Here is a 115,343-nt window from a genome sequence, read left to right on the forward strand (position 1 = left end):
CATGATTACGGTCGACATTGCAGGCGGCCGCGGGCCACGCAACATAGACGGGCGCTTGCACCTGCCGGAAGCGCCGGGCCTTGGTGTGCATCCGGATGAGGAAGCGCTGGGCGTGCCAGTCGGAGTTTATGGATGAAGATCACCAGGATAACTCTCTGGGCCGTCGACCTGACCAGCCATGAAACCTACAATATGGCCGAGGGCAAAACATGTGCGACTGTGACCTCTCATATCCTGTGCCTTGAAACCAATACTGGCCTGAAAGGCTGGGGTGAGGTCTGTCCGATCCCGCATTACCTTCCCGCTTTTGCAAACGGTGTGCCCGGGGCCGTTTCTGAGATGAGTGCACAGATACTGGGCATCGAGCCCTTCGGCGTGGATGCGCAGATGCGCAAGCTGGACGGATTCCTGCAGGGTCACGTCTACGCGAAATCGATTGTCGATATCGCGCTTTGGGATTTGTTTGGACACGCGACCGGCCTCCCGCTCTACAGTTTGCTGGGCGGGCGGACACGGCGGGACATGCCGCTTTATCATTCAATTACCTGTATTGCTCCGGATGACATGGCCCGGATCGCCAAGACGGCGTACCAGGCAGGGATTCGTCAGTTTCAGGTTAAATTGGGGGTTGAGGGCGACTGGGAAGCCGATACCGAACGATTGGTCAAAGTGCGCGAGGCCGTTGGTCCGGGGCCAATTGTCTACGGCGACTGGAACTGTGGCGCCTCACGTTTGCAGGCCACACGGACGGGGCGGGCGGTGGCTCATCTCGACATCATGCTGGAACAACCCTGTAAAACGCTCGAAGATTGTGCGGCCGTGCGACAGGCTACCGGGTTGCCTATGAAACTGGACGAAAACGCGCATGATTTACCCTCGCTGCTGAGGGCGTCAGAGTTGGGATGTATGGATGCCGTGGCCTTGAAGCTGTCGAAGTTCGGCGGTTTGTCGGCCATGCGCAGGGCGCGGGATCTAACCGTACATCTTGGGGCGGAAATCTGTGCGGAATGCACATGGGGTTCAGATATTGTGACTGCGGCCTCGCTGCATTTTGCGGCGTCCACCCCGCACGGATCCCTGCTGAACACCTGTGATCTGTCCTCCTACGTGTCGCCACGCATTTGCCCGGACGCCCCGGCGCGGGAAAACGGTCGGATTGCCCCGCCCGATGGGCCGGGACTGGGTGTTTCGCCCGACATGGATGTTCTTGGCGCCCCGATATTGGAGATCGCTTGAAATGCTGAAAATCAACACACAATCCGAATGGATCGCCCGCGCCAACAAAGTTCTACCTGCCGGTGGCTTTGGCAATTTCGACCCCGGGATCATCCTCGCAAGGGGCGACGGCAGCCGGGTCTGGGATGAGGACGGAAATGAATACATCGATTATCTGATCGGTTCTGGTCCGATGCTGCTCGGTCATGGCCACCCCGAAGTGATGGAGGCCGTGCTTGAGCAACTGCCCAAGGGGATGACGTTCTTTGCCAACAACAGCAAAGGCATCGAACTTGCCGAGGCCATTGTCGAAGCGGTGCCGTGCTGCGAACAAATCCGATTTGTCGCCTCGGGCGGCGAGGCGGACATGTATGCGATCCGGCTGGCCCGGGCTTATACCGGTCGCGACAAGATCCTGAAATTCGAAGGTGGCTATCACGGGATGAGTGCCGAGGCGCAAATGAGCCTTGCACCCAGCCGCGAGGTCAATTTCCCGCAGGCCGTTCCCGACAGCGCGGGCATTCCGCAAGGTGTTGCCGATCAGATGCTGATCGCGCCGTTCAATGACCTTGAGGCCGTTGCAAACCTGCTGAACGAACACGACGACATTGCAGCGATCATGGTCGAGCCATTGCAGCGCATTATTCCCCCCATGCCCGGATATCTGCAGGGCCTGCGCGACTTGTGCGATACGTATGATGTTCTGCTGATCTTCGATGAGATCGTGACGGGCTTTCGTCTCGCCTATGGCGGCGCGCAGGAACGATATGGTGTCACGCCGGACATTTGTACCTTGGGCAAGATCACCGGTGGAGGCTTCCCGCTTGCAGCTGTTGGTGCCAGCGCCGAGATAATGCAGCACTTCGACAAATCCCGTGTTGGCGAAGAGGGATGGCTGATGCAGTTGGGAACCCTTTCGGGTAACCCGGTCGCTTCGGTGGCTGGATTGAAGACGATGGAAATCCTGCGGCGCGAGGGCGCCTATGATCGTCTGCGCGCGACGGGTCGTGTTTTGCAAGAGATGCAATCGGACGCCCTGAGCAAGGCCGGTATTCCGCATCAGATTTGCGGGGATGAAACGTTGTTTGACATCTATTTCACCGACGGGGTGTGCCGCGACTACCGCAGCGCAAAGCATGACGACCCGCAAATCAATGCCGCCTACAACTCTGCATTGCGATCTTATGGCATCTTCAAATCACCGGGCAAGCTCTACCCGTCGCTCGCGGTGAGCGAAGCCGATCTCGCGCACACGCAGGATGCGGTGGATCGTGCCGTCAGGGCAATTTGCGAGATCTGACGTCAGTTTTAAGGACGCAGAGTGAATTGGGTCGCTGCCTTGGTGGGGCAGCGACCCGAAACGATTGGGTGTCGGGGTTCAGTCACGCCCCCTCGAATACTCATTACAATACTAGAAACTTCAAACTTTCGATATTTTCGAGACTGATCCGATGTCCTGATCGTTGTATGACCTTAATGCACCGCCGCACCGCCCGCGACAGTGAAGCAGTTCACATTTCGTAAACTTTTTTAGATTTTCCAATCAAAGAACCCTGGCCCTGCCTGCCGCAGCAGGGTTTCGGCCATGGCGCGGCCCATCTCTGCGCCATCCTGAACCGGGCCTTGCGCATCCTCGGCAATCGCCTCGGCCCCGTTCGGTCTTAACACTTCACCACGCAGCCTCAACTGCCCGTTTTCAACCTCGGCAAGGCCCGCAATAGGTGTTTCACAAGAGCCGTCCAACGCTTTCAGTAATGCGCGTTCTGCGCGCAGCCTCTGGCTGGTTTCGGTATGGTGAATCGCTTCGAGCATTTCGGCGGTGCGGGTGTCATCACGCCGCCGTTCGATCCCGATGGTCCCTTGTGCGATGGCAGGCAGCATGTCATCGGGCGAGATGGCGGTCGCAGGTACGTCCTCCATATTCAACCGACGGATACCGGCCATGGCCAAAAAGGTGCAATCCGCAACTCCATCCGCCAGCTTTTTCAGACGGGTCTGAACATTGCCGCGAAACTCGACCACCTTCAGATCGGGCCGGCGGTTCAACAGCTGCGCCCGGCGGCGCAACGAAGACGTTCCGACAACTGCGCCTTCGGGCAAATCCTGAATCGACTGAAGATGCGGTGAGATGAACGCATCCCGCACATCCTCGCGCGGCAGAAACGTGTCCAGAACCAACCCCTCTGGCTGCTCGACCGGCATGTCTTTTGTTGAATGTACGGCGATGTCGATTTCGGCGCGCAACATCGCCTCTTCGATTTCCTTGGTGAACAAGCCCTTGTTCCCAATCTCCTTCAGTGGCCGATCCGCGTCAATCATAGCCCGGTTATCGCCGGTCGTCTTGATCACGGCGATCTCAAAAGCCTCGTCTGGCAGATCAAACGCATCGCGCAACCGTTGCCGAGTCTCGTACGCCTGAGCCAGGGCCAGGGGCGAGCCTCGAGTGCCAATTTTCAGCGGCGACGCGGGGGTGGGCAGAGTCAAAGTCATGCGCACAGCTTTAGTCGCGTCACATTGCCCTGACAATGGGGGCTGCGCTTGACAAATTGCCGCCGAAGGCCGACCCGTTGCCGGAAACGGAACACTGGGGGCGAAGATGGCCGAGACAAAAACACTGCTGCGGGCGCTGGCGGGCGAGGTGCAGGACGTGCCGCCCATCTGGATGATGCGGCAGGCCGGTCGGTATCTGCCGGAATACCGCGCCACGCGCGCGCAGGCGGGTGATTTTCTGTCGCTGTGTTACAATCCCGAACTGGCGGCCGAGGTCACATTGCAGCCCATCCGCCGTTATGGATTCGACGCGGCCATCCTGTTCGCCGATATCCTGCTGGTGCCCCAGGCGCTGGGTGCGGATCTTTGGTTTGTGACCGGCGAAGGCCCGCGATTGTCGACAATCACGCAGCAAGTCGATTTTGATGCGCTAAAACCGGTCGAAGATATCCATGAAACCCTGTCCCCCGTCTATGAAACCGTCCGCATTCTGTCACGCGAGCTTCCGTCCGAGACGACCCTGATCGGATTTGCCGGTGCACCCTGGACCGTGGCCACCTATATGATCGCCGGGCGCGGCACACCGGATCAGGGGCCGGCGCATACGCTGCGTGAAGAGAATACGGCCCTGTTCGAAGCTCTTTTGGATCGGATCACGGCGGCCACGATCGACTACCTCTCGGCCCAGATCGACGCTGGCGCCGAAGTGGTCAAGATCTTCGACAGTTGGGCGGGATCGCTGAAGGGCGACGCGTTCGAAAAATACGCGGTCGAGCCGTGCCGAGTGATCACGCAGACGATCAAACAGCGCCACCCCGGTATCCCGGTCATTGGTTTCCCGCGCGAGGCAGGCGCGGGGTATATCGGGTTCGCCAAGGCTACGGGCGTCGATTGCGTTGCACTGGATAACTCGGTATCGCCGGACTGGGCTGCGGACCACGTCCAGGTGGATGGCTGCGTGCAGGGCAATCTTGCGGCGTCGCACATGGTGACAGGGGGACAGGCGCTGGTGGATGAAACGCGCCGAATCGTACAGGCGTTCTCCGGCGGCCCCCATATTTTCAACCTCGGTCACGGGATCACCCCGGATGCGAATCCCGAGAATGTTCAACTGATGATTGATACAGTGCGCGAGGGCTGACGGCGGACAAGGCTGCCTCCGCCTGACGTGTGGGCAATCCAATCCAAGGTGGCCTCGCGGCGATCACGCAACGGTCGGCCCCGCCGTGGTCGCGCTGCACAAGTTTCGGAAAACGCGACCCGTCGGAGATCGCCAGGGCACCGAGCGCCGACCGAAGAGATGCGGGCGATGTATTTGGCCGTATCAAGACGCGGATCAGGTTGGGGTGTTGAGGTCGTCGAGAATCTCCCGACTATGCTCGCCCCGGCTTGGGCTGGGTCTGGGCCGCCATTCAGCGGTGGAGAACCGCGGAGCTGCGGCGGCTTGCAGGGTGCCATCGATGCTTTGCCAAGTACCGCGGGCGGCGTTCATCTGATGCACTTGCGCCTCTTCGGGACTGAGGACCGGCGCGACGCAGGCATCCGTTCCCTTGAACAGTTCGGCCCAGTGGTCGCGGGGATGCGCCACAAACATGACGGCGAGGCGTCGGGTCAGATCCGGCCAAAGCGATCTGTTGTACTGCTGCTGGAAGTCATCGTCGTCTGCCAATTCCATTGCCGACAGGAATTGTGCGTAGAATTGCGGTTCCAGGCACTGAACCGCAACAAAGCCGCCGTCTTTACACGCATAGGTCCGGCTCCAATGTGGACCGTCCAGCAAGCTCTGACCGCGCGCATCAGACAGGTTGCCGGTTTGGCGCAAGCTCATCAGCAGGTTCATCATATGGGCCGATCCGTCATAAATCGACGCGTCGATGACGGTGCCCTGGCCAGTTTGACGCGCGTTGAGCAGGCCAGCCAGAATCCCGGCAACCAGATACATGGCGCCGCCGCCGATATCGCCGACCAGTGTCGCCGGTGTTATCGGAGCCTGACCTGGTGCCGAGGCGTACCACAATGCGCCGGACAGGGCGATGTAGTTCAGGTCATGACCGGCTGTGTCGGACAGTGGGCCGGCCTGCCCCCAACCGGTCATGCGGCCATAGACCAGTTTCGGATTGCGGGCATGGCAGATGTCAGGACCCAGACCCAGTTTTTCCATCACACCGGGGCGGAATCCCTCGATCAGCGCATCGGCCGTGTCGATGAGGCGAAGCGCGACTTGAAGATCGTCGGTGTCTTTGAGATCCAGCGCAATCGACCGTTTCCCGCGATCCAAAATTGAACGCTCCGGCATGCCCGGCGGCATCGCAGCGTGTTTGCGGTGAATGGTGATGACATCAGCCCCCAGATCCGCCAGCGTCATGGCTGCGAAGGGTCCGGGACCCAGCCCCTCGATTTCGATAATTCGAATTCCATCCAACATGTGTTGTCTCCCCGGATCAAAGGTTCCGTTAACGCAGCCGGAACGCAAGTGCGTCCTACAGCGACGTGACGTCCCAGTCGGAAAAGGCTATGCGAATTTTGAATCCAGTGATTTGGTCGGGTCGGCAGAGGAGGAACAGATGCCTGCGGTTCTATATGAGAAAGACGGGCGCATAGCGCGGATTACGCTGAACCGCCCCGAAGTCATGAACGCAATCAACGACGAGTTGCCGGGTCAGCTTGCAGACGCGGTGGCGCAGGCCGACGCCGATCCCGATATTCATGTGATGCTTCTCTCAGGGAACGGCCCGGGGTTCTGTGCAGGTTACGATCTGACATTTTACGCCGAAGGTAATGGCTCTGGGGACGTCACCCAGAGCATGCCCTGGGATCCGATCAAAGATTACAGTTTCATGTGGCGCAACACTCAGCATTTCATGTCGCTTTGGCGGGCAATGAAACCGGTGATCTGTAAGGTCCACGGGTTTGCCGTCGCGGGCGGCTCGGACATTGCGCTGTGCGCCGACCTCACGCTGATGACTGAGGATGCGCAGATCGGGTACATGCCGGCCCGGGTTTGGGGGTGTCCGACCACGGCTATGTGGGTCTATCGTCTGGGCGCGGAAAAAGCCAAGCGCATGCTGTTCACCGGGGACAAGATCACCGGGCGTGAAGCGGCTGATATGGGGCTGATCCTCGATGCGGTCCCGTCCGATGATCTCGATGATGCTGTTGAGGCGCTTGCCTTGCGCATGGCCACTGTTCCGATCAAGCAGTTGGCGATGCAGAAAATGGTGATCAATCAGGCCATTGAGCAGACAGGCATGATGCAGATCCAACGGCTGGCCACAGTGTTTGACGGTATCACCCGGCATTCGCCGGAAGGGATCAATTTCAAGATCCGAACCGAGGAGGTCGGCTGGAAGCAAACCGTCGCTGAGCGTGACCAGGGCACGTGGGACTGGACTGCAAACGAGGAAATTCCGAAACGCAACCGTTAGCTTGGTGTGTGACGGATCAAGATGGCTCCCTTTTTACGCGCACAGAGCACTGTGCGGAATTGACCTGTTCCACTTGCGCTGGTCGCGATAGGGTCACCGCCAGAACGGGGAGCATGTATGACCACGATTTTGTCCATCAAGGATTTGCGCAAGTCTTACGCCGATGGTTTCGAGGCGCTGAAGGGTGTCTCACTCGATATCGAAGAGGGTGAGATACTCGCTTTGCTGGGACCCAACGGCGCCGGAAAGACGACTCTGATTTCAACTGTTTGCGGAATAACCACGCCCACCTCGGGTTCAGTCACCGTCGGGGGCCACGATATTCAGGCCGAGTTCCGGGCGGCGCGCAAAATGATCGGGCTGGTGCCGCAGGAAATCGCACTGGAACCGTTCGAGAAAGTCTGGAACACGGTCCGCTTTTCGCGTGGCCTGTTCGGGTACGGCAACGACAAGGCGCGGATCGAGGAAGTTCTGCGCAAGCTGTCCCTGTGGGACAAACGCAGGAACGCGATCAAGGAACTGTCGGGCGGTATGAAACGCAGGGTGCTGATCGCCAAGGCACTGGCACATGAACCGCGTGTCTTGTTTCTGGACGAACCCACCGCTGGCGTTGACGTTGAATTGCGCAAGGATATGTGGGAAATCGTGGCCGAGCTGAAACAGGCCGATGTCACCATCATCCTGACCACCCATTACATCGAAGAGGCCGAAGCCATCGCCGACCGTGTCGGTGTAATCGACAAGGGTGAACTGTTGCTGGTTCAGGAAAAGGACACACTGATGGCGCAGATGGGCAAGAAGCAGATCGAGGTCATGCTGACGGAACCCATCCAACAAATCCCGGACAGTCTGGCTGCACATGATCTGACCCTGAACGGCAGCGGAGATATGTTGATTTATACGTATGATACCCATGCAGATCGGACAGGTATCACGACCTTGCTGAACGATGTCGCTCAGGCCGGTCTTGTCTTACGTGATGTACAAACGCGGCAATCCAGTCTCGAGGAGATTTTCGTCAACCTTGTATCCGGAGAGGCCGCATGAACTGGTCCGCTGTTGTCGCCATCTACCGGTTTGAAATGGCGCGTTTCTTTCGCACGCTGGCACAGAGTTTCCTGTCGCCGGTTCTGTCCACATCGCTCTATTTCGTAGTCTTCGGCACCGCCATTGGCAGCCGCATCCAAGAGGTCGAAGGCGTATCATACGGTGCGTTTATTGTACCCGGTCTGATCATGCTGTCGGTGGTGATGCTTGCAATCTCGAATGCATCCTTTGGAATTTATTTTCCGAAATTTCTGGGCACTATTTATGAGTTGCTATCCGCCCCCGTGAACTTCATTGAAATCGTGATCGGTTATGTTGGTGCCGCTGCCACAAAATCTCTGTTTGTCGGTATCGTCATCCTCGTCACGGCGACGTTCTTTGTGGACATTCGCATCGAGCACCCGTTTGCTATGGCGGCCTTTCTGATCCTGTCCTGCCTCAGTTTCTCGCTGCTTGGGTTCATAATCGGTATCTGGGCCAGCAACTTTGAGCAGATGTCGCTGGTGCCACAGCTTATTGTCACGCCTTTGATCTTTCTCGGGGGGACGTTTTATTCGATCTCGATGTTGCCGCCTTTGTGGCAGACGATCACGCTGTTCAACCCCGTGGTTTATCTGATTTCGGGGTTCCGGTGGTCTTTTTACGGGCTGGCGGATGTGCCGATTGTGTTTAGCCTGCTGGCGATTCTGGCGTTCACCGGCATCTGTCTCGGCATCATTGGTTGGATATTCAAAACAGGTTGGCGCATCCGAAACTGACCCGTTCGAGGGCGTTGCATTTTTGCCCGCTGCCTTCGGGAAATTTGTTCACGTCGCGTTTAACGCCGCAAACGTCCCTTGTTTACGGGTTGGGTGCACTCTACATCGGCACCCATGAAGCTCAGCCTGCCGTTTGTCAAAAAACAGCCCTGTGTGGCCGTTGTCCGCTTGAATGGTGCCATTGGAGTGCCCGGGCGCGGGTCTTTGAATGATATCACTTTGGCGCCCGTCCTGGAGAAAGCCTTCCGCAAAGGCAAACCCGTTGCCGTCGCGCTTGAGATCAATTCGCCCGGCGGGTCAGCGGTCCAAAGCTCGATGATCGGCGCACGGATTCGACGCCTTGCAGAAGAATTCAAAATTCCTGTCATTGCGTTTGTCGAAGATGTCGCCGCGTCGGGCGGGTACTGGCTGGCGGCATCTGCGGATGAAATCTGGGCGGATGACAGTTCGGTTCTCGGGTCCATCGGCGTGATCTCGGCCGGGTTTGGGGCCCATGTGTTTCTGTCGCGCCAAGGGATCGAACGGCGTGTGCACACGGCCGGTCAGTCGAAATCCATGCTGGATCCTTTCGCCCCGGAAAAGAAAGAGGATGTCGCGCGGCTGGAACGCCTGCTGCACGACATCCACGAAAACTTCATTGCCCATGTCAAAGCCAGGCGTGGCGACAAGCTGGATAACGGCACTGACCTGTTCACGGGTGAGATTTGGCTCGCCCGTCGTGCGCAGGAATTGGGGCTGATTGAGGGTATCGCCCATCTCAAACCAAAAATGCAGGAACGGTTTGGTGACAAGGTCAAGTTCCGCCGCTACGGATTGCGCAAACCGATCTGGACACGGATCGGGGCCACTCTGACACAGGACGCCATCTCCGGCTTGGAAGAACGGGCGGCCTACGCGCGGTTCGGTTTGTAACGTGATCATCAAGGCCGTCACTCTGTTTTTGATCGCCATGGGCGTCCTGGCGATGTTTGGAAAGCTGCGCTTTCCGGGACAAAAACGGTTGAGTTCTGCAAAGTGCCCCCGTTGTGGCCGCTTCCGGATCGGAAAAGGCCCTTGTGCTTGTGAAAAGGGGGCCGGACATGACGGCGTGGCTGTTTTCCGGTCTGGGATTGCTCATCCTTTTGCTGGCGGGCGATGCTTTGGTGCGCGGTGCGGTCAACCTGAGCCTACGCCTTGGCGTGCCGGCACTGATTGTCAGCCTGACGATTGTGGCCTTTGGTACGTCCGCACCTGAGTTGCTGATCGCAATCAGCGCGCTGAAAGAAAACGCTCCGGGGATTGCCCTGGGTAATGTTGTTGGATCAAACACGGCCAACATTCTGTTGGTCCTTGGCGTGCCCGCATTGCTGGCGACATTGCACACCAGCGAATGTGATAGCCGCAGGAACTATGTCTTTATGCTGCTGGCAACGGTGCTGTTCATCGGGCTTGCCTTTCTTGGGACATTCACGTTTCTCAGCGGTGCGGTGCTGCTGGCTGCTCTGGCGTTGGTGCTGCTCAACGCGTTTCGCGATGCCAAAGCCCATCGAAATGCTTGCGGTGGGCTCGCGGCAGACGACGATATGCTGGAGGGTCTGGAAGAAGCGGACCCGGATATGCCCTATTGGAAGTTGTCGATCTACCTGATCCTGGGATTGATCGGCCTGCCGATGGGTGCCCACTTGCTGGTGGACAATGCCACCATTATCGCGCGCACCTATGGTGTGAGTGAGACAGTTATCGGTCTGACCTTGATCGCGGTTGGCACATCGCTGCCGGAGCTCGCGACCACCGTGATGGCCGCTTTGCGCCGACAGGCAGATGTCGCGCTGGGCAACGTGATCGGATCGAACATGTTCAACCTGTTGGCCATCGTGGGCATCGCCACCTGGTTTGGAAACATCCCGGTCGATCCGGAGTTCCTGTATTTTGACCTTTGGGTCATGCTGGGAGCATCATTGCTGCTGATCCCGTTCGTGTTCTTCAAACAGGATATCTCTCGCATCTGGGGGCTGGTCCTGACGATGCTATATGCGGTTTACATCACCAGTCTGCTGGTGTGACCTGACAAAAAGAGGTGATCCATGACCCAAGCCCTGGTAACCGGAGCCGGAATTCGTCTGGGCCAGGCAATGGCGCTCTACCTGGCTGGCAGAGGCTATGACGTTGCGGTGCACTTCGCGACGTCGGAACACCCTGCTCAGGAAACCGTGACCAAAGTGCAGGCGCTGGGTCGAAAATCCGTGGCCCTGCAAGCCGACTTGCTCGACGAGGCGCAGGTGGCATGCTTGTTGCCGCGCGCGGCTGAGGCCTTAGGTGGTCCAATCACCTGCCTGGTGAACAATGCCTCGATCTTTGAGTATGACACCATTTATACCGCAACCCGCCAAAGCTGGGACCGTCACATCGACAGCAACCTGCGCGCGCCGTTTGTGCTTACGCAAGCAATGGCGGAACAGGGCCTGAAGCCCGAGACCGATGAGGATGGCGAGCCTGTTGCAACCGGGCTGATCGTCAATATGGTCGACATGCGTGTGCGCAAACTGACGCCAGAATTCATGACATACACCATCGCCAAAATGGGTTTGTGGGCTTTAACGCGGACGGCTGCGCAGGCGCTGACCCCGTCAATCCGTGTAAATGCGATTGGACCCGGACCGACCTTGCAGGGTCATCGCCAGAGCGAAGATCACTTCAAGGCGCAGCGCGCCAATACGGTTCTTGAGCGTGGCGCAAACCCCTCGGACATCACGGCTGCACTGGGATATTTTCTGGACGCACATGCCGTGACTGGACAACTGTTATGTGTGGACGGCGGACAGCATCTGGGTTGGCAAACGCCGGACGTTATGGGCGTAGAATAGACAAATTTGCTGCAAGTTTTGCACTGCTCTCAATTCTGTTACACTGACGTTACAAAATTGTCTTTTTTTTCATACACTTGCCAAGTTATCAAAAAAATATTATTTGAAATCAAATACTTAAAAAATCGCCTAATTTTTGTGCAACTTAGGGAAACGACAGGGAAACAAGGAAAAATCGCGGTGCTGCAAAACTTATCTGCACAGTTATCCACAGAAACCGTGGATTTGTTTTCTCTTGATCTGGACTGCACAAGATTGCAGCCGAGGACAGAGAATCATATTTCAGGGCCATGAACTCTCAGAGCGATACGAATACCGACATTCAGACAACCGGATACGCATGCATTCAGCGCTATGTAAAGACGCTGGACAGCTCACCCGGCGTCTATCGCATGCTCGATGGTGACAGTCGGGTTCTGTATGTCGGCAAGGCGCGCAATCTCAAGGCCCGTGTTTCGAACTACACGCGCCCCGGGCATTCCGGTCGGATTGAGCGGATGATCGCCGCAACGGCGTCGATGATGTTCCTGACCACCAGGACCGAGACCGAGGCGCTGCTGCTTGAGCAGAACCTGATCAAGCAACTCAAGCCGAAATACAACGTCCTACTCAGGGACGACAAAAGCTTTCCAAACATACTTGTCGCCAAGGACCATGCCTTTCCACAGATCAAAAAGCATCGTGGTGCGAAAAAAGAGAAAGGCGCCTACTTTGGCCCCTTTGCCAGCGCAGGCGCGGTGAACCGAACGCTCAACCAGTTGCAAAAGGCGTTCCTGTTGCGCAATTGCTCAGACTCGATGTTCGACAGCCGTACACGGCCCTGTCTGCTCTATCAGATCAAACGGTGCTCGGGGCCCTGTGTCGGGCTGATTTCAGAAGCAGATTACAGTGAAAGCGTTAAGGATGCCGAGCGGTTCCTGTCGGGCCGTTCGACCAAGGTGCAGGAGGATCTGGCTCAGCAGATGATGGCCGCGTCCGAGGCAATGGAGTTTGAGCGTGCCGCCGGTTTGCGCGACCGGATCCGGGCGCTGACGCAGGTTCAGACATCACAAGGCATCAACCCGCGCGGCGTAACCGAGGCAGATGTGGTTGGTCTCTATATGGACAGCGGTCAGGCCTGTGTGCAGGTGTTTTTCATCCGGGCCAATCAGAACTGGGGCAACCGCGACTTCTATCCCCGCGTCGGCCCGGATGTTTCGCCTGCCGAGACCATGGAGGCCTTCCTGGGCCAATTCTATGACAACAAGGAACCGCCGCGTCAGCTGATCCTGTCCGACGCCATTGAAAACGCCGACCTGATGCAGGAGGCGCTGACGGAAAAGGCTGGGCGTAAGGTCGAGATCCTTGTCCCACAGCGTGGGGAAAAGCAGGAACTGATTGCGGGTGCGCTGCGCAACGCGCGCGAGGCGCTTGCGCGCCGCATGTCCGAAAGCGCCACGCAGGCCAAGCTGTTGCGAGGTATGGCCGAGGCGTTTGATCTGGACGGCCCGCCAAATCGGATCGAGGTCTACGACAACTCGCACAATCAGGGCACAAATGCGGTCGGCGGCATGATCGTGGCCGGGCCCGAAGGGTACATGAAAAACGCCTACCGCAAATTCAACATTCGTGGAGATGATCTGACCCCCGGCGACGATTTCGGTATGATGAAAGAGGTTCTGACTCGCCGCTTTACCCGTCTGCAAAAGGAAGACCCTGACCGGGACAAGGGACTATGGCCCGACCTGCTGCTGATCGATGGCGGCGCAGGTCAGGTCAGCGCGGTGCATGAGATCATGGCGCAGAACGGGGTCGAGGATATTCCGATGATTGGCGTGGCCAAAGGCGTCGACCGCGATCACGGCAAGGAAGAGTTCCACCGGATCGGACAGCGCCCCTTTGCTCTGAAACGAAACGATCCGGTGCTCTACTTCATTCAGCGGTTGCGGGATGAGGCGCACCGCTTTGCCATTGGCACGCATCGGGCCAAACGCGCCAAATCGGTGGGCGCAACCCCACTGGATGAAATTCCCGGCGTTGGTGCAGCGCGCAAACGCGCGTTGCTGGCCCATTTCGGCAGCGCCAAGGCTGTCAGCCGTGCCAATCTTGCTGATCTGAAAGCGGTCGAAGGAATCTCAGCGGGGCTGGCCCAGAAGGTCTATGATTTCTTCCACGACAAGGGTTAGGACCGCCGCCCGCGCCACAAGATATACAGCCCCGAGGCCACGATCAGGGCGGACCCGATCCACATGGTTTGATCCAGCCGTTCGCCAAATAACACCACGCCCAGCGCAACGCCAAACAGCAGGCGCGAATAGCGGAACGGTGTGACGGCGGAAACCTCTCCGGTGCGCATCGCTTTCATCAGCGCGGTATAGGCCATCGTGCCCATCAGGACGGCGCCAGCGACGTGCAGGCTGGCGTAAAGGTTCAGCGGTTGCATCGGAACCCCCTCCCAAAACCGGTAGGCCAGTCCGGCGACCACGATGGATAGGAAACCATAAAAACCCAACACCTCGGTGCTCAGGGTTGCCGGTGCCGCGCGGCTGGCAAGGTCGCGACCAGCAAAGCCCAGCATGCCCAACACGGCCAGAATCGACAGCACCGAAAAGCTGTCCCCGGTTGGTTGGATGATGATCACAACGCCGATCAAACCGATCAGAATGGCACTCCACCGCCACCAACCCACTGTTTCGCCAAAAAACAGCGCGGCACCCGCAACCACGACCAGCGGCGTAGCCTGCAGGATCACTGTTGCCGCCGACAAGGGTGTCAGCGCAATCGCAAGGACGTAAAACAGCCGCCCCAGGACTTCGAACAGCACCCGAACCTTCATCGGGCGCGACAGAACGTCGGGATGAAACAGGTTGGTATTGCGCAGCAAAGCCACAGCAGCGAAAACCAGCGCTCCCCCCACGCCAAACAAGACCAGTATCTGCCAGATTGGCAGCGTGGCCGAGGCCCCTTTGATCAACGCGTCTTCCAACGCGAACAATGCCATGCCCGCAATCATCCAGGCGCTGCCGATCAGGTTTGATCGGGGGTCGGTCTGAATATGTGCCGTCATCTTGCTCGCGCGCCCTGTGGGTCATCCGCCGGCAATCTGACCGCAAACCGATCCCGAGCCAAGGCGTTTTACAGTCTGAGGCAGGGTTCGCGACGGTTTGTCTCTAAACCGCCCAAGCGTCTGTGATTGGTATGGTTTTTTTGATGGGCCATCTTTTATGTCAGAAATCGGCGATGTAGGGTCTGACGCATGAAATGGAACCTTCCGAATATCCTGACCGTCTTGCGCCTGCTGGCCGCCCCCGGTTTGGCCGTGATGTTTTTGTATTTCACTCGGCCTTATGCGGACTGGTTTGCGCTGATCCTGTTTCTGTCGGCGGCGATCACGGACTGGTTTGACGGGTATCTGGCACGAGCGTGGAAACAAGAGACCAAGATTGGCGCCATGCTGGATCCCATCGCTGACAAGGCGATGGTGGTCATCGCGCTTATGATCCTTGTCGGATATTCGACCGAAAGCTGGACGCCGTGGCTGGTATTGCCTGCGACCGTTATCCTGTTCCGCGAGGTATTCGTATCGGGACTGCGCGAATACCTGGGGGACGTAGCCGGAACGCTGCAAGTCACGAAACTGGCGAAATGGAAGACAACCGCGCAGATGATCGCGATCGCGGTTCTGTTTTCGCAGGGGATATTTGAGCACTATTTTGTCATGTCTACGTTCGGCATGGATGCCGTGCTGATTGATCAGATACTGGCGGGCCAAGTCGAGGACACACAGGGTCTCGGCTGGAAACTTGAGGGCATGTTCTGGTCCGGTCAGATCGGGTTGTGGTTGCTGTGGATCGCCGCTGCGCTGACATTGATCACCGGCTACGACTACCTACGTAAAGCCATGCCCCATCTGAAGGAGAGTTGAGCCATGGACGTTCTGTATTTTGCCTGGGTGCGTGAGCGGATCGGCCTACCGAAAGAGCGTGTCGATACGCAGGCGGCCACCGTGTCGGATCTGGTGGCGGAACTCAGCGCACGGGAAGAGCGCTACGCCGCCGCATTCTCGGATACTTCGGCACTGCGCGTCGCGCTGGATCAGGAACTATCCGATTTCGATGCACCGCTGGCCGGTGTACGCGAGGTTGCATTCTTCCCGCCCATGACCGGCGGCTAGACTGATGAGAATTTCCGTTCAGAAAGAAGAGTTTGATCTGGGCGCCGAAACCAACGCGTTTGCGGCAAGCGACACCGCAAACGGAGCGATTGTGACTTTTACCGGCGTTGTACGCGATCTGGCACAGAGCGATCTGGATGTGATGGAGATCGAACACTATCCGGGAATGACCGAACGCGCGATCGCCAAGATCGCGCAAGAGGCCAAAACGCGCTGGTCGCTCGGTGATGTAATGGTCATCCATCGGCATGGTCGTCTGAGACCCGGCGACAGGATCATGATGGTGGCCACAGCCGCTCCGCATCGCAAGGACGCGTTTGAGGCCGCCGAATTTCTGATGGATTACCTCAAATCCCGCGCGCCTTTCTGGAAAAAGAAATCACCAATTCCGGCACAGAATGGGTCGCTGCCAAAGATGAAGACGAAGACGCGCTGACCCGCTGGTAGTTGGGTCAGTCGGCGTTGTTGATCCGCCCGCGTAGTTCTTCGGCCTCTTGCCGGGCCGCGCGCAGGCCGTCCATTGCAGCGGACAATTCGGCCTCGGTCTGGGTCAGTTGGTTGGTCAGTTCCGCTTCGCGCTGTTGCAGATAGGTGATCGCCTGATCGCGGGTTTCTTCGGCCTCGTGCAGTTCCTGACTCATCCGGTCCAGATCGGCCACGTCGCTCTGACGCACCCGGGATAGGCGATGAGCGAGCCAGTTGGCGAACCATCCCGCGCAGAAAGCCGCGAACAGAATGATGGCTGTGGCAATGATGAATTCGGTTCTGTTCAACTTAGTCGTCCCCTGCATCCGCATCAGATGCGGTGTTGTCCGTTTGCTCAGCCTCGGGCGCATTTGTTTCGGCCTCTAGCGCCTCCAGCCCGGTTTCCGAGGTCTCAACTGGCTCCGGCCGGATCAGGCGGAACTCGATCCGCCTGTTTTCCTCACGCCCTTCTTCGCTGTCATTATCCGCAATCGGTTGTGTTTCGCCGTAGCCCACGGCTGTGTAGCTGGAAGTCGGAATGCGCCGTCCCCGCAGCTCGTTCAGGATGGACTGTGCCCGTGCCTGACTCAGCTGCTGGTTCATCTCTTCACGACCCTGACTGTCCGTATGACCCTGTATTTCCATCCGGATCGGGCCGCATTCGCGCAGGATATCGGCAATCTGGTTCACGGTATCGCGCGAGTCCGCTGCAATCGTGGATGATCCGGGTTCAAACGCGATCTTGCCGGCAGATTGCACGTCCGCAATCTGCTCTTCACAAATCTCCGGGTCTGGCAGAGCGTCCTCTGGCTCGGGTGGCGCCTGATAGGTGATCGACAGGGTGAAATCCTGCGCTTCACCCAGCTTGTCCGAAAGCTGACCGGCGATACGGGCCCTTGCGTCGGTGTCATGGCTGAGCCCAACCAGATCAACCGACTCGGGTGTCACCGTCAGGGCCCCGTTATGCAACTGTGCAAGGGCTTCAAGCCCGGCCAATACGCGCACGGGCCAGTCGGTGGGCAGATCCGGGGCAACGCGGGTGGCGGTGTAGACCTGTTCCGAGCCAAAGGCGGCGCGCGCATAGCTATCGACCATGTCGCGCAGTGTGTCGTCGCTCAAGCGTCCTCGCAATTGGACCAGTCCTTCGGGGCTGCGTGTTGCCGAGAACTCGACGGGACCGCTCTGTGTGTCTGTCTCAGGTTCAGGCAAAACGGCGTGCAGGGCAAAGACCTCGGGCAGGGATGTCTCCAGTTCCCCTATGACCCGATCAAATACGCCGGGTGATGTGCCTTGTGCCGCGATAAGCGTGATATCGGCATCCGACATCGTCACGGACCCTTGTCCGATATCGGCTAGGGCACTGATGCTTAGCTCGGCCGCCTGGGACCAATATGGCGACGGCACTCCCAGACCCACAGTGCAGGTGTAGGGGCCGGTCAACCCCGCCTTTTGGGCAGCCGCGACAATCGCATCGCGCGCGTCTTCGTCCTGTGCCGAACAGGCATCGAACCGGCCGCCGTCTTCGCCGATCAGATACCGCAAGGTGAACGGGGTGATCACCGGACGCGGCGCCGAAATCGAAAGACCGATGCGCAAGCTGGGTGGAGCTGCGCGGGTCAGGTCCCGTTCCAGCCGCTCTTTTTCCTGCTGACTGTCGGCGATGGCCGTTATTTTCACCAGCCCGGGGCTGGCCGAAATCTTGGCGCGAGGCAACCGGGACAAAGCACTGACAGAATAGTCGATGGCATCATCCCAACCTTTTGGAGTGGCGTAGTCTGCTGTCTCCATCAGGTCAGAGACCGCGTGGTCGGAATCGAGATTGCTGAGCCGCCCGATCAGCCCGGCGCGGTCTTCACTGGCTGGAATCAGGCCGATGATCGAGATTCCGCTGTCGTTGCGCAGGATTTCGGCAGAGAATCGGGGCGGGGCCAGATCCGTTGTGGCCTGAACCTGCATCTCGTCAATCACACGGGACGTATCCACTTCGGTTCCCGCAGCCGTCAGCGCGTTAAAGCGTTTTGCCTCGTCCGGCGCAGTGCCTGTCAGGACAACCCGCAAGCCATCGGACTGGACTTCTGCCCAGTCATGGCCGCTGAGGTCCAGGGCCCGGCGCACGGCAAATTCCGATCTCTCTTCAATCTCGGTGACTGCGTAACTTGCCGCCAACAAAGACAGCCCTGCGGACACGAGGAACAACACTGAAACGGCAACGACGAATGGCAGACGCATGTACGGGCTAGAAACTCCTCAGGCGATTGAGCAGACTCTTACAGACCCCGGCCCAGAGGTGCAATCAGAGCAGCAAGGCGACACACAGGAAGATCAGCGGAATAAGGCCGGTGTCCCGATTGGCGTGGAACAGTTGCAGGAGCTTGGTGTTGTCTTCGAGGTCCAGCCCTCGCAACTGCCAGGTCATGTGCCACCCCATAGCCCACGGGCCAGCAAGAGCAACAACCAGAGCCATCAGCGACGCGTTGGGAACCCCTGCATCGATGATGGCAAGGGCCATCAGCGCGACAGTGGCAATCAGAAAATACTTCAACCACTTCGCTGTGTCCGCTCCGAACAGACGCGCGGTGGATTTGATGCCAACAAGCTCATCATCCTCCGCATCCTGGTGCGCATAGATCGTGTCGTAAAACAGTGTCCACGCGATGCCCGCCAGATAGAGCGTGACGGCAGGCCAACCCAGACTGCCGCTATGCGCGGTCCAGGCCAGCAACGCGCCCCAGTTAAAGGCCAGCCCCAGAAACACCTGTGGCCACCAGGTGAATCGCTTGGCGAATGGATAGAGCGTCACTGGCAATAGTGACAAAACTCCCATCGCAATCGCCGCCTGATTGAAGCTGAGCAGAATCGCGAGCGCCAGCAGGCATTGCACAACCATCCAGATTGCGGCCTTCCGGACGGTGACCTGACCGGATGGAATCGGTCGCGATCGCGTGCGCTCGACCTGTGCATCGAACTCGCGGTCTGTGATGTCATTCCACGTGCACCCCGCGCCCCGCATCAGAAATGCACCCAGGGCGCACCCGATTGCAATCCAGAGATCTCCCAGTCGTGGCTGGCCATCGCTGAGGATTGCCAAGGCCAGCCCCCACCAGCAGGGGATCAGCAGCAGCCATGTCCCGATAGGCCGATCCGCGCGCGACAGGCGCAGGTAGGGGCGGGCAAAGCCGGGCGCGTAGGCATCCACCCAATTGCCGGCTATTGCATCGGCGACCTGACCGTCTGGTGTTGGAGCATTGCCTTGCATATGTAGGGTCTCATGACTGCGAAGATCAGACTGTATGTAGATCAGCCCTTGGGTCCGGGGCAATCGGTTCCTTTGACGCGCGAACAGGCGCATTATCTGTTCGGCGTCATGCGGTTGTCGGTTGGCGCCCATGTCGCGCTGTTCAACGGGCATGATGGCGAATGGCTGGCAGAGGTTGCCGAGACCGGCAAGCGCGGCGGGGTGTTGCACTCTATCGATCAAACCAAGCCGCTGCAGCTACCGCCCGATCTGTGGTTTCTGTTTGCGCCGATCAAAAAGGCGCGTACCGATTTCATCGTTGAAAAGGCGGCGGAAATGGGCGCGGCGCGGATACTACCGGTCCAGACCGAGTTCACCAATTCCGAGCGCATCCGGCAGGACCGGTTGCAAGCCCACGCCGTTGAGGCCGCCGAACAGTGCGGCGGGACCTTCGTGCCCGAGGTTGCGGATCTCCAAAAGCTGGACCGGGTCTTAGACAATTGGCCCGAGGATCGCCAACTGATGTTCTGTAATGAGGCCGAAGTCGGTTCGAGCCTTAGGCTGGCCAGCAATAACAAAGATCGACCGTGGGCCATTCTCATAGGTCCCGAAGGGGGTTTCTCTTGTAGGGAACGGGACCGGCTGACGGCGTTACCATTCGCACATGTGGTCAGTCTTGGACCCCGTATCCTGCGTGCTGATACGGCGGCGGTTGCGGCGTTGACTATGTGGCAGCAGGCCTTGGGGGATTGGGCGTGATTCGAGAGGCGACTGCTGCCGACGCTCCGGCGATCGAGGCGTTTTTGGCCGCGTATCCCGAAACATCAATGTTTCTACGCAGCAATCTGGCGGCGCATGGCGTCGGCTTCGGGGACTCAGACCATTCCACGCGTTTTTTCGTCTGGGAACAGGACCAAATCGATGGTGTGTTTGGGATCACAAGAAAAGGGTACCTGATGGCCCAGTTGCCTGATTGCATGCCTCACGCAGCGCGCGCTTTCGCGGAGTGTATTGCAGATGAAACCGTTCTGGGCATGACCGGGGCTGCACGTCAGGTAAAGGTCGTTTTGAACGCTCTGGACCTGAGGAATGCGGACTACCGTCTGCTTCACGACGAACCGCTCTATCGCCTTGATCTGGGCAAACTGTCGTCGGCTCGGGTACTTCACCGCCCCGTCTCTGGCGCAGACCGACCTATTCTGCAAAACTGGTTTGCGGACTACTTTGAGGATACCGGTCAAGCCAAAGGGCAAGAGGCGCGAGACATGGCGGCTGATCGCGTCACCACCGAAATTGAAAACAGCAAAGCCATCGTCATGCTGGAAGGCGATACTCCGGTCGCCATGGCTGCCATCAACGCATCTGTGGATGATCAGGTTCAGGTTGGCGGTGTCTTCGTGCCACGCAAGAACCGCAACCGTGGGCTCGGTCGCAAGGTAACAACCGCAGTGCTGCAAAAAGCGAAAGCGGAGGGGGCAAACACCGCCATCCTGTTTGCCAACAACCCACCTGCAGCACGCGTCTACGAGGCCATGGGTTTCGAGCAGGTCGGATGGTACCGCATCGCCTTGTTGGAAAAGCCACAAAAGGTGCAGCCATGAGTTTTGTGAGACCCGAGGCAAAACTGGCCCTTTGGCGTTGGCGCGAAGTGATTGTTGCCGCTTTTGTGTTCATCCTCGGGCTCAGCTGGGTCACCGGTCCGGGTGGTTTGCTGGGTTGGATCGGCTGGGTTTTGATCGCCATAGCACTGGCTCTGGCTGTTGTTGGCGTGCAACGCGCGCGCTTTCGGACCGGGGCGGGTGGTCCCGGTGTTGTCAGCATTGATGAAGGCCAGATCACTTACTTCGGCCCTCTTGACGGCGGCACCGTTGCCACCCGCGAAATCGAACGTCTGGCGCTGGACCCAACGTCCAGCCCGGCGCTCTGGGTTCTGGATCAGCCCGGTCAGCCAACGCTTCACATTCCGGTGAACGCGGAAGGGGCCGAGGCTCTGTTTGATGTGTTCTCCAGCCTGCCGGGGCTCAAAACCCAGCAAATGCTGGCAGAACTGAACGGCAGCGCGATGCATCCGGTGGTGATTTGGGAGCGTCACCCATCGCGCCCGGCCCATCTTCGGCTGCATTGACACGGGCTGCGTTTGCGACCACCACTGACCTTCAAGACAGACACAGCAGGATCGGAGCACGGTTCATGTCCATCCCCCAGTCCGGCGGCGGACCGATCGAACGCCATGAGCAACTGGCCGAGTATCTCGAATCCGGTTGCAAACCGAAACAGGACTGGCGCATTGGCACCGAGCACGAAAAATTCGGCTATTGCAAAGACACGCTCAAACCACTGCCATTCGAAGGCACACGCTCGATTGTGGCCGTTCTCGAAGGGTTGCGGGACCGGCACGGTTGGGGCGAAGTGCGCGAAGGTGGGTATCTGATCGGTCTTGAGAAGGACGGTGCCAATGTCAGTCTTGAACCGGGTGGCGCTCTGGAACTGTCGGGCGCGCCGCTGGAGAATATTCACGAGACGTGCGACGAGGTGAATATCCACCTGCGTGAGGTCAAGGATATCGCAGACGAGATTGGCGTGGGGTTCATAGGTCTGGGCGCGGCCCCGATCTGGACCCATGACGAGATGCCGTTGATGCCCAAGGGGCGGTATCGGCTGATGAATGACTACATGGAGAAAGTCGGCACCATGGGCCGCGCCATGATGCGCCGGACCTGCACCGTGCAGGTCAATATCGACTTCGGATCCGAAGCGGACATGGTGCAGAAACTGCGCGTGGCGTTGGCCTTGCAGCCGGTTGCCACGGCGCTGTTCGCCAATTCGCCGTTCTTTGAGGGCAAGGTGAACGGCCAGAAAAGCTGGCGCAGCTACATCTGGCGGCATCTGGACGACGCCCGGACAGGCATGCTGCCGTTTGTCTTCGAAGACGGCTTTGGGTTCGAGCGGTATGTCCAGTACGCTTTGGATGTTCCGATGTATTTCGTCTATCGCGACGGCAAGTATATCGATGCGCTGGGCATGTCTTTCCGGGACTTCCTGCAGGGAAAACTGCCCGCACTGCCTGGGGAAACACCAACACTCAGCGACTGGGCGGATCATCTGACCACCGCTTTCCCCGAGGCGCGAATCAAGAAGTTCATGGAAATGCGCGGCGCCGATGGCGGCCCGTGGCGGCGCCTGTGTGCCCTACCGGCCTTCTGGGTCGGCCTGACCTACGATCAGGGCGCTTTGGATGCGGCCTGGGATTTGGTCAAGGGATGGGACGCCGAAACCCGCGAGGCTCTACGGGTCGAGGCCGCCAAGGATGGGTTGCAGGCGCAGGTCGGCGAGATCAGCATGCACGATCTGGCGCGCGAGGTGGTGGCCATTGCCGAAGGCGGTCTGAAATCTCGGGCCATCCCCGGAGCCGGCGGGTTGGTGCCGGATGAAACGCATTTTCTGAATGCGCTCAAAGACAGTCTCGAAACCGGCAAGGTTCCGGCAGACGAGTTGCTGGACCACTACAATGGAGATTGGCAAGGCGATCTGACGCGGATTTATCCCGAGTATAGTTACTGATCCGCGCGGTCTGGCTTGCATTCGCAGGGCGGGGCCGATAGCAGGTTGGCGACCAAATTCAGAGGGCGTCATGGACGATCTTAAGGCAAAATATCTGGGCCAAATCGCAGAAGCAGGCGATGAAAACGCGCTTGAGGCGATCCGCGTCGCTGCAGTGGGCAAAAAAGGCGAGGTCGCGCTGAAGATGCGCGAGCTGGGCAAGATGACGCCCGAGGAACGTCAGGTCGCAGGCCCCGCCCTGAATGCACTGAAGGATGAGATCAATTCAGCGCTGGCCGCAAAAAAGGCTGGTCTTGCCGATGCGGCACTGGATGAGCGTTTGCGCACTGAGTGGCTGGATGTCACCCTGCCGACCCGCGCGCGCCGTCAGGGCTCGATCCACCCGGTCAGCCAGGCGACGGAGGAACTGACCGCGATCTTTGCCGAACTGGGATTCTCCGTCGCCGAAGGGCCGCGGATTGAAACCGACTGGCACAACTTCGACGCCCTGAACATCCCCGGCCACCACCCCGCACGGGCCGAGATGGACACGTTCTACATGCACCGCGCCGAGGGCGATAACCGCCCACCGCACGTTTTGCGCACCCATACGTCCCCGGTGCAGATCCGGTCGATGGAACTACAGGGCGCGCCGATCCGCGTGATCTGTCCGGGCGGTGTATATCGTGCCGACTATGACCAGACCCACACGCCGATGTTCCATCAGGTCGAAGGGCTGGCCCTGGACAAAGATATCTCGATGGCGAACCTGAAATGGGTTCTGGAAGAGTTCGTGAAGGCGTTCTTTGAGGTCGACGATGTCGAGTTGCGCTTCCGCGCCTCGCACTTCCCCTTCACCGAGCCGTCGGCCGAGGTCGATATCCGCTGTTCCTGGGAGGGCGGTCAGCTGAAGATCGGTGAGGGCGACGACTGGCTGGAGATTCTGGGGTCCGGCATGGTCCACCCCAAGGTGATCGCCGCCGGTGGGATTGATCCTGAGGTCTATCAGGGCTTTGCCTTTGGCATCGGTATCGACCGTCTGGCGATGCTGAAATACGGTATTCCCGATCTGCGGGCATTCTTTGATAGCGACCTGCGCTGGCTGCGGCACTACGGGTTTGCGGCGCTGGATATGCCGAACCTGCATGGTGGTTTGTCGCGGTGACCTTTTGGCTAAGCGAGTTCGACCCCCGAGTTGTTCAGGGTATTTTGACGTTCGGTGCGGCTGTTACAGCGAGTCTTACGGCCCTGATCGTGGCGTTTGTCGCATACCCTTGGCAAAAAGAAAGAGACCATAAATTTGAACTGGTTCGCGAACAACGAAACGCATGTAGGGACTACCTTGCGGCAATGAATCGTTTGTTTACCGCCATTGTTAGCCAAGACCTTGAGGTGGCTTCACGTGAACAAATGTTTTTGCATCAAGCAGCTTCTGATTTCGTATGCTTTTCCTCAATGGAAGCTGCCGTTGCATCGCGTAACTATATTGACGCGGTGCAAAACTATCGTCATTTAACGTTCCATAGGGCCGCGTTAAAACGTGATAACTTCGAAGAATGGAAATCACAACGAGAAGACGCCAGAAACTCTTGTATGGCAGCTCGTAGCGCTATGTTGGTTCAGATGCGGGCTGATTTGTTGGGCGAAGACCTAACTCTTTCAACCGAGATCATGAAAGCGCATTTTCCATCTGTGAATTGAACTTAGGCATGAGTGGAAGCGCCTTCGCCGAATGGCCCGCAGGGTCTGGCGATCACGCGGCTTGATACAGACTCCCACGGGGTTGTGACGTGACAGCGGGCGCTGGCTCGCTAGGGTTCGACAGATGATTTACCGACTGCTCTGCCTTTTGCTGCTGACTGCCACCCAAGCCATCGCCATCGAATCTTGCCAAGGCGATACCGCCTGTGAAATAGGTGACCGCTCTTACCATGTGCTGGAACCGGAGGGGTGGGATGGCAAAACACCTCTGCCAGTGCTGTTGCATTTCCACGGCTGGGCGCGGCAGGGAACCGTGGTGGTGAACCACGAAAGGATCGCTGGCGCGACCAAGCTGCGGGGGGTTTTGCTGGTGGCCCCAAACGGACTCGGCAAAAGCTGGGATTTCTGGCGGTCGGAAACGGAAGACGTGCCGTTCGCGGATACGGTGCTGGAAGATGTCGCCAAGCGCTATCCGATTGATCCTGACCGCATCTATGTCTCGGGCTATTCCTATGGCGGGGCCATGGCGTGGCGCTATGTCTGTCAGTCGGGCAACGACATCGCCGCCCTGCTGGCCGTAGCGGGCAGCATTCGCCAGACCGAGGACTGCCCGCAGGCACCCAGACAGGCAAGGCATGTACACGGAACCGACGATACCGTGATGGATTTCCCTTTTGGCCCTGGGGGTGACACGACCTATCCGGTTGCCTTGTGGCGCGAGAAATACCGCTGCAACGGTGCGACCCCGCGCGGGGATTGGAGCGTCGAACCGTTCCTGACCCTAACCCGCGTGGAGTGGACCGATTGCGCGCAGGGACAGGTGGTGCTGGACACGCATCCGGGCGGGCATTTCATCCCCCATGGCTGGATCGGACGGCAGCTGGACGAGCTTTTGGGCCGCACCCCCACCTATCCGTGACGCGCAGCGCTTGCACCCCGGCGTAATCTTTGCCATTGCCTGTGCCGACTGGATGTTTGCCCAAAAAGGTCACTTGCAATGAAATTCACTCTGTCCTGGCTGAAAGATCACCTGGATACCGACGCTTCGGTCGATGAGATTGCCGAAGCGCTGACCGATCTCGGGCTGGAAGTCGAAGAGATCGTGAACCCTGCTGACCGGCTGGCGGGTTTTACACTTGGATATGTGAAACACGCCGAGAAACATCCTGACGCGGACAAGTTGCGAGTCTGCACGGTTGAGACCGATGAGGGCGATCTGCAGATCATCTGCGGTGCGCCGAACGCGCGCAAAGGGATCACGGTCGTCGTCTGCAAGCCGGGAATGTATATCCCCGGTCTGGATATCACCATCAACGTCGGCAAGATCCGGGGCGTTGAGAGCTTTGGCATGATGGCTTCGGAACGCGAGCTGGAATTGTCGGACGAACATGACGGCATCATCGAACTGCCCTCGGGCAAGGTCGGTGATCGGTTTGTCGATTGGTTGGCCGAAAACGAACCGTCCAAAATTGATCCGATGATCGAAATCGCGATCACGCCGAACCGTCCGGACGCGCTCGGCGTGGCCGGTATCGCGCGGGATTTGGCGGCACGGGGCCTGGGCACGCTGAAAGTACGGGATTACATACCGGTGCCGGGAGACTTCAAAAGCCCCATCAAAGTGTCGATTGACAAGGACACGCTGGACGACTGCCCGCATTTCACCGGACGCATGATCCGAGGCGTGAAAAACGGCCCAAGCCCGCAATGGCTGCAGGACCAGTTAAAGGCAATTGGTTTGCGTCCGATCTCGGCGCTGGTGGATATCACCAATTACATGACCTTCGATCACAACCGTCCTCTGCACGTGTTTGATGCGGACAAGGTACAGGGCAACCTGCGGGTGCATCGCGCCAAGGGTGGCGAAACGCTGGTGGCACTGGATGAGAAAGAATACACGCTGCAACCCGGTATGATGGTGATTTCGGACGACAAGGGTCCGGAATCCATCGCGGGTGTGATGGGCGGTGCAGAAACCGGCTGTACAGAGGAAACGGTCAACGTGTTTCTGGAAAGCGCGTTCTGGGATCATGTCCAGATCGCTCTGACAGGACGCGCACTCAAGATCAACTCGGACGCACGCTATCGATTTGAGCGGGGAGTGGATCCTGAATACACCCTTGAGGGGCTGGAGCACGCAACGCAGATGATCCTGGATATCTGTGGCGGTGAGGCGTCAGATGTGGTTGAAGCCGGTAAAGCGCCAAAGCACGCGCGGGCGTACAAACTGGATGCCGAACGTGTGCAATCGCTGGTTGGCATGGATATCCCGGAAAGTGATCAGCGTCAGACCCTGACCCGTCTGGGGTTCCGTCTGGAGGGTGAGATGGCGCATGTGCCCAGCTGGCGTCCCGATATCATGGGTGAAGCCGATCTGGTGGAAGAGGTCGCGCGGATTGCGTCGCTGACCAAGCTGCAGGGCAAGCCTTTGCCGCGCGTCGCCGCCGGTATTCCAAAACCGGTCATGACCCCGACGCAGCGTCGCCAGTCCATGGCGCGGCGCACATGCGCGGCGCTGGGTTACAACGAATGCGTCAGCTATACCTTTATCGATCAGGCGTCGGCTGCGCTATTTGGCGGTGGCGATGACGCAACCATGCTGGAAAACCCTATCTCGTCCGAGATGAGCCACATGCGCCCTGACCTGCTGCCTGGTCTGCTGCAAGCGGCGGCCCGCAATCAGGCGCGCGGGTACGCGGATGTTGCGTTGTTCGAGGTGGGGCCGGTGTTCCATGATGGCGAGCCCGGCGAACAGAACACACAGATCACAGGTCTGCTGGTCGGTCGCAACGGTCCCAAGGATGTGCACGGCGCTTCGCGCCCGGTCGACGTGTTCGATGCAAAAGCGGATGCCGAGGCCGTGCTGACCGCGATTGGCGCGCCAGCCAAGGTCCAGATCCTGCGCGACGGTGACGCCTGGTGGCATCCCGACCGGCACGGCAGAATTTGTCTCGGACCGAAAAAGGTGCTCGGTGTCTTTGGCGAATTGCATCCACGTGTCTTGCAGGCGCTGGACGTTAAAGGACCGGCAGTCGCCTTCACGATCTGGCCGGATCACGTTCCAATGCCGCGCAAATCGGGCGCAACGCGCTCGGCATTGGAAATGCGCGATCTGCAGTCGGTTGAGCGCGACTTTGCGTTTGTCGTCGACGAGGATGTCGAAGCGCTGACTCTGGTCAATGCGGCGGCGGGTGCGGACAAGGCGTTGATCGAAGACGTGCGTGTTTTTGACGAATTCATCGGTGGCAGCGTTGGCGAGGGCAAGAAATCCCTGGCCATCACCGTACGCCTGCAGCCGCTGGATGCCACGCTCAAGGACAAAGATATCGAAGCGGTCGCGGAGAAGATCATCGCCAAGGTCACCAAAGCCACCGGCGGCGTTTTACGCGGCTGAAAGGCTTCAGACCGAACGACGCGCCTTTGGGCGCGTTTTCATTTAGAGAAGTGATCCGCCAGCAGGTCAAAAACCAATCGGATGCGGCGACTGGTGTGCAACTCGCGATGGGTGGTCAGCCAGATCGGAAACGTGATCGGCCCCATCTCTGGCAGTATGCGTTCCACGCCAAGCGTTGCATCGCCTACCGTATCGATCATCGGCGCGATGCCAAAACCTTGTCGGGCATATTCCCAGGCCACGATTCCATTATGCGATCCAAGCCGGAAATTCTCGTGAGTCAAATGAATGCCAAGCGGCTTCAGATACGCAATCATCTGATCGGTGTCACCAAAACTGATGAATTCATGCTGCGACAAGGCGCGTTTTGAGCCAGGACGTCCCGCCCGGTCGAGATACGCGCTTGAGGCGTAGAAATGACCGGCAGCCTCTTGCACCAGCTTGGCGATCAGATCGGGTTGATCGGGGCGCACATGGCGTATCGCGATATCGGCCTCGCGTCGCATCAGATCCTGGATGTCGTTTGATGCGATGACATCGATCCGCAGGCGCGGGGCCTGCGCGCGCACTTGTCGCAATAAATCCGGGAGAATGTAGGCCGACATCACATCGCTGGCAGTGATGCGGACCAGCCCCTCAATAGATTGCGCCTGTCCGGACGCCGTCAGTGCAATGCGATTGGCGGCGTCGCCCATTATGCGCGTATGATCCAGCAACTCCGAACCGGCCTGTGTGATCTCGAGCGTTCGACCAACCCGTTCAAACAACAAAATGCCCAGATCCGCCTCAAGCGCCGCGATCTGGCGGCTGAGCGTTGGCTGAGTCTGTCCCAATTGACGAGCGGCTGCCGACAGCGATCCGGTTTCTGCGGTCGCCAGAAACGCCCGGATGTGGTTCCAGTCAAAATCCCCAAGTTTGGACATACAAATATGTATAAGGTGTCTGCGCATTTCGGCAATTCATATTCGATTTGCGCATGAGTAAATGAGCCGGAAAGGAGATTGATCATGGCAACGACGACTGCTCAGTTCTGGGACGGCATTGCCGGAAAATATTCGCGTTCACCCATTCGCGACATGGAGTCTTACGAATACACGCTGGGACGGACACGGTCCTATCTGTCAAAGCAGCGCAACGTCTTGGAACTGGGCTGCGGAACGGGATCGACCGCCCTGTTACTCGCCCCCTCAGTCGCACATATTACAGCGAGTGATTTTTCCGAAGGCATGTTGGACTTTGGCCGGGAAAAGGCAAAAGCGGACGGGGTGCACAACATCTCGTTCAGAAACGTGGACGTTGCCGCGCCGAACCAGAGGCAGACCTATGATGCAATCCTTGGGTTTAACCTGTTTCACCTTGTGCCGGATGTCGATAGTACGTTTGCAAGCGTTCACGCGCAACTGGCATCGGGTGGATTGTTTATTTCAAAAACGCCATGCCTTGCTGAAGGCGGTCTGGGGTTCAAGTTTGGTTTGCTCAAGCTCTTGCTGCCGGTGATGCAGCTTGTCGGCAAAGCCCCATTCGTCAACCAACTTGATATCGAGACTCTTGAAACCGCCGTCACCGATGCTGGGTTCGAGATTGTCGAACGCGGGAGTTTTCCGGCAACTCCCCCCCTCTCGATACCTGGTGGCCCGCAAGGTGTGACAAAAGTTCCGTGGGACTCTGCAAATTCCGCGTTGGGCTTTGCTCGATTGCGATTTAAGTAGGTTGTGCAACACTAGCGGAGCTTGCCATGGGACTGAACGTCTACCTGTCCGGAGAAATCCACACCGACTGGCGTGAACAGATCATCGATGGAGCACAGGGGCTGGACGTTACTTTCAACAGCCCCGTGACCGATCACGCAGCCAGCGACGATTGCGGCGTTGCCGTTCTGGGCGCAGAGCCAAAGAAGTATTGGCATGACCACAAGGGGGCGATGGTCAATGCCATCCGCACCCGAAAAGGCATCGCCGACGCGGATGTTATCGTGGTGCGCTTTGGCGACAAATACAAGCAATGGAACGCTGCTTTTGATGCGGGCTATGCTTCCGCGCTCGGCAAGTCGATCATCGTGCTGCATGGCGCGGATCACCAGCACGCGCTGAAAGAGGTTGATGCGGCCGCTTTGGCCGTCGCCGAAGAACCGCGTCAGGTCGTCGAAATCCTGCGCTATGTTCTGACGGGAAAACTGCCGGGTTAAACCCAAATGTCTGACAGGTGGATGCCTCTGGGCGCCCACCTTTTGAAACGCTTAGTCCCGCGCGGGTGTAACCAATCCTTTCTGGACTGCAGGACGCTCCAGAAAGCGGTCAAGATAGGCCCCGACATGGGCATGCTCGTCCCATCCCACAACGTCCTTGGCATTGTAGAAGTCCAGCCCGCGCAGCCAGGGCGCGATGGCGATGTCAGCAATGGAAAACTCGCCGGCAATCCAGTCCTGCCCATCCAATTGCGTGTTCAGGACGTTCAAAAGCCGCTTGGCTTCGTTGATATAGCGTTCGCGCGGACGCGGATCTTCGATCTCGCTGCCGGCGAATTTGTGGAAGTAGCCAAGTTGCCCGAACATCGGCCCAACGCCGCCCATCTGGAACATCAGCCATTGCGTAATGCGATGCTTATCGGCCTTGCTTTGGCCCTGTAACTGGCCGGTCTTCTCTGCCAAATACAAGAGTATTGCACCGCTCTCGAACAGGCCAATCGGCTCCCCGTCCGGGCCATTCGGGTCAATGATCGCCGGGATTTTGTTGTTCGGGTTCAAAGACAGGAACTCCGGGCTTTTGACGTCAACATCCGACAGTGTGACCTTGTGGGCTTCGTATGGCAGGCCCGTTTCTTCCAGCATGATCGACGCTTTGACCCCGTTGGGGGTTGGATACGAATAGAGTTGAATCCGGTCGGGGAACTTGGCTGGCCATCTGGCCATGATCGGAAAGGAAGTGGTGTCCAGCATGATACGCTCCTGTTCGGGCAGTAGGGACAGAGTTAGCCAACCGTCGGTCAAATTGTAAGACCGAACCGTGTGCGAGACCGGTCAATCGATGTTCGTCAGCAAACAGCGGGGAATACCCGCGAGTCTCGCCCCTAGACCGAAGGCGGTTTATCCATCAGAATCTAATGACCCTCGCGCAATCAGCGCGGGTTCGTTGCTGTAATAAAGGAGACGCGCGTGGAGGATGTCGTGACGCAGGTGGGTGCCTTTGCACCCCTGATTATGAGCGCCATAAAGGCGCTGATTGTTCTTATCATTGGCTGGATCGTGGCGGGTGCAATAGCGGGCATGGTCCGGCGCCGGATCAACGCGACGCCGCAAATTGACCCGACCCTGGGCAATTTCGTTGCCAGCGTGGTGAAATGGGTCATTCTCGCGATTGTATTGGTTGCAGTCCTTGGCATCTTCGGGATCGAGGCGACAAGTATCGTTGCCATTCTGGGTGCCGCATCTTTGGCCATCGGCCTGGCGCTGCAGGGAACGCTGAGCGATTTGGCAGCTGGGGTGATGCTGGTGGTTTTCCGCCCCTACAAGCTGGGCCAGTTTGTGGATATCGGCGGAACAGCGGGCACCGTGAAAGACCTCAACCTCTTTACCACAGAGTTGGTAACGCCGGACAATGTGCAGATCATTGTGCCCAATGGTCAGTCCTGGGGATCGATCATCACCAATTATTCCGCACATGACACACGGCGCGTCGATCTGGTGTTCGGCATAGATTACGGGGACAACGCGGATGATGCGATGAAGATCATCTTGGACATTGCCAAAGCCGATGACAGGATCCACACCGATCCTGAGCCATGGGTGCGCGTGACCAATCTGGGTGACAGCTCCGTCGATCTGACGGCACGTCTTTGGTGTGCCGCAGCGGATTATTGGGACATCAAATTCGAGCTCACCAAAACCGTGAAAGAGGCATTCGACGCGAAGGGGGTTTCAATTCCATACCCACATTCCGTGGAAATCCAGAAACAGGGGTAAAGCCTCCCGCCCGTCGATCGGGCATGACTTGCCCTCCTCCCGTTGGGCCGGGCGCCGCGCTGTAAATGGCTCTTACAAAAGAGCTATTTCAGGGGCGGGAGCTTTTATGCCTTGATGACGACATTCGGCGAGACGACGTCGATCCCCAGCGCCTTTCCGACCGCGTAATAGGTCAATTGACCGGCATGTACGTTCAGCCCAGCCAGCAGATGCGGATCGTTTTGGCACGCCTGCCTCCACCCTTTGTCGGCCAGTGCCAGCATGAAGGGCATGGTCGCGTTGCCGAGGGCAATGGTCGAGGTTCGGGCAACCGCTCCCGGCATGTTGGCGACGCAATAATGCATGATGCCATCGACGTCGTAAATCGGATCGGCATGGGTAGTAGCCTTTGACGTCTCAAAACACCCACCCTGGTCAATGGCCACATCCACCAGCACTGCACCCGGTTTCATTGTCGAAAGCTGGGTGCGGGTGACCAGTTTTGGGGCCGCTGCGCCCGGTATCAGAACCGCACCGATGACCATATCGGCAGTCTGGATCAGTTCCGCTGTTGCGCCAGCGGTCGAATACTGGTTCTTGAACTGACCACCAAACACATCGTCGAGATAGCGCAGACGTGGCAGCGACCGGTCGAGCACGGTGACATCCGCGCCCATTCCCGCCGCAATCTTTGCGGCATGGGTGCCGACGACACCGCCGCCGATCACAACCACGTTTGCGGGGCCGACACCGGGCACACCGCCCATCAGAACGCCGCGACCGCCATTGGCCTTTTGCAGGGTCCATGATCCGACTTGTGGCGCCAGACGGCCCGCAACTTCGGACATCGGCGCCAGAAGCGGCAAGCCACCATTGTCGTCAGTGACGGTCTCATATGCGATTGCCGTGCAACCCGACGCCAAAAGGTCATGTGTTTGATCTGGATCCGGTGCCAGATGCAGATAGGTGAACAGCAGTTGCCCTTCGCGCAGCATCTTGCGCTCGACCGCCTGTGGTTCCTTGACTTTGACGATCATATCCGCGGTCGCAAAGACTTCTTCCGCAGTGTCTAAGATCCGGGCGCCGGCCGCGACATAGGCGTCGTTGTCAAAACCCGCGCCGATCCCGGCTCCGGTCTCGATCACAACCTCATGGCCGCGCGCGACCGCCTCCTGAGCAGCGTTCGGGGTCATGCCAACGCGGAACTCCTGGGGTTTGATTTCCTTGGGGCAACCGATTTTCATATATCGTCTCCGTTCATAAACTGCCTAAATTATGGGCATATGCATGTGCAATTTCTGTGAAAGATGACGTGTCAAAGGGCTTTTTTCCGGGAGAATCTTCTGTATTATCCGAGTTTCTTGCAAAGGACGTGTGCAGATGAGCACTGACACGACAGATCGAAAGATATTGGCCGCGCTTCAGCGAAACGGTCGCATGTCGAATGCCGAATTGTCGGAACAGGTCAATCTGTCGCCTTCTGCCTGTCACCGGCGTGTGCAGCGGCTGGAGGTCGAGGGCTATATCCGCAATTATGTCGCGCTTCTGGATGCGCGCAAAATGAACGTGCCGACGACGGTGTTTGTCGAAATCACGCTGCAGGGTCAGGCCGAAGAGGTTCTGGATGCCTTTGAGAAAGCGGTAGCTCGGATACCGGATGTGCTGGAATGTCATCTGATGGCAGGAACAGCAGATTACATCCTGAAAGTTGTTGCTGAAAATACCGAGGATTTTGCCCGCATTCATCGCCAATACCTGTCACGCCTGCCGGGCGTGGCGCAGATGCAAAGCTCGTTTGCGCTGCGCACCGTCTTCAAGACAACCGCTTTGCCGGTCTGACGTTCAGATCTGACCGGGGTTTGTAAACAAGGTGAGGTGCGGGACGGTAAACCCGAAATGAAGCACCACGGGCACGCAAATCAGACCTGCTACAGGGTATCCCAACCTGCATCCCACCCCCAATATCTAGGTAGACACCATCACCGCCGGACCACCCGCAATTCGCGCAGAACCGAAGAGGCCGCAGCCTGAGACAAAGGCTGCTGAGCGGTGCCCTTAACCTCAGCCTCGTACACCTTGATCACTTCAATGGTCTGTTCGTGCGAAAATCTGAGTTTCATAGTCCACCCTTTTTTGAACTGATCCCTAACTCCTCAGTGGCCTGAATTCAGCGGGCCGGGTTGCAGGATCTCGGTACAAAACAACGCGACCTTCGCCGTCAAAGTCAGGTCGTGCAACGGTGCCGAAAATACTCATGACAGGGCCTCGGCCGTTTGTGCGTTCAGTTTATCGGAGATCAGCGCATGGGTTGCTTATGGTGGCCAAGTAGAGCTCAGTTCGCACAGCCCGTGGCTGCATTTATGCGGCCAACGCCGCATCTCTTGCACCATGTACATGCGCTATACAGGCATCCTTTGCGGCATCTGCATCTCGTGCAGAAATCGCATCCACAATGGCTTGCATCTCGCTGAGACTCCGTAGTCCGCGTTGCGCACTGGAAATCGACGATGCGCGCAACAAGACAATGCGATCATGCAACATCGAAATCGCTTTTCGCAATAGCAGATTGCCGCTTCCATCAAGTAGAACATCAAAGAAATGGACAGTCTCATAGATACGGTCAGGCACGCCACCCGTCGACAATGCCGCCGACAGCAGATCGATCGCGGACTTTAGATCCTTGACCTGATCGTCCGAAGCCCGTTCAACAAACAAATAACCGGCCATACCTTACAGCGCTTCGCGCATCTCATAGATACGCACAGCTTCTGATGCCTCAATGACGGTAACCGTCGAACCGACGTTGGATTTGTTCGTGACAAGCCCTTCTGTTTCCAAGTGGCGCAGCGCTTCCCGGATACTTGTCCTGCTGACGCCAACCATCTCGCAGAGCTCTCGCTCTATCAGTCGCTCCCCCGGCTCAAAGCGCAAATCCAGTATCGCTTTGCGCAAAATCCCAAGAACCTGATCGCGCAAATTCACATGCGAGCACTTCAAGGAAAGCGGATCTGTCGAGCCTTCATTCATCGTCTAACTTTTGAGTCCTCATCTTGTACGCCGTTGGTTGTCTGGTTCAGATCACCAGGCTGGGCTACTTTGCCCCAATTCAAATACTGCTAGCTTTGTTCAATATCACCCCGGCGTCGAAATAAGAAAAACTGCTGACAAGCCACCCTTGCCGTAGCACTACCACCGACGGGCGAAACAGAGACTTCGTCGCGAGGTGTTTAACGTGTCAGTGCTTAAGTAACAAAGACCAGAAAGCCGAAGCTCTATACCAGATCTCGTGTTCCAGACCGCTTTATTGAACAACGATACCCGCTATGGTGTGCCATCGCCTTAAAAGGCAGGCGAGCCGTTTTTCAACACCGATCCAATAAAAGCTATACTTGCGGAGCAGTTGATGGGCGGCCAGCGAGGCTTGGGTTTTGTTCCCCGGGAATGAACCTGCTGACCGCCAAATCTGATCGCCCGTTACATTGCACCGATTTCCTTGAAATAGCGTTCTGCGCCGGGATGCATCGGAACTCCGTGGAGCTTTGCACCGAGCTGGGGATTCATACCGCTGAAGCTGGTATTTGTCTCCTGTATTTCACCAATATTCTCCCAAAATGCCTTTGTGAACTGATAAATGAGTTCTTCATCGGCATTGTCGTCCGTGAAGATGACTTGGGCGAGTCCATAGGTGCTGATATCTTCATCCTGACCGTTGTACGTGCCGGCAGGAATTGTGTAGGGAACCAGCAATCCGTGGTACTCTTCATTCATTCTTTCAACCACATCTTCGGGAACCCCCAGGTATCGGATCGGGATGGTCGCCGAGAGCCGTTGTGCATTCCCCAAACCAAGTTGGTAAACATGCGCGCCGCCGACAAAAACTCCATTCTGAACCTCGTCAAAAACCTGACCGGTGGCAATCTGGCCGACATCGAAAGACTCTAGCGGAATGTCAGCCGCTTCGAGCATTTTCAGGTTCATCCCATGGGTGAAGCTGGACGGGATGTTGATGTTGAACGGATGACCCTTGATCTCATCAAGGGACGTGATGCCGCTGTCTTCGCGCACAAAGATGTTCTGGGGAACAGCGCCAAAACTGAAGACATACCGGAGACGCTTGAAATCCTCAGACATAGGAGACTCGGCATATTGGTCGCGCTGGTTGTAAGCAAAGTTCAGCGTAATCAGCGTATTGAGCGCAACGTCCACCTTATCAGTCAGGACCAGCCCGAGATTATCCCTGTATCCGCCGGTGGTCTGAACAGAAAACTTGAAATCATCCTGCGACTTGTTGGCAACATCGGCCATCAGGGCACCGTTGATATAGGGTCCGGATCCCGAACCGCTGGCTCCGATCGATGCCTGTTGCTGCGCCTGCGCAACCTGGGTGCACAAAGACACGGTCACGCCTGCAACGACTGCGAGTAGTTTGATTTTCATAGTGGGTTCTCCTTGTTGAATTGAGTTGGGTGATCGGGTCTTTTTTTGATTGGATGTTTTCTGCGAAGGAAAAAATCGTCGCGACGACGGCCATACCCGCCAGCCCAAGCAGATGTCCTGGAAACAGCATCGCGACAGCGGCCAGCACAAGAAGGCAACGCTCGACCCAGGTAATCCAGCCGCCGCACCACCCCTGTATTCCGGCAGCCATTGAGAACACCCCAATACTGGCCGCAACCGCCGCTAGCGCAACCTGCGACCAGGCCGATTGCATCAGCAAAGCCTCGGAGTAAAGGAACATAAAGGCCACAATGAAACCGGGCAGCGAGTGCACGAACGCAACAATGGTCGTTGTCCACCAGTTCGCGCGCGCGATACCTGCAGCAACAACGGCAACGAGCGCGACCGGCGGTGTAGAGCCGGATTTGATCGCGAAATAGAACAGAAACAGGTGAGTTCCCAATATCGGCGCACCCGAGGCGATCATCGCCGGTGCCGCAAACATGGCCAAAAGCAGATATGCGATCGGTGTCGGCATGCCCATACCGAGCAGCGTTGCCGCAATCAACGCCAGAAGAGCGGTAATCAGCATTGAGCCATCGCTGATTGACAAGATGATCTCGGTGAGGCGCGGCCCTAACCCGGTTGACACGATGGCCGCCTGAAGCAGACCAATGGAGATAATCAATGCGGTGATGGCCGAGGCCTGCCGCACACCCTGATCCATTTGCCCAAGGAGGTCTGACAGCGGCACACGGGTCGCGATACGCAAAGCCCCAACCACCAGCGCCACCGTCAGAGCGATCAGGCTGGCATAAGATGCGGTATAGTTCTCCACAATTAGCAAGTAGAACAGCAATGCTGGCGCAATGATCAGATGCCAGCCATCCCGGGTGCAATCGCGTGCCGAGGGGATTTCGTCTTCAGGAAGACCCTTTAACCCTTCCTTCAAAGCTTCGATGTGAACAACCCAGTACAGCGAAAGATAATATAGAAATGCGGGAATGAGCGCGGCCACGGCGATTGTCGCATAAGAAATCCCCGTGATCTGAGCCATGATGAAAGCCGATGCACCCATAATCGGCGGTACAAGCTGGGCCCCTTCGGATGTGTTGGTTTCAACAGCGGCGGCCACATGGCGCTTGAACCCGGTTCGGATCATCAGCGGGATCGTGAACGACCCCGTGGCAACCACGTTTCCGACCGAACTGCCAACCATCGTGCCCAACCCCGCAGATGCGACCATGGCGCCCTTTGCGGCGCCGCCGGTTTGCCGCCCCAAACCAGCATTGGCGAGGTTCATGATAAAGTCGCCGGTTTTTGTTGCCTGAAGCACAGACCCGAACATCATGAACAGGTAAATGGCCGCGACTTTCAGACCGGTTCCGAAGATTCCTTCACTTGTGTAGGTCACGATGTAGGTGAAACGCTGTAGATCCATGCCAGCATGCGAAAGTACGCCTGGCAATTTGTCCCCGAACAGCATGTAAGCGCAGCTCAGAACCCCCAGCAGCGCCAATACGATGGACTGCCGCCGTGATGCCTCAAGCGCGACTGCGACCAGAACAAGACCCATGATCGTGTCCAGTTGCGTCAAGTAGCTGGAACCCCAAAGGTTTAAAAGCCGTTCATATCCGACGATGATATAGAGAAGGCTGCCAACGGCCGCGCAGGCCGCGACGATATCCAGTATCCACTGCGCAGTCCTGAGAAGCGGTTTGTCGGAACGGGTGCGCCCCAGAAATGTGATCAAAAGCGTTGCGGCGGCGAAAATAGCAAGATGAACGACAGTTGTTTTGTATGGTCCAAACAGTGTGGCGTAAGCCATGTAGAAAAAGAGTGCGAACCCAACAACACGCAGCGCATGATTCACGATCCGATCGATTTCAGACGACATAACCCGCGCCTCCAACCCTGTTGTGCAGGTCTTCAGGTGCCAGTTCGCAATTGTCCCGAACTACCGGACGGCACCTGCCGTCATTTGCAGACGTTTTAAAAAGATCGCTCACGTCCACGTCTGGTCGTTTGGCGCGAAGCAAAGGAATACGGCAAACCTCAGAGATGCCTTGTCGGCAGGGTCTGTGACGCAAATCCAGGTGGTTTTTGTCAATCATGTTATCTGCCTGCCTTTCCCACTTCCTCAAGCAGGATCGGCACAGCCATGGTCACAGAGTGGATTCCCATGATCGAGGTGAGCTGGATCACTTCGAGTATTTCCTCTTTGGTCGCACCGGCCTCAAGTGCATTGGCCATATGCCGACGCGCGCCCGACGGCCATAGATGTGTGGTCGCCACGTTGATCGCGATAAAGATCAGTTCCTTGGTTTTCTGGTCCAGCGGACCCTTCAACGGAACCGAGCGGAATTGCAGGAATGCCTCCAGATAGTCGGGATCGAGGTCCTCCAACTGGTTCCAGAACGGGTTCCAATCGCCGGTGGCGCGTTGCGCCTCGGTCGCGGGATATTTGTGTGTGGTCATTTCAGCCCCCTCTGTGCTTGAAACTGTCGCGGCGAAAAGAATAAAGCGCCGCTGGGTCCACCATCACGTCGATCACAGCGGGTTTGCCGCAATGCAGTGCTGCCTCGATGGCCTCCGCAGTTTGCGACAGGGAGTCCGCACGATACCCTTTTGCGCCATAGAGTTCGGCCAATTTGTCGAAAGGCGGGGAGGATATGTCCGCTCCGATGTAACGCCCATTGAAGAAGTCCCGCTGATAGGCTTTTTCCGCTCCCCAACAGCCGTTGTTCATCACCACGGTCACGGTGTTGATGCCGTAATCCACCGCTGTCGAAAGCTCGGATGTGGTCATGCCGAACCCGCCATCGCCCATCAGCGAGATAACGGGGCGGTCCGGACAGGCCAGTTTCACGCCCAGCCCAGCGGCAAAAGAAAACCCCACCAGCCCAAAATCCAGAGGGGTAAACAGGCTTTTCGGCTGCCAGTAGTTCAGCTTATCCGTCGCTTGAAGACACAGTGTGCCCGCATCCATGGTAAAGGCGCTGTCCTTCGGGCAGACATCGCGCAGTGTCTTAAACAGCCCCGAGGGCTGGATGATGGAATTGGCGACATCGGCCTCGGTGTCGCGGCGCTCCAGATAGGCCTGCCGCTCGGCTATGTAGCCTTTGGTCCAAGCCTCCGCCTGAGAGCGGTGGTTCAGCTTTTCGGCCTCTGCCCGCAGTTGGTCAGCAACGGTCGGCGCATCCCCCCAGATACCAAGCGTGATCGGGAAGTACCGGCCGATCGCAGTGGGGTCCTGTTCAACGTGAATGATCGCCGCATCGCGGTTGATATTGTCATAGCTATAAAAGGTTGCGTTGAATCCGATCCGGGTGCCAAGGGCGAGGATGACATCCGCCTCTTTCACAAGCCGCGAAGCGACCGCGTTGCCGCGCGGCCCCATCTGGCCCGCATTCAGCGGGTGACCAAATGGAACGGCATCACCATGACCCGGAGAGGAGACCAAAGGCGCGTTGAACGCCTCTGCAAGCGCAATGGCCCCATCGGCCGCACCAGTGTTCTTGATGCCGCCACCCACCATGATCACCGGGCGGGTCGCCTCGGACAGCATCCGGGCAGCGTCGGCAATTGCCGCTCCCGGAGCAGCGCTGGTACAGGTCGGACGGCCTCCACCGGGCTTGTGCGTCTGCCCAAACTCTGCCCGTCCCGAAAGCACGTCGCGCGGCAGGTTCAGATGTACAGGACCCTTGCGCGGGGCGTTGGCGACACGGAACGCCTCTTGCACCAGTTCCGGCACACGATCAGCCGAAGGTACGGTCCAGGTTTTTTTGGTAACGGGCGTAAGCAAAGCCTGTTGATCCACCTCCTGGAAGGCATCGCGATAGACGTGGCTTGATGCCAGCGCACCGCCGATGGAAACGATGGGCGTGTAAGCGGCTCTGGCCTGCGCCAGTCCGGTCACGAGGTTCGTCACGCCTGGCCCGTTCTGACCCGCAAGCACCACGCCGGTCTCACCACTCGCGCGGGCATAGCCGTCAGCCATATGGGTGCCGGTTCGCTCATCATGCACGCCGATGAAGTTGATCTCTTTTGCGTCATAGAGCGCATCGAACACTTCCATCGTCGCTGAACCGATCAGGCCAAAGACGAGTTTTGTGTCTTCGGCTTTGAGCACCTCGACAGCAGCCTGTCCGCCGGAAAGCTGGATCATTGGTTTTTCCTTCTTTGTCAGTTTGCCAACGCACGATCCAGGAATTGAAGGATCGGTTTAGTGAAGAGATCGGGCTGTTCGATTAGCCCGAGATGTTGCAGTTCAGGTATGATGATGGTTTCCGCGTCCGGGGTCTCAGCGGCGATCGCATGGCTCATTTCCGGGGTGGAACCGCTGTCATGTTCGCTGGTCATCACCAGCATGGGTTTAATGATGGGCGGCTCTGGCGCGATGAGTTCGCGCACACCCTTGGCCAGCACCCGCCTATGTGCTGCGTAGTTGGCGGGATCGTTGGCCAAAACGACATCGCGTATGGCCGCAACGGTGTTTGCATGGCTGCGGCGAAACGCGTCGGTGAACCAGCGCGCCAGTGTCACTTCTATACCTGCGGCCGGTCCACCTGATGCAGTGGCCTGCGCCCGCTCTTCAACAAGACGCTGCTGGTCTTCACCCCGGTCGTGGGGGGAGTTAAGGATCGCCAGCGCAGAAACACGCTCGGGATGATCGATGGCACAGCGTCGGTTGATCATCCCGCCGAGTGAAAACCCGACAAGCGCCGCCCGGTCGATCTGCACCTCGTCAAGAAGCGAAACCAGCTGTTCGCTGAGGGTTTTCAGGGTCACCGGCCCCTCTGGCAAGGCAGTCTCACCGTGCCCAAGAAGATCGTAACAGAGCACTTTGAAGCGGTCCGCCAGCACCGGGACAATTGGGCCCCATGTGCTGTGGCGCGTCAGACCGAGCCCGTGGATCAACACGACAGCTGGCGCTCCCTCAGATCCCGTCAGATCATAGGCGGTGCCCGCCTTAGATATCGCCATTACACCCCCGCCGGATTGCTCGGATCGCGACCCATCTCAGCCAAATCCTGATAGCGGTCGCCGATACGGTGGTTTGGATGCCCACCCACCGAAGCGCCAAGGGCGACGATGATTTCGTCCTCAGCGGGGGCGTCGCAGATCGAGGTTTGGATCGTCTGATAGTGAGATCGCCGCCCCCATCGTCTTTGTCCATCAGCGGAATAGTAATCGAACAATTGGCGGCGCCGCGCGTGTTGGAAAAGACCAGATAGGTTTTGGCATCCACCGCTTCGCGCAACTGATTGCCGAAATGGACCGTATGCGTCATCGCCTGGGCATGCTCGATCTCACCCCCCATGCCGACAACGCTTGCTTTGCCACAGCCTTCCAACCGGTCGCCGGTCACATCCAGCAACATCTCGGTCAGCGTTTTTCCCACGAATGGTCCGTGTTCCATAATCTCAGGGCGCATATTCTCGACATGGCCGCGCCCGAACCACGGGTTCTTGAGTACCGCGCCATGGCGGCCACCAGAAGCGTCGGTTCTTCGACTTTCTTCCAGCCCTCCAGATAAGTGATCTGCTGCCAAAGCAACGTGCGTCGGATCTCAATTGACATGGATTGGGTCCTTCTCTGTGAATGTGTGCATGATCTCGACGGCAGGTGTTCGTATCGGGCGCTGCCGTCGCCCCATGTCCAATCCCGTCGAGCCATGGGAGGTCACGGCGTTCCCACCGATACTTTTGTGTGTCTTCAGTTCCCCGGTAACCTGTTGGAAGCACCCAACAAACGGGTTTCCCCCTACGATGTCGCGAACTGTCCGAAGATATGTCGATCTCCGCTTGGTCATCGGGCGACAAACTGGCTACCGAGCGGCTCGGACGATGTGTTCATCCAGACGGTCTTGGGTCGTGTGTAGTCGTAGACGGCCTGAAATCCGCTCTCACGGCCATAGCCCGAGGTTTTCATGCCTCCGAACTCCGCGATCGGGGACACCGCCCGATAGGTGTTGACCCAGACGATTCCGGCACGCACCGCACGGCTCATACGCAGAGCACGGGCGCTGTCTCGGGTGAAGATGCCTGCTGCCAACCCGTGCACGGTGTCGTTGGCCAGCGCCAGAGCCTCTTCTTCGGTTCGAAAACTGAGGACACTCAATACCGGGCCGAACAGCTCTGTGTCGACAATGTGCAGATCCGGGCGAGGGCAGTCGACAATCGTCGGCTGAAAATACATGTCCGAGCCCGCTGCGGCGCGCTTGCCACCACAGACAATCCGTCCGCCTTCCTCGACGGCGCGCACCAGTTCCCGCTCGATGGTTTCGATCTGCGCAAGGGTACAGAGCGGACCCATCTCAGTTTCCTCCGCCATCGGATCACCGATCTTTGCGGTCTTTGCAATTGCAGCCAGGCGTTCCAGAAATTGATCGGCGATAGTCTCTTGAACAATCAGACGCGACCCGGCGACACAGCTTTGCCCTGAAGCCGCGAAAATCCCCGAAACCGAGCCATTTACCGCACTCTCCAAATCGGCGTCGTCGAAGACGATAAAGGGGGACTTGCCGCCGAGCTCAAGGCTGATTTCTGCAAAATTCTCCCGCGTATTCCCAATCACGTGGCGCGCCGAAACCGGGCCACCGGTGAACGAGACCCGCGCCACCAGCGGATGCGAGGTCAGCACTCGACCGCAGGGATCTCCGTGACCCGTAACGATATTGACCACGCCATCGGGGATACCTGCCTCGGCGATCAATTTGCCAAATTCCAACATCGCGGCAGAGGCATGCTCAGACGCTTTCAACACCACCGTATTGCCCGCTGCCAGCGCCGGGCCGATCTTGACTGCAGAAAGGAACAGTTGACTGTTCCAGGGCACCACCGCAGCGACCACACCCAAAGGTTCGCGATCGGTAAAGACGAACATGTCCGGCTTGTCGATCGGCAGTGTCTCGCCGTTTATCTTGTCGGCCGCCCCTGCGAAGAAGTGGTAGAACTCGCTGATATATCTCGCCTGCCAGCGGGTCTCCTTGAACATCTTGCCCGTGTCGCGAGTCTCAATTTCCCCCAAAGCTTCGGACCTGTCCGCCAGAAGGTCCGCCAGCCGGCGCAGGCAGTGACCCCGCTCGGTCGCGGTCATCCGTGACCACGGGCCCTCATAGCAGGCGCGGTGCGCGATGCGCACCGCCCGGTCTACATCCTCGGCGCTCGCCTCTGGAATCTCAGCCCAATTCTCGCCGGTTGCCGGGTTCAGGCTCGGGAAGGTGCCGCCATCCGAGGATTGCACCCATTCCCCGCCAATCAGCATCTTGTACGTCTTCATTTTTTTGGAACCTTTACATGGGGATTCACTAATCATTCCACTCCGCAGACATGAGATCCGCGCATTTTTCACCTACGGCATATGCAGCAGCATTCGTATTTGTAGACACTATGAAGGGAATGACCGAGGCATCGGCGACCCTGAGACCGCGAAGACCCGTGACCTTGAGGTCCGGGCCCACCACAGCCATGCCATCAGTACCCATCTTGCATGTGCCCACAGTGTGCCAGCTTGTCTGTCCGGTTGATCGCGCATAATCGAGAAGTTCGTCATCTGATTGAGCATCCGCACCCGGCAACACCTCCCGCTTGATAAGTTGGCTGATTGATGGGGTTGGGATTGTCATTGATCGTGATCGTTTCACCAGCCGCGCCGCTGGTGTCGACAATCTAGCGCGGCAGTCGAAGCCCTGAGCCCACGAACCAGTGTTTTTTTACATTCAAACATATTGCTCCTCCCTTTGCGCCGGGTACGGATTAGCTTTCTCGCCGGACTTCAGCGCCACTATGCTTAGATCAACATTACATTTTCGGCGTTTTGTATGACAAAGCGTAAACACATAAGGTTTTTCTATTGGATTCCCTGGAAAGTATAGACAGAAAATTTCAATGATTGTATACAAAAATTGAGTATCACAGCACGCCTTATCCTAGGAGAGAGTAAGAGATTCAAATTTATATCTTTGTTTTCAAATACTTAATCTGCGTCAAATGCCCTGCCCTACTTATCCTCGCACTTCAATAGCGAGGAACCTCCTGGCTTTGGTGAAGAAGTTCGGTCAAAATGTCAGACAATATACTGCCCAAACCAGCAGACAGGGCTAGGCTTTGCTTCAAAGTAGAGGCAGCACTTTGTAGCTTGACAACGCTGACGAGTACCGCCCGACCAGCTATCAAAAAAGGAGGCATCATTTGCCAAAATCCAGCAACAAAGCAACGGTACTTGGTGCATTCACAGGCCTGCAAAACCAAACCGTAAACGAGGCATCCGCATCACGCTCATCTATGCGGGAAACTGCACAAGCCTGGATCCGCGAAGCCATACTCGACGGGCGCTACCACGCCGGGGAGAAGCTGATTGAGCGAGAGCTGTGCAATGCCACGGGCGCAAGCCGTTCAGTTCTGCGTGAAGCTCTGTCGCATATTGAAGCCATCGGTTTGATTGTCAGACAATCCTACCGAGGCTATACCGTCACAGATCTGTCCTCTCATAGCATTGACGAAATCTTCGAGTTACGGGCAGCGGTCGAAACTCTTGCAGCCGAACTCTTCACAGAGCGCGCGAGCGAGCAGGAAATTGCGGATCTTAAACACGCCTTCAAGGAGGTCGAGGCGGCAATGCTCTCGGCAAGTGTTGTCAGAATTCGCAAAGCCAAGGAACAGTTTTTCGCGATCATTTTCAGTGGTTGCCGCAACGGTGAAATTCGCCGGGCGCTGGAGAATGTTATTGACCGGGTTTCTTACCTGCGATCGCAATTGATGAGCGATCCACAAAGACGGCAGGACTCACTCCATGAGATGCGCCGCCTTGCATCTGCGCTCTGCGAACGCAATCGGCTGGAGGCACGCGCCGCATCCCTTGCTCACCTGGAGTCCGCTCGCGTTGCCCTGACGCGTGTTTTGGCTGAATCGAAACTGGCGAGGGTTTAAGGAAACAAAAAAGAAGTTTACTCCGGTAAGAAAATCCGGGTTCTGTCGCAAACTCTGCTCGGAACTGTCGTTCCGACCTTGGTCCCGGTAGCGCGCGCTCGGATAAGACAAGAGCAAACCGTGACCGTCCCGCATGCATTTTCCAAAGGGTGTGATCTCGCACGTAGACCGCACCAAATTGATCAGTTGGGATATCAAGTATTGGCGCATGGCCGCCAAGAAGCTAATCAACCTTTGTCAGGCTGACAACCAAGGCGCGTGCACCGATGTAGTCGCTCACGTGCCCACGCGTGACGAAAAAGTTGAGCGTACGACCTTGGCGATCGCAGATGGCGTCCAGTTTCGTGTTCATGCCACCCTTTGTGCGTCCGATCAGACGGCCACGTCCGCCTTTTTCACCGCAAGACTAGACGCCGTGTGATGGCTTTTGAGTCACGTAGCGTCGATCATCGCGGTCTTTTTTCACCATGATCTGCGGCCAAGCCGCTGAGCATCTCAACAAAGAGGCCCTTGTCGCCCCGCTGCTTCCACAGTTGTAGAGTGTTTCTGGCGCTTTCGCCTCCCCACTGTGGCAACGGTCACCTCCAACTGTGCGGGCCGTTTGCTGTGGGCGCACCACTTCAGCGTAAGCCATTGCGATTTAAGAGGATAATCCCGATAAAAGCACGTCCCTCATCGACGATGGGGCTTGCCATGAGATTTTGAAAAGAAGGGCTTCAAACGCGCCATTTGCGCGTCGGCCAGCCAGAAAAGGTCAGACATTTTCACCGCTCATTTTCTAGAGCGGTGGAACACACCGCCAAACGGAAATCAATGGGTCCTGAGCCTAGGTTCAGCAACTGTCACCTGTTCTGTCCGTTAAACGTGGTATGCGATGACCACCCTGTTTGCCCCGCCTCTGATCTACATCGTTAGCACCGGATGGCAGTGTGATGTTTTATTTGTTTTTCTTATCGCAAATTCAATAATTACACATGGAAATCTTATCGAATTTCAGTCAGTGTAATTGACATAGATTTATTTCCGCCGCATCTAATCGCGCAATAGCCACTTTGTCTTTGGCCCGCGATCAGTGCGGCAAAAGATACGCAGCAACACCGGAACACCGAATAATTATCAGCACGTTGCGGGTCACCTTGGTCCGCACGCTCCAATGAGTGCGGACATGGAAAAGAAAAACTGCATCGACAAAAGCTCCAAGGCCGCCGGCGGGTGGGGTGCACTCAAAAGCGTTGGTCGGCAGTTGATGGGCAGCGGCAAACCTTTGGCCGGGGTCAGGACCATGCTGAAAGCAAATCAGCCCGATGGTTTCGACTGTCCGGGGTGTGCCTGGGGCGATCCGGAACACGGGTCGTCGTTTGAATTTTGCGAGAACGGCGTAAAGGCCGTTGCGTGGGAGGCGACCAAAGCCCGAGTAACGCCTGAGTTCTTCGCATCGCACAGCGTCTCGGAGTTGCGGGGCTGGACGGATTACGATTTGGAACATCAGGGGCGCCTGACACATCCTGTCCGCTACAACCCCGAAACGGACAAGTATGAGAAGACCGACTGGGACGCGGCTTTCACCGAAATCGGGGCCGCGCTGAACGCGCTCGACGATCCGAACCGGGCCGAATTCTATACCTCGGGTCGTGCCAGCAATGAGGCGGCGTTTCTGTACCAGATGTTCGTACGCCTCTACGGCACCAACAACTTCCCCGATTGCTCGAACATGTGCCACGAGGCCAGCGGCGTCGCGCTGACCGAATCCATCGGTATCGGCAAAGGAACGGTTCTGCTCGAAGACTTTGAAAAGGCGGATGCGATCTTTGTGGTCGGTCAAAACCCCGGGACCAATCATCCCCGGATGCTGGCCGATCTGCGAAAGGCCACACAAAGGGGTGCGCGCGTGGTGGTGTTCAATACACTCAAGGAAAAGGGCCTGCACCGCTTTGCCGACCCGCAAAACAAGCTGGAAATGATCCGCGGAGGGTCCGAGGCGACCTCGACAGACTATTACCGCCCGCGCCTCGGCGGAGATATGGCGATCTTTCGCGGCATGGCCAAGGTTTTGTTCGCGGCGGATGATGCGGCTCGGATCGAAGGTCGAACTCCCGTGCTGGATCACGGTTTCATATCCGAACATGCGCACGGGTTTGATGCCTATCGCGCCGTCGTCGACAGAACGTCCTGGGACCAGATTCAGGAGCAATCCGGTCTGTCTCGCATCGAGATTGAGGAAGCCGCTGACATCTACATGGCGTCCGACAAGGTGATCACCACTTGGGCGATGGGTGTGACGCAACACAAACACTCGGTTCAGATGATCCGCGAAATCACCAACGTCATGCTGATGCGTGGAAATATCGGTCGGCCCGGTGCCGGACTATGTCCGGTGCGTGGCCATTCGAATGTTCAAGGTGACCGGACCGTCGGGATCACCGAAAAGGCGCCGGCCTCTCTCTTAGATGCGATGGAACGCGAGTTGGGTGTTCCGATGCCGCGCGATCCCGGGCACAACGTGCTGCATGCGATTGGCGCCATGCTGAACGGCCAGGCGCGGGCGTTTGTCGCCTTGGGTGGAAACTTTGCACGCGCGACACCCGACAGCCATTTGATTGCGCAGGCTCTGGGGGGTTTGGACCTGACGGTGAATATCGCGACAAAGTTGAACCATGGTCACCTGCTGCCCGGGAAACTGTCCTTTATCTTACCCTGTTTGGGACGCACCGAGATTGATCGCAATTCGCATCGCGTGCGTCAGATCGTGACAGTTGAGGACTCGATGTCGATGGTACATGGATCCGGCGGGATCAACCTGCCAGCCTCGAAAGAGCTGCGGTCCGAGGTGCGGATCGTTGCGGGTATCGCCAAGGCAACTGTCGGCAGCGACGTTGTGGATTGGGATAGTCTGTCAGATGACAATGACCGGATACGCGACCTGATCGAGCGGGTGTTGCCCGCGTTTCAGAACTATAACGCGGCCGTCCGCAAACCGCGCGGCTTCCATCTGTATAACAGCGCTGCGGCCCGGGAATGGAATACGCCGACCAGGCGCGCCAATTTCTCGGATGCGGACCTGCCGGATCAGACCGAATGGCAGCGGGCACAAAGCGACGATCAGGTCTTTGTGATGCAGACCTTCCGCTCACACGACCAATACAACACCACCGTCTATGGCATGGACGACCGCTATCGCGGTGTCTATGGTGAACGACAAGTGGTCTTCATGCACATCAAAGACATCGCTCTGATCGGGGCCGAAGCCGGAGACAGGGTAGATGTTATCGGATGTCACGATGACGGGATCGATCGGGTGGCGGAAGAGTTCCGGTTGGTGCCGTATGACATTCCCCGCGGCTGTGTCGCCGGATATTACCCCGAGTTGAATATTCTGGTTCCTCACCAGGTATTTGGCGACAAGAGCTTCACGCCGGCCTCGAAATCCGTGATGGTCCGGTTCCGGCTGCGGGATGGATGATGATGGCAAGTGACTTGATGCAAACCATATCCGGTCTCGTTGCGCAAAACCCGGAAGAGCTAAGCGCTTTGGGGGCAGGTGTTCTGGCGGCAGCGCATCTTGGTCTTTCCAATAACAGCCGCAGCTTTGCCGAGCAGCTGGGCGTGGCCCATGCCTTGGTTTTGCGGGAATGCGTCGCACTGGCAGAAGACCATCACCTGATCCGGCTTGAAGACCGTGGTGATCGCTCGCAGAGGGTTTTCTTTGCACTGACCGAACGGGGTCACACCCAACTGGCCGGAGTGACCGACAAATGACGGCCCCGTTTCGCCATGGCCCAAAGGTCCGATATTCCGGCTCGGAAATCGTAACGGCGGTTGAGGCTCCGACAGGTGCCACAAAACCAAGCGAACTGACGCAGGAAACACCCGTTGCGTTTGTCTTTGACGGAACCACGGCGGCGGTCATGATGGCGTCTCCCATGGATATTCAGGATTTTGCCTTTGGCTTCGCGATGACCGAGGGTTTTCTCTCGGGTCCGGACGATATCGAGGAGTTCGAACAGGTCGCGCACGAATCCGGGATCGAGGCACGGTTCTGGCTCAGGACTGCGGCAGCACAGAAAATCGTCGCGCGGCGACGCGTGATGATGGGACCGGTGGGATGCGGCTTGTGCGGTCTCGACAGCCTTGAGCAGGCAATCAAACCCGTTGCCCGCATCCCGGACCGGAAGTTCCGAGTCGATACTGCTGACGCAGCGAGCGCCACCGATCTGCTGCGCAATCATCAGGCGCTTCACGATCGCACTAGGTCCGCTCACGCCGCCGGATTTCTCTTGCCCGGGCAGGGCATCGTCTTGGTGCGCGAAGACGTTGGACGCCACAATGCGCTTGACAAGCTGCTCGGTGCGCTCATCCGCGGCGGGATCGATCCGTCGTTTGGTGCGGTTGTGATGACCTCGCGCGTGTCGGTCGAACTGGTGCAGAAGACGGCGGCCATGGGGTGCCCGATGCTGATCGCGGTGTCGTCACCAACAGCTTATGCGGTCGAACTGGCAGATCAGGCCGGCCTGACGCTGGTGGCCAATACCAGAAACTCCACGTGCGAAGTTTATACGCATGCGCACCGCATTCGGTTGCGTACCGGATCCCTCTGCAATTGGCCCTAGTGAGTGCCCGTCACGACCCTGAGCCGTCTTCCGCTATTGGGCACACTGCGGGCAGGCTGACGGCGCGCTAAAACAAGAAGCGGCCGCAGCAAATTCCAACTGATGAAAGGTTTGTGGCGGCCTGCCATTTTTGGAACCAAGTCCACGACCGCTCAGGACTGGCTCAGGAGCCAATCCGAGAAGACTTGCGCCGTTTTAGCGGCCACCGCGCGGCGCGGTCTGAATAGGAAATAACCGTACTCCGCAAGCTCAACGTCAGAAAGGCGGACCAATCTGGCTTTACCCAGTTCGTCTTTCACAAGCTCATCCATCAAGGCGATACCCTGGCCGTCGATGACAGCCTGCACCCGAACGTTTGGATCCGGAACAATAAGAACGTCGCGGCGGGTTTGCAGCGGCAACTCTGCGGCGGTCAACCAATCAGACCACGCGTTGCTGTCGTCCCGATCTCTGAGCAGGGTGAAACGCGAAATTGCAGCTTCCATGCCTAAGTCTTTGACCATCCGGGCGGCATCGGCATTGCCAACAGGAAAGGAATGAAGCGGCAGGAAAGGCGTGACCGCACCGTCCTGCCAGTTCCCACTGCCCCAGCGAATGGCCAAATCGACATCCTGCAACTCCTGATCTGAAAACTGGATCATGGGTTGAATACGCAGTTGAACGTCCGGGTGTTCCTGCATGAAGGACATCAGTCGCGGCGAAAGCCAGCGGGCTGCAAAGTAAGTCGAAACCCCCACTGTCAGGGGCTTTAACACCGCGCCCTTGATCGTCAGTATCCCTTCCTCGATCTCTTCGTATTGGGCCTTGCAGGCCGCCAACAAACCCAGTCCTTCGCTGGTCAAGGTCACCCCGCGCGGCGTGCGCCGGAACAAGGCGACGCCCAGATCGGCCTCCAGCGTTTTGATCTGATAGCTGATGGCGCCCTTTGTCATGTTCAAAGCCTTGGCCGCCTCGGAAAAGCTCGGGTAACTGGCAATCTCGGTAAAGAGCCGCAGAAGGTCGTGGTGTCGAAAAAGTGCACGCATGACTATGTGTACAAATAACTTGAACGGTATGGAGAGATTTTTTCGATTTTCACCCGAAATGGCGCATGCATAGCTTCTTTTGTTCGTGCAAAGCAGAGGAAGCGTGTTGAGAAACCTGAACACAACAGCAGACCCGGTTTCACCGATGGGTCATCGCGCTAGGACGCGCCGGGGGCGCTCGTCTCGCCGCAGTATGCTGCCAGAGGTTCCTGAGTTCCAAGGCCGCAGGATACCTCCGTACAAGCTTTTGAAAAACGCCGCACTTGAGCGGATCGAGGATCAGGCCGACTGGATTTTGAACACAATTGGCGTGGAATTTCGGGGGGATAGAAAAGCGCTGGACCATCTGGCAGGCGCTGGCGCCCGGATCGATCGCGCGCGGGTGCGTTTTGAGCCGGGGCATGTACGAGAGCTTTGTGCCACGGCCCCGCGTGAATTCCAGCTCCATGCGCGCGATCCAAAGAATACCGTGACGCTGGGCGGCGATCAAGTCGTGCTGATGCCAGGTTATGGGGCACCCTTCGTGAGCGATCTGGAGAACGGCAGACGCTATGCGACGCTGGAAGATTTTCGTAACTTCGTAAAACTCGCCTTCGCGTCCCCGGCCCTGCATCATTCTGGTGGAACGGTTGTCGAGCCGACAGATGTACCGGTGAACAAACGTCATCTGGATATGATGCTGGCCCACCTCACCCTGTCGACCAAACCGTTCATGGGTTCGGTCACTGCCGCCGACAGGGCCGAGGACAGTATCAACATGGCCAGGCTGGTCTTTGGGCGTGACTTCATGGACGGCCATGCCGTGATGCAGGGCAACATCAATGTCAACTCGCCGCTGGTCTACGATCACACCATGTCGAGCGCGCTGCGTGTCTATGCGAAGGCAAACCAATGCGTCTGCATCTCTCCGGCGATCTTTGCCGGTGCGATGGGTCCGCTCTCTCCGGCCGCTGTTGCAGCGCAGACATTGGCCGAAGCGATGGTGGGGATTGCACTTGTGCAACTCATCCGTCCCGGCTGTCCGGTGGTATTCGGCTCATTTCACTCGACCATGAACCTGCGAAGCGGAGCACTGACGTTCGGGTCGCCCGAGGCCAATATGGTGACGATGGCGCTGAGCCAACTGGGCCGAAGGTTGGGTGTCCCAGTACGTTCTGGTGGCGGACAGGTCACCGCATCGAATGCGCCAGACGGTCAGGCCATGCAGGACAGCACCGGCGCAATGTGGGCGACGCTTTTGTCCGGCGCGCATCAGGTCTGGCATGCGGCGGGTTGGCTGGAAGGCGGGCTGGTTATGTCCTACGAGAAGTTCATCATGGATCTCGACCACTGCGGAGCGATGCTGAAACTGCTGCGGGGGTTTGACACTGACGCCGAAGCCTTTGGTCGCGACGCCTATCTGGAAACCGGACCGGGCGAGAGTTTCCTCGGCACCGGGCACACCCTGCGCCACTACGCCACGGCCAATTTCGAGCCTCAGATACCCGATGCGGGCCCATATGAGCGCTGGGCCGAGACCGGCTATCTGACCGCGGATCAAAGGGCATCGGTACGGTGGCGGCAGATGCTGGATGAATACCGGAAACCCACCTTGAAATCGGGCGTTCAATCCATGCTTGATGACTTCGTCTCCGAGCGGAAGGCGGCCATGCCGGACGAATGGCACTAGACAGAACCGGAAGTTCGACACGGTTTTCTACACACCCAGATGGCAGGTTGTCGTCTTTAGGGTCGCGTCCGGGTCGCTGTTTCGTTTTTGGTCGCTCCGCCACCAAGACTTGTCTTTGATCAATTCGCACGAATTTTATCGGGTATATGATGCCGGGGTCGCTGCACGACCCTTTCGTGCGGTCAAGCTAAAGACGTAAGACAGATGACCCAGACTGACCCCTCCGCCGTGTCCGACACGTTCAGGACGAGAATTGCCCAGCTATCGGGCTGGCAGCGGGTCGGCTATCGCTCAAAACCGGCGGAACTGGTGTTCTACTTCCTGTCCATCAGCGGATTGCTGCTGTGGGACGGTTTTGACCTGCACTGGTACTGGCAACGCACCACGCTGACGATCCATCTGCTGTGCGCCCTTCTGTTGTTTCCAGTCTTCATACTGCCCTTCTGGCTGTCGCATCGTGATACGCTGGCGCGGTCACACAAACCAAGGTTGCGGCGCACCGGGTATGGCATCGAATACGGTTTGATCCTGTTGGGCGTCAGCGGGCTGTACCTCGTAGTCTTCGGAAATCGCGGAAACTTCGCAGGACAGGTAGCCTATTGGGCGCATCTTTTACCGACCGTTCCGCTGACAGCGGTTGTCGTCTGGCATGCGCATCGCTGGTCGATGTTGAAAAGTCTGAAATGGGTGCTTGCGCTGGTTCTGGCCCTTGTTGTGCTGGCCGGTGCCGCTTTTGCCGCCACATCAAGCGGCTCTCTTGTCGCGGGGGATCAGGGGCGCAAGCTGTTCAGTGCAAATTTCGAGGCAGGCAGCCTGTCCTGGATCGACCGGCAGAGCGGCGAGCGGCTGGGTGAGATCCGTATCGGAGGGGACATAAGGCGTGTGGCAACGGGGCCGGACGGATTGCTTGCTGCCACGGATTACACCGGTGGTCGCCTTGTCTTTGCCGATTGGACAACAGGCCGGATAACCGGAGAACTTGCGGTTGGTACACGTCCTTTTGGGGTCGTGTTCGACGCCAAGCATAACCTGTTCTGGGTTACGTTGCTCGAAGATCATCAACTGCTGGGCGTGCATCCGCGCAAGGGTGTGATCCACCGGATCGACACCGAGGACACGCCACGCGGATTGGCCCTGTTGTCTGACGGGCGGCTTCTGGTGAGCCACGCCATGGTGGGCAAAGTCTCGGTCTTCGATACGCAGCGACCGATGGCAAAGCCGCGCGTGATCGATCTCCCGACCACGCAGAACCCCGACGAGTTTGCATCACAAGGCCATCCGCGCCTTTTGGACGACATCGCCGTTAGCCCGGATGAGAGCGAGGCCTGGCTACCGCATGTCTTGTGGAATTTCGATCACCTGTTTCAGTTTCAATCGACGATCTTTCCGTCGCTATCGGTGCTTGACCTGACCCCGGGGGCCGAACGGGACCTCACAGCGCAGCGCAAGCATCTGTTCCGCCAGATCGATTTGAAAGACCCCGTGCACACACGGTTCGACGGATCGCCCAAAACAATGATTGTTGCCAATCCTCATGATGCGGCATTTTCCGATGATGGCAGCAAGGTCTACGTAACCCTGGCAGGCAGCGAAGATCTGCTGGTGTTCGATCTGACCGGGCGAGAAAACCTTCCGGGCGGCGCCAGAGCCACCCAGATTCTACGTCACCTGCCCGGAGCCAATCCGCGGGGGCTGGTGGCGGACGGGGGAACACTGTTCGTCCAGAGCGCCATGAGCCTTGATCTGACGCGTTTGCAGGACAGCGGGTCTGTGGCCGTCACCGCGCCGGTCTTTGCCGAGTTGGTGACCGAAGACCCGATATCGCCAGAGCTGCGCAGCGGGCTGACACTGTTCCACAGCGGCAATACCGACCGCCACCCTGACGCGCCGATGACCGGCGATTACTGGATGAGCTGCCAATCCTGCCACGTGGACGGGTTCAACTTTACCAATGGCTATTTCTACGAAGACAGCGAAATCGATAAATACCGCTATGCGCGGGTCGGGCACGGCAATCTGGGCAATATGATTGCTGGGGACTTCATCGGAGATTACATCCGCATCATTCAGGGGACGCAGGGCGGTATGGGTCACGACGGTGAAGGCACAGCCGAGCTTCTCGACCCCAGGAACCCGCCTGATCACGTTGCGGATATGATGATCGACCTGCATGAGGTGGTGCGTGCTAAAGGCAATCTGCCGCTGGTCTCAACCTGGTTGCGGCTTGACGATGATCGAGGACAGGTTCACGAGGAGGAATGGGTCAATTCCGCCGCCTGCGCCGAATGCCACTCCGACATGTTCAACCAATGGGCGGATTCACTGCACCGGCTGATGGGGGATTCGAATCCTTGCTACAAGGTTGTTGAGGATCTGGCCGCCGCAACCGAGGGCGAGCAGTTTCGCACCTGGTGCATGGGCTGCCATCATCCACAGGGGCTCTTGTCCGGGCTGACCGCCACCTCGGACGCGGGCCATATGTTCGAACAGGGGGGGACCTCGCTTTTCGAGGCCCTGAAACGCGGCACGCCGGATCTGGACGAAGGAACCGGCTGTTTGTTCTGCCACCGGATATCCCGGCTGGAGACCGCGCGCAGCCCCACCGCGGGAGCCAACGCAAGTTTCACCGTGAATATCAGGGATCGAGAGACCTATCTGTTCGAAAACAGCAAAAACGAAATCCTGAACTGGCTGGGCAATCATGCAATCAACGCCAAACCACAGGCTCATACAGACTCATACAGTCAAGATTTCTACTCTGAGTCCAAGCTGTGCAGCACCTGCCACAACGAGATTGCCCCTGGGAGCGGCGCCGTGATCGTCGACACATACGGCGAGTGGGAACGGTCACCTTACAACGCGCCCTCTGATCCCGCCCAGCACCGATCCTGCATCGATTGTCACATGCATGCGGATGTCAAACGAATTGGCCAGGACATCCCCGGAATCTCCACCGATGGCGGGCGGGTCAAAGATAACGTGGTCACGCATCAATTCACCGGCGCCAATTATCATCTTGTCGGCTTGCGCAATGCAGACCTCAAACGCATGAGCATTGAGCTTTTGCAGACAGCCGCTGAGCTTGAGGTCGATCTTACGCCCCAAGGCGACTTGAATGTACGGGTGAAAAACACCGGCGCGGGTCACGCGCTGCCCACCGGCGTCGCCGATTTCCGGCAGGTCTGGCTGGACGTCACAATACGCGATGCCCATGGCGCGCTGGTTCTGGAAAGCGGCAAGATGAATGCCAAGGGTGTGGTCGATCCCAAGGCGCGTTTCTTTCGCAAGGTGTTTGGCGACAAATATGGCGATCCGGTGGTCTTTGCCTTCTGGCGCTATGAAAAGATGCTGGAGGACACCAAGATCCCGGCCGGCGGGCACCGGAACGAAATTTTTGATCTGCCGGATGACACCGCCTTGCCGATCACGGCCGAGGTGAAACTGATGTTCCGCACCTATCCGCAGGCGGTCACCGATATCGTGCGGATGCAGTATCCCGAACTGACCAATCCCGAGGCAGTGGTGATGACACAGAACAGAGTGGTTCTGGAATGAGCCATCAATCGCGGCAAAAAAATCGGAGAAAATGATGAACTTGAAACCCACTCTGCCTGCTGCGCTGATGGCATTGCTCGCGGGCGCAGCTTTGGCCGAAACCTTCGAAATCGATCAGGTGATCGATCTGTCGGCCATGACCCCTGATCAGGTCTACCGGTTCGAGCCGAGCTACCTCTGGATCGAGCCGGGCGACAGCATCCGCTTTCTCAATTCCACCGGCAACCATACTGTGACGTCGCTTGAGGGCATGTGGCCCGAAGGCGTGGACTATGTGAATATCGAGCACAAACCAGTCGCTGCCGTGACCCTGGACCAACCCGGCATCTACGGTTTTCGCTGCAAGGTGCATGGCCGCCACGGCATGTATGCGCTGCTGGTGGTCGGTTCCCCCGAGGCCAATATCGACAAGATCAGCTATGAAAAAGTCAGCGAGCCGGGGCGTGCCATCTTCGAGCGGCTGTTCTCACGCATGGAGCAGGATCTGGCCGCCCGGACCGATTGACGCACGGCCGGGTGAACCAAGACGGCCGTCCTCGCAAATGCCCGAATCCGATCCGGTACCGCATGCGCAGATTGCGTTTAAAACCTAGGCGCCAGAGACACGCCAGCAGGCCTCTGTCTGCGACACCAACAATCTTGACAAAATTACACAGGAATTCTACGGCAGTACTGAGCTTTTCGGCCCGTTCAAAGCAACGCGCAGCCCTGTCACTCCCTTTGGCAAACTGGAGCCGTCCATGATTAAACATTCAATAGTTCTGGCAGTTTTGCTTGGTTTTCCCGTTGCCGGCATTGCACAGAACACGACGCCTCCGACTGCCCCGGACCTCCCGGAATCTCCCGTACTCAGTGCGCCCGCTGACACAGAGGAACAGGCCGTTCCTCTGAGTGATGTACCGGAATTCACGGAAGACACAGCTCCAGAAACTGTGGTCGCAGAAGACGCGCAAAGCCCGGATTTGGCGCAAGTCGAGGAAGCCGATCTGTGGCTGACGGCTCAGGGCGCATCGGACCGGGCAACTGAGTTTCTAAAGCGCGGCGGCCCGTCAATCTGGGCGATTGCCGCTCTGTCGGTCATAACCCTGGCCCTCATATTGTGGAAGATCTGGAGGCTTGCCCTGATAGGCGCCTGGTCGCGTGGGAAGGCTGGGCAGGCGGTGCTGCAATTTGAGTCCGGCGAGGTGGATGGCGCACTCTCTACCCTTGAGGAGCGCCGGGGAATTCGGTCAAAAGTAGTGGCGCATGCGATCCGATCCATTCGGCTTTTGCCGGAACAGCGCGCACGCGAAGAGACAGCACGGGTGGCAAAGCGCGAGATCGCGCAGGCAGGCACTGGTTTGCGGGCTCTGGAGCTGATCGCCACGATTGCACCTCTGCTGGGTCTGCTTGGTACAGTTCTGGGCATGATCGCCGCGTTTCAGGCCCTGCAACAGGCTGGCAACCGTGCGGATCCGGCCCTGCTGGCCGGCGGCATCTGGGAGGCGCTGCTGACCACCGCCGCGGGCATGGCGGTCGCAATCCCGGCTTCGGCTGCGCTCACCTGGTTCGAGGCCGTGATCGATCGCATTCGCCGGGACGTCGAAGATAGCGCAACACGACTGTTTGTTGCGCGCCCGTCGAAAGATATCCGGCTGGCGGCGGAATAAAACAATGCAATTCGCCCCGCCAGCCAGACCCAGACGCAAACCAAGCCTTACGCCGATGATCGACGTGGTGTTCTTGTTACTGGTGTTCTTCATGCTGGCATCGCGGTTCGGCACGGATGCAATGCTGCCTCTGCCGATGGCCGGGTCTGGTGGCGAATACACCGGGCCGCCGCGTCTGATCGATGTCTACCCGGATAGGGTGGCGCTGAACGGTGTCGAGACCGGCGACCTGCCGCAGGCGCTGGCTCCGCTCATGCAGTCTCCATCAGACATGCTGGTGTTGCGCGGCAAGGATGGAGCAACATTGCAGCATATCGTTACGGTGACTGAAACACTGCGGCAGGCCGGATATGTTTCGGTTGTTCTGGTCGAGTAAGATGATGGATTTCTCCACCCCCCCTGCCCGCAAGCGCACGGAATCCATTGTGCCGATGATCAATGTTGTGTTCCTGTTGCTGATCTTCTTCCTGATGACTTCAAGTCTGGCCACGCCAGAACCGTTCCAGGTCACTCCCCCGAACGCGACGTCCGAGACAGAAGCCGAGATGGAGCATATCTTGTATGTCGACAAGGGCGGCAAAACATCGTTCGAAGGGGTCGAGGGCGATGCGGCCATTGCGGCAATTGCCGCAATCAGCACAGATCATCCGAGCATCCAACTCCGCGCAGACGCCGAACTGGAGGCGAGCGTTCTGGCCAATTTGCTGACAGCTCTGGCAGCCTCGGGCCTGAGCCGGGTCGAATTGATCGTTGCTGCACAATGAAACACGGGTTGGAGATACTCACGTTTGTCGCGATTGCCTTGGCGGTGCATGTCCTGGCTTTTGCGGAAAACTCAAGTTCCGGACAGCAATCCGGTGGCAGCGGTGGCGAGGCCCGTCTCTCGATTACCGCCGCCGCCACGACTGTCACGGAGATGGTTCAGAACTGGGAACGGCCACCTGATACTCTGTCCGAGGTTCAAACCGCCCTGACCGCCCCCGACCTACCTTCGGCCACAGAAACAGTGGTGCCGCAGATTGATCTGGCTCCCACTCCGCGACCAGAGGCGCGCCTGGCGGCGATGCCTGCCGACACCTTGGACGAGATCGATCTCAACGCCATGCAGCCTCCGCCACCACCGCCAGAACCCGAACCCGAGGTTTCGCAGGATCCCCCTCCGAAACCCAAGCCTCGGCCACCTCAGCCCGAGTTGGCTCAAAAGGCGGATCAATCGTCAGCTGGCCGCCAGAAAGAGGTCGCAGCCGGAGCCGGTGGCACATCTCAGGCCGGAATGGGACGTGCCGAAACGGCAACGGGGACTCCGGGTCAAAACGCCGAACTTGCGGCTCTGTGGGGCGCGAAAATACGGGCGCGAATCGACAGGAACAAACGCTATCCGCGCGGAACCAGGGCCAGCGGGGACGTCACGGTCGAACTGCGTGTTGCCCGTGACGGGCGGTTGTTGAGCCATCGAATCCGAACGTCATCGGGCGTACCCATCCTGGACGATGCAGCACTGACGGCGGTCGCCCGTGCTGGCCGTTTTCCAAACGCGCCTAAGAAACTCGCAGGTGCAAGTTTTGGGTTCTCCGTGCGGATCACCCTAATGCCGCGCTGATACCGATGTAATCGGGCCTCCAGACGGTTTCGGCGCAGACAGGTCTTGGGGAAATCGTCCTGAACCGTTCTTGTCCGAGTTCAATTGACATGGATCCACTGAAGTCTTGTCTAGCCGAAACATGCGCTGACTGACCCAAGCCATTATAGCCAGTTACGGCGGGCGAACCGCGCCCATGATTGAGGAGTGGAGGAAACGCCACCAAATCAAACAACCGCAGAGTGCCTTGGGCTGATGCCCGCAAGCCCCGGACGCCAGCAGTTAAATGCGCCAAAGGCCTGTCATGCAATACCGTTAAAAAGACCGCCGCGCAAAGCGGGCGACGATCTCAAAGGCCGCATTGGGTGCAGTTTTTAGAACGTGGCTGACACAAACAGGCTGAGATTCCGGCCCGCACCCGGTATCTGCTCGTTGGCGCGATAGGACTTGTCCAGAATGTTGTCCAACTCCAAAACTAGACGCGCATTTTCGGTCAGATCCATGGTGCCGCGAAAGTTAACTGTGGTCCAGCCAGAGGTCGGATTGGTGCCGGTGGGTGATCCATTGTCAACGACATTGCCGTTTTCATCAACAAGCTTGGACGAGCTTTGACCGCGCAGAAAAACATCCCAGGTTCCGCCTAAGCTTGCCGTCTGCCAGTCCGACCGCAATCCAAGTGTTCCTGTCCACTCCGGTGTTCCGCTGTCTTTGGTGCTGAAGCCGTTGCCATAGGTGAATTCGCGCGTGACATTTGTCAGGATCACATATGGACGGACACCGTTCCAACCCGGATCGAATTCCGCCGCAACTTCAAACCCCCAGGTATCCGCGCTGTCCACGTTCTCGTAAACCAACTCTCCGGGGTTCAAGGGATCGGCTAGGGCTGCGATATAGTCCTTGGCATCGGTATAGAACACTGCGGTATCCAAAACGAGGTTGCCGCGATCAATTCTGGCGCCTAGTTCAAAATTGGTTGCGGTCTCGGGTTCAAGGTTCGGATTACCATTGATTGTTTGGCCACCCGCGGATGTCGTCAGATACAATTCTGAAAGCGACGGGTATGTGTAACCCTGAGAGATATTGGCGCGCAGAATCGCATCATCCGACAAGTTGTAGACCAACCCGGCTGATCCCAGCCAGCGACTATCGCTGTTGCTCTGACCAGGCTGGGCGACACCGTTTTCGAGAAACTGGTCCTGGTCGCTGTCAACTCTGTAATACCTAGCGCCAAGCGTCGCCACAAAGTCACCGAGTGTCACCTCGTGCTGAGCGAACACGCTTGTGGTCCGTATCGTAGCATCAACAAATGTCGTCTCGGTCACTGGAGGGACTGGGCCCGGTGGGTTTATTATAGTCACTTTGTCCGTTTCCAACCGGTCATCTTCATATTCAAACCCAACCACTGTGCGGTGGCCTGCTGCAAATTCGAAGTTCGCCGTTGCAAGAAAACCGCTGGTGGTTTGCGTATCGTCTGACGTGATCTCGAAGCTCGGCGCAAATGGACCAGGGTTCAGGTTGTTTTCGAACTTACGATCGATTTTTTGTGTGTAGGCACTGAACTTGAGCATGGACATCCACGGCGTCAGATCCTCACCTTCATAAAACGCACTATACTTACGCAGATCCCGCTGAGGCAGATTGATCCGAAAGTTCGGGTTGCCCGTGAAGACCTCGGTTGAAGCGTCAAAATCCTGCGCGCGCAGTCCGACGTAACTCTGGCCAAAGTCATACCCCAAAAAGGCCAATACGCCGTCCTCATCGCTGCCGGACGGTACGAGATCACCATCGGGGGTTTTGCGGTCCCCAAGGTCAGCCCTCGAATACGACAGACGATAGTCAAAGTTGTTTACAGTGCCCGCAATACTGGCAGCCGTGCGAAAGCCGTCATTTGCGCCGATATAGCCTGCGGTGCCCGAAACCTCGACGGGTTTGTCGGCGCCCCGTTTCGTGATGATGTTCACGACGCCACCGATGGCCCTGTTGCCGGATACAACCGAAGACGGCCCACGCACGATCTCGATACGCTCGATATCGGTCGGGGACACCAGCAACGGCGTTCCATAGCGGGTGTGATCAGACAAACGCTGACCATCGACCAAAACAGCGATACGTTGCGATTCCTCACCGCGGATACGGATGCGATCCAGATCATTCTCCGTGACCTGAATGCCCGGCACATCAGAAAGCAGGTTGGCAACGGATGTCGGTGGAATCTCACTAATCTCGTCGGAATCCACGACCGTAACCGATGCCGGGCTTTCGAACACTTCGGTCGGGATACCGGTGCCGGTGATGGTGATATCCCCCAGTTTAATTATGTCGTCATCCTGTTCCTGCGCCGAAAGAGGCGCCGCCATTATGACGCCCCCCACCATGGCGGCGGTCGCGGTGGAACGCAAAAGCGTCTGTTTCATTGAAACCCCCAGAGTTCGATTTATGCAAAGAGTGGTGAACTCGCCCGAGCCGGGCGAACTACTGCCGTTACCTTGCTGATAGCTGGGTGTTGTCTGGAGCCTATGCGCGTGGATTCCACACATATCGGCTCTCCGCGCGCGACCATACGAGACTTAACTCATCAGTAACATAGTCTTTTTGTCACACGCTTAATGCGTGGCCACAACGCCACAACGGCAACCCCAGAGACCCGATATCAAAGCAAGCGCGACAACCGAAGCCGGTGAAAGGACGGCCTCGACCCTTAACAAAACCGCATTGTTGAAAGGTTGGAGGTGTCTGGCACAATCCTACCGAGAATGCCCTTACAGACCAGAACGGCTCGGATCACTCCACGCGCAAGCTGTCCGAGTCGCCAGTTACAATGGACAGACCCGAGCAGACGGTCAGCAACCGCGCGAAAGAGGCTCCCTCACAGACCATCATGGCGTATGCGCGGGCATGGCTTGCCTGCCCCCGTCGTACCGCATGCAGGGTCGACACAAAGTACTTTTCCTCATCCGTCAGCATCGCAGGTGATTGACTGTCGCCGGGTGAAAGGTACGAAAAAGGGCGTGTCCGCGATCCGATCAGCGCATCGACCATGAGCGATACAGCATGCGCGATGGTCGCTCCGAACGGTGCCGGGAAGGCCAGTTCCGCGCAGCGAAAGGCATCCTTCCAGGTTTGCCCCGCAGGCTTTTCGTTGTTCTCAAAGAAAAACCGGGCGATTTCCAGAACCTTGAGTTCGAAATCGTCAAGGTCCACATTCGCCAGCGGTTCAAGACCGGCGCCTGCAACGACAAGGGTATCTTTCTTGAAAAGGGCTTTCATTTCGGCCTCGGGATCTGACATGCATGATGCAACCCTAGCTGCGCGTGATCGAGGCTTGGTGACGGTTCTGAATGCGCCAAATGCTCGCGTACTGTCAATCCCTGTGATCCAACGGCCTTGATTTACAGTCGGTTTCCTGTTTCGCTGCCGAAGCCAGGATGATCCCAGCGCGTAACCAACAGCAAGGGATCCGAGTCATGTCTCAGCAAGGCGAAACCGTCCTCGATATCAAAAATCTGTCAATCCAGTTGCCACGAGGAGCTGACCGGAAATACGCGGTCGAAGATGTTTCGCTCACGCTCCGACGCGGTGAGATTCTCTGCGTCGTCGGAGAGAGCGGATCAGGCAAATCCGTCATGACAAGTGCAATCATGAACGACGTTCCGGGGCGTCTCAAAGTCACGTCAGGTGAGGTGCTGTTCGATGGTCAGGATGTTCTGAAAATGTCGAACGCCGAGTTGAACGACATGCGCGGTGCCCGCATTTCGATGATTTATCAGGAACCGATGGCTGCGCTTAACCCTTCTTTGAAGATCGGCAAACAGGTGGATGAGGTATTTGCTCTGCACCGCCCCGATATCGCGCCAAAACAGCGCAAGGAGGAAACGCTTAGACTGCTGGAACAGATGAAGCTTCCGTCCCCGCCGCGCATCTATGACAGCTATCCGTATCAGGTGTCCGGCGGGCAGTGTCAGCGGATTGTGATTGCCATGGCACTGGCCTGCAAGCCCGATGTTCTGATCGCGGATGAACCCACGACCGCTTTGGACGTTACCACCCAGGCCGAGATCCTCAGGCTGATCAACGATCTGAAAGAGGTCTACGATAACGCCACGATCTTCATCACGCATGACTTCGGTGTCGTCGCCGATGTCGCGGATCGGGTGGCGGTGATGTGCTGGGGAAAGCTGATCGAAGAAGGCCCCAAGGAACAAATCCTCATGCATCCGAAAGAGCCCTATACCCGGCTTTTGGTCGACGCGATGCCGCTGCTGGAGACCACGCGCAGCCCCGACCTGACGCGGAATGATCCGCCGGTTGTCTCGGTTAAGGGGCTCCACAAGATTTACACCAGCGGGGCCAAGCAAGTTCATGCACTGAAGGACGCGCATTTCGTGTTGCGCGCGGGCGAAACACTGGGCGTTGTTGGTGAAAGTGGGTCCGGAAAGTCGACCCTGGCCAAAACGCTGATCCGTCTGGAGGAACCTACAGAGGGCGCGGTGATCATCAAAGAGACCGACTTTCTAGGATTGACCGGCGATGATCTGGTCAAGGCCCGAAAGAACATCCAGATGATATTCCAGGACCCGTTCGGATCGCTGAACCCGTCTCAATCGGTTGAGTTCATGATCACCCGCGGGCTGCAACTGCAAGGTGTCAGCGCAAAGGATGCCCAGGATCGAGCCATCGACCTTCTGGAACAGGTCGGTCTTGGCGAGCGCGCGATGAAGCGTAAGCCCCGCAACTTCTCGGGTGGTCAGCGTCAGCGCATCGGCATCGCGCGCGCGCTTTCGATGGAACCGGACGTGGTGATAGCAGACGAGAGTGTTTCGGCCTTGGACCTGTCGGTCCAGAAACAGGTGCTTCGGCTGATGAACGAACTGCAAATCAAGTACAAAATGGCAATCATCTTCATCACGCATGACCTGCGGGTTGCCGCGCAGATTTCGGATTACATCACGGTCATGGAAAAAGGCGTCATGGTCGAGTTTGGCCCGGCCGAAGAGGTGTTTAACGCACCGAAACATGACTACACCAAGCGGCTGTTGGAAGCCGCGCCGGGACGTGATTGGCACCCCCCGCGACTGACACCCGAGGAGGCCGCACAGATCGCAGCCTCCATCGAGCGTGTGTGACCCGCAGCCGGACGGCCTTGCCATCGGTCGACGTTCGCGATGTATCTCCCGCGGAATACGAAAGCCTTTCAGGCGCGGCATTTTGGGCGGTATCTGCTTGCGTGAGCGGTGAGCCGTTCAGAACGCGCAAAAACACATTGGCAATGTCATCAGTGGGCTTTTGTGCGGCACAGGCTAGCCGCCGTATCCCAAAAGCAGATAGCTCAGGAACTGTCCGTTTCCCGGACGCTGGTGAACTTCATGATCCGAGATGCAGACAAAGCTTGCAGGTTGGCCACACAAACACCCTGAGCGGCATGCCCGCGGTTTTATTGTTCGACCGGATACTGTGCTGAGATCGTGCAATATGTGGACGCGCCAGACGACTCGCATGTTCCGGGCGCGACATGCTCCATGACGAACTCATCCTCGAGCGCCGCGCCATTGACGGTCACGTGATAGTGCCAGCGCATTTCATCCTCGGTAAAGCCATGCAAAAATTCAGTCAGATCCAGTTCTGTTTGACCGCAGCGCATCGCTGCAATCGAAATGCCACTTTCAGTCAATACACCGCCAATCATCTCGGCAGTGTCACGGCAATCGTCAACTGAATCGGCATATGTCAACGCCATATGGGTCTGGCCGGTCGCACTGACGGTCAGAATGATCAGAGCGGTTTTCAACATGTTTACAACTCTCTACTGGCTTTCGGGTTCAGTCCAAACCGCATACAAAGCGGCATCTCTTATTAGGTGATAAAAATAGTAAGATATTTGCGCTAAATCAAAACCAATTGCAGCCTAGTCAGATATCTTTGACCGTCCGGAGTTCGGCGGTATCGAGATGAAGACAGCCGATTTGGTGCCGCATAAACTGCCGCCGGTTCGGTTTGTCTCCGCTGATGTTGGGTATACAAACACAAAAACCGACCTAGTCCGGGTCACCCTGACACATTCGAAAGTCCAAGTTTTGGGTTCCAAGATCACACACACGGCGTCTGGCGGAATCAAGTGGTTCAGTGGTGCCACGAAACGTTTCAGAGATTGGCGGCGGGCTTTGGGGACTGGCTTGGCCTGTGTAGACTAAGACCAACGTGAAGTTAAGGAGAAGGGCATGCCGGTATCTGGGCCTCCGCTGGAAGAACCTGCGGACTTGAAGGACCTTCTTCGTCGGAGTTTATTGGCCGACCCTGACGCCACAGCGCTTTATGCGTTGGACGGGATATTGACGTGGCGCGAGTTGGAAGTGGCCTGTACGCGGCTTGCGCGGAGTTACCTGAGCTTAGGGTTGAAGCCGGGGGATCGGGTCGCGTCGATCATGCCGAACGGAGCGGACCTGGTGATCCATTACCTGGCCTGCATGCGGGCGGGCCTGGTGGCCATGCCGCTCAACTACCGATACACCCCCGCGGATATCGACTATGCGCTCGGGCTTGCCAAACCTGCGGCCCTGTTGGTGCACGGCGAGCGTGTAAAGGATATAGTGGGGATTCCGAGTGTAGCGCGATTGCCTGTAGGGGTGATTTCATACGAAGACGACGCCAAATCCGGCCTCGCCTTTAAGACTCTGCTGAACCACAACGGCAAAGAGACCTTGCCGGTGATCGGTGCAGACGCTCCAGCATTCATATTTTTTACATCGGGAACCACGGGCAAACCCAAAGGCGTAACGCACAGCCACACCACCATGGGATACATGGTGGCGAGCAACGCAAAGGGGCTGAGGCTGGGGCCGGAAGACGTAGTGCTGCCGGCGTCGTGGGTTTCGCATACCGCTGGATTGCGGCTAACGTTCGCGGGGCTATGGGCCGGAGCCATGACAAATATTGCTCGGAAGTTCACGCCGGATGAGCTGTTGAACCTCTTGCGGCAGACGCGACCAACCGTAGCGCAGATATTGCCTGCGCCCTTAGCCGCATTGCTGCGATCGCATGGCGCGGTGCGCGAAGATTTCAGCTCACTAAAGACGATGATGGCGGGCGGAGACAAACCTTCACGAGCGTTGGTCGAGGCTTTCCGAAAGGTGGCCGGTGTACCGATCGGCTCGTTTTACGGAATGACGGAAATGGGCACGTCGCATTCGAACACTCACGGGAGTTCTGAGAAGGTCGGCGCAGTTGGCTTCAACAATCCGGGCTATGTCTCGTCGCTGCGTGACGAAACCTGGAGGGAAGTGTCTGCAGGTGTGGACGGCCGCCACTGGGTAAAGAGCCCGACCATGATGACGGAATATTGGGAGAACCCAGAAGCAACGGCGGCGGCGTTTCGCGATGGTTGGCTCGATACCGGCGACGTGATGCGTCGGGATGAGGATGGGTATTTCTGGTTTCGCGGCCGCCGGAAACAGATCATTGTGCATGATGGTTCAAACATCAGCCCGGCCGAGGTGGAAGACGCGCTGACAGCGCACCCAGCCGTTGATTCAGCAGTGGCGGTAGGGGTGCGAGACGAGATGCATGGAGAGGATGTTTGGGGGTTTGTGAGCCTGACCGAAGATGCGGACCCAGTGCGCGTTGAAGAGATTATTGATTTTGTCCGGGCGCGGATCGGGTACAAAGCGCCGGATGTGGTTCAGGTGATGAGTACACTGCCGTTGACCAAGGGCGGCAAGCTGGACCGAGTGGCGTTGAAACGGTTGGCGGCAGAAGAATACGGCAAGGCCCACGTGCTGTGACGCCGATACTGCAGAAGGTCAGGCCTTGCCCGCCATGTCGCCACCCCCCTATGACCAGACTGCCGAAAGTCGCTCCGGATCCGTCAGCATCACATCAATCCACCTCTGGCTCCGCCATTTGTCAACAGGAGCCAGACGGCGGAAAGACGGTTCCAAAGAGGTTGATCGCAACATCAAGAACCTCTCCTGTCTTACACCGTAAAGGCAGGTCGCTTGTTCAGACTGCTCCAATGGTCCATGCCGCGCTTTGTCCAATCAGCGCCCGGTTTGCTGTTAAAAATCATATCGTCAGCAAGGGCCATGATCTTGTTTTGGACGTCTTTGATCGCCGATGCATACAGAGCAGGGTCCTCCAATAGTTCTGCATCCGAGACACCCAGCGGGCGACCGTCAATGCTGCGGACCAGATGCCCCTCGTTTCTGAGAGCGTTCAAAGCATCGCTTTGTGCCCTGACGATGGCAGCAAAAGCACCGGCATCATCCTGAGCACTGGATTGAGCCTCAAGATAGCGCAACGCCACCTTGTCAATCGCTGGAACACCTGCAGCATTTATCAGCAATATGCGCGCTGGTCGGCCAGTCTGTGCCTTCCAGGCGCGGGCAAGAGCGGTTGCTGCCAGCCTGTCAAACCCCGGGGCATTTGGCGTCAGAAGCTCAAGGTCACAGGCTTTGGCCGCAGGAAACGCTCTGAGATGGGCTTGCAGGAAGTTTGAGACGGCAGCGTCTGTTTCCGACGCATCGGCATTTAAAGGGCCAATCACACCGACACGCCAGCGCAAACGCCAGCAGGGTAAGCTCTTTGCCTTTTCGAATTGGCGGATGCCTTCGTTCAGGCTTTCCCGGACGTTTTTCTCATCCTTTTTTCATGTCCTTCCTGTCTGGCGACAAGATCATCAAAGGGCTGAATCAGCGGATGCAGTTTCTTTTCATTGTCCCGAATGCCGTCTGTTTTATGCCAGCTTTCCAGCAGTCGCTCGACGTTCCAGCGCTGATGCTCGGTCTCTGCAAGCGCCACGATCAACTCCTGGCTCTCCAACACGGTGCGGCCTGCCGACCCTTCAAGCCGGAGGCCAGCAACCCTGGCCCCGATTGGGGGTGCAAAACCCGCCGCCTGGAAAATCTCAATGGTCGACAGGGCGGCGCGATAGCTCGCGCGTTTGTCCGCGTTTGACATGTTGTCCCAGTCGTTTTGATCGGTCTGAACAACATCGGGCGAGTTGCGCCAGCGGTCATGGATGGCCCGGGCCAGTTGCTGGTACAGCGTGTTCAATGCGATATCGTCGTCATCCAGACTGCGCCCTCCAAAAGGAACTATCCCACCCGTTAGGTCCGAGAATGGGGCCGCGGCAATAGAAGAAAGTGAATCACTGCGCATGAAAATAGGCGCGCGAAAGCACAGTTTCTCAAGCTGCATCTGGCGCAGACGCATCGCAATCGCCACGTTACGTGCGTCTTCGCCGGCCGCAACCACCACCGCGGTGATAGGGTGTTTACGTTCGTGTCGCAGAAGTTCACTCGCGCGCGCCTCGGCGCAGCATTCCAGTGCATCAAGCGTGACGAAGTTAATCTCGAGTTGTCCGGATAAGTCGGGATTGAACAGGGCCGGCCGCTCGCGTCGGATGCGCGCTTTGGCTTCTTCCACGTTTTTATCAAGAATGGTCAGGATCGGCGCGTCGAGGGCGTGATGATGACAGCGCATCGCCAGTTCTTCGGCAACCGCCAGATTGATGCTGCCCAATCCGACAAGTACGGCATGAACGCGGTCTTGGCCCCGTGTCAACGCAAGATCGTTCGGCTCCATTGAGGTCACAAGAGCCCGGGCAACCGTATCCGAACGGGAGAACAGTGTGGCCTGCCGGAAAATGTTGGACAACAGTTGCAGATCCCGCAGGATCGAAGCGTCCTCGATGCGCAAGGCGATTTTGGCATCCAAGGCGCGCGTCGTGGCCGATCGCCAGACCCGCGCGCGTTCGACGTTGAGAACCGCATCGGCATCACCAAAAACAACAGTGTCCGGGGATCCGATCATCCGGGTGGTGCCGGTTTTTTCCGTCATGGGTCCCGCAATCCGAAACAGACGAGCTGACCGACGGTCCACGGTCAGTTTCGCCAAATTCTCTGCCGTGTCGAAGACAGTGATCACCCCTTTGTCACGGTACATATCCAGTGCAAAGTTGGACGATCCGATCATAACGATATGCCCCCTGCGAAAATATGCACGCAGCCGAACAAACTGATCCCCAAGATAAACGGCAGCCAGTCCGATGAGGGCGGAAATCGTTGTAAACAAGCCTGTAAAACGGGCCACTTCGATCCACAGATTCAGTCGATCGCCGTCGGGTTTATCGATAAAGCTGCTGTCGCCGACAAAGGCAAGTAGCGTGTGATAGGCCACATCGAACCGGTCGTACCCATCCAACCCTGCATAGTAGCGGGACCATCCGATGTATCCGGTCACACAGGTGATGATACACAAGACGATAAGAATGATGATCGTTTTCGGGAACCGGCTTTTCATGTGTTTCTCAGGCAGTTAGAAAGCAGCGTTTTGATGTCTAGCGCGCTGTCAATATAGGCGTGGGTCAGGTCATAGATTGGGGCAATGATCGAGGCATCGTCAATGCGCTGATATTGCCTGAGTTGTCGCTGCGGAACGTCAATTCCGTATTTTGCGAGTTCGCCACGGATCAGTGGCAGGTCGAACCTGAGATAAGTGAAGACGGGGTCTGGTGTCAGCATATCCTCGGCCAGGTCGCCGATTTCGGAGTTGATCTTGACCGGGCGCGGGGATGTGCCAAGCCATTGCATCAAGGCGACAGTATGCATCTCTGCGTCGTTGGTCATGCCCCGCAGTGCGTAGTAGGCAAGCGGCAATGGACCCAGCCGCCGCGCCGTTCGGGCGTTCAGGCGGGCACGGAAGTATCCCGACCCCAGCGACAGGACAAACAACCGATCCGCTCCGGTCGGCCAGTTCAACCCGTAGGCTTTCAGACGCGCGAGTTTCAACAGTGCAAGACTGGGATCGTTATGGGGTGACAGACCTCCATCCACAAATGTCCCTGTGACCCCGCCACCAATTTCGAAGGTGGACTGGTCGAAATAGGTTGGGGCCGCCGTCGCCGCGCGAAGCAGCCGCGACACCTTGAAATGGCGATTCCCAATGTGCTCGCTATCGTCCGAGCTATTGAAGTAAGGCGCTTTATCAAGCGTACTCAGTATCCAGGGACTGCCGGTATCCAGCCGCTTGGTGACGATGGCACAATGGCTCAGAAAACCGGGGTCATCCAATGCAATGTCCCCGATAACGTCTCTGAACTCCTGTTCCAGCTTTGCACCATCAAATGCCGGAACCTGACCAAGCGCCGACAGCCAGCGCCGGTTCCGAAAAAACTCCGTCGCACGCGAGACGTAGAACTCTCGTATATCTGCTAAAGAAATGCCGCGTGACACCGCAACCGCGATTAGCGCGCCGGTCGAGGTGCCGCCGATCAAATGGAAGACATCGCAGAGGCCCGTGTTCGGGCCGAACAGGTCTTTCAGGGCATTTTCAACCGCCTCCAGAAACGCAACCTCGACAATCCCGCGCACGCCACCACCGGACAGGGCCAGGATACGCTTCTGCTCGACACTATCATCGACCACTGTTTTTAACCCTTCGTCAATCCCTATGACCCCGGCGTTATTCGTCGTGGCACTCAATGCGAACCGTTTGCTGGCGCCAATCCACGATGCGATCCTGGATTGGTTCAAGCTGGGATGCGGACCGAGAGGTTTCGATGGGCGAAACGCCGAAGCGTTTCATGAAGGTCAGCGCTTCGCGTGCCCGAATGACCCAGGCGATGTTTTCTATATTCCGCCTGAGCTGCAACGTTGTGCTGACTTTCGAAACAACGACGGCAATCTGAGCCCCATGCTGATCCAGAACCGGACCGCCGGAATTGCCGGGCTGCACCGGGGCGGTAATCTGAATTTGGCTACGGTCCCCCCTGCAGCCCAACAGTGGACGACACGATGCCATTGGTTAAGTTTATCGATTGCGACACGTCAAAAACCGGATAACCCATTACGAAAACGGTTTCACCCAGCACTGCGCCATCATTACGAAACTTGATCGGGGTTCTGCCTGCAAACGCAGGCGAGCGGACCAGTGCCAAATCAACCCGGATGTCCGATCCCAAAAGCACCGCGTCCTGACCGTTTACCGTCAGACGAGCGCATCCGGACACCACGTGATGATTGGTCAGGATGTGGCCTTCATATGAAACGATCGACCCCGAACCCGAACCCACCATGCCCCGGTACCGGTCAGGCAAATCCCGACCGCCGGGGTAATCGCCACTTCTGATTCGGGCCCGAATCTGAGACATTGGAACGGCCGGCCCGTTAAACAACTCAACCGATCCGAGAATCTCCGACAGAATCGGCTGGATGGAATACTGCGTAGCCTCATCGTAGTTTAGAGCGATACCGCGCACCTTACTGCCATTGAGTTGGTGAATGTGATGGTTGATCAATCCATCCCGACGGAAGCTCAGAAACACGGTCGAGCCCACGACGCCTTTGTTGACAAGATCAAGGTCTCCGTCTTCATTTTTTTGCGCATCGGCCATTGCCTCAAGCCAGATCCGGGGTGGTGCGGGTTCATCCAGATCGTAGCGGTAGAACTCGACATTCAGACCGGATGAGCCTTTGCCGTTGATCCAGATATGCGTGTGTTCGCTGCCGTGTATCTGGGGGCGGCGCAGGAAATTGCTGGGCAAGCGGGCCGAGGTTCCGGTCCATTCGAAACGCGTGTCGCGAAACCCGGCGGCCCGGATGGTTTGCTGCGCGCGTTGGCTGAGGATCTTACGGTCCTGATCCGACAGGCGCTGTCCTGAAGGTTTGCCAACGCTCTCCAGAAAAGCGCCAATCGCTTTGCGTGTACTGCGGTTGAACTGGCCATCAATTCGATCCTGAAACAAACCGATCCAGGCCAGATCGGTTTGAAGGGCCGCGACGCCGCGCTCTTGCGAAGTATCAGGCTGCCGTATTCCGAACTCGTGCAGAACCTCCCGGGGCAACTCGGCATACGCGCTGGCAGCGGTAAAAACCGCCGCTGCCAGCCATATTGACCCGGCAATGCGCCACGCCCACCCTTTCCAACGCATCCCGGTCTAGCCTACCAGAATCTCAAGCGCTTCGATGCGGTTGTCGATCTGTTGACGGGCCTGATTGTCCGAATTGACCGCCCGGTTCTGGTCCTGGACGACCGCATTTACGCTACGGGTCGAGGCACGTGCGCTGCTGACATTGGCAGACGAGCTTGGGGCGCGAGACGCTGAAATCGCAGCCCGGTCGACCTGCGCAGCTGCAGCGCTGGCGTCGACATAGGCGTCCACGCGCTGGCCGATGCCGTTGAATGCGGCAGACACAATCCGGTTATCTTCGGCCACTTTGCGCTTGATCTGTTTCAGCTGTGCGCGGGCCTGATCTGAAGTAATGGATTTGGACCGGATCTGCCGTTCCAATGCTGTAAGTTGACCGTTGCGGCAATTGCGCAAAGACTGTGCAGCGCGCCCGGTTTGGGTGACCAGTTGGCGTTCCTTTGCCGCATCCGAGTTAACCGACCGCAACAGCGCATTTGCATCCGAGGCATTGGCGGCCTTTTGTTTGTAATAGGTTGCACCAAGCCCGGTCAGGCCTCCGCCCAATGCACCAATCAGCGCACCTTGTCCGGAGTCGCTGGCTAGTGCGGCCCCTAACAAGGCACCGACGACGGCTCCGGCGGCGGCCCCTGCGATCTGCTGGTTAATCTCTGTCTTTCTGGCCGCGACAATTGTCTGACGGAATCCGTTACACGTATCCGACGGGTCATTTGCAGCTTCGGTCAATGTAATCGTCTCGCTGCAGCCCTGAAGCGCCATTGCGCCTGTCAAAGCGATCACGCCTGCGCCGCGCAGCGGCTTCTTAATAAAACCATGAAAAAGCAATGTCCTTCTCCCTCTTTTCCTTGTTTGGTCAATTTCTAACGGTGTTGATCCGGGAAACGCTGGCGGCGCAATTCGCGCACGGTATCCAACTCCTGCAGCCAGCGGGCGCGTATCTCTTCCGTGATCCGGCCCCGGGCTTGGTTGATTTCCCGGTGATGCTTTTCAAATCGTTGAAGATCCTCGCCGAAGACATCGACGCTGGCGCCGCTTAGACCCCGCCTGGCCTCTCGGATTTGCCTGTTCACGAAGGCCTGGTCTCTTTCGGCAAGTTCCGTGTGAACCTGTAAATACAGATCAAATGAGGCATCAATCCGATCATTGTTGTTCACGATCGTGGCTTGCAACCGGTTCAGCCTTTCGGTCTGGGCCGCCGACAAGGTTCCCAAACCCTGCAATTCCTGCACGCCGTTCATGGCCGCGAACATGTTCCGGCCAACGCGGTCGATCAGGTTGCCGGTCACAATCCCGGACCGGATCGACAGACGTGTCGCCTCGGTCGCCTGATCCCGCAGCACGACCTGAAGCCGGTCCAGCTCAATCTGAAGGGCGCCGGCCTGGGCCTCGAGTTCTGCCTGGGTCAGCTGGCCTTCCGACAGTGATCGGCTTAGCTGATTGACCTGCGCCTGCAAGTCGTCGCTTTCTCCTGTGGGTAATCCGACCCCCGCATCCAGAAGCTCGCGCCGACCGGTCATCAGCGCCTTTTGCAGCGGAACGTTATTCATTCCTTCGACATAGTCGCCGCCAGCATCGCGACGCCCGGCAAAAACTGGCGCCGAGATCGCCATGCGGGTGCTCATCGTCTCGTTTGAACCCGGCCCATCGAGCGTGAATAGCGCGGCGGTTTCGTTTCGCCAACCGACAGTGTTGTTGTTGCGGGCCCGGTACGAGGTCCCGCCCTTGGTTGTGACCCCTCCGATTTGACCGGACCGACCATCGGGACGTGTTGGGCGGAACAGGTCCAGAACGATTTCCTCGGCATTGCAAACCATGTCATAAAGACCCAGCACGTTGGGCATTTTCAGTCCAACACCGCCCAGAAACACGCCTTCCTGCCGAGGGGTTTCGGCACAGATATCTTCCAGCCGACCCGGCACGATTTGACCGGTTGACGGGTCCAACGCAGACGGCAGGCGCGAACTGCGTTCCTGCGGGGTCACAAAAGAGGCCCCACCGCGTGCTGCAAATTCCCATTCGCTTTCCAACGGCAGACGAATATATCCCGTTGCGCCCTGCTCCCATGGCAGGTCGGGCAGTTCACCCGCCTCGATCCGGGCCACGTCGCGACGGATCAACCAGTCTGAATACACCCTGCTGAAATCAACCCCGTCATACCAGGACAATCCACCGGCAGCAGGTATGCTGCGCAAGTTTGCTTGCGCCAAAGAGGCATTGAATTCACTGCATGCGGGGGCATCCGGAGCTTCGGTCTCTGACGCCGGCAGGTCGAACAATCCCATTTCATAAGCTGTCCACTGCGGAACCGTGAGTTCGTATTTGCCGATGTAGTAAGCCCGCGCCGTGAGGTCGCCGAGATCATCCGTCAGACCGTTCTTGCCGCTGTCGGTCACCGTAAACGTGCCCGCTACCGGGGATTGCCACGCCCCGTTGGACAATACTGTTTGCGGTGTCTCTGCCGCAATATCGACAGATCGTCCAAAATTGCCCAGAACCTGATCAAACATGTGCGAAACGGGCACGTCGATGCGTCTGAACATCATAGCACGGCGACACGGTAGTGGCAGTGTCAGTTCGACCGGGATTGTAGCACCGGCAACCTTGTCCGCACAGGCAACATTGCTCAGATCGCGAACGCCCTGATCAATCAGCGCCTGCCTGTTTAAACGCCAGGTTGCCGGATCGTCGATCTGGCACCAGGGTGTGTTGGCCGGAGCAGCTTCATCCTGTGCGGCAGCCATCGCAGCTGCAAAAATCAGGGCGACAGTCATAGAGATGAGCCGTTTAGTCATGTCTCAAACCCCGCGTAGGTTCCAGTTTTGCGGCCCGATACCCTGCAACCGAGCCAGACGCAGCTCCAGCCATGCCAGATGCCACCATGGCAAATAAAAAGTGGCCCAACGTCAGTTGACTCACCTGACCTTGCAACCCGGCCAGCCCCTGAAGCGAGTGGTTAACGATGGGTTGTGCGATGCCGGTCAAGAGGCTTGCGATAAAGCCACCGCAAAGCCCGATCATGGCCCCCTGCAACGAAGGCAGCGTGGAAAGTTCGGCCCCGGACATGCCCAGTAAGCGCAGCAGAGACAGCTCGCGAGCCTTTTCCACAACAGTCGCGGCCAAATGCAGACCGAGGGTCAGAAGAAATCCGGCGGCGGACAAGGTGCAGATCACCAGAAACACCCAGCCGAGCCCCTGTTCGATGGCCAGGGTTGTTTCGATCTCTTCTGCGCGGGTTTCGACGTCATGACCTTCGGCGAGAAGCGTATCACGCAGTCCCGGAACATCGCGGATATCCCGTGCATAGAGTCTAAAGCTGGCAAAACTGCGGTTTTCCGCATCCGTTGCGCGGGCTTCATCGGCGGCAGGCCAGCCCAATTCCTCGACGGCAAAACCCTCGCGGTAGCGCTCGACGGCAGCCTCAAGGCCCCGCTCGACAAAAATGTCGTTCGTCTGCAACAGATCGCGCGGCAGTACATCGGTAACAGTCACATCGTGCCGGACCGCCTGCCTCTCTTCACCGACGATCCGCATGATAATCAGTTCCACCTGATCGCCGATATCTGCTCCGCTTTCGATCCGGACCCGTTCGGTGATCACCGTCTCAGACCAGCTTTGCGGTGGCGTCAGGCCGTCCAGCAACGGGTCTCCGGGTGCCGTCGGGATCATGCGCGGCTCAAGGATCGAGCGGCTTTCCGGCCCACGCAGACGGACGGAGGTCGCCAGGTATCGCGATCGAGGAAGCAAAAAGCCCACCCTCGGGTCCTCGGACAGCGCGTCGAACCAGGGCTGATCAAGCTCAGTATCCTCGATCAATTTCAATTCGAGGATGCGAGGGTCCGACCTGAGGGTGTCGATCAGAGAATTCACCACGCCGAATTTCAGGCCGTACAATAACAGCAGCGGAATCAGCGCCACGGCCACGGCAACCACAAGACAGGCCGAGGATTGCCAGCCATGGGCCAGATCGCGCCAGGCCAATTGGAATACAACATTCAGACGCAAGGGTTGGATCATGCCATTTCTTCCACCCTGGCGGACAGAGACAATGTCGCCTGCCGGTCGTTCACGTCACCTGTCGCCTTCACCTCGCAGATGCGGAACCCGTGGCGCTGCAAAAGGTCGGTGTCATGGCTGGCCAGGATCAGGGTGGCATTGCTCTGCTTGGCACTGTTCACCAGTGTCCGCATGACTTCGTCAGCGGTTGCTGAGTCCAGTGAGGCCGTTGGTTCGTCGCCCAGCAAAAGCGCTACCCCAGGCGCCAGAGCCCGAAGCACCGCTGCCCGTTGGCGTTGTCCGCCAGACAATTGGGCGGGCAGGCGGGACAGATAGTCCAGAATACCCATATCATGCGCCAATTCCTGAATTCGCTTGTGCGCACCGGCGCTCAAACCCGTCGACAGCCGTGCTGCGAGTTCGGCGTTTTCGGCAACGCTGAGATAGGGAATCAACCCTCCGTCCTGCAGGACAAAGCCGATCAGACGTGCGCGGATTTTTGTAAGCGTTTCAGTATCTCCGGCCAGCAATGACGGCGCCAACTCCATCATCCGACCGTCACCGTCCGGTGCGATCTGATAACTGTCCAACGCATCGGGCCAGGCGAGCAATCCGAGGATTTCGAGGAAGGTGGACTTGCCGCTTCCGCTCTCGCCAATCAGTCCGATTCTGTCCATCTGCGCCGCTTCGAACTTAGGCACGTGCAAAGTGTAGCGGCGCCCAGTTTCGGATTGGGCGCGCGTCACAACCAGATTGGTTAGACGGAGCGCTGCCTGCATCGGATCGTCCTTACGGCAGATGTTTCAGCAGGATCAGGGTGGCTTCGAGTCCCGGATCATCCGACCCGAAATCATTCCATAGGTTGGTCTGATCGAACGTGTCGCGATAGATTTTCTGCTTGGCCTCGATGTTCTCAATGAACTCCTCGCGCAATGAATTGGACAGTGAAGACCAGTAGTCGCGGTCCAGCCTCAAAACCTCACTCTTGTAAGGCAGATTTTGCAGGAAGGTCGGCATCAGCGTCTGCACCGCAAGTCGGTCATCGGCACGCACGGCGTCCGGGTCAGTCGACATTTCAGCAGCCAGCACTTGCAGGTTGTTAAAAAAGGCCTGTGGATCATCCCCGCCCGAGCGGAAGGCGCCGACGATGGCATCCAACTGCTTGTCCAGCGTCGACAATTGGTTACGGGTCAGAAAAACACTCACCTCCAATGTGACACGGGCAGGGTCGATCATATCCCGGTCAGACGCCCAACCGGCCAGAAAAGCCGGTGCATCTCCGCCTCCGACCTCCGCGAGGCTTTCAAGCTGCGCGCGGAAGATCTCATTGGTGACGATCTGCGCGAGGCTTGGGCTGTCAGAGTCTGCATCCGACATGTCGGGCACAGGCTCAAACTCAACCTGATCCAGAAGTTCGCCGCTGTTCACGGTTAGCACCGCCCGGGCAACGCTGCGGGCCATCGGTTGCAGCTGGTTCAGAAACGCCTCGTCCGAGGTTGCGTCCAGGGCCAGGTACTTTTCTAACCCCAGATCGCCCGTTTCGCCCAGAACCCTGTACTGGGTCTCGGCAACGGATACGTCGCCAAGCTCGGTATTGGCCGGGGTCAACAAATGGATTGGAATGATCGCAATGTTTCCAGCCCGTGCATTGGCGGCCACAGTTTCCGCCGTAGTGCCGGCATCGCGAATCAGCGGATCGTCACCGCTGCGAGCCGAAGCGTCGGTCACCAAAATGACGATCCGCGCATCGTAGGGAGACCAATCCAATTCCTCGATGGCATCGGTCAGACCAGCATAGGCGTCTTCCTTGAATTCAAGTGTCGGGGCCGACGCCTCCTGAATTCTGTTCAGATTGGCCAGAGCCTGCCGCGACGGCGCATCGGGATCAAGCGGCTGGAAAACCTGAGTGACATATTCAACGCCCGAGGAATCACCATCTGCGTTGTCCCGAAATCCAACGAATCCAAACGACACGAAGGCCGATGTTTCGAACGTCCCGAACGCGTCGTAAAACTCGTTCACGACCTGTTTGGTCCGGTCAATGAACGGAGCCATTGAGATCGTAGTGTCCATCACGAACACTACACCAACCCGAAATTCGCCATCTTTCGCGGCGGCTTCACCCGCATCCACGGAAAAGCTGTCGGAATCCGTTTCTCCGACACTTTCAGCTTCAGCGGGGATGGCCGCGACCTGCAACAGGGTGGTCTCGGTCAGACCGTCAAACAAGTCCTGCCGCCAATCAAGAATCGGCAAAAGATACGGTTCATTTGAAAACGTCACCGCGGTTTCCGGTTCGATTGCCACCAGATTGGGATTCCATGTCGGTGTGCCGTCGGGATCAGCTGCCAAACGATCCTTTTCGCTTTCGATCTCAGCATAGATGTCGCGCGCTTCGTTTGCGAAAAACGGAGAGTTCACGATGTCGGACAGCGGTGTGTCATCCTTGAAGAACAGCACACGCTCACGTTGGCCGCGCGGCGTAAACTGCATCACCAGCATGGACGACCACGGCAGAGACGCTTCGGCCTTGATCCAGCCGATCGGACCATTGCGCAGCTGATCGCCCACTTGCAGCCAGTCGGTGCCGCCGGCGGAATTTACATCATAGACGTAGAGGACCGAAAAGGTCGGCAAAACTGTGCCTTCGGCCTCGGACGTTGGCGCGTCGCGTAGATCGGCGTCCGGTAGAGAGATCACCCGTCGGAACAGCGCGGGATTTTCGGCGTCTTCCATCGGAGCCCGGACGGTTGCCGCTTCGGTGCTGTCTTCTGACGTGTCGACCGTTGCGTTGGGATCAGAGTCTTCCGCGACATCCGGCGCATCTGTATCGTCACCGCTTTCGCCCTGCGGGGGCTCGGCCGGGGCTGGCTGGGTTTGTGACGGATCGGTTTCAGCGGTATCTTCGGGCGCGCTGTCTTCTGTTGCGTTTTCGGTCGAGGCCAAGACGTCTTCGCGCGCTGCAATCAAGCCTTCATAGGCGGTTAGATTTGTTTCATCCTGATCAAGCTGTCCGGCGACCAGGGTCAGCAAATCGATGGCCATGCCATCAGCGTCACATTCGACCTGGGTCGTGTCGATCTCGCTAGCTGCCAGCACCGGTGGCTCCGGGCGGGGCGGTATTGTGGACTGAACGTCGTCAGCAAGATCGAAGACGCGAAAATCCTGCCCTTCCGCCCGCGCAATCAGTTTGCGCAGCGTTCGGTCATATTCGGTTATCTTGTCATTTAGTGTTCTGATTTCCGCCAACGTGTTCTGGCTACAATCATCAGCAAACGCACTTGTCGAAATGACGGTTACAACCGCCGCACTCAAAAAAAACTTCAACACCAGAATCCCCCAAAGCTAATAGAGATAGTGTTGCTAAACTCTGACGTTACGTCAACAATTCTGGAAACATTCTCAAAAATTTCACCGCCACAGGTAATCCGCAAAGCCTCTGATTAGGTCAAGCGCCGTTGCAGAACCCGAAAAGACTCCAAACCGATCCATGGCAAATACGCCCTCGGCGCTAATCATCATCAAGGCGAGACCCAGCGCGATCCATGGCAGCGCAACAGCGATGCGGCCGATTGCGAAAACATAGGATTGCGGCGCCTGTTTCCTGAGACGGGCCGCAACCGCCAATTCCGCGTCCACTCTAAGAAGCAGGTAGCGCAGCACAAACGCCAGAAGAACCAAAAACCCAGACAACAGAGCCACAAACGCCAACCAGTTGAATTCAGTCGGGGTCTGGCGTGCCAGGTTAAAGAATAGCCTCTCCAGACTGTCTGGAACCAGAAAACGCAGCATGTTCGACCTCTGCCTCAGTCCATATCCGCAGGCGGATCGGACTTGTCGGACAGTTTTGCTTGTTTCTCTTCTTCGATGGTCTCCAGGTTGCCAGAGTAATTGCTCTCGGCCTGCTTCACCAGATTGATTTGCTGGCCGCGCAGGCTTTGAATGGTCGGATGATCGCTGGGCAGGTCAAGGTCCATCAACTCGTTGATGGCCCGCTGCACATCTTTGGCGCGCTCGGCCACATCCAGCGTTTCGCCATGCTTGTCCTTTTGCAACCCGCGAATGACGCCCAGCGTGGCGTTCAGGCTGGCCGCTTTCGCCTCGTCCCCGTCATGCGTCGCCTTGACCAGCCGCGCCCGCACTGTGTTGACGATCATGTTGATTTCATCCGGGTCGGCGACATTTTCGTCGCGCTTGACGATGACGTCGACAGTATTGACTTCAAACAGACTCACCCGCGCAATCGAGGATGCCTCGACTTTGAGTTGAGCTTCACATTCATCTTCGAACATTTTGTATTCTTCAGGCCCAAATCGCTTGGCTTGTTTGCCAACGGCCTTTGCCAGAGGGCGCATGAGCGTCTCTTCGATGTCAATCCCGTCCAGAATCGCATCCTCCATTTTTCCCTGGTCAATTCGATAAGTGACGTCCAGCGTGACGTGAAACTTCATTTCGCCGACCGATGAAATGGCGTCGAATTGTGTACTGTCCCGGGTCCAGCCCGTGTGCACCTGATAAAAACGCGCGTATTTTCCCAATAACCTCTCTCCAAGCGTCAGCCGGGCGGGGTGACCCAAAGACACGATCTGGTTTTTGCGTGTCTTGCCAAAGGTGAGCCAATGGCGTCGCGCTTTGTCCAATGCGCCGAAGCTGTCGAAATCCTCAATCAGTTTCATGTATTTTCCTCGTTAAACTCGTGATTTAGCGGCCCACCGGATTGAACGGCTAACTTGTCCTCGTCGCTGGTCCAGCGATCACTGCCATCCAAAACCATCCCTGCCCTGTCCGTATCCCGTTCAGCCAGCGCGGCGTAAACCAGACCGGCAAACGCCAGATAGGGGTCCGGGTCGGGCAGTGGTTCGCCTTTCTTCAGAAGGGCGGCACGTTCATGGGCGAAGGATTTGAAGACAAGTTGCATTTCGCGGCGCGGCAGATAACCCAACCGCCTCTTAGCTACCCCGGCCCGAACAAACCCAGCCACGATCCGGCGTACAACGTCCCGATCATGCCCGGCAATCTCGGCCGTGAGATCTTGCAGGGTCAAGCGGGTACTGTCTTCGGTGCTCAGCAGCGGCATGCCGAGGAACGCAAACATCAGCGCCGCAATCGGGGTTTGGCGTTCCAGCACCGCCTCCGTGTCCGGCGCCGCTTGATCAGCCCAGTCGGCCAGAGCGGCCAGGAACATCGCGGCTGGAACCGCGCGCGATCCAGCCACTTCGCCCTCATCGGTCAGGTCAGGCAGGGTGGTCTGGTCTTTGCAATTGTCTGGACCATCGGGTTCCGGCGTTGGCGGTTCTTCATCTGAAATCGTCAGGGTGAGCTCGGACAGTTCCTCGGAGCTTTCGGTTTCCTTCTGGCCATAAAGCGCCGGGCTGCGACGTGCAGCTTGCCGCAACGTGGGATCGACAAACAGCTCGCGCCCGATCTTTTTCATGACTTCAATCGAGAGGTCGGGACGGCGCAGTGCCAGCCGCCCCAAGGCAATGACTGTCGCCAGAAATTTGCAATACAAGCGAACCGCCTTCGAGCCGCGTTGCGGCTCGGCCAATGGCATAAGCATCTCGCGGACTTGGTGCAGATTGGCTTCGTTTTCCACTGCGCTTGCGATGATGTCAGCCGCCAGAAAAACAGGCCGCAATGTTTCATTCGGCAAAAGCCAGGCATTCAGAAGCCTATGGCGCAAACTGTGCAGGTCGTGCTGCGACAGGCTACCCAACGTACGCACGATGGCCTGATCCAGCACATCGCGGCGCTCTTGTTGCAGCCGTTCCGCCATCCAGTCAAAGAAAACCTCGCGCACTTGGTCCATCTCGTCCCAAACGTGGCGCAGCAACGCGCCGCGCCAGTTGCGGTCTTTGAACCGCAAAACGGTCGGCTGGGCCATTCCACCCGGATCGGGCAATGTCACGCGCTCAGCTCGGATAAGCGCGAACCGTTCGCTCGCCGTGGTCATCGACAGCGCGCGGGGTTCCTGTGCCCGTTCTTCTTCGGTTTTTTCCCCGAGCCGGGATTCGATGCTGGCTTCGATCTCGCGCGCGGCCTCAATGACAAGATCGGCGGACTGATATTCCAGCAGCATCGTGGCCAGCGCCAGGCTGATCGAAGAGGTCGAGGGCGGCGGATCAGAAGCAAACCAGCCCGCAGGGGTCACCGCGTCCGTTGCGGCAAAGCCCTGGACGTTGAGGCCGGCTTTGCCGTCAATCAGATCTTTCAGGAATTGCACATGCTGCCGGAATTCGATGTTCTTATGCAGTTCAGAAATCGACGGGCAGGACACCGATTGCAAGAAGGTGATCTTTTCGACCAGATCAGGGGGCGCCACAAAATCACCAATGTAACAGGGAAGAATCAGATTCTTCAGCCCGCTGTCGCGCGCCATATCGATTTCTTTTTCGATCCAGCCCGAAGACTTCGGTCCCACGCTTTCTTCGGTCAGTAAAACGATCATCGCACGCGAACGCCGAATCCCATCGGCAATCCAGTCGCGGAAGTCCCCGGTTCTGATCCGGCCATCATACCAAACATTCAGTCCGACATCTTCCAGGTAGGATATAAGATCTTTTACGTCGGCCTGATGGCGCCTCGCATAAGAAATGAAAACGGAATCACTCGTCATCAAATAAGTTACCCTGTCCAATACAATATGGATTAACGCGTTTTGGGTGACGTGCGTCAACCTTGCGCAAGTCCGAGTATCAAAGTCGATTTCACCACCGTACCTATCCGTCCTCTGGAAGAAGACTACAGATACAACTCAGTTATTCGACAGCCATTCGATCACCCGATCCACCTGGCTCGAATCGTGATTGTGGCGTGCGACGTAGAAATCCAGCGGGATTTGTCGCAAACTCTGGGGTCTAGCTGACGAGCATGCGTGATCTGAGGTTTTTACTGGTCGAATAATTTTGGAACAGGTTATTTGAGCATGATCTCGTTAAAGGGCTTTCATTTCCCCAAGGATAAAGTTTTGCGCGCTGTGTACTTCTACCTGCGGTACACGGTTTCTTATCGTGACTTGGAAGAGATCATGGCTGAGCGCGGTGTGCGAGTTGACCACGCCACATTGATTAGGTGGGTTGTGAAATACTCGCTGATCGCCGCGACTCGCGCGCAATCAAAGAAGCGTCCCCCCGACCGTTCAAGGCGCATGGATGAGACCTATGCGCGGGTCAAAGGCAAATGGGTTTAGCTCTACCGAGCGATCGACAAACACGGCAAGACCTTGGATTTCATGTTGTCCGAGTGCCGGAATAAAGCCGCCGCGATGAAGTTCTTAGCCCGCGCGCTTGAAGCGGCCCGCGCGGGATACTCCATCTCAGTCAGCGGCGGGCCACACAAGCTGCTCGATGAAGCTGTGTTTGGAAGGTGCCAGACTGACCTGTTCTTGCTTCCATTTCCGCCGCAGTTCCAGCGGGGTCATGCCCAACTCCTGTCGAAAAGCGCGATAGAAAGACGAGCGGGAGTTAAAACCGACGTCAAAGGCAATCGATAGAATAGTTGCGTCGCTGTCGAGAAGCGCCCTGACCGCGCGACGAATCCGGAAGCTATTCACATAGTCGAAGAACTTGCGCTGTATCTTGAAGTTCAACGTCTGCGAGACATAATTGGTGCTGACGCCGATATGATTGGCCAAATCCCACAAGGACAGGTTGGGGTCACTATAGAGGTGGTCCCGCTGCATGGCTGAACCAATCTTGGATGCGATCCTGCTCATATCTGCATCGGTGAGCGCGGATCGACTGTATTTTGGCATCGCCTTCTGTGACTTTGCCAGACGCTCAGTTTCTGACACTGACAAACCCGGTCGCTGGCGCATCCCCCAGATCGCCACGACGCCGATCAAGGCGACGTCGGCAAAACTCAGAACGAGGTCGATGGCAGGTGACATACCAGCGATCATCGGTAGGTCCAGCAATTGAGCAATATGCGATACCCAATAGACAGCCCCCGCTATGGCAATCCACCAAATCCAGTGTAGTTCGCGACTTTCAGTGCTGGCGAACAGATCCTTGAGCCGGCTGCTGTAGATGTAGAGAATGCGCAACGTCCATAGCAAGTAGACCAAAACCTGTAGATATAAAACAAGGGCCGCCACATTGGCAAAGATCGTAACCCAGGTGAGAAGCGTAGTTTCGACCACCTCGCCCCGCTCCAACGCCGCAATTGTCGCAGACGGCAAGAGCAGATACGCAACGCTGGCAACCATCGCCACGCAGATGGGCAGAATATGCCAGAGAGCCCGCCGTGGCGGGAAGTTGCGGGTCTCTGAGGTCAGCATCCGAACGTAAAGCCAAAACAGGGGCGCCATAGTGGTCAAAACAGGCAGCGACATCGCGATCACCAGTCGGACAGTCAGGCTCGGTTCAGGGTCAGTAAACACCTGCTCCAACAGCATTGGCAAAATGGCCAAGACTTGAGCGACAAAAAAAAGCCCCAGCGGTAGGTAAATAATCTTATCCTCACGACGCTGAAACATCTGAATGGCACAGATCGCCGACATCCCCATTAGGAACATATCGCTTGCGAACTGAAGCGCTTCGATCGAAGTCATCCGATTGTCTCCATCTGTATCCGCAGGATTAGTAAGACCGGGTGTTTCGCTCTTTGACCGAAAATGCAACCGCATACCTAGCCAAGGCGTTTGTGTCGGAAACGTTTCGCCAGATTGACGATGCAGCCTGTTCTGGAATTGGTTTCATTCAAAAAGCTCTCGGATAGGCTTAAGCAGGATGTGTCGAAAGCTTTGATGGACAAGTTGCGCCTTTGCGCAATTGTTTTGTCGGGCTTTGGTGCAAAGTTCTGAACGTGCCGATTTAATCTGGCGATCAAATTGAAGGTAGCTGGCCAGTTCCACGAATTGTCGAAATAGACAGGATCCAGATGTGAATTGACCCGTGCGGTCATGTGCGCCAATTCGATTCCGTCATGGTGCAATATCTTGGCGTTGAACTTTAGCACGCATTTGCCATCGCGCAACCTATTGAAGTCTAACGCAAAAGGGCCGTCTTCTCGGACGGCCCTTGACGCCCGTTAGCTGACAGTTGCTGACACTGCGACGCTTTCCGTCGAACCTGCCACTCGCCGCGTCCGCAAATCAGAGGTTGGCCGAACTCATGCAATCCGGACTCATTGTGAGTTGAACCACCGACCAACGCCAGCGCTTGTAGGAGGTGTTTTACGCAGTGCCTAAGCGGCGACTTGCGTCACTGGCAGTTTGCGGGGGTAGGGATCGCCTTGCTTATATGACCCCGCCGCAGTGAACAGAACGTCTGTCGAAGAGTTCAAACCGGTTTCCGCAGAATCTTGCAGTACGCCGATGATGAAGCCGATGCTAACAACCTGCATAGCGGTTGCGTTGTCGATGCCAAACAAGCTGGCGGCCATTGGGATCAGCAACAGCGACCCGCCCGCCACACCCGATGCCCCCGTTGCAGCAATCGCGGCAATGATGCTCAGAAACAGGGCCGAGAGGAAATCGACCTGAATGCCCATTGTGTGAACGGTCGTCAGTGTCATGACCGTGATGGTTATGGCAGCACCGGCCATGTTGATCGTCGCACCGATTGGGATCGTGACCGAATACGTCTCTTCATCCAAACTCATGCGGCGGCAAAGCTCCATGTTCACCGGAATATTGGCGGCAGAGCTGCGCATGAAAAACGCGGTAATCCCGGATTCTTTCAGGCAAGTGAAGACCAACGGGTAGGGATTCTTGCGAATGCGCAGGAACACGATCAGCGGGTTCACAACGAGCGCCATAAAAACCATACAACCGATCAACAACGCCAGCAGCTGGCCATAGCTTGCAAGCGTTCCAAAACCGGTCTCTGCAATCGTCGAGGCCACGATACCGAAGATACCAATTGGGGCGACCCGGATGATCGCAGCAACGATCTTGGTGATGGCACCGTCCAGATCCGACATCAGGGTCTTGGTCGAGTCGCTCGCGTGGCGGAACACCAGCCCAAGACCAACGGCCCAGGCGAGAATGCCGATGTAATTCGCGGTTGCCAGCGCATTCACCGGGTTGTCTACGATTTTCAGCAGGATGTTCTTAACCACCTCAGCTAGGCCATCCGGGGCATCCAAAAGCTCGGGCGTGCCTGTCAGATGCAATGTGATCGGAAACATGTAGCTGGCCGCAACGGCAACCAGTGCAGCTGCGAAGGTTCCGAGTATGTACAATAGGACTACGGGGCCCATGCGCGCCTGGCTGCCCTTTTTGTGGTTTGTGATTGCGGCGCAAACCAGGATCAGCACCAGAACGGGCGCAACGGCTTTCAATGCGTCAACGAAGAAGTCGCCAAGCAGGCCGACGGCTGAACCAGCAGCAGGCCATAGAGTAGCGAGAAGAGCACCAGCGACGAGGCCAATGATGATTTGCGCAACCAGGCTGCCGCGCAGAACAAAATTCATGGGGACCATCCTGTTCAAATAGGGGCCTGACGGGTGAAACGTGCTCTCTCGCAGGTCCGGTTAGAGTTAAAGGGCTGGTGGCTATTTGGGCGCTTTAGAATTGATTTAAACGTCTTAAGAAGGCTAGCGCTTTTTTGGTCTTCGCTGAAGAGGTTGTTTTTCGCGTGAAAAACGCGTGATTTATATTGGTATTCCAAAGGATTACCATAGGTCAACTTGGGTGCGGGATTAAATGATATCTAAATGATTCTTAATGACATTCCCAAAGTGATGGCGCCATAAGTCGACCCCAAGCTGGCCGCTACGGTCCAGTGATGAACCAATAACGGCGTCAGCCACGATGGTCGGATGAAGTCCCGCATCAAAGAGTGCAAACCCTGCTGCCAGGACGCAGGTATCCGCCTGGATGCCACAGACCAATACACGCTCTACCTTCCAGCTTTTGAACTGCTCTACCACCTCCGAAGGCGGACCATATCCATGTTTCAGAACGGTTCGATCTGTTTGGACGAGGCTGGTCTTGTCCAGATCTGGCTTCCACCCAAGCTGCTGTAAGAAAGGTACTTTTGTCTCATCATGGTGGATCACCGTTGCGATGGAAGGCAAGTCGGAGGCGAGCACCTGGCAACGCTCTACCAACCAACGCGGCGGGTCAAAGTTGGGCTGAACATCGACGACCAGTGCGGCTTGTTTCAATAAGTCACTCCTATGCAGATCAAATCGCCTGATGGACCTCGACAATGTTTCCTTCTGGGTCGTGAAAGAAAACCTGGTGCCACTCTTTTGCAAAGGCGGTGCCATAGTCCGAGTAAGGAATTCCGTTGTCATCCAGTAGCGTTTTGAACGCCTCGATGTCATCGGTGCGAAATGCGATATGGCCACGTTCAACGGGGTTGATAGCTGCTCCGTTTTTGAACGCGACGGCGAGGTTCTTTTCAGCCAGGTGCATTTGCATTTCGCCATCGGTCGCGAACCGGATTTTGCCGCTGTAGCCGCTATCGTCAGTCTCATCTGACCGCGGGAAGTTCTCTATCGGTATATCAGCCAGCCCCAGCACCTGCGTGTAAAACCGGTGCATCCGATCGACATCTTCAGAGACAAAGTTGATATGGTGAAATTCCAGTTTCATGAAAGCCCGGCCTTTTGATTGGTCAGCCCATTCAGACAATCGCAAGAACAGGCGACAGGCAAGCCCTCAACGGAAGTATTGAAACTTGCTTTTTGCGCTTGCAGCGCGAAAAACACTGCACCTGCGTAGGTTGCTCTTTTTTATCGGGAGCTGAAACCGGTCGTTCGAGGGGGAGCTGAAACCGGTCGTTCGAGGGGGGAGCTGTCTTTCATGGAAGAGACGAGCTGATACTTTACTTTGGTAGGAGGTCTGCAATTATTGTGACCAGTTAAGCCCACCGACTTTTGTCCAAAATCGCCGAGGGTTCTAATCATGAAATTTGCTTTGACAAACATAGGCGCGCTAGCCTTTTCGTCTACTGCCTTTGCCCAGGAAATTGTCACTCCCGACACATACATCCGCGCCGAAGTGGACCTGACTTTCGCCCAATTTCAAATGAATGCGGGAAGCGACGTAAACCGCTTTTACTACATTCGAAAACCAACACCACTTGATGCTCAAGCCGTCGTCCGAATGAACCGCGACACGCTGTATGCCGGGGCGGTGGTGGATACTGAAGGCGGGGCTACAATCACGATCCCGGAGTTTCCGGACGACCGCTACTTCTCGATCCTTGTCATCGACAACGATCACTACGCGCCGGTCGTATTTTACGAACCCGGCACCTACAACGTTCCGGGCGATACGAAATATGTCTCGCTCATCATGCGCATCCAGATTATGGACCCAAGCGACGCGGCGGATGTGGCGCTTGTGAATGAGATGCAGAACGCGTTTGTGATCGAAGCGTCAAGTCATGACCTGTTTCCAGAGCCCCAGTGGGACGCGAACAGCATGCTCGCGCTTCGGGCTGAGTATGAGCAGGAGTTTCAAAAATTCGCTCAGTATGAGTCTGATTGGATGGGGCCACGCGGTGACGTGAATGAAGAGACCCGGCATTTGGCAGTTGCCGGGGCCTGGGGTCTTTTCCCCGAACGGGACGCGGTTTACATCAACTACTCCGGCCCACCTTCGGCCGATACCTGCTACACGGGTACCTATGACGTACCACCCAACGATGCGTTTTGGTCAATCACCGTGTACGGCGCGGACGGGTTTATGGACAGCGACACCAACATCGTCAACGACCGAAATGTAGTGTTGAACGAAAATAGCACCTTCACGGTGCATTACGGCTCAGAAGATATGTGCGGTGACCAACCGAACCGTGTTGATATATCAGATGGCTGGAACTTCCTGATGCGCATCTACCGGCCCGGACAAGCCGTTCTCGACCGCAGTTACACTCTTCCCGAGGTGACGGAGGCATCTTGAGATAATGATTATGCGTATTACGACATCGCCTGCCGCCAATCTTTGGGCCGGAACTGTGCTTACCGGCGGGATTGAGGTCACGCTCGACAATTTCACCATCACCGAAACTGATCGCTACCTGTCCGAACACTCTGCCGAGCATGCGGTCAACACGATCCGCCACTCGCGAGAGCCCTCTGGAACTGACAACCAATTTGGCATCACAGAAAACAAAGACGTCTTGTATAGCCACGTAGTCGTCGATATCGAGGGCAGGGTCCGCGCCCTGTCGATCAGCGTGGCGTCGATCTGGACTGAATCTTCCAGCCGAAACGGGACAAACGGGCGGCAAAACGGCTGTTGCACCAAGTTTGGATCATTGCTCCGACAAGGGTGTGAACAATCGAGCAGAGACCAGCAATCTCCCATCTCACAAACGGGAACAGATGATGCAATGCCATCGATCTCTAGGAGGACGGCAGAGGTTCGTGGCGATCCACTCAGCCGCCCGAAATTGTTTCTGTTTCCCCGCAAGTTGTCACTCGGCATTAACAACCCGATCTCACCTCCTTGAAGCATTTGACGTCTGGAATGCGGCCACTCAAGCAGCCTGAGGCCAGAGCATCAGCACTCCTTGGCAGCCCCACAGTTAAGGTTGCAAAACCCTTCTCAACGCTGCGAAACAGCCCAGCTGACGCTCGTTTTACGCCGCCCCCGGCTGTCGCCCCTCGCTAGAACTGGTAGACCAGACCGAGGTCCAAGCTACCGGTGTTTGAGTGATCGACCAACGGGCTGTCCTCGTAAGCCGATCCAAGATGCTGATAGCTGACCGCGCCGACGAATGTGATGTTGTCTGACAGCGGAACGCTGGACGTCACCTCGATATAGGGGATGACCGACGCGCCGGGTGTATAAGCGGCACGCCGACCATTCGCCTCGCCGCTCGATACACCAACCAGATATTGATTGAGATCGCCGTCACGGAACTTGCCGCCCAGGGAAAGATCCAGGTTGACCATCCCCAACGCGTGTTCGGTCCCGACAGATAGATCGGCCTCAAAGCCATGATGGGCAGACGATACATCTTGCATGAGGCTGCCCGCGATGTACGCTTGTGTCCCGATTTCGTATCGGGCAAACAGCCCCGCTTCGATCGCAGAGTCGCGCTCCAGACCGTCAAAAAGCGCTCCATCAGGAAAATCGGGATCTGCGCGCACCCCCAGTGCGACACCAAGAGTCACATCCGACCGAGCCAAAAACCTGTATGATATACCGTCAAAACCGATGTGGAGTTTCGCAGTATCGTAGGCGAGAAGACCGCCAAAGGCGTCGTCCCAGCTGTCGCTCCCAACATAGTAGTCAGATTGGACGCCAGCAAAAGCTCCTATGCTCCACCTGCCTTCCGCAGCGGCAGGCACGGCAGCAACAAGGACGCTTCCGATTGAAGCGATAAGGGTTCTGAGAATTTGCAATATTCAAGTCTCCGAAAAGAGGTGTGATTTTGGAGAGAGCGGGCCGCCGCGCCGGTTCATGTCGCGTCCGCAGTCGAACCAGGACAGAAACTGTCCAAGCCGGTTGGGGCGATCATTTCTTCAGCTAAGGGGTGCTGTGCACCCAGCAGCCGCGCGGCCCACGCCTGTGTCAGTCACATGTGTTGGAATAGTCGAGCGAGATGACGTCGTGCGCCTTCACCCGTGCGCAGAGGGTTCGGTTCTGTGAAATCGGCACATCGGGTCGAAGATGAGCGTCCAGGAAGGCCGCTGACGTATCTTTCAGCGCGGCGTGCCAAATCGCTTTGCCATGACCGAAGTCATGCAGGTCTACCCAGCCCAAGGTTAAATCCTCATGCGAGCTGTCGTCCAGCGTGAGGACGGTCAGATCGTTTTCCGCCCGGCTGATGAGCGCGTGCGTTTCAACAATGAACCGTTGTTCGAGCCAGGCCCTCAGCGTCTCCGGATCAAGATCGGCCGAGGGGGAAGCGCGAAGCACGGCAGCGACATAGCCATCCGGGTCATGCATGAATCGCAAATGCGGGTTTCGGATTGCTTCATCTTGACGCGAATGATCAGTGCCGTCGATGTTGATTGATACTTTGCAACGTACCTCTCGATCGCAGAAATGACGTGCCGATGCACCCCCAAAGGAGTAACCGACGGCCCCAACGCGCGTGAGATCAAACAATCCAGTCAGATCACTTGGAATCCGGCCACTGTTCAGTGCTTCAATCTGGGACAACACGAATTGCATATCTTGAACCCTGAGTTCCATAGTGTTGCGTGATCCGAACAGAACCTCTGTAAGGAAGTAGTGATAGGAGGACAGAAGGTTCTGGGGCGGCGTCGTTCCAATCGGGATTCTCGACAGGACAACAGCCTTTTCGTCCGTAAAAACAAGGTCGGGATTCTGATCGTCGGCCGGAAGTGCCAGATCCGCGTAGTCCAGCAGCTCAGCGCTCTGGTACGCAATGGCTCCATCGTTGAGCGTCACTAGGCTCGCATCATAGGTGTGCCCAATCGATACCACGATATAGCCACGGCTCACCAGATACTCGAAATAGGCATCGTTTGCTTCCACTGCACCGCCGCTACCGTGCGAATACAGGATGACGGGCAAGGGTGCCGTTTCAGCGGGGGGCACATCCATCACGGATCTGCTTTCCCTGAGGCTTTTGCGCAAAACCTGCAGCATTTCGTCAGAGACGTCCGGATCGAGCGCGAAATCCATGTCTTCAGTATGAAAGCCATAGTGGTGTGGCGGCATGCTGACGTCGCCACGTTCGGCGGGATACCATATCTTGACCATCAGCATTCGATCAGCACTACCTGCGACGCCAGTCAGGATGTTCGCCAGTTGAGGGTCAAGATTGTGGATGATGTGAGCACTGGAGAAGACATGGCGTTGCACGCCGACATATTCATCGGACAGCGCTGTGCTGATTGTTGTCGATGCAAGCATCGCAGCGGTTACGAGTGTTTTAAAAAGCAAAACGGGAAACCTTTCTTAGGTTGTTGAACGGAGGCAGTGATCGAAATCAAAGCCGAGCCGCGTACAAACGGGGTGTTCCCGATCCTTCGTATCTTTGTCGTCTCAGCGAATTTGTAGGGACACGTTTTTTGTATTATCCGGTTGTCCAGCCCCAATTCTATGGGCCAGTTTTGAGCAAGGTTTCTGGAACGGGCGGTCGCATGTTTAGAGCCTGATGGGGTCTGACACGATTGTACTGTCTAAGCCAGGTATTGATGACGATCTGAGCCTGTTTGGTGGTGTGGAACCATTCTGCGTTGAGGACTTCCCGGCGCAGAGTGCCATTGAAGCGCTCGTTGTATCCATTCTCCCAAGGTGATCCCGGGTAGATTTGGATCGGCTTAATGCCCACCTTTCTTAACCAGGTCTGCAGGGCCGTTGCGATGAACTCCGCGCCGTTGTCGGAACGGATGTGTTCGGGCTTCCCGTGCCGCAATAAGAGTGGGTAGAGCGCATCCAGCACGTCTGCGCTGTTCATCTTCGGCTTGACCGCTACGCAGAGCGCCTCACGGGTATACTCATCCAGCACCGTCAGCATCTTGTAGCTCTGTCCGTTGCTCAGCTTGTCGTGGACAAAGTCAATGCTCCAGATGTGATTGGGATGTTGCGGTCGGAGCCGGATGATCGAGCTGTCCTTGTGGTACAGCCGTTTGCGTTTCTTGTGCCGTTGTGGGAGCTGCAAGCCTTCTTCGCGCCATAGTCGTTCGATCTTTTATGATTGACTGCCCAGCCTTCGACACGCAGCAGCTCGGCGACCTTGCGGTAGCCGTAGCGCCCATACCGTTTGGCCAATCGGATCATCGCCAGACGTAACGCCTCATCATCCTTTGGCGCTGCGCGGTATTGCAGCGTGCTCCGCGCCAATCCAATCACGCGACAGGTGCGCCGTTCAGAGGTTGCCAGCTTTTGTCGGGTGTGGACCACGGCCTGACGAAGCTGGTCTGCCGTCAGGCCTTTGGCTTTAGATAATCAAGGCTCTCCTTGAGAATGAGTTTGTCCAGTTCAAGCTCAGCCACGATTTTCTTGAGCCGATCATTCTCTTTCTGCAGCGCCTTCAGATTGGCCATCTCAGATCGTCCCATCCCACCAAACCGCTTGCGCCATGTGTAATAGGTCGCATCACTGACACCAGCCGTTCTGCACGCCGTCGCGACATCCGAACCAGATGCCAGGCCCAGCTCAATCTCGCGCAAAAGCCGCAGAATATCTTCGTCCGAATACCGTTTCCGCGCCATCAATCCCGTCTCCAAAACTAAGCCAACTGTGGCACAGTTTTAGGGGGCCAAGACACGGGACATCATCGTGTCAAAACCACGATCCTCAAACAGCATCCGCACCTTTTCGTGGACAATCGGCACGCTGAAAAGCGACGATTGCGGTGCGGCATAGACGATGTTTGTCTTTCCGGAGTTTCCTGCCCGACGTGCAATGTCGTCGATCAGGAACGTGTGCTTGAGAGGGGCACCGGCGCACTTCATCTCGGTTTCAGGACGCGTGAAAAGCCCGGTGCCACCTTCCTCGGTGAAACGGCTGGCCGCCGCCCAGGTCCGCGCAGCATATTCCGGGCCGGCATAGAGCGCCCCGATCCCGTTCTCACCCACCATATCGAGGCTGAAGCCTTCGATGGCACCGTGATCCAGAATCAGACCCGGTGCCACGACAAGCCAATCATAGATCAGCTGTTGGCCCGTCTCCGTGGACACGGTCTTACTTTCGGCGTCGACCGCCACAACTTTTTCCGCAACAACGGACACACCGTCCGGCAACCAGTCGGCATTGTTCGAGACCACGTAATCGGCAGGCTTCAAACCCGCAGCGACCAGCGTAAGGCCGGGCTGATACAGATGATTGGGCCGAGGATCGATGATCGTGATCTGTGCCCCGTCGAGACGTCGCACAAGCCGGTTGGCCAGAGAGGTTCCCGCCGCACCCGCCCCGATGATGATGATCTTGGCCGATGTCTGGATGGGTTTAACATCTGCCGCGCCTCCCTTCGGCATAAAGGTGGCAGCACTACCGCTTGCAATGGCGGCTGCCAGGAATTGTCTTCTATCCATACGTCCTCCTTCGGTCGGATTGCCGGTGTCCGGCAATGCCTTCCTTTCTCCCTACGTGCCAACGTCTGTTGGCGATGGTTCATGATTGTCTTCCGCCAGTTTCCGGTCGCGCTGAATCTCCAGCCACATGGCGTTCATAACGGCAAAAACCGCGGCGAGCGGAAGCCCAAGCAGCCAGGCGAAATACCACATATGTCGCCTCCTTTCTCAGTAGACAGTGTCTGAATTGCCGGTGACATCGGCCTCGGTGACCTTGCCCCACAGCACTTTGTAGACCCATGCGGTGTAGGCCAGGATCAGCGGCATGAAGATCACGGTGCAAACCAGCATGATGAACAGCGTCTGATGCGACGACGACGCATCCCAAACGGTCAGGGAACTGTTGGGATCTACGGTCGAGGGCAGGATGAACGGGAACATTGTCAGGCCGACCGAAGAAATCACGCCGGTGATCCCGAGTTTGGACCACAGCAGTGTCGAGACTTCCTTGCCATCAATCAGCCCGCGCAAGGCCAGTGCCATACCAACAAACCCTATGACCGGGGCGGCGATGATCCAGGGCCGCTGCGCGTAAGCCGCCAGCCATGATCCGTCACGGGTCACGTCTGAGTAAAGCGGGTTTGACGGGCCATCGGTGACCACCTCACCGACCAGAGCAAAGCCATCAATCCCAATGGCCAACCAGAGACCGGCCAAGGCATAACCACCAATGGCGACGGTCCCGGCAACCGCACCAATGCGGCGCGCGCGATGTGCCACCGGTCCCTCGGTCTTGAGGCTGAGCCACGCCGCGCCGTGCATCATCAGCATGGCGAACGACACCACGCCGGCAAGCAAGGCAAATGGACGCAAGAGGCCAATGAACTTGATCAGGAAGCTGCCATCATAGCGCGGCATCAGCATGTCATTCAGGTGGAATGGCACACCCAGAAGCACATTGCCGACCGCCACGCCAAACAACAGGGCAGGGACGGCTCCACCCGCGAAGAGGGCCCAATCCCAGCCGTTTCGCCACGTCGCGCTGTCACGCTTTGAACGATATTTGAACGCGACGGGCCGGACAATGAAGGCCGCGAGCACGACAAACATGGCCAGATAGAAACCCGAAAAACTGACCGCATAAAGCGGTGGCCATGCAGCGAAGATCGCACCGCCTCCAAGAATGAACCAAACCTGATTGCCCTCCCAAACCGGGCCTACGGTGTTGATGACCACGCGCCGCTCAACGTCAGTTTCGGCGACGAAGGGCAGCAACGCGCCGACGCCCATATCAAACCCGTCGGTCAGCGCGAAACCGATCAGGAGGACACCCAGCAACACCCACCAGATGATCCGCAATGTTGTATAATCGATAAGTTCATGAAGGATCATTGGACTTACTCCGCAGGGGTTGGGGTTGCAGCGGGGTGGGTTGCGGCAGCCGATGCAAGACGACCCTTACCGGTATGCGGGCGCAGGCGATTCACATGCCGGGTTTCCCAGGCGTCTGTTTCTTCGATGTCCTGAAACGGACCCTTGCGGATGTATTTCAGCATCAAACCCACTTCGATCACGAAGAGGATCGAATAGAAAAGCATGAAGCCTGCGAGTGTGATCAGAAGGTCCTGAACGCTTAGGTGGCTGGCTGACAGTGCGGTTGGCAGAACACCGTCCACAGTCCAGGGCTGGCGTCCGAACTCCGCCACGAACCACCCCATCTCTGCCGCGATCCACGGGGTGGGAATAGTACATACGGCAGCCCATAGCGCCCAGCGGGGATAGGTTTGTCCCTTGAAAGACGAACGATAGAAGAAATAGGCCATGACACCGATAAACGCGAAGCCCAGACCCACCATGATCCTGAACGCCCAGAACAAAGGCCAAACCGTTGGAACGGTGTCCTCGGCAGCCTGTGCAATCTGCGCGGGCGTCGCTTGGCGCGGGTCCTCCACATAGCGCAGCAAGAGATAGGCAAAGCCCAGATTGCCCGCGTGTTCTTCAAAGGTTGCGCGCACCTCCTGCGGCGTCGCCTCTCGCTGGTCCCGAATTGTCTGAAGCGCGTCATAGGCGACGATACCGCTTTGCACGCGCCCGTAAGCCTCTTCTACCAGCTCTTTGATACCGGGAATTTCTTTGGTCAGCGACCGGGTGCTAATCAAGCCCATAACCCAAGGGATTTCGATTGCGTAATGCGTCTCGCGTGCGTCCTGATCCGGAAACCCGACGACCGTGAAATGCGCAGGCGCTTCGTGGGTGTCCCACATCGCCTCAATCGCTGCGAGTTTCATGCGTTGTGTGTGGCTGGCCGAGTATCCGGACTCGTCCCCCAGCACGACCACTGACAGCGCCGCAGCAAGGCCAAAAGACGCAGCCACCGTGATTGAGCGGCGCGCCAGTTCGACATGGCGGTTTTTCAGCAGGTACCACGCCGAAACACCCAGTACAAAAACCGACGCCGTTACATATCCCGCAGAAACCGTATGAACGAATTTTGCTTGTGCCACCTCGTTGAAGAGCACGTCGAAGAACGAGGTCATCTCCATGCGCATCGTATCGGGATTGAATTCGGCGCCGACCGGGTTCTGCATCCAACCGTTTGCGATCAAAATCCAAAGGGCCGAAAAGTTCGACCCAAGGGCGACGAGCCATGCAACGACAAGGTGTTGCACACGGCTCAGCTTGTCCCAGCCAAAGAAGAACAATCCGACAAAGGTCGCCTCGAGGAAGAAGGCCATCAGCCCTTCGATCGCCAGCGGGGCACCAAAGATGTCACCGACATAGTGGCTATAGTAGCTCCAGTTCATGCCAAACTGGAATTCCATGGTGATTCCGGTGGCCACGCCGAGGACAAAGTTGATCCCGAAAAGGGTGCCCCAGAACTTGGTCATCTGCCGCCAGATCGGTCGTCCCGTCATGACATAGACGGTCTCCATGATTGCAACGATGATGGACAGACCAAGGGTCAGCGGTACGAAAAGAAAGTGATACATCGCTGTCATCGCGAATTGCAGGCGCGACAGCTCGACGACATCAAGCTCCATTCCAATACTCCTGAGTTTCGTGCACGGACCGGGCAGATCAATCGACAGCCGAGTCGGGCTCCGTACTTCTTCAGGAGTTGGTTTAAGCCGTTGCCGAGAGTTCTTCGGTGACATCGTCACCAAACGGACGCGCAAGATGCAGCCTGGTATCGAAGATCGGATGATCCGCGCCGCGATGCATCGCCGCGATGATCAAAGTCTCAGGCAAGGCGCGGCGCACCCCGCTCAACACGGCATTTGCGGTTTCCGGATCCAGCCCTTCCGTCGGCTCGTCCAGTAGCAGAATCTCGCTTTTTTTCAGTATGCTACGCGCAATACACAAGCGGCGCGCCTGACCGCCGCTGAGCCCCTTTCCCCCTTCACCCAACTTTGCATCCAAGCCCCCTCGCTCGGAAACAACATGCGCAAGTGACGCGGCATCGAGTGCGGCCCAAAGATCGCCGTCGGCATAATCATCGGTGAGTGACAAGTTGTCACGCACCGTGCCAGCAATCAGAGCGCTGCGCTGCGGTACGCTGGCCACGATCCGACGCAAAGCGGGTTCTGGCCAATCTTGCGGCGGCGCCCCTTTAACCGCGATCCCGTCGGACTCGACCAGCCCGGCGATCTGGAACAGCAGTGTTGACTTCCCCGCGCCGGATGGACCAGTCAGAACGACCGCTTGACCGCGCCCAATCTCAAGTTGGATATCCGGCCCACGAATAGACAGTAAGGGTTCGCCGGGATCAAAACAGCACTCAGCGACGTCGTTACTTTGCGTGGTCTGTGGTCCAACCCTACCGCCCGCCAAAACCATGCGCCCAAGGTCCGACATACCCCGTCGCAGCGGCAGAAAGGCCTCTGCCAAAGCCAAGGCTACAAAGAAACCGATCACAGCAACAGCTGCTCCGACGTCACTGCGCTCGATCAGGGTTGCCCCCGCGACCAATGCACCGGCACTCACAATTGCCACCAGGACCTGCATCTGAAAACCGGCAGCACGCTCTGCTTTGTCCAGTTGCCGAACAGCGGCGCGCGCGCGTTTTTCAATTCGGAGGAGCTCTTGCTCAATTGCGGGCAGTTTTGAGGCGAGGATCAACGCCTCGCGATCACGGATCATATCGATGACCTCGCGCCGAAGCATCTGACTGCGCTTCTCTGCATCTTGCGAAGGCGCAATGCTGCGCTGGGCGAGCCGATACAGGATCGCGGCACCGGGCAGCAGATATCCAACGAAGACCACGCAGGCGACAGACCATCCCACAACCCATGTCAGCGTCGCAAAAACCACTAAATGTGCAACAAGCACTGCGATAACCGGCAGTACTAGGCGCAAAAGCACCCCGTCGAGCGCATCGACATCAGAAACAACACGGGTCAGCGCCCCTTCGCCTCTGAGCTGCATCAATTCACGCGCATCGCCGCGGGCAAACCCGCGCAGGAGAACAACCCGGAGCGCTGAAAGAGCACGCAAAGTCGCATCATGCGTCAAAAGCCGCTCTCCATACCGTGCACCGGCGCGACCAAGTGCCAGAAAGCGAACGCCCGCCGAGGGGCGGAAGACATCAAACGCGATCCCGATTCCTGCCAGCCCGGCCAACCCGGTCGCAGTGATGAACCAACCAGACAGACCCAATAGTGCAGCCCCCATGACAAGCACCACAATCATCAGGGCCGCGCCGCGCGCCATGGCCCAACGGTCGGCATTCAGCAGGATCAACACGATGTTGAAAAGGGGCTTCATGGCTGAAGCTCCAATTGACGATCCATGGCCGAGGCCAAATTCGGATCGTGGGTGGCGGTGATGATCGTATGACCCTTGGCTTGCAATTGCCGCAAAACAGCCGTGATCCGCTGGGCCGTTTCGTCATCTAAATCTGCGGTCGGTTCATCCGCCAAAATCAGATCGGCGTCGGACAGGATCGCACGCGCCAGAAGAAGCCGTCGCGCTTCCCCACCAGAAACACCGCCCCCGGTTTCCCCAAGCCGCGTTTCAAGCCCGGCGTCGAGCCTGCGCACGACGCCATCCGCATCCGCTAGCGCCGAGGCGGACCAGGGATCGCGACCTGTTCCCTCTACGTCCAGCCAGTCACCAAGCGGCGTGTTGGAAAAGTGAGGGTGTTGAGGCACAAGGGACACACGTCTGCGCCAGGCATCCGCATTTGTATCCTTCAATACCTGTCCACAGACAAACAGGTCGCCCTGAACCACCGGCACCAGACCTGCTATCGCGGCTAGAGCGGTGGTTTTGCCAACACCGCTTGAACCTGTGAACGCGAGGCTTTCACCTTGCCGGAGCGTGAAATCCGGAAGCCGAAACCGCCGCTCTGCAATTGCCGCGACGGCGCCGGATGTTCGAATGGCCAGGGGTCCCGCTATCGCTGGCGCCTCGCTGCCTTTACCAACAAAATCCGAACGCTCTGCCGCATCCAATGCATCCAGGTCCGCGACAACCGCAAACCCTGCCGCACGATCGTGCCAGGCGGCAGCCAGTTCCCTGAGTGGTTGAAAAAACTCTGGCGCGATCAGCAGCAGAAACACACCCTGCGCCAGCGAAAATTCACTGCCCCAATAGCCGAAGCTGATCTCACCAAGCAGGGTGAAGCCTACAAAGACCGCCACCATTGCGACACCCAAAGCAGAAAACAGCTCCAGCACCGTCGAAGAGAGAAACGCGATTTTCAGGACGGACATCGTGCGTGCACGCAACGCCTCGGCGCGCGCTTCGAAATCAATTGCCGTGCGGTCCAGTGCACCAAGCAAGCGGATGTCGAGCATGGCGGTCAGCCGGTCCAGAACCATATCGTTCATGGTCCCGATTTCGTCCATCTGTTTGCGAGACGCAGTCTCAGCCGCCATTCCGACCAGAGCCATGAACACCGGGATCAGCGGGCCCGCAATCAAAAGGACAAGGCCCACAACCCAGGACTGCGAGAATGCCAGTATCACAAAAAAAGCGGGCAAGACCAACGCCCGTGTCATCGCGACGTGATACCGGGTGATCCAAGGATGCAGAAGCGGCAGTTTCTGAACAACCAAAGCGGCGATCTGTGCCGAACCCACATCTGCACGCGATCGGGCTTCGCGACCGATAAGCTGAGCGCGTTCTCGCGCAATCGTTCGATCCGCAGCATCATGCAGCAGGTCACCGGCCCGATACTCCAAGGCCGCCCGCACCAACGCACAACCGAATAAAACCAGTGCTGCAATCCAGGCATGATAAACGGGCGAATTCCCGGTCGCCCAGCCGGACACCGCCCAGGCTATGGCGCCAGCCTGAACCGGCCAAAGCGCGCCTGCCAGGATCGAAATCCAACCGGCGAGGCGAAGCTGCCGGGCGATCGGGGATATGATCCGGTCCTTGGCCCGCCTATTCACTGCGGCAGCTCTGTCGGTGTTTTCGGTCCCCATCCTGGCACATTTATCCGTCCAAGCACTTGTATTTTAGGGATGTCTTTTCTGCATCCAGATCTGAGGGACAAACGGAAGACAGACCGTTTGCTAGATGCCTCAGCGCTACCGGTGCCGTTAGCTGAACAAGCCCTCGTTTTTGCAGGACCCAGTTGCGTTTTGCAAAAACCTGCAGTTTCCTCGAAATCACTTCTCTTGCGGTCAGCAAATCACGCGCTATTTCACCATGGGTTGCGCGGACCTCTCCCGACGTCGCATGCGCCAAAAGCCAGTTCGCAAGCCGACACTCCAAAGTCATGACGTTCTTGGACGATAGCCGGGCAAAAAAAGTAGGAAGTCGGGCGGCGTGGGTTCCGAACAGCGCGCGGCGGAACTTCATATCACCGTGAACGAGAAGGATGAGGCTTGTGGGCGACAACTCGATCCATGTGCACGGTACAGTACAGGATGCACGCACCGAAATATCGCGGTCCGACAAAATGGCAGCCGTGACCGGCATGCAGTCCTGACCGCTTGTCGCGCGGCATTCAGCCCATGGAACCTGCCGGCCTGCGGTCCGGAACTGCACATTCAACTTGCCGTCTGTCAGGAAGACAAAGGCCCTTGGACGCCCTTTCCAGTGAAATGCAGTTTGACCGGCCTCTGCCGAGTTGGACCTACCGCCCGCATCGAGAACGGCTTGTTTCAAAGAGAATTTTTCTATGGGGGCTTGCGGAACGCTCATTTTGCCTCCAGCGCCCGGCTCATCGGAGCCAAGCGATTCCCGCGATTTGGGTCACTCCGCCGGCACCGCGCCATCATCGATCTGCCATCCGAAGTGACGCCGGTTCAAATGCAGCACCAAAAGGATCATTGCGATCTGCACAGCAACAGCCAACGACGTCAAGGACCAGTAAGCGATACCGAATTTGTTGATCAGCCCGGCCCCGACCAGACCCTTGTTGATCCAGAAATGCAGCATCACGGTCAGGGCAACGCCCGGGCAAACCAGCGCATAAGACCCCGCCGAGATTCCCTCTCCGCGTAGAAAGGCGTCAGCATAATTTTGGCGTTTAAGCACCAGAAGGCCCAAGGCCAGGAATACGCCCTGAATCGCAAGAAGCGTTGTGGTCAAAACCAGATTGTCGGCCATCCCGCCATGCGTCTGAAACGTCGTGTGCAGCCCGTGTTCCTGTCGGATCGTCATAATGCCAAGGATTGTCAGGATAGGGACAACCACCATCAGCGTCGGCGCGCTTTCCTTAGAGGTGCCATGGTGCAGCATGGAATTGAACGCAACAATCGCCGCAACCAACGCATAAACTGCTGCAGTGGTTCCCAACATGATGGACAGAACAAGCGATATGCTCACCGTCAAAGGAACATTGCTCATCGCGGCGGGGGCCGACACCCCGACTGCCGTCATGGACAGCGCAAAGGCCGGCAGCAATTGCGCGAACGAGTTGTTGGCTGTGACGTCAAAAACACCTCCATCGCTCAGGACGCGCCCCAGAAACAGGCCAATGCGGCGGAACGCCATAAAGGCGATCAGACCAAACGCGATCATGGCCAGTGGAAACAGATACTCAACAACACTCCATAAGTCAGGCACAAATACCAGACCAACAATGAAGCACGCATTCACACTCATCGCCAGCGCGAGGGGCATGGCCAGCAGTTGGGTTTCTCCGTTAGAATTGGTCAGCTTGGTGAACCCCGCCGTCGTCTTGAATTCGGAAAACTGTATGAGGTTCCAAACCAGCAGTTTGAGATTCAATATTGCGAAACCGGCAATGCCAATCACCGCCAGAACGATGGCGACCCTCAACCCGAGGCTGCCGGCGATGAAAGCCCCCAGAACATCCTCGAAAACAGGCACAGGCTGGTCTGGATGCGGCACCCAGAACATCAGGAACATGAAGAAGGTAACGGCAAGTCCGCCGGCCCCCAATGAGGCCAGAAAGTACAGTGGAGACCAAGTGTCTGCAGGTCGCGTTTTTGAAAGGTACATGGTTTAGCTCCAGTTTTCTGGATGCTCCTTGCCATGAAGCTCTCAAAACCGATGGTGACATGATCACAGTCCCGTAGAATTGGATCAGATTTTTGAAAAACAACACCGCAAGGGATGTGTCCCGAAGTGTTGAACAATCAGAGCTAATCCCTGTTGATGGCATCGAGATTCACGGTGTTCGCACCGCTCCTGTCGATCCCAATCAACTCCTCCCAACTTCGTGGGTGTCAGACATCAGCGCTCAAGGAACAGAACAGGTTGATTAATGAGCGGAGGATTTCAGGATCATCATAACCATTGGATTGTGGAGATGAGAATGAAATCCCATTCGTTCGCGGGCTATTCCCAAAACCATGACGCGGGATTAGGAAAGACCCGCGCGGCGCATTTCATTTGTGATCGAAATCCGATTTGTAGTACCGGTGGCCTCACATTTGCCGACCAAATCAATGGCACGCATACGTGGGCCAAACTTCCGCAGGTCCCAAACCGGCAGGGGCAATTATCCAAGTTTTACAATCAGTTTTCAAAGTCCAACGAGTCTGTCTGGTAGCCACGTCGCCACTTGTGGGAACAGGACAACAACGACCAATACAAGCATCTGCGCACCCACAAAGGGAAGGACTCCACGATACATCTGGCCATAGGTCATGTCGCGCCGCGCGATTGAGCGTAAATAGAATATCGACGGAGCCATCGGCGGCGTCAGATACGACGTCTGAATGACGACCAAGACCATCATGGCGAACCAGATCGGGTCAATACCGGCGGATTTCACAATCGGAGCAAAAATCGGGATAAAGATCAGAACGATAGAAACCCAATCCAGAACAAAACCTGCGAAAAAAACCACCAGCAAGAAAAATGTGATAATCCCCGCGTTGCCATATCCAATGCCTGCCATCGCATCGCGCACCAATTGACCACCACCTGTGACCGCAAAGATGCTGGTAAACATCGTACCGCCCGCCAGCAACGACCCCAGCACCAGTATAATCAAAGCCAGGGGCGGTAAAAGCGCCGTAACTGTCACTTTCATCTTGTTGCCGGTTGGAATGGCACGTTCTTCCGGCAGCAGCGGCGGGGCATCATCGGGTCGGATCATGCTGCGCACCAGAATGTAAAGCACAAAAAACACCACCATCAATAGGCCGGGAAGGATGGAGGCGGCAAACAGCTTACCGATCGACAGCTGTGCGACCGAGGCATAGACAACGACAATGACGGAGGGCGGAATAATAGTACCAAGCGATCCGCCTGCACAGATTGTTCCGGCGATCAGATCGTTGCGATAGCCCGCTTTGGTCATAGCAGGAATGGCCATCAGGCCCACCACAATCTCAACCGCCCCGACCACACCGGATGCTGCGGCAAAGACGGCGCACATGGCAATCGTCGACAGCGCCAACCCGCCGGGCAGACCGCCCAGCCACAGTTGCAGCGCAAAAAACAGCCGTTTTGCGATCCCCGACCGTTCAAGTATCGCACCCATGAAGATAAACAGCGGGATCGCAGCCAGCACAAAATTCGACGCCGTATGAAGCAGCGGGCCATAAAGTTGCAGAAAGATCAGATCGCCAAACACCATGTATCCGAAGGCCACGGAAATGATGATCAGCGAGAACGCGACCGGAATTCCGGCAAAGACCAGCACAAAAAGTGCGGCAAACATCAGCAGCGGTGTCATTGATTTTCTTCCATGGCTTCAAGTTCGCCCGGTGCTTCGCCGGGGTTCTTGCGTCCGGATAGCAGCTTGATCGCCTCACCCAGAAACTGTAGCGCAAGGGCCGCCAGACCAACCGCGATGACCGTATAGAATGGCCAGACCACCGGCGCCCAGGGGCTGACGCTTTCGACCTCGCCAGTGATCAGCGCCTTCCAGGCCTTCTTGCCGGAGACCCAGGTGAAAAGGATCATGATCGGCGTCATGATCAGCAGAAAGACCAGTCCGTTCAGCATCTGCTGCACGCGCAGTGGCAAACGTTGAGATAAAAAGTCGATCCTGACATGCACATCACAGCGCAGCGCATAGGCCGCGCCCAGCAAAAAGATCGAACCGTTCAGCATGTATGAGATGTCAAACGCCCAGAGCGTCGGCGCGCCAAACGCATAGCGGGCCACCACCTCGTACAGCATGGCAAGGATCAGGGTGAAGATCACGCCCCTGCCCAGCCAGGCCAACACCCCTGCTACAGCGTCGATAAGTCTGAGTATACTGGTCATGTGCGTCCCCGGAATTGGACGACCGGCACAGGCGACCGGTCATCCAGATCAGCGTCAGAGTAGGAGTTACTCGGCGCTGTCGCGCACCAGATAGCCAGAGTTGTCAGCCCAGTTCGCCTGATAGGCGAGGTAGCTGTCGAGGACCTCTTGCATCCGCGCGCTGCCAGCATCGGCCTTCTGGGCGGCCTGATTGCGGGCCCAGTCGCGCCCGGCCGCTCGGATCTTTTCGGATTCCGCCGGTTCCATGTTGACGATTTCAACATTAGTGTCGCGGAACGCGACCATCGCCTGAATGTCTTCGTGACCGAAATGGGTGAAGCTTTCATAGGTTGTCAGCTTCGCCGCAGCGGTGACCTGCTGCTTGATCTCTTCCGGCAGCGCATCCCATGTTTCCTGTTTGACAAAAACCTCCCACAGGAAGGACGGCTGGTGAACACCGGGCATGATCATATAGGGCGCAACCTCATGAAACCCTTCTGAGATATTGCCACCCGGCGTCGACCATTCGACCGCATCCACGCCTTTACGCTGCAACAGGGTGTAGATTTCATTCCCCGGCACAACCGTTGGCACGCCGCCAAAGGTTTCCTGCAAAACGGCGGCCCAGGCACCGGATGTCCGGTATTTTACACCTTTCAGGTCCTCGGTTGTTTCGATTTTGACGTTTGAATGCGCCATGACCTCGGACGTGCCAATGCCGACAACCAGTGTATGCAGGCCCATTTCCTCGCGACGGAACTCTTGCAGCATCTGCTCGCCACCACCTTCATAAATCCAGTGCAGCGTCGCCTCGCCCGACATGCCTCCCGGGAAGCTGGCAAAAATGGCGTTGGTCGGATCCTGGTTCACCAGATAGGACGGGGTGGAATGCCCTGCCTCAACGATACCGTCCTGCACGACCTCATAGGCTTTGAACGCCGGGGCCAGAACGCCCGCGCCAAAAGGTTGGACCTGCATGCGACCGGCGGTCAGCATGTCCACATTGGCGGCAAAGCGCTCCATGAAGTTCTGGTAGAAGAAGGACCCCTCGCCAATTGCGGCGGTCATCTTCCATTCAATTTCGGCAGCAGATGCTGGTAGGGCAAGCGTCGCTGTCACCGCCAGCGCGGCAAAGTTTGAAAAGAGTTTCATCTATTCCTCCTGTTGCGGGCCGAGGCCCCTGGTTTTGCGCCGGCTGGCGCTGCGTGCCGCCGATCTGCTTCTGTGGCAGAGTCTCGGGAGCGATGATTGGACAGCCAGGTTCCGGCTATCCCCGCCCCGGTCCCATAACCGGGGCCAAAGCTGCTGTTTGGGGTTGAAACGCTGTGCTACTGGCCTTGCGTTCCCAGATCGTCCGGGCAAAGCGCGGCTGGCATGTTTTGGTAAGCAACCGGGCGTAGCCACCGGCGGATGGCCATGGTTCCCACACTGGTTGCGCCAAAATTCGTGCTGGCCGGATAGGGCCCGCCATGGATCATCGCGTCGACCACTTCGACACCTGTGGGGAAGCCGTTGAACAGCAACCGTCCGGCCTTGCGTTCGAGAACCGGGAACAATTGTTGCGCCAACGCTGTGTCTTCGTCATCCATGTGGATCGTGGCCGTCAGCTGGCCGACCAGTTTGGCGGACAAGGCCACCATGTCCTCCTCGGAATTGACGCGCACAACCAAAGATGAGGGGCCAAAGACCTCTTCGCTCAGGCTTGGATCAGCCAGAAAAACCTCGGCGCTGGTATCAAACAGCGCTGGTTCTGCCGCTCGGCCCGACGCAACACCTTGCAAAACCGGGCGTACATCTGCATGGCTTGCCAGATGCGATTGACCGGCGCGGAAGGCGTCGGCAATACCATTGGTCAGCATGGTCTGGCTGGGCACTTGTTGCAAAGCTTCTGCCGCAGCGGCGACAAATCGATCGGCGTCCGCGCCCTCCATGACCACAGCAATTCCGGGGTTGGTGCAAAACTGCCCGGCGCCCATGGTCATGGACACAGCCCAAGCCTGGCCAATCTCTTCCGCGCGCGCCGCAATGGCGTTTGGCAGTACAAACATCGGATTGACCGAGCCCAATTCCCCAAAGAACGGAATCGGGTCGGGGCGTGCGGCGCAAAGGTTGAACAGCGCCCTGCCCCCTGCCAAACCGCCAGTAAAGCCGACCGCTCGGATCGCGGGATGGTTCACCAGCGCCTCGCCAATGCAGCGATCCCCTCCCTGCACCAATGAAAACAAGCCCGCTGGCATGCCCGTCGCCTTGATGGCGGCATTGATCGCGTCGGCCACTACTTCGCCCGTGCCCGGATGTGCAGGGTGACCCTTGACCACCACCGGGCAACCCGCGGCCAGGGCCGAGGCCGTATCGCCGCCCGCGACCGAGAAGGCCAGCGGAAAGTTTGACGCCCCAAACACGGCTACCGGACCGACCGGGCGCTGCATCATCTTGATATCCGGGCGCGGTGCAGGCTCACGATCAGGAAGCGCTGGATCATGCCGACGCTCCAGATACTCACCCTTCTGAATAAGCTCGGCAAACATGCGCAACTGCCCTGTGGTCCGGCCGCGTTCACCTTGCAACCGAGCCTCGGGCAGGCCGGTCTCGGCGCTGCAGATGCGGGTGATATCCTCGGCGCGGGCCTCGATCTCATCCGCAATAGCGTTCAGAAACCTTGCCCGATCCTGACGGCCTCGATTGGCGTAATCAAGGAATGCGGCTTCGGCTAGTGAACAGGCTTTATCAACCAATTCCGGTGATCCGGACGCAAAGTAATGTGCTTCCCCCGCTGCCGGGTTCGAGGCAAAGCTCTGCTCCGACCCGACCCAGTGACCGCCAATCAGATGCTGCCCGCGAAAAGTGTAGCCGTTATCAAGGGACATCTCAGATCCTCATGCAGCCTGGTGTGCAGAGGCACCGGCCTGCTGCGACCAACTGCTGTACCAGTTGCGGAACAAGGTGAATTGCTGTTCGACGTAGCCGCGCTGACTATCGGTCAGAGTATCGGTCTTGTTGAAGTGATATGTGTATTCGGCGTTCCCCGTCAAAACCATCAGATGCTTGTAGTACAGCACGAGATCGGGCCCCTCATCGAACGAGGACAGAACCCCAAGCGCCGCCTCAAGCTCGAGCGCGCGGGTGCGGGCATCTGCATCTCCTTTGGCCGCTGCCTGACACAGCGCCACCAGATGCAGGGCCTCGTTGGGCAGAACGTTTCCAATCCCGGTGATCGCGCCGGTTGCACCGCAGTTGACAATTCCTTGAAACACAGCGGTATCGACACCAACCATCAATAAGATATCATCATCGCCGCTGGTAATGCTTTCAGCCGCATAACGCAGATCATCCGCGCCGCCGAACTCTTTATACCCGACCAGGTTCGGGTGATCTTTGCGCAGTTCGAAGAACAGATCAGCACGGGTGGCGAAGCCGTAATAGGGGCTGTTGTAGATGACCGCTGGCAGCTTTGGTGCGGCGGACAGAATTCTTGTGAAATGTTGTCGCTGGGCCGCCATGGAAGTGCCGCGCGACAGAACCCGTGGGATTACCATAAGCCCTTTGGCACCCACATTCTGAGCATGCGCTGCATGCTCGACAGCCAACGCCGAGTTGATGGCGCCGGTTCCGACAATCACAGGAATACCGGCCTTGACCAGCGCCTCGACCCCCTGCATCCGCTGCGCATCGGTCAACAACGGCCAGTCACCCATCGAACCACAATAGACAACTGCGGACATCCCCGCCTCGATCAGTTCTGAACCCTTACGCACCAACGCTTCAAAATCAGGGGTCCCGTCCGCCCGGCAAGGGGTCATTAGCGCAGGAATACATCCTGAAAAGACATTCGAGTTCACTGCTTGGATCTCCGTAGTTGTGGTCCGGATCGGTGGGCACCATCAGCGTTGAGCCACCGACCGGGGAATCGTGTGATGCTTTTGCAGTCTACTTGTAATATTTTATTTGTCGACAAATAATCGACAAGATTGCAGCTTTCACTTCAGGTACCCGGAAAACCTGTGGATTTTGACCCGGCATTTACGCTCGACTCGCGGCGGACGCGTGTGGCAATACCGTTGAACAACGAGATGGGCGCCCAATACCCTGCGGTCGAGGACAACCAAAATGGAAAAACGCAAAACCGGAGATACAGGCCGCAAACGCGGGTCAGGCGTTCAGTTTGTCTATGAAACCCTGCGGGATGAAATCATCGATCTTGCGCTGACGCCCGGCAGCCCAATCGATGAAGCAAAGCTGAGCGAGCGGTTTTCGATGTCCCGCACCCCGATCCGCGAAGCACTGGTCCGGCTTACCTCCGAAGGCTTGGTAACAACCTTGCCCAACAGGGCCAGCATCGTGGCACCCATCGATTTTCTGAACCTGCATACGTTTTTTGACGCCATGACACTGATGTATCGTGTCACGAGCCGCCTGGCGGCTGAGTATCGCACGGATCAGGACCTTGAGTATATCCGCGCGTGCCAGACGGAGTTTTCAGAAGCGGCAGACAAAAACGATGTTCTGATCATGATCACCAAGAACGCCGATCTTCATAACGCAATCGCTCAGGCAGGGCGAAACCCCTATTATGAAAGCCTGACACGCCGCCTTTTGAACGAAGGGCAGCGGATCATGCGGCCCTACTATTCATCTTTCGGGGATCGCTTGCCGGATCGCTATGCCTCGGAACATGATGACATCATTGCCGCGATCGCAGCGCAGGATATTGCTGAGGCTGACCGGCTAGCCAGCGCGCATGCAGAACAAATTGTGCAGAACATCCGCGATATGATTTCAGCAGACCGCCGTCACGCGATCGCACTCTGATTCCAGTCCACACTGCCAAGCGCGCTGCCCTTGCGGCCCGTCTGAGCCATCGATTTCCGCGCCAAGGCGCACCTGTTTTTTTAATATTACTAAAATTAATTTTGATCTTTTCGAACCAATCCGATTGAATGCGCTGCGATGAACGATTTCGGGAGACGGCACATGAGCATTCCGGCGGGGAACGGCAAATCAAAGCCGAAAGGCAAGCCCATTGAGTTGGGCCAGGCGATCCGCAGGCGCCGCAAGGCAATGGGGTTGACACTTGACCGGGTTGCCCAAACATCCGAGTTGACCACCGGGTTTTTGTCGCAGGTCGAACGTGGCCTAAGTTCGCCGTCTCTCAGTTCACTGATGGCAATCGCAGCCGCACTGCAGACCAGTATTGAAAAACTCCTCAGCGTTCCCGAGGTTTTTACTGAACATGTGGCAAAGGGCAACAGGCAAACCTATTCTTTGGGCACGCGCGGACGGTTCTACGAAAAACTGGGGCCCGGGTTTGCAGGGGCGCTTTTTAATCCGCAGATCGTGCATAGGCCACCGGGGCACGAGTCCGAAAGGATGTGCCATGAGGGCGAAGCGTTTTGCTATTTGTTGTCAGGGCGGTTGGAATACCACATCGAGGATCGGGTGTTCATCATGTCGCCTGGCGACGTGGTTCACCATGATACATCCGTCCTGCACTACTCTGTTGTCTTAGGTGACGAGGAGTCGGTCGAGCTTTGGGTAACGACTTCTCCAATCAATGATTCTCGGGCTGTTTCCATCTAAGTCGACACTTTGTCGACTTAGAACTAAATGAAATCATGCACTAATTTCTGCATTACTAAAAAAGTTTTAGCAATGCTAATAATCGGATATGGTCAGCCCGAGGATTAGCTGTTTCTGCGGGAGGACTGTACATGAAACTCAAAGCCGCTCTTGGCGCAACCGTCGCTTTAACCCTGGCCATGCCTGCACTTGCACAGGAGCGGGGTGGCACGCTGAATTTCGCACGCTATGACGGTTCACGGCTGATTGACCCGATCTATGCGGATCGCAACCCAGATATCTGGATGGTCGGCAGCCTGTTCGACACATTGCTTCGGAGCAGCGCGGACGGCAATTCAGTTGAGCCGGGCTTGGCTGAGGCGTTTTCGGTCTCTGACGACGGCAAAACCGTATCACTTGCTTTGCGCGAGGACATTCAGTTCGCAGATGGATCGCCAATGTCAGGTGCAGATGTTGTCTTCTCCCTGGACCGTGCGCGCAATCCAGATCTCAGCCCATGGGCCGGATTGCTGGGGTCGATTGACAACGTCAGCGCTGATGGCAACGCAGTCACCATTGCACTCAAAAGCCCGGATCCAACCATTCTTTCAATGCTGGCAACGTTCAACACAGCGATTGTGTCGAAAGCAGCTTTTGACGCTACCACTGGCGATACCGATCAGGATAAATCCGCTGCGATCTTTGCATCCACCACTGCCGGTGTCGGTTCAGGACCGTTCTATCTGTGCGGCTTTGAACAAGGCGCCTCGATGGATTTCTGCGCCAATGAAAACTACTGGCGCATGGGGGCGGACGGCAAACCCCTGCCTTATCTGGACGGTGTGCATTTCGAGATCATCCCGGACGACGCAACCCGTATCCTGAGCCTGCAAGCGGGCGAAGTCGATGCCGCCGAATTCATCCCGTTCAGCCGTGTGGCCGAGTTGCAGGCTGACCCGAGTATCGACATGCAGCTCTATCCGTCCACCCGGATCATTTACTCACCCATCAACACGCGCAACACCCGCGCCGATGGGTCCCCGAACCCGCTGGCCGATGCCCGCGTGCGCCAGGCGTTGAACTATGGCACCAACAAAGAGGCTTTGATTGGGCTGGTGCTGCATGGCGCAGGGCAGCCGATGAGCTCACCTCTCATGGCGAAAGCAACCCAGTATGCGGCCGATATGAACCCGCTTTACGCCTACGATATGGAAAAGGCCAAAGGCCTGATGTCAGAGGCAGGGTTTGCAGATGGTACGCAGGTGACATTCACAACCTTGGCTGGATCGGCTGACGATGCGACGATTTTTGCCGCGCTCCAACAAATGTGGGCGCCTCTTGGCATTGATCTGGTTGTCGAACAGGTCGACAACGCCACACGCGGGGCCAAGAACCGGTCGGGCGAGTTCGACATCCACACCTATGGCTGGGTCAATGATGTGAATGACCCCAGTCAGGTTGTTGGCTGGCTGGGCCATACGCCCACAGCCAAGGCCGTTGGAACCGGCTGGGAAAACGCAGAGTTCAATACCCTGTTTGACGAGGCTGCCAGCGAAATGGACGCTGACGCACGCAAGACGAAATTTGCCCGCATGCAAGAGCTGTATGCCGAGGCGGCTCCACTGCTGTTCATGTATGAAACACCATTTGCAGTGGCACTGGGATCGGCAGTTGAAGGCTACGTGCAGACCCCACTAGGTAACAACGTTTTCGACGAAGCGACCGTCAATCGTTAAACTCTACCACTCGGCCTCGCCACTTTCGGGTGGCGGGGTAAAAGAGCGGAGCCCGCCTTGCCCAGTCTAAGCTATATAGCCAAACGGCTGCTGATGATGATCCCGACCTTTCTTCTGGTCATGATCATCATCTTTTTTCTCGTCCGCCTGCTGCCCGGCGACCCGGCGATAGCCATGGCGGGCGATCGTGCGTCAGATGCCGATATTCAGGCGATCCGCGAGCGGCTGGGCCTGACCGAGCCGATGCTGGTGCAGTTCTGGCTGTTCCTCAGCAACACGCTGCAAGGCGATTTGGGACGCTCAATCCTGATGCGGTCGGATGTAATCGACGTGATTGCGGAACGCCTGCCCATCACCCTGTTTCTGACCGTCTATTCGGTTGTGTTGTCCTTGCTGATTGCCGGACCGCTGGCTTTCGTTGCTGCACTTAATCGCGGACGCTGGCCAGATGCGGTAATCCGCACTGTCTTTCAGGTTGGGCTGTCGATGCCGGTCTTTTATATCGGTCTGGTTTTATTGACATTTCTCGCTGCACAGCTGCGCCTGTTCCCGGTTGGCGGCTATGGCGATACCTTCACCGAGCGGCTCTATCACCTGTTTCTGCCCTCGGTCACGGTCGCGTTATACACCTCTGCCGTCGTTATGCGGAACCTGCGCAGCGCCATTGTCGAGGTTCTGGACGCAGAATATGTGCAGTTCGCACGCGCCAAGGGCCTGCCGCCACGCCTGATTATGGGCCGACACGTTCTACGCAATGCGCTGATTTCAACAGTGACTCTGCTAGGGCTTTCCATCGGCAATCTGATGAGCGGCACTTTGGTCACCGAAACCGTGTTTGCCGTTCCCGGTATGGGCCGGCTGATGCTCGAGGCGATCTTTGCCCGTGACTACCCCCTGATTCAGGGCCTGACCCTGACATTTGCGGTTTTGGTATCCGTCGTCTTTCTGATGACCGATCTGTTCCAAAGCAGACTTGATCCAAGGATGCGCCTGCAATGAGTGACGCGACCTTCAACAACCGCATGAAACCCGCCACTTTTCTTCAACGCGCCCTGCGAAAGCCCGGCTTTGTCGCTGGCTGCATCATCATCGGGTTCTCGGTTTTGCTGGCCCTGTTCCCGGCGGCCTTCGCGCCCTATGATCCGAATGCCATTGACTATCTGGCCGTAAAGCAACCCCCGTCATGGGCGCATCCTTTTGGCACTGACCTGCTGGGCCGCGATAGCCTGTCACGTGTGATCTGGGCCTATCAGGTCAATATGCAGATGGCGATCTTTGGCACCGTCTTCGCGCTGGTCACTGGCATTACGATCGGGGCGCTGGTCGGCTACTACCGGGGCGTTGCCGACCTGATCTTTGGGCGCATTGTCGACGCAGTCATCACATTTCCATTTCTGGTTCTTGTGATTGCGGTGGTGGCCGTTCTGGGGCCCGGCCTCATCAACATGTATATCGCCATTTCTGTCGTCTACTGGGTGTATTACGCGCGGCTGATGCGGGCTGAGGTGATCGCTCAGATGGGCAATGACTATGCCTCGGCGGGGGTAGTCATGGGCTATTCTGACAAGCGGATCATCTTCCGCCATCTGCTGCCCAACGCAATCACCCCGGTGATCGTCTATTGGATGACAGACATGGCTCTGGTGATCCTGTTGGGCTCCTCGCTTGGCTATCTGGGTCTGGGTGCGCAACCGCCGCAAGCGGAATGGGGCGTTTTGATTGCCGAAGGGCGCAACTTTATCTCAACCGCATGGTGGCTGAGCCTGATGCCCGGCATCGCCATCGTTCTAACCGGCCTTGGTTTTTCGTTGCTGGGCGACGGGCTGGCCGATTTGCTGAGACCCCGGGGCTAGCGATGCAAGATCAAAAGAAACTCCTTGAGGTCACGGGTCTGAGCACGACCTTTCATAAGAACGGCCGGGCCTTGCCCGCCTTGCGCGATGTCAGTTTCAGTGTCGAACGCGGTGAGGTTCTGGGGCTGGTGGGCGAAAGCGGATCGGGCAAAAGCGTCACCTTACGGTCCATCATCGGCCTTGCGCGGCGCTACGGTCAAGTCACCGGTCAGGTGCGCTGGAAAGGCAGTGATCTGGTTGCGATGCCGGACCGTGTTCTGCGCCACATCCAAGGCCGCGAGATCGCGATGATCTTCCAAGAGCCGATGACCTCGCTCAACCCTTTGCTGACAGTCGGGTTACAGCTGGAGGAGACGCTGCGCACGCATATCGATCTGTCACGCCCCGCGCGCCGCGACCGGGCGATTGAGATGCTGGATCTGGTAGGCATTCCCTCCGCTGCACAACGGTTGAACGACTATCCGCATCAGTTTTCTGGCGGAATGCGCCAACGGGTGATGATTGCCATCGCGTTAGCGGCCAATCCCAAACTGCTGCTGGCGGATGAGCCAACAACGGCGCTGGACGTCACAATCCAAGCGCAGATTCTCGATCTGATCCTGCGGTTGGCGCAGGACATGGACATGGGGGTTGTGCTGGTCACACATGATTTGGGTGTTGTGGCGCAAACCTGCGACACCGTCGCCGTGATGTATGCAGGACGAATTGTCGAACAGGGTCCGGTCCGTGATGTGTTGCGGTCGCCGCAGCATCCTTACACAGTTGGACTGATGCGATCGGTGCCGGAAAACCTGCCACCGCGCACGCAGCTTTATTCCGTACCGGGTGTACCGCCAGCCTTGGACGCCTTGCCACCGGGATGCGCATTTGCGCCGCGCTGTGCCGCCTGTGTTGACGCCTGCAAGCTGGATCGCCCGCCGATGACAGTGATCACAGATCAACGACAGGTGGCCTGTTTCAACCCTATGACCAAAAGCCAGGGGAACGCCGCATGACTGCCCTGATGCAAATCCGTGACCTGCATCTGAGGTTTTCAATTGGCCGCAGCATAGGCGATGTTGTCGCCCGTCGGCCCGGGCGTGAGGTTAAGGCGTTAAACGGGGTCAGC

General features: G+C 57.4%; 102 protein-coding genes and 5 pseudogenes (2 of these 107 only partly in view). 49 read left to right on the forward strand and 58 right to left on the reverse strand.

The window, feature by feature from the left end; genetic code table 11:
* The 3 genes in view from ACR3ES_RS05895 to ACR3ES_RS05905 are tightly spaced (at most 1 nt apart) and all read left to right on the forward strand, a layout consistent with a single transcriptional unit that may run on beyond the window.
* Window positions 1-136, forward strand: partial view of an enolase C-terminal domain-like protein gene (locus tag ACR3ES_RS05895; protein ID WP_170427561.1) — the end only. It extends 971 nt beyond the left edge of the window; 136 of the gene's 1,107 nt are visible here — the last part of the coding sequence; its start codon lies beyond the left edge, outside the window; it ends in the stop codon at window positions 134-136.
* Complete coding sequence (locus ACR3ES_RS05900) at window positions 133-1,236, forward strand: enolase C-terminal domain-like protein (RefSeq protein WP_170427559.1); 1,104 nt, start codon at window positions 133-135, stop codon at window positions 1,234-1,236. The genes ACR3ES_RS05895 and ACR3ES_RS05900 overlap by 4 nt, the downstream gene beginning before the upstream one ends.
* A gap of 1 nt (window position 1,237) precedes the next feature.
* A complete protein-coding gene (locus ACR3ES_RS05905) occupies window positions 1,238-2,515 on the forward strand; it encodes an aminotransferase class III-fold pyridoxal phosphate-dependent enzyme (protein WP_170427556.1) in 1,278 nt (425 codons plus the stop codon).
* A gap of 230 nt (window positions 2,516-2,745) precedes the next feature.
* Here ACR3ES_RS05905 and hemC read toward each other — a convergent pair whose 3' ends face one another.
* The gene (gene hemC / locus ACR3ES_RS05910) at window positions 2,746-3,705 is read right to left on the reverse strand and encodes a hydroxymethylbilane synthase (RefSeq protein ID WP_170427553.1); all 960 of its coding nucleotides are present in this window, start codon (window positions 3,703-3,705) and stop codon (window positions 2,746-2,748) included.
* A gap of 106 nt (window positions 3,706-3,811) precedes the next feature.
* Here hemC and hemE point away from each other — a divergent pair, with 106 nt between their 5' ends.
* Window positions 3,812-4,846 carry a uroporphyrinogen decarboxylase gene (hemE, locus tag ACR3ES_RS05915; RefSeq protein ID WP_170427550.1) on the forward strand — a complete coding sequence of 345 codons (1,035 nt, stop codon included), beginning with the start codon at window positions 3,812-3,814 and terminating at the stop codon, window positions 4,844-4,846.
* Window positions 4,847-5,041: 195 nt separating this feature from the next.
* Here hemE and ACR3ES_RS05920 read toward each other — a convergent pair whose 3' ends face one another.
* Window positions 5,042-6,130 (reverse strand): CaiB/BaiF CoA transferase family protein, encoded by a 1,089-nt coding sequence (locus ACR3ES_RS05920; protein WP_170427548.1) that lies wholly within the window; start codon window positions 6,128-6,130, stop codon window positions 5,042-5,044.
* 139 nt (window positions 6,131-6,269) lie between these two features.
* Here ACR3ES_RS05920 and ACR3ES_RS05925 point away from each other — a divergent pair, with 139 nt between their 5' ends.
* From ACR3ES_RS05925 to uvrC, 7 genes are all read left to right on the forward strand, one after another.
* On the forward strand, window positions 6,270-7,130 hold the full coding sequence (locus tag ACR3ES_RS05925; RefSeq protein WP_480425019.1) for a crotonase/enoyl-CoA hydratase family protein: 861 nt from the start codon (window positions 6,270-6,272) through the stop codon (window positions 7,128-7,130).
* A 117-nt stretch (window positions 7,131-7,247) separates the two neighbouring features.
* Window positions 7,248-8,177, forward strand: a complete 930-nt coding sequence (locus ACR3ES_RS05930; protein WP_170427542.1) for an ABC transporter ATP-binding protein — start codon at window positions 7,248-7,250, stop codon at window positions 8,175-8,177.
* On the forward strand, window positions 8,174-8,935 hold the full coding sequence (locus tag ACR3ES_RS05935; RefSeq protein WP_170427539.1) for an ABC transporter permease: 762 nt from the start codon (window positions 8,174-8,176) through the stop codon (window positions 8,933-8,935). Before ACR3ES_RS05930 ends, ACR3ES_RS05935 begins: the two co-directional genes overlap by 4 nt.
* A 114-nt stretch (window positions 8,936-9,049) precedes the next feature.
* Window positions 9,050-9,847, forward strand: a complete 798-nt coding sequence (locus tag ACR3ES_RS05940) for a S49 family peptidase (protein WP_170427536.1) — start codon at window positions 9,050-9,052, stop codon at window positions 9,845-9,847.
* A 167-nt stretch (window positions 9,848-10,014) separates the two neighbouring features.
* Window positions 10,015-10,977: a calcium/sodium antiporter gene (locus tag ACR3ES_RS05945; protein ID WP_170427534.1), complete on the forward strand. Its 963-nt coding sequence runs from the start codon at window positions 10,015-10,017 to the stop codon at window positions 10,975-10,977.
* A 21-nt stretch (window positions 10,978-10,998) separates the two neighbouring features.
* Window positions 10,999-11,778: an SDR family oxidoreductase gene (locus ACR3ES_RS05950; RefSeq protein WP_170427531.1), complete on the forward strand. Its 780-nt coding sequence runs from the start codon at window positions 10,999-11,001 to the stop codon at window positions 11,776-11,778.
* A gap of 290 nt (window positions 11,779-12,068) precedes the next feature.
* On the forward strand, window positions 12,069-13,943 hold the full coding sequence (gene uvrC / locus ACR3ES_RS05955; protein WP_170427529.1) for an excinuclease ABC subunit UvrC: 1,875 nt from the start codon (window positions 12,069-12,071) through the stop codon (window positions 13,941-13,943).
* On the opposite strand, the gene ACR3ES_RS05960 is transcribed toward uvrC, so the two are convergent.
* Entirely contained in the window at window positions 13,940-14,824 is an 885-nt protein-coding gene (locus tag ACR3ES_RS05960; RefSeq protein WP_170427527.1) for a DMT family transporter, read from the reverse strand. The genes uvrC and ACR3ES_RS05960 overlap by 4 nt on opposite strands.
* A 189-nt stretch (window positions 14,825-15,013) precedes the next feature.
* Here ACR3ES_RS05960 and pgsA point away from each other — a divergent pair, with 189 nt between their 5' ends.
* From pgsA to ACR3ES_RS05975, 3 genes and pseudogenes are all read left to right on the forward strand, one after another.
* Window positions 15,014-15,682, forward strand: a complete 669-nt coding sequence (gene pgsA, locus ACR3ES_RS05965) for a CDP-diacylglycerol--glycerol-3-phosphate 3-phosphatidyltransferase (protein WP_170427525.1) — start codon at window positions 15,014-15,016, stop codon at window positions 15,680-15,682.
* A gap of 3 nt (window positions 15,683-15,685) precedes the next feature.
* On the forward strand, window positions 15,686-15,931 hold the full coding sequence (gene moaD, locus ACR3ES_RS05970) for a molybdopterin converting factor subunit 1 (RefSeq protein ID WP_170427523.1): 246 nt from the start codon (window positions 15,686-15,688) through the stop codon (window positions 15,929-15,931).
* A gap of 4 nt (window positions 15,932-15,935) precedes the next feature.
* A pseudogene (locus ACR3ES_RS05975) lies at window positions 15,936-16,378 on the forward strand (molybdenum cofactor biosynthesis protein MoaE).
* 5 nt (window positions 16,379-16,383) lie between these two features.
* On the opposite strand, the gene ACR3ES_RS05980 reads toward ACR3ES_RS05975, so the two are convergent.
* From ACR3ES_RS05980 to ubiA, 3 genes are all read right to left on the reverse strand, one after another.
* Window positions 16,384-16,704, reverse strand: coding sequence for a hypothetical protein (locus ACR3ES_RS05980; protein WP_170427519.1), 321 nt, complete (start codon window positions 16,702-16,704; stop codon window positions 16,384-16,386).
* A gap of 1 nt (window position 16,705) precedes the next feature.
* A complete protein-coding gene (locus ACR3ES_RS05985; RefSeq protein WP_170427517.1) occupies window positions 16,706-18,625 on the reverse strand; it encodes an OmpA family protein in 1,920 nt (639 codons plus the stop codon).
* Between the two features lie 64 nt (window positions 18,626-18,689).
* A complete protein-coding gene (gene ubiA / locus ACR3ES_RS05990; RefSeq protein ID WP_480425023.1) occupies window positions 18,690-19,652 on the reverse strand; it encodes a 4-hydroxybenzoate octaprenyltransferase in 963 nt (320 codons plus the stop codon).
* A gap of 12 nt (window positions 19,653-19,664) precedes the next feature.
* Here ubiA and ACR3ES_RS05995 point away from each other — a divergent pair, with 12 nt between their 5' ends.
* From ACR3ES_RS05995 to pheT, 8 genes are all read left to right on the forward strand, one after another.
* The gene (locus tag ACR3ES_RS05995) at window positions 19,665-20,390 is read left to right on the forward strand and encodes a 16S rRNA (uracil(1498)-N(3))-methyltransferase (protein WP_170427513.1); all 726 of its coding nucleotides are present in this window, start codon (window positions 19,665-19,667) and stop codon (window positions 20,388-20,390) included.
* A complete protein-coding gene (locus ACR3ES_RS06000) occupies window positions 20,360-21,232 on the forward strand; it encodes a GNAT family N-acetyltransferase (protein ID WP_480458650.1) in 873 nt (290 codons plus the stop codon). Before ACR3ES_RS05995 ends, ACR3ES_RS06000 begins: the two co-directional genes overlap by 31 nt.
* The gene (locus ACR3ES_RS06005; RefSeq protein ID WP_170427507.1) at window positions 21,229-21,756 is read left to right on the forward strand and encodes a hypothetical protein; all 528 of its coding nucleotides are present in this window, start codon (window positions 21,229-21,231) and stop codon (window positions 21,754-21,756) included. The genes ACR3ES_RS06000 and ACR3ES_RS06005 overlap by 4 nt, the downstream gene beginning before the upstream one ends.
* Window positions 21,757-21,821: 65 nt before the next feature.
* Window positions 21,822-23,192, forward strand: coding sequence for a glutamate--cysteine ligase (locus tag ACR3ES_RS06010; RefSeq protein WP_170427504.1), 1,371 nt, complete (start codon window positions 21,822-21,824; stop codon window positions 23,190-23,192).
* A 70-nt stretch (window positions 23,193-23,262) separates the two neighbouring features.
* Window positions 23,263-24,336 carry a phenylalanine--tRNA ligase subunit alpha gene (gene pheS, locus ACR3ES_RS06015; protein WP_170427501.1) on the forward strand — a complete coding sequence of 358 codons (1,074 nt, stop codon included), beginning with the start codon at window positions 23,263-23,265 and terminating at the stop codon, window positions 24,334-24,336.
* The gene (locus ACR3ES_RS06020) at window positions 24,333-24,872 is read left to right on the forward strand and encodes a hypothetical protein (RefSeq protein WP_170427498.1); all 540 of its coding nucleotides are present in this window, start codon (window positions 24,333-24,335) and stop codon (window positions 24,870-24,872) included. Before pheS ends, ACR3ES_RS06020 begins: the two co-directional genes overlap by 4 nt.
* 124 nt (window positions 24,873-24,996) lie before the next feature.
* Window positions 24,997-25,791 carry a prolyl oligopeptidase family serine peptidase gene (locus tag ACR3ES_RS06025; RefSeq protein WP_170427496.1) on the forward strand — a complete coding sequence of 265 codons (795 nt, stop codon included), beginning with the start codon at window positions 24,997-24,999 and terminating at the stop codon, window positions 25,789-25,791.
* A 78-nt stretch (window positions 25,792-25,869) separates the two neighbouring features.
* The gene (gene pheT / locus ACR3ES_RS06030; RefSeq protein WP_170427494.1) at window positions 25,870-28,266 is read left to right on the forward strand and encodes a phenylalanine--tRNA ligase subunit beta; all 2,397 of its coding nucleotides are present in this window, start codon (window positions 25,870-25,872) and stop codon (window positions 28,264-28,266) included.
* Between the two features lie 38 nt (window positions 28,267-28,304).
* On the opposite strand, the gene ACR3ES_RS06035 is transcribed toward pheT, so the two are convergent.
* Entirely contained in the window at window positions 28,305-29,189 is an 885-nt protein-coding gene (locus ACR3ES_RS06035) for a LysR family transcriptional regulator (protein ID WP_170427492.1), read from the reverse strand.
* A gap of 84 nt (window positions 29,190-29,273) precedes the next feature.
* Between ACR3ES_RS06035 and ACR3ES_RS06040 the strand changes: the two genes are divergently transcribed.
* The gene (locus ACR3ES_RS06040) at window positions 29,274-29,975 is read left to right on the forward strand and encodes a class I SAM-dependent methyltransferase (RefSeq protein ID WP_480425025.1); all 702 of its coding nucleotides are present in this window, start codon (window positions 29,274-29,276) and stop codon (window positions 29,973-29,975) included.
* Between the two features lie 26 nt (window positions 29,976-30,001).
* The gene (locus ACR3ES_RS06045) at window positions 30,002-30,451 is read left to right on the forward strand and encodes a YtoQ family protein (protein WP_170427490.1); all 450 of its coding nucleotides are present in this window, start codon (window positions 30,002-30,004) and stop codon (window positions 30,449-30,451) included.
* A gap of 51 nt (window positions 30,452-30,502) precedes the next feature.
* Here ACR3ES_RS06045 and ACR3ES_RS06050 read toward each other — a convergent pair whose 3' ends face one another.
* Window positions 30,503-31,201, reverse strand: a complete 699-nt coding sequence (locus ACR3ES_RS06050; protein ID WP_170427488.1) for a glutathione S-transferase N-terminal domain-containing protein — start codon at window positions 31,199-31,201, stop codon at window positions 30,503-30,505.
* Between the two features lie 216 nt (window positions 31,202-31,417).
* Between ACR3ES_RS06050 and ACR3ES_RS06055 the strand changes: the two genes are divergently transcribed.
* Window positions 31,418-32,224 (forward strand): mechanosensitive ion channel domain-containing protein, encoded by an 807-nt coding sequence (locus ACR3ES_RS06055; protein ID WP_170427486.1) that lies wholly within the window; start codon window positions 31,418-31,420, stop codon window positions 32,222-32,224.
* A 104-nt stretch (window positions 32,225-32,328) separates the two neighbouring features.
* Here the strand turns inward: ACR3ES_RS06055 and ald are convergent, their stop codons facing one another.
* On the reverse strand, window positions 32,329-33,447 hold the full coding sequence (ald, locus tag ACR3ES_RS06060; RefSeq protein ID WP_170427485.1) for an alanine dehydrogenase: 1,119 nt from the start codon (window positions 33,445-33,447) through the stop codon (window positions 32,329-32,331).
* Window positions 33,448-33,583: 136 nt separating this feature from the next.
* Between ald and ACR3ES_RS06065 the strand changes: the two genes are divergently transcribed.
* Window positions 33,584-34,042, forward strand: a complete 459-nt coding sequence (locus tag ACR3ES_RS06065) for an Lrp/AsnC family transcriptional regulator (protein ID WP_170427482.1) — start codon at window positions 33,584-33,586, stop codon at window positions 34,040-34,042.
* A gap of 140 nt (window positions 34,043-34,182) precedes the next feature.
* Here the strand turns inward: ACR3ES_RS06065 and ACR3ES_RS06070 are convergent, their stop codons facing one another.
* The 11 genes and pseudogenes from ACR3ES_RS06070 to ACR3ES_RS06120 form a co-directional block, all read right to left on the reverse strand.
* Window positions 34,183-34,323, reverse strand: a complete 141-nt coding sequence (locus ACR3ES_RS06070; RefSeq protein ID WP_170427480.1) for a hypothetical protein — start codon at window positions 34,321-34,323, stop codon at window positions 34,183-34,185.
* A 238-nt stretch (window positions 34,324-34,561) separates the two neighbouring features.
* Complete coding sequence (locus ACR3ES_RS06075; protein WP_170427478.1) at window positions 34,562-34,930, reverse strand: FCD domain-containing protein; 369 nt, start codon at window positions 34,928-34,930, stop codon at window positions 34,562-34,564.
* Window positions 34,931-34,933: 3 nt separating this feature from the next.
* The gene (locus ACR3ES_RS06080; protein WP_170635423.1) at window positions 34,934-35,230 is read right to left on the reverse strand and encodes a GntR family transcriptional regulator; all 297 of its coding nucleotides are present in this window, start codon (window positions 35,228-35,230) and stop codon (window positions 34,934-34,936) included.
* 447 nt (window positions 35,231-35,677) lie between these two features.
* Window positions 35,678-36,595, reverse strand: a complete 918-nt coding sequence (locus tag ACR3ES_RS06085) for a TAXI family TRAP transporter solute-binding subunit (protein WP_480634490.1) — start codon at window positions 36,593-36,595, stop codon at window positions 35,678-35,680.
* Window positions 36,477-38,537, reverse strand: coding sequence for a TRAP transporter permease (locus ACR3ES_RS06090; RefSeq protein ID WP_480634700.1), 2,061 nt, complete (start codon window positions 38,535-38,537; stop codon window positions 36,477-36,479). The genes ACR3ES_RS06085 and ACR3ES_RS06090 overlap by 119 nt, the downstream gene beginning before the upstream one ends.
* Window positions 38,538-38,755: 218 nt before the next feature.
* Window positions 38,756-39,118, reverse strand: a complete 363-nt coding sequence (locus ACR3ES_RS06095) for a carboxymuconolactone decarboxylase family protein (RefSeq protein ID WP_170427470.1) — start codon at window positions 39,116-39,118, stop codon at window positions 38,756-38,758.
* Window position 39,119: 1 nt separating this feature from the next.
* Window positions 39,120-40,808, reverse strand: a complete 1,689-nt coding sequence (locus ACR3ES_RS06100) for a thiamine pyrophosphate-binding protein (protein ID WP_170427468.1) — start codon at window positions 40,806-40,808, stop codon at window positions 39,120-39,122.
* Window positions 40,809-40,825: 17 nt separating this feature from the next.
* Window positions 40,826-41,626, reverse strand: a complete 801-nt coding sequence (locus ACR3ES_RS06105) for an alpha/beta fold hydrolase (RefSeq protein ID WP_170427466.1) — start codon at window positions 41,624-41,626, stop codon at window positions 40,826-40,828.
* Window positions 41,626-42,223 (reverse strand): annotated as a pseudogene (locus ACR3ES_RS06110) (amino acid synthesis family protein). The gene ACR3ES_RS06105 and the pseudogene ACR3ES_RS06110 overlap by 1 nt, the downstream one beginning before the upstream one ends.
* A 228-nt stretch (window positions 42,224-42,451) precedes the next feature.
* Window positions 42,452-43,924 carry an aldehyde dehydrogenase gene (locus ACR3ES_RS06115; protein WP_480425028.1) on the reverse strand — a complete coding sequence of 491 codons (1,473 nt, stop codon included), beginning with the start codon at window positions 43,922-43,924 and terminating at the stop codon, window positions 42,452-42,454.
* Between the two features lie 28 nt (window positions 43,925-43,952).
* On the reverse strand, window positions 43,953-44,270 hold the full coding sequence (locus ACR3ES_RS06120; RefSeq protein WP_170427464.1) for a GMC oxidoreductase: 318 nt from the start codon (window positions 44,268-44,270) through the stop codon (window positions 43,953-43,955).
* Between the two features lie 565 nt (window positions 44,271-44,835).
* Between ACR3ES_RS06120 and ACR3ES_RS06125 the strand changes: the two genes are divergently transcribed.
* The gene (locus ACR3ES_RS06125) at window positions 44,836-45,573 is read left to right on the forward strand and encodes a GntR family transcriptional regulator (RefSeq protein WP_170427461.1); all 738 of its coding nucleotides are present in this window, start codon (window positions 44,836-44,838) and stop codon (window positions 45,571-45,573) included.
* A 226-nt stretch (window positions 45,574-45,799) separates the two neighbouring features.
* Here the strand turns inward: ACR3ES_RS06125 and ACR3ES_RS06130 are convergent.
* A pseudogene (locus ACR3ES_RS06130) lies at window positions 45,800-46,335 on the reverse strand (transposase family protein); the annotation flags it as partial.
* 403 nt (window positions 46,336-46,738) lie between these two features.
* Between ACR3ES_RS06130 and ACR3ES_RS06135 the strand changes: the two are divergent.
* The 3 genes from ACR3ES_RS06135 to fdhD are packed head-to-tail and all read left to right on the forward strand — an operon-like array spanning window position 46,739 to window position 50,180.
* A complete protein-coding gene (locus ACR3ES_RS06135) occupies window positions 46,739-49,033 on the forward strand; it encodes an FdhF/YdeP family oxidoreductase (protein ID WP_170427457.1) in 2,295 nt (764 codons plus the stop codon).
* Between the two features lie 2 nt (window positions 49,034-49,035).
* Window positions 49,036-49,329: a hypothetical protein gene (locus ACR3ES_RS06140; RefSeq protein ID WP_170427455.1), complete on the forward strand. Its 294-nt coding sequence runs from the start codon at window positions 49,036-49,038 to the stop codon at window positions 49,327-49,329.
* On the forward strand, window positions 49,326-50,180 hold the full coding sequence (gene fdhD / locus ACR3ES_RS06145; protein WP_480425029.1) for a formate dehydrogenase accessory sulfurtransferase FdhD: 855 nt from the start codon (window positions 49,326-49,328) through the stop codon (window positions 50,178-50,180). The genes ACR3ES_RS06140 and fdhD overlap by 4 nt, the downstream gene beginning before the upstream one ends.
* Before the next feature lie 152 nt (window positions 50,181-50,332).
* On the opposite strand, the gene ACR3ES_RS06150 is transcribed toward fdhD, so the two are convergent.
* Window positions 50,333-51,205 carry a LysR substrate-binding domain-containing protein gene (locus ACR3ES_RS06150; RefSeq protein WP_170427451.1) on the reverse strand — a complete coding sequence of 291 codons (873 nt, stop codon included), beginning with the start codon at window positions 51,203-51,205 and terminating at the stop codon, window positions 50,333-50,335.
* A 145-nt stretch (window positions 51,206-51,350) separates the two neighbouring features.
* On the opposite strand from ACR3ES_RS06150, the gene ACR3ES_RS06155 reads away from it, so the two are divergent.
* The 7 genes from ACR3ES_RS06155 (at window position 51,351) to ACR3ES_RS06185 (ending at window position 59,678) form a co-directional block, all read left to right on the forward strand.
* Window positions 51,351-52,874, forward strand: coding sequence for a trimethylamine methyltransferase family protein (locus ACR3ES_RS06155; RefSeq protein ID WP_170429597.1), 1,524 nt, complete (start codon window positions 51,351-51,353; stop codon window positions 52,872-52,874).
* A 204-nt stretch (window positions 52,875-53,078) separates the two neighbouring features.
* Entirely contained in the window at window positions 53,079-56,429 is a 3,351-nt protein-coding gene (locus tag ACR3ES_RS06160; protein WP_480425031.1) for a hypothetical protein, read from the forward strand.
* Window positions 56,430-56,463: 34 nt separating this feature from the next.
* Entirely contained in the window at window positions 56,464-56,934 is a 471-nt protein-coding gene (locus tag ACR3ES_RS06165) for a plastocyanin/azurin family copper-binding protein (RefSeq protein ID WP_480425033.1), read from the forward strand.
* Window positions 56,935-57,169: 235 nt separating this feature from the next.
* Window positions 57,170-58,078: a MotA/TolQ/ExbB proton channel family protein gene (locus ACR3ES_RS06170; RefSeq protein ID WP_170427446.1), complete on the forward strand. Its 909-nt coding sequence runs from the start codon at window positions 57,170-57,172 to the stop codon at window positions 58,076-58,078.
* A gap of 4 nt (window positions 58,079-58,082) precedes the next feature.
* Entirely contained in the window at window positions 58,083-58,454 is a 372-nt protein-coding gene (locus ACR3ES_RS06175) for an ExbD/TolR family protein (RefSeq protein ID WP_170427444.1), read from the forward strand.
* Between the two features lies 1 nt (window position 58,455).
* Window positions 58,456-58,842 carry an ExbD/TolR family protein gene (locus ACR3ES_RS06180; RefSeq protein WP_480425035.1) on the forward strand — a complete coding sequence of 129 codons (387 nt, stop codon included), beginning with the start codon at window positions 58,456-58,458 and terminating at the stop codon, window positions 58,840-58,842.
* A complete protein-coding gene (locus ACR3ES_RS06185) occupies window positions 58,839-59,678 on the forward strand; it encodes an energy transducer TonB (RefSeq protein WP_170427440.1) in 840 nt (279 codons plus the stop codon). Before ACR3ES_RS06180 ends, ACR3ES_RS06185 begins: the two co-directional genes overlap by 4 nt.
* 353 nt (window positions 59,679-60,031) lie before the next feature.
* On the opposite strand, the gene ACR3ES_RS06190 is transcribed toward ACR3ES_RS06185, so the two are convergent.
* Together ACR3ES_RS06190 and ACR3ES_RS06195 are read right to left on the reverse strand one after the other, a co-directional pair.
* Complete coding sequence (locus ACR3ES_RS06190; RefSeq protein ID WP_170427438.1) at window positions 60,032-62,071, reverse strand: TonB-dependent receptor; 2,040 nt, start codon at window positions 62,069-62,071, stop codon at window positions 60,032-60,034.
* A gap of 367 nt (window positions 62,072-62,438) precedes the next feature.
* Entirely contained in the window at window positions 62,439-62,924 is a 486-nt protein-coding gene (locus ACR3ES_RS06195) for a hypothetical protein (protein ID WP_170427436.1), read from the reverse strand.
* 197 nt (window positions 62,925-63,121) lie between these two features.
* Here ACR3ES_RS06195 and ACR3ES_RS06200 point away from each other — a divergent pair, with 197 nt between their 5' ends.
* Entirely contained in the window at window positions 63,122-64,780 is a 1,659-nt protein-coding gene (locus ACR3ES_RS06200; protein WP_170427434.1) for an ABC transporter ATP-binding protein, read from the forward strand.
* A 308-nt stretch (window positions 64,781-65,088) separates the two neighbouring features.
* Here the strand turns inward: ACR3ES_RS06200 and ACR3ES_RS06205 are convergent, their stop codons facing one another.
* Window positions 65,089-65,445 carry a hypothetical protein gene (locus ACR3ES_RS06205; RefSeq protein ID WP_170427432.1) on the reverse strand — a complete coding sequence of 119 codons (357 nt, stop codon included), beginning with the start codon at window positions 65,443-65,445 and terminating at the stop codon, window positions 65,089-65,091.
* A 427-nt stretch (window positions 65,446-65,872) separates the two neighbouring features.
* Here ACR3ES_RS06205 and ACR3ES_RS06210 point away from each other — a divergent pair, with 427 nt between their 5' ends.
* Window positions 65,873-67,432: a class I adenylate-forming enzyme family protein gene (locus ACR3ES_RS06210; protein ID WP_170438349.1), complete on the forward strand. Its 1,560-nt coding sequence runs from the start codon at window positions 65,873-65,875 to the stop codon at window positions 67,430-67,432.
* Between the two features lie 191 nt (window positions 67,433-67,623).
* Here ACR3ES_RS06210 and ACR3ES_RS06215 read toward each other — a convergent pair whose 3' ends face one another.
* From ACR3ES_RS06215 to ACR3ES_RS06275, 13 genes are all read right to left on the reverse strand, one after another.
* Window positions 67,624-68,211, reverse strand: coding sequence for a hypothetical protein (locus ACR3ES_RS06215; protein WP_480634701.1), 588 nt, complete (start codon window positions 68,209-68,211; stop codon window positions 67,624-67,626).
* A 50-nt stretch (window positions 68,212-68,261) separates the two neighbouring features.
* Entirely contained in the window at window positions 68,262-69,950 is a 1,689-nt protein-coding gene (locus ACR3ES_RS06220; protein WP_480634702.1) for a hypothetical protein, read from the reverse strand.
* Window positions 69,947-71,131 carry a patatin-like phospholipase family protein gene (locus tag ACR3ES_RS06225; protein ID WP_170635487.1) on the reverse strand — a complete coding sequence of 395 codons (1,185 nt, stop codon included), beginning with the start codon at window positions 71,129-71,131 and terminating at the stop codon, window positions 69,947-69,949. Before ACR3ES_RS06225 ends, ACR3ES_RS06220 begins: the two co-directional genes overlap by 4 nt.
* Complete coding sequence (locus ACR3ES_RS06230; RefSeq protein ID WP_480634775.1) at window positions 71,112-71,429, reverse strand: hypothetical protein; 318 nt, start codon at window positions 71,427-71,429, stop codon at window positions 71,112-71,114. Before ACR3ES_RS06230 ends, ACR3ES_RS06225 begins: the two co-directional genes overlap by 20 nt.
* Window positions 71,407-72,579, reverse strand: a complete 1,173-nt coding sequence (locus ACR3ES_RS06235; RefSeq protein WP_480425038.1) for a peptidoglycan-binding domain-containing protein — start codon at window positions 72,577-72,579, stop codon at window positions 71,407-71,409. The genes ACR3ES_RS06230 and ACR3ES_RS06235 overlap by 23 nt, the downstream gene beginning before the upstream one ends.
* Before the next feature lie 6 nt (window positions 72,580-72,585).
* A complete protein-coding gene (locus ACR3ES_RS06240) occupies window positions 72,586-73,401 on the reverse strand; it encodes a hypothetical protein (protein WP_170436471.1) in 816 nt (271 codons plus the stop codon).
* A 35-nt stretch (window positions 73,402-73,436) separates the two neighbouring features.
* Window positions 73,437-75,368 (reverse strand): SUMF1/EgtB/PvdO family nonheme iron enzyme, encoded by a 1,932-nt coding sequence (locus ACR3ES_RS06245; RefSeq protein WP_170436468.1) that lies wholly within the window; start codon window positions 75,366-75,368, stop codon window positions 73,437-73,439.
* Entirely contained in the window at window positions 75,361-76,590 is a 1,230-nt protein-coding gene (locus tag ACR3ES_RS06250; protein WP_170436465.1) for an ABC transporter permease, read from the reverse strand. The genes ACR3ES_RS06245 and ACR3ES_RS06250 overlap by 8 nt, the downstream gene beginning before the upstream one ends.
* Window positions 76,587-77,348: an ATP-binding cassette domain-containing protein gene (locus ACR3ES_RS06255; protein WP_170436462.1), complete on the reverse strand. Its 762-nt coding sequence runs from the start codon at window positions 77,346-77,348 to the stop codon at window positions 76,587-76,589. Before ACR3ES_RS06255 ends, ACR3ES_RS06250 begins: the two co-directional genes overlap by 4 nt.
* A gap of 10 nt (window positions 77,349-77,358) precedes the next feature.
* Window positions 77,359-79,899 carry a vWA domain-containing protein gene (locus ACR3ES_RS06260; RefSeq protein WP_480425040.1) on the reverse strand — a complete coding sequence of 847 codons (2,541 nt, stop codon included), beginning with the start codon at window positions 79,897-79,899 and terminating at the stop codon, window positions 77,359-77,361.
* A gap of 81 nt (window positions 79,900-79,980) precedes the next feature.
* Window positions 79,981-80,361: a hypothetical protein gene (locus tag ACR3ES_RS06265; RefSeq protein ID WP_170436456.1), complete on the reverse strand. Its 381-nt coding sequence runs from the start codon at window positions 80,359-80,361 to the stop codon at window positions 79,981-79,983.
* 14 nt (window positions 80,362-80,375) lie between these two features.
* Window positions 80,376-81,245: a hypothetical protein gene (locus tag ACR3ES_RS06270; protein ID WP_170436453.1), complete on the reverse strand. Its 870-nt coding sequence runs from the start codon at window positions 81,243-81,245 to the stop codon at window positions 80,376-80,378.
* Entirely contained in the window at window positions 81,242-83,185 is a 1,944-nt protein-coding gene (locus tag ACR3ES_RS06275) for a toll/interleukin-1 receptor domain-containing protein (protein ID WP_170436450.1), read from the reverse strand. Before ACR3ES_RS06275 ends, ACR3ES_RS06270 begins: the two co-directional genes overlap by 4 nt.
* 309 nt (window positions 83,186-83,494) lie before the next feature.
* Between ACR3ES_RS06275 and ACR3ES_RS06280 the strand changes: the two are divergent.
* Window positions 83,495-83,860: pseudogene (locus ACR3ES_RS06280) on the forward strand (IS6 family transposase); the annotation flags it as partial.
* A gap of 24 nt (window positions 83,861-83,884) precedes the next feature.
* Here ACR3ES_RS06280 and ACR3ES_RS06285 read toward each other — a convergent pair.
* The 4 genes from ACR3ES_RS06285 to ACR3ES_RS06300 all read right to left on the reverse strand — a co-directional run bounded on the left by ACR3ES_RS06285 (window position 83,885) and on the right by ACR3ES_RS06300 (window position 88,114).
* Complete coding sequence (locus ACR3ES_RS06285; RefSeq protein ID WP_170436447.1) at window positions 83,885-85,120, reverse strand: helix-turn-helix transcriptional regulator; 1,236 nt, start codon at window positions 85,118-85,120, stop codon at window positions 83,885-83,887.
* 635 nt (window positions 85,121-85,755) lie between these two features.
* Window positions 85,756-86,985: a serine/threonine transporter SstT gene (gene sstT, locus ACR3ES_RS06290; protein ID WP_170436443.1), complete on the reverse strand. Its 1,230-nt coding sequence runs from the start codon at window positions 86,983-86,985 to the stop codon at window positions 85,756-85,758.
* Window positions 86,986-87,213: 228 nt separating this feature from the next.
* Window positions 87,214-87,681 carry an isochorismatase family protein gene (locus ACR3ES_RS06295; protein ID WP_170436440.1) on the reverse strand — a complete coding sequence of 156 codons (468 nt, stop codon included), beginning with the start codon at window positions 87,679-87,681 and terminating at the stop codon, window positions 87,214-87,216.
* Window positions 87,682-87,700: 19 nt separating this feature from the next.
* Entirely contained in the window at window positions 87,701-88,114 is a 414-nt protein-coding gene (locus ACR3ES_RS06300; RefSeq protein ID WP_170436438.1) for a VOC family protein, read from the reverse strand.
* 312 nt (window positions 88,115-88,426) lie between these two features.
* Between ACR3ES_RS06300 and ACR3ES_RS06305 the strand changes: the two genes are divergently transcribed.
* Together ACR3ES_RS06305 and ACR3ES_RS06310 are read left to right on the forward strand one after the other, a co-directional pair.
* Complete coding sequence (locus ACR3ES_RS06305; RefSeq protein WP_170436435.1) at window positions 88,427-89,428, forward strand: DUF1254 domain-containing protein; 1,002 nt, start codon at window positions 88,427-88,429, stop codon at window positions 89,426-89,428.
* Window positions 89,429-89,438: 10 nt separating this feature from the next.
* On the forward strand, window positions 89,439-89,981 hold the full coding sequence (locus ACR3ES_RS06310; RefSeq protein WP_170436432.1) for a hypothetical protein: 543 nt from the start codon (window positions 89,439-89,441) through the stop codon (window positions 89,979-89,981).
* A 157-nt stretch (window positions 89,982-90,138) separates the two neighbouring features.
* Here the strand turns inward: ACR3ES_RS06310 and ACR3ES_RS06315 are convergent, their stop codons facing one another.
* The 16 genes and pseudogenes from ACR3ES_RS06315 to ACR3ES_RS06390 form a co-directional block, all read right to left on the reverse strand.
* On the reverse strand, window positions 90,139-90,879 hold the full coding sequence (locus tag ACR3ES_RS06315; RefSeq protein ID WP_170436428.1) for a MipA/OmpV family protein: 741 nt from the start codon (window positions 90,877-90,879) through the stop codon (window positions 90,139-90,141).
* A gap of 169 nt (window positions 90,880-91,048) precedes the next feature.
* A complete protein-coding gene (locus ACR3ES_RS06320; RefSeq protein WP_170436425.1) occupies window positions 91,049-92,362 on the reverse strand; it encodes an alpha/beta hydrolase family protein in 1,314 nt (437 codons plus the stop codon).
* 187 nt (window positions 92,363-92,549) lie between these two features.
* Window positions 92,550-93,666, reverse strand: a pseudogene (locus ACR3ES_RS06325) (IS3 family transposase).
* Between the two features lie 39 nt (window positions 93,667-93,705).
* Entirely contained in the window at window positions 93,706-94,488 is a 783-nt protein-coding gene (locus ACR3ES_RS06330) for an NAD(P)/FAD-dependent oxidoreductase (protein ID WP_480425043.1), read from the reverse strand.
* A gap of 51 nt (window positions 94,489-94,539) precedes the next feature.
* A complete protein-coding gene (gene cydX, locus ACR3ES_RS06335) occupies window positions 94,540-94,680 on the reverse strand; it encodes a cytochrome bd-I oxidase subunit CydX (RefSeq protein WP_170436407.1) in 141 nt (46 codons plus the stop codon).
* Window positions 94,681-94,695: 15 nt separating this feature from the next.
* Entirely contained in the window at window positions 94,696-95,859 is a 1,164-nt protein-coding gene (gene cydB / locus ACR3ES_RS06340) for a cytochrome d ubiquinol oxidase subunit II (protein ID WP_170436404.1), read from the reverse strand.
* Between the two features lie 5 nt (window positions 95,860-95,864).
* Window positions 95,865-97,508: a cytochrome ubiquinol oxidase subunit I gene (locus tag ACR3ES_RS06345; RefSeq protein WP_170436399.1), complete on the reverse strand. Its 1,644-nt coding sequence runs from the start codon at window positions 97,506-97,508 to the stop codon at window positions 95,865-95,867.
* Window positions 97,509-97,590: 82 nt separating this feature from the next.
* Window positions 97,591-99,231, reverse strand: coding sequence for an amino acid ABC transporter ATP-binding/permease protein (locus ACR3ES_RS06350; protein WP_480425045.1), 1,641 nt, complete (start codon window positions 99,229-99,231; stop codon window positions 97,591-97,593).
* Window positions 99,228-100,898, reverse strand: coding sequence for an ATP-binding cassette domain-containing protein (locus ACR3ES_RS06355; RefSeq protein WP_170436393.1), 1,671 nt, complete (start codon window positions 100,896-100,898; stop codon window positions 99,228-99,230). The genes ACR3ES_RS06350 and ACR3ES_RS06355 overlap by 4 nt, the downstream gene beginning before the upstream one ends.
* A 10-nt stretch (window positions 100,899-100,908) precedes the next feature.
* On the reverse strand, window positions 100,909-101,622 hold the full coding sequence (locus tag ACR3ES_RS06360; RefSeq protein WP_170436390.1) for a helix-turn-helix domain-containing protein: 714 nt from the start codon (window positions 101,620-101,622) through the stop codon (window positions 100,909-100,911).
* A gap of 51 nt (window positions 101,623-101,673) precedes the next feature.
* Complete coding sequence (locus ACR3ES_RS06365) at window positions 101,674-102,888, reverse strand: TsoY family (seleno)protein (RefSeq protein WP_170436387.1); 1,215 nt, start codon at window positions 102,886-102,888, stop codon at window positions 101,674-101,676.
* 526 nt (window positions 102,889-103,414) lie between these two features.
* Window positions 103,415-104,575 (reverse strand): TRAP transporter large permease subunit, encoded by a 1,161-nt coding sequence (locus ACR3ES_RS06370; protein WP_170436384.1) that lies wholly within the window; start codon window positions 104,573-104,575, stop codon window positions 103,415-103,417.
* The gene (locus ACR3ES_RS06375) at window positions 104,572-105,111 is read right to left on the reverse strand and encodes a TRAP transporter small permease subunit (RefSeq protein WP_170436381.1); all 540 of its coding nucleotides are present in this window, start codon (window positions 105,109-105,111) and stop codon (window positions 104,572-104,574) included. The genes ACR3ES_RS06370 and ACR3ES_RS06375 overlap by 4 nt, the downstream gene beginning before the upstream one ends.
* Before the next feature lie 66 nt (window positions 105,112-105,177).
* Entirely contained in the window at window positions 105,178-106,242 is a 1,065-nt protein-coding gene (gene dctP, locus ACR3ES_RS06380; RefSeq protein ID WP_170436377.1) for a TRAP transporter substrate-binding protein DctP, read from the reverse strand.
* A 176-nt stretch (window positions 106,243-106,418) separates the two neighbouring features.
* A complete protein-coding gene (locus tag ACR3ES_RS06385; protein WP_170436374.1) occupies window positions 106,419-107,957 on the reverse strand; it encodes an aldehyde dehydrogenase (NADP(+)) in 1,539 nt (512 codons plus the stop codon).
* A 9-nt stretch (window positions 107,958-107,966) separates the two neighbouring features.
* The gene (locus tag ACR3ES_RS06390) at window positions 107,967-108,929 is read right to left on the reverse strand and encodes a dihydrodipicolinate synthase family protein (RefSeq protein WP_170436369.1); all 963 of its coding nucleotides are present in this window, start codon (window positions 108,927-108,929) and stop codon (window positions 107,967-107,969) included.
* A gap of 268 nt (window positions 108,930-109,197) precedes the next feature.
* Here ACR3ES_RS06390 and ACR3ES_RS06395 point away from each other — a divergent pair, with 268 nt between their 5' ends.
* The 7 genes from ACR3ES_RS06395 to ACR3ES_RS06425 all read left to right on the forward strand — a co-directional run.
* Window positions 109,198-109,899: a GntR family transcriptional regulator gene (locus ACR3ES_RS06395; RefSeq protein ID WP_170436366.1), complete on the forward strand. Its 702-nt coding sequence runs from the start codon at window positions 109,198-109,200 to the stop codon at window positions 109,897-109,899.
* Window positions 109,900-110,061: 162 nt separating this feature from the next.
* Window positions 110,062-110,667 (forward strand): XRE family transcriptional regulator, encoded by a 606-nt coding sequence (locus ACR3ES_RS06400; protein WP_170436363.1) that lies wholly within the window; start codon window positions 110,062-110,064, stop codon window positions 110,665-110,667.
* Between the two features lie 131 nt (window positions 110,668-110,798).
* A complete protein-coding gene (locus tag ACR3ES_RS06405) occupies window positions 110,799-112,382 on the forward strand; it encodes an ABC transporter substrate-binding protein (RefSeq protein ID WP_170436360.1) in 1,584 nt (527 codons plus the stop codon).
* 57 nt (window positions 112,383-112,439) lie between these two features.
* Window positions 112,440-113,381: an ABC transporter permease gene (locus ACR3ES_RS06410; protein WP_170436357.1), complete on the forward strand. Its 942-nt coding sequence runs from the start codon at window positions 112,440-112,442 to the stop codon at window positions 113,379-113,381.
* Window positions 113,378-114,235: an ABC transporter permease gene (locus ACR3ES_RS06415; protein WP_170436354.1), complete on the forward strand. Its 858-nt coding sequence runs from the start codon at window positions 113,378-113,380 to the stop codon at window positions 114,233-114,235. The genes ACR3ES_RS06410 and ACR3ES_RS06415 overlap by 4 nt, the downstream gene beginning before the upstream one ends.
* Before the next feature lie 2 nt (window positions 114,236-114,237).
* Entirely contained in the window at window positions 114,238-115,230 is a 993-nt protein-coding gene (locus ACR3ES_RS06420) for an ABC transporter ATP-binding protein (RefSeq protein ID WP_170436351.1), read from the forward strand.
* Window positions 115,227-115,343 carry the 5' portion of an oligopeptide/dipeptide ABC transporter ATP-binding protein gene (locus ACR3ES_RS06425; RefSeq protein ID WP_170436348.1) on the forward strand. Its footprint extends 879 nt past the window's final position, so only the first 117 of its 996 coding nucleotides appear in the window; its start codon is at window positions 115,227-115,229; the stop codon falls past the right edge of the window. The genes ACR3ES_RS06420 and ACR3ES_RS06425 overlap by 4 nt, the downstream gene beginning before the upstream one ends.

It is taken from the genome of Ruegeria sp. B1 (assembly GCF_056535885.1).

Excerpts from the sequence above, each read along its gene's own strand:
- ACR3ES_RS05900 (WP_170427559.1), top strand. The coding sequence starts at position 133 with ATGAAGATCACCAGGATAACTCTCTGGGCCGTCGACCTGACCAGCCAT.
- ACR3ES_RS05905 (WP_170427556.1), top strand. The coding sequence starts at position 1,238 with ATGCTGAAAATCAACACACAATCCGAATGGATCGCCCGCGCCAACAAA.
- hemC (WP_170427553.1), bottom strand. The coding sequence starts at position 3,705 with ATGACTTTGACTCTGCCCACCCCCGCGTCGCCGCTGAAAATTGGCACT.
- hemE (WP_170427550.1), top strand. The coding sequence starts at position 3,812 with ATGGCCGAGACAAAAACACTGCTGCGGGCGCTGGCGGGCGAGGTGCAG.
- ACR3ES_RS05920 (WP_170427548.1), bottom strand. The coding sequence starts at position 6,130 with ATGTTGGATGGAATTCGAATTATCGAAATCGAGGGGCTGGGTCCCGGA.
- ACR3ES_RS05925 (WP_480425019.1), top strand. The coding sequence starts at position 6,270 with ATGCCTGCGGTTCTATATGAGAAAGACGGGCGCATAGCGCGGATTACG.
- ACR3ES_RS05930 (WP_170427542.1), top strand. The coding sequence starts at position 7,248 with ATGACCACGATTTTGTCCATCAAGGATTTGCGCAAGTCTTACGCCGAT.
- ACR3ES_RS05935 (WP_170427539.1), top strand. The coding sequence starts at position 8,174 with ATGAACTGGTCCGCTGTTGTCGCCATCTACCGGTTTGAAATGGCGCGT.
- ACR3ES_RS05940 (WP_170427536.1), top strand. The coding sequence starts at position 9,050 with ATGAAGCTCAGCCTGCCGTTTGTCAAAAAACAGCCCTGTGTGGCCGTT.
- ACR3ES_RS05945 (WP_170427534.1), top strand. The coding sequence starts at position 10,015 with ATGACGGCGTGGCTGTTTTCCGGTCTGGGATTGCTCATCCTTTTGCTG.
- ACR3ES_RS05950 (WP_170427531.1), top strand. The coding sequence starts at position 10,999 with ATGACCCAAGCCCTGGTAACCGGAGCCGGAATTCGTCTGGGCCAGGCA.
- uvrC (WP_170427529.1), top strand. The coding sequence starts at position 12,069 with ATGAACTCTCAGAGCGATACGAATACCGACATTCAGACAACCGGATAC.
- ACR3ES_RS05960 (WP_170427527.1), bottom strand. The coding sequence starts at position 14,824 with ATGACGGCACATATTCAGACCGACCCCCGATCAAACCTGATCGGCAGC.
- pgsA (WP_170427525.1), top strand. The coding sequence starts at position 15,014 with ATGAAATGGAACCTTCCGAATATCCTGACCGTCTTGCGCCTGCTGGCC.
- moaD (WP_170427523.1), top strand. The coding sequence starts at position 15,686 with ATGGACGTTCTGTATTTTGCCTGGGTGCGTGAGCGGATCGGCCTACCG.
- ACR3ES_RS05985 (WP_170427517.1), bottom strand. The coding sequence starts at position 18,625 with ATGCGTCTGCCATTCGTCGTTGCCGTTTCAGTGTTGTTCCTCGTGTCC.
- ubiA (WP_480425023.1), bottom strand. The coding sequence starts at position 19,652 with ATGCAAGGCAATGCTCCAACACCAGACGGTCAGGTCGCCGATGCAATA.
- ACR3ES_RS05995 (WP_170427513.1), top strand. The coding sequence starts at position 19,665 with ATGACTGCGAAGATCAGACTGTATGTAGATCAGCCCTTGGGTCCGGGG.
- ACR3ES_RS06005 (WP_170427507.1), top strand. The coding sequence starts at position 21,229 with ATGAGTTTTGTGAGACCCGAGGCAAAACTGGCCCTTTGGCGTTGGCGC.
- ACR3ES_RS06010 (WP_170427504.1), top strand. The coding sequence starts at position 21,822 with ATGTCCATCCCCCAGTCCGGCGGCGGACCGATCGAACGCCATGAGCAA.
- pheS (WP_170427501.1), top strand. The coding sequence starts at position 23,263 with ATGGACGATCTTAAGGCAAAATATCTGGGCCAAATCGCAGAAGCAGGC.
- ACR3ES_RS06025 (WP_170427496.1), top strand. The coding sequence starts at position 24,997 with ATGATTTACCGACTGCTCTGCCTTTTGCTGCTGACTGCCACCCAAGCC.
- pheT (WP_170427494.1), top strand. The coding sequence starts at position 25,870 with ATGAAATTCACTCTGTCCTGGCTGAAAGATCACCTGGATACCGACGCT.
- ACR3ES_RS06035 (WP_170427492.1), bottom strand. The coding sequence starts at position 29,189 with ATGTCCAAACTTGGGGATTTTGACTGGAACCACATCCGGGCGTTTCTG.
- ACR3ES_RS06040 (WP_480425025.1), top strand. The coding sequence starts at position 29,274 with ATGGCAACGACGACTGCTCAGTTCTGGGACGGCATTGCCGGAAAATAT.
- ACR3ES_RS06045 (WP_170427490.1), top strand. The coding sequence starts at position 30,002 with ATGGGACTGAACGTCTACCTGTCCGGAGAAATCCACACCGACTGGCGT.
- ACR3ES_RS06050 (WP_170427488.1), bottom strand. The coding sequence starts at position 31,201 with ATGCTGGACACCACTTCCTTTCCGATCATGGCCAGATGGCCAGCCAAG.
- ald (WP_170427485.1), bottom strand. The coding sequence starts at position 33,447 with ATGAAAATCGGTTGCCCCAAGGAAATCAAACCCCAGGAGTTCCGCGTT.
- ACR3ES_RS06065 (WP_170427482.1), top strand. The coding sequence starts at position 33,584 with ATGAGCACTGACACGACAGATCGAAAGATATTGGCCGCGCTTCAGCGA.
- ACR3ES_RS06070 (WP_170427480.1), bottom strand. The coding sequence starts at position 34,323 with ATGAAACTCAGATTTTCGCACGAACAGACCATTGAAGTGATCAAGGTG.
- ACR3ES_RS06075 (WP_170427478.1), bottom strand. The coding sequence starts at position 34,930 with ATGGCCGGTTATTTGTTTGTTGAACGGGCTTCGGACGATCAGGTCAAG.
- ACR3ES_RS06080 (WP_170635423.1), bottom strand. The coding sequence starts at position 35,230 with ATGAATGAAGGCTCGACAGATCCGCTTTCCTTGAAGTGCTCGCATGTG.
- ACR3ES_RS06090 (WP_480634700.1), bottom strand. The coding sequence starts at position 38,537 with ATGTCGTCTGAAATCGATCGGATCGTGAATCATGCGCTGCGTGTTGTT.
- ACR3ES_RS06095 (WP_170427470.1), bottom strand. The coding sequence starts at position 39,118 with ATGACCACACACAAATATCCCGCGACCGAGGCGCAACGCGCCACCGGC.
- ACR3ES_RS06100 (WP_170427468.1), bottom strand. The coding sequence starts at position 40,808 with ATGATCCAGCTTTCCGGCGGACAGGCTGCTGTCGAGGTGCTCAAAGCC.
- ACR3ES_RS06105 (WP_170427466.1), bottom strand. The coding sequence starts at position 41,626 with ATGGCGATATCTAAGGCGGGCACCGCCTATGATCTGACGGGATCTGAG.
- ACR3ES_RS06115 (WP_480425028.1), bottom strand. The coding sequence starts at position 43,924 with ATGAAGACGTACAAGATGCTGATTGGCGGGGAATGGGTGCAATCCTCG.
- ACR3ES_RS06120 (WP_170427464.1), bottom strand. The coding sequence starts at position 44,270 with ATGACAATCCCAACCCCATCAATCAGCCAACTTATCAAGCGGGAGGTG.
- ACR3ES_RS06135 (WP_170427457.1), top strand. The coding sequence starts at position 46,739 with ATGGAAAAGAAAAACTGCATCGACAAAAGCTCCAAGGCCGCCGGCGGG.
- ACR3ES_RS06140 (WP_170427455.1), top strand. The coding sequence starts at position 49,036 with ATGGCAAGTGACTTGATGCAAACCATATCCGGTCTCGTTGCGCAAAAC.
- fdhD (WP_480425029.1), top strand. The coding sequence starts at position 49,326 with ATGACGGCCCCGTTTCGCCATGGCCCAAAGGTCCGATATTCCGGCTCG.
- ACR3ES_RS06150 (WP_170427451.1), bottom strand. The coding sequence starts at position 51,205 with ATGCGTGCACTTTTTCGACACCACGACCTTCTGCGGCTCTTTACCGAG.
- ACR3ES_RS06155 (WP_170429597.1), top strand. The coding sequence starts at position 51,351 with ATGGGTCATCGCGCTAGGACGCGCCGGGGGCGCTCGTCTCGCCGCAGT.
- ACR3ES_RS06160 (WP_480425031.1), top strand. The coding sequence starts at position 53,079 with ATGACCCAGACTGACCCCTCCGCCGTGTCCGACACGTTCAGGACGAGA.
- ACR3ES_RS06165 (WP_480425033.1), top strand. The coding sequence starts at position 56,464 with ATGAACTTGAAACCCACTCTGCCTGCTGCGCTGATGGCATTGCTCGCG.
- ACR3ES_RS06170 (WP_170427446.1), top strand. The coding sequence starts at position 57,170 with ATGATTAAACATTCAATAGTTCTGGCAGTTTTGCTTGGTTTTCCCGTT.
- ACR3ES_RS06175 (WP_170427444.1), top strand. The coding sequence starts at position 58,083 with ATGCAATTCGCCCCGCCAGCCAGACCCAGACGCAAACCAAGCCTTACG.
- ACR3ES_RS06180 (WP_480425035.1), top strand. The coding sequence starts at position 58,456 with ATGATGGATTTCTCCACCCCCCCTGCCCGCAAGCGCACGGAATCCATT.
- ACR3ES_RS06185 (WP_170427440.1), top strand. The coding sequence starts at position 58,839 with ATGAAACACGGGTTGGAGATACTCACGTTTGTCGCGATTGCCTTGGCG.
- ACR3ES_RS06190 (WP_170427438.1), bottom strand. The coding sequence starts at position 62,071 with ATGAAACAGACGCTTTTGCGTTCCACCGCGACCGCCGCCATGGTGGGG.
- ACR3ES_RS06195 (WP_170427436.1), bottom strand. The coding sequence starts at position 62,924 with ATGAAAGCCCTTTTCAAGAAAGATACCCTTGTCGTTGCAGGCGCCGGT.
- ACR3ES_RS06200 (WP_170427434.1), top strand. The coding sequence starts at position 63,122 with ATGTCTCAGCAAGGCGAAACCGTCCTCGATATCAAAAATCTGTCAATC.
- ACR3ES_RS06205 (WP_170427432.1), bottom strand. The coding sequence starts at position 65,445 with ATGTTGAAAACCGCTCTGATCATTCTGACCGTCAGTGCGACCGGCCAG.
- ACR3ES_RS06210 (WP_170438349.1), top strand. The coding sequence starts at position 65,873 with ATGCCGGTATCTGGGCCTCCGCTGGAAGAACCTGCGGACTTGAAGGAC.
- ACR3ES_RS06220 (WP_480634702.1), bottom strand. The coding sequence starts at position 69,950 with ATGAAAAGCCGGTTCCCGAAAACGATCATCATTCTTATCGTCTTGTGT.
- ACR3ES_RS06235 (WP_480425038.1), bottom strand. The coding sequence starts at position 72,579 with ATGCGTTGGAAAGGGTGGGCGTGGCGCATTGCCGGGTCAATATGGCTG.
- ACR3ES_RS06245 (WP_170436468.1), bottom strand. The coding sequence starts at position 75,368 with ATGACTAAACGGCTCATCTCTATGACTGTCGCCCTGATTTTTGCAGCT.
- ACR3ES_RS06250 (WP_170436465.1), bottom strand. The coding sequence starts at position 76,590 with ATGATCCAACCCTTGCGTCTGAATGTTGTATTCCAATTGGCCTGGCGC.
- ACR3ES_RS06255 (WP_170436462.1), bottom strand. The coding sequence starts at position 77,348 with ATGCAGGCAGCGCTCCGTCTAACCAATCTGGTTGTGACGCGCGCCCAA.
- ACR3ES_RS06265 (WP_170436456.1), bottom strand. The coding sequence starts at position 80,361 with ATGCTGCGTTTTCTGGTTCCAGACAGTCTGGAGAGGCTATTCTTTAAC.
- ACR3ES_RS06270 (WP_170436453.1), bottom strand. The coding sequence starts at position 81,245 with ATGAAACTGATTGAGGATTTCGACAGCTTCGGCGCATTGGACAAAGCG.
- ACR3ES_RS06275 (WP_170436450.1), bottom strand. The coding sequence starts at position 83,185 with ATGACGAGTGATTCCGTTTTCATTTCTTATGCGAGGCGCCATCAGGCC.
- ACR3ES_RS06285 (WP_170436447.1), bottom strand. The coding sequence starts at position 85,120 with ATGACTTCGATCGAAGCGCTTCAGTTCGCAAGCGATATGTTCCTAATG.
- sstT (WP_170436443.1), bottom strand. The coding sequence starts at position 86,985 with ATGAATTTTGTTCTGCGCGGCAGCCTGGTTGCGCAAATCATCATTGGC.
- ACR3ES_RS06300 (WP_170436438.1), bottom strand. The coding sequence starts at position 88,114 with ATGAAACTGGAATTTCACCATATCAACTTTGTCTCTGAAGATGTCGAT.
- ACR3ES_RS06305 (WP_170436435.1), top strand. The coding sequence starts at position 88,427 with ATGAAATTTGCTTTGACAAACATAGGCGCGCTAGCCTTTTCGTCTACT.
- ACR3ES_RS06310 (WP_170436432.1), top strand. The coding sequence starts at position 89,439 with ATGCGTATTACGACATCGCCTGCCGCCAATCTTTGGGCCGGAACTGTG.
- ACR3ES_RS06320 (WP_170436425.1), bottom strand. The coding sequence starts at position 92,362 with ATGCTTGCATCGACAACAATCAGCACAGCGCTGTCCGATGAATATGTC.
- ACR3ES_RS06330 (WP_480425043.1), bottom strand. The coding sequence starts at position 94,488 with ATGGATAGAAGACAATTCCTGGCAGCCGCCATTGCAAGCGGTAGTGCT.
- cydX (WP_170436407.1), bottom strand. The coding sequence starts at position 94,680 with ATGTGGTATTTCGCCTGGCTGCTTGGGCTTCCGCTCGCCGCGGTTTTT.
- cydB (WP_170436404.1), bottom strand. The coding sequence starts at position 95,859 with ATGATCCTTCATGAACTTATCGATTATACAACATTGCGGATCATCTGG.
- ACR3ES_RS06345 (WP_170436399.1), bottom strand. The coding sequence starts at position 97,508 with ATGGAGCTTGATGTCGTCGAGCTGTCGCGCCTGCAATTCGCGATGACA.
- ACR3ES_RS06350 (WP_480425045.1), bottom strand. The coding sequence starts at position 99,231 with ATGAAGCCCCTTTTCAACATCGTGTTGATCCTGCTGAATGCCGACCGT.
- ACR3ES_RS06355 (WP_170436393.1), bottom strand. The coding sequence starts at position 100,898 with ATGGGGACCGAAAACACCGACAGAGCTGCCGCAGTGAATAGGCGGGCC.
- ACR3ES_RS06360 (WP_170436390.1), bottom strand. The coding sequence starts at position 101,622 with ATGAGCGTTCCGCAAGCCCCCATAGAAAAATTCTCTTTGAAACAAGCC.
- ACR3ES_RS06365 (WP_170436387.1), bottom strand. The coding sequence starts at position 102,888 with ATGTACCTTTCAAAAACGCGACCTGCAGACACTTGGTCTCCACTGTAC.
- ACR3ES_RS06370 (WP_170436384.1), bottom strand. The coding sequence starts at position 104,575 with ATGACACCGCTGCTGATGTTTGCCGCACTTTTTGTGCTGGTCTTTGCC.
- ACR3ES_RS06375 (WP_170436381.1), bottom strand. The coding sequence starts at position 105,111 with ATGACCAGTATACTCAGACTTATCGACGCTGTAGCAGGGGTGTTGGCC.
- dctP (WP_170436377.1), bottom strand. The coding sequence starts at position 106,242 with ATGAAACTCTTTTCAAACTTTGCCGCGCTGGCGGTGACAGCGACGCTT.
- ACR3ES_RS06385 (WP_170436374.1), bottom strand. The coding sequence starts at position 107,957 with ATGTCCCTTGATAACGGCTACACTTTTCGCGGGCAGCATCTGATTGGC.
- ACR3ES_RS06395 (WP_170436366.1), top strand. The coding sequence starts at position 109,198 with ATGGAAAAACGCAAAACCGGAGATACAGGCCGCAAACGCGGGTCAGGC.
- ACR3ES_RS06400 (WP_170436363.1), top strand. The coding sequence starts at position 110,062 with ATGAGCATTCCGGCGGGGAACGGCAAATCAAAGCCGAAAGGCAAGCCC.
- ACR3ES_RS06405 (WP_170436360.1), top strand. The coding sequence starts at position 110,799 with ATGAAACTCAAAGCCGCTCTTGGCGCAACCGTCGCTTTAACCCTGGCC.
- ACR3ES_RS06415 (WP_170436354.1), top strand. The coding sequence starts at position 113,378 with ATGAGTGACGCGACCTTCAACAACCGCATGAAACCCGCCACTTTTCTT.
- ACR3ES_RS06420 (WP_170436351.1), top strand. The coding sequence starts at position 114,238 with ATGCAAGATCAAAAGAAACTCCTTGAGGTCACGGGTCTGAGCACGACC.